Source organism: Aeromonas sp. 603079, from assembly GCF_049172135.1.
Taxonomy (GTDB): Bacteria; Pseudomonadota; Gammaproteobacteria; order Enterobacterales; family Aeromonadaceae; genus Aeromonas; species Aeromonas veronii.
The window spans coordinates 1-91,775 of record NZ_JAAKPX010000022.1 but is presented as its reverse complement, the minus strand read 5'-3'; the positions used below and the strand labels follow the sequence as shown (position 1 = coordinate 91,775).

At 59.0% G+C, this 91,775-nt stretch carries 82 protein-coding genes, 1 tRNA gene and 1 riboswitch; of the genes, 29 read left to right on the top strand and 54 right to left on the bottom strand.

Annotated elements, in window-relative coordinates; all coding sequences use genetic code 11:
* The first annotated feature begins 518 nt into the window (after window positions 1-518).
* The 4 genes from G5287_RS16445 (at window position 519) to G5287_RS16430 (ending at window position 3,208) form a co-directional block, all read left to right on the top strand.
* Window positions 519-1,319, top strand: coding sequence for a transporter substrate-binding domain-containing protein (locus G5287_RS16445; RefSeq protein ID WP_162517391.1), 801 nt, complete (start codon window positions 519-521; stop codon window positions 1,317-1,319).
* A gap of 96 nt (window positions 1,320-1,415) precedes the next feature.
* The gene (locus tag G5287_RS16440; RefSeq protein WP_216977437.1) at window positions 1,416-2,375 is read left to right on the top strand and encodes an amino acid ABC transporter permease; all 960 of its coding nucleotides are present in this window, start codon (window positions 1,416-1,418) and stop codon (window positions 2,373-2,375) included.
* A complete protein-coding gene (locus G5287_RS16435) occupies window positions 2,359-2,481 on the top strand; it encodes a hypothetical protein (RefSeq protein WP_005350727.1) in 123 nt (40 codons plus the stop codon). The genes G5287_RS16440 and G5287_RS16435 overlap by 17 nt, the downstream gene beginning before the upstream one ends.
* On the top strand, window positions 2,465-3,208 hold the full coding sequence (locus G5287_RS16430) for an amino acid ABC transporter ATP-binding protein (RefSeq protein ID WP_335851474.1): 744 nt from the start codon (window positions 2,465-2,467) through the stop codon (window positions 3,206-3,208). The genes G5287_RS16435 and G5287_RS16430 overlap by 17 nt, the downstream gene beginning before the upstream one ends.
* A gap of 107 nt (window positions 3,209-3,315) precedes the next feature.
* Here G5287_RS16430 and G5287_RS16425 read toward each other — a convergent pair whose 3' ends face one another.
* Window positions 3,316-4,107, bottom strand: a complete 792-nt coding sequence (locus G5287_RS16425; RefSeq protein ID WP_421231566.1) for a substrate-binding periplasmic protein — start codon at window positions 4,105-4,107, stop codon at window positions 3,316-3,318.
* Window positions 4,108-4,275: 168 nt separating this feature from the next.
* On the opposite strand from G5287_RS16425, the gene G5287_RS16420 reads away from it, so the two are divergent.
* Window positions 4,276-5,115, top strand: a complete 840-nt coding sequence (locus G5287_RS16420) for a sterol desaturase family protein (RefSeq protein ID WP_319889271.1) — start codon at window positions 4,276-4,278, stop codon at window positions 5,113-5,115.
* Between the two features lie 111 nt (window positions 5,116-5,226).
* Here G5287_RS16420 and G5287_RS16415 read toward each other — a convergent pair whose 3' ends face one another.
* The 9 genes from G5287_RS16415 to tadA form a co-directional block, all read right to left on the bottom strand.
* Window positions 5,227-6,642, bottom strand: coding sequence for a basic amino acid/polyamine antiporter (locus tag G5287_RS16415; RefSeq protein WP_421231565.1), 1,416 nt, complete (start codon window positions 6,640-6,642; stop codon window positions 5,227-5,229).
* A 9-nt stretch (window positions 6,643-6,651) separates the two neighbouring features.
* The gene (locus tag G5287_RS16410) at window positions 6,652-7,554 is read right to left on the bottom strand and encodes a homocysteine S-methyltransferase family protein (RefSeq protein ID WP_227340826.1); all 903 of its coding nucleotides are present in this window, start codon (window positions 7,552-7,554) and stop codon (window positions 6,652-6,654) included.
* A 293-nt stretch (window positions 7,555-7,847) separates the two neighbouring features.
* Window positions 7,848-8,390, bottom strand: a complete 543-nt coding sequence (locus tag G5287_RS16405) for a hypothetical protein (RefSeq protein WP_069555291.1) — start codon at window positions 8,388-8,390, stop codon at window positions 7,848-7,850.
* Between the two features lie 19 nt (window positions 8,391-8,409).
* Entirely contained in the window at window positions 8,410-9,729 is a 1,320-nt protein-coding gene (locus G5287_RS16400; protein WP_216954078.1) for a hemolysin family protein, read from the bottom strand.
* A gap of 190 nt (window positions 9,730-9,919) precedes the next feature.
* Window positions 9,920-10,630, bottom strand: coding sequence for a phosphate signaling complex protein PhoU (gene phoU / locus G5287_RS16395; RefSeq protein ID WP_005334097.1), 711 nt, complete (start codon window positions 10,628-10,630; stop codon window positions 9,920-9,922).
* 85 nt (window positions 10,631-10,715) lie between these two features.
* Window positions 10,716-11,534 (bottom strand): phosphate ABC transporter ATP-binding protein PstB, encoded by an 819-nt coding sequence (gene pstB, locus G5287_RS16390; RefSeq protein WP_005334102.1) that lies wholly within the window; start codon window positions 11,532-11,534, stop codon window positions 10,716-10,718.
* A 133-nt stretch (window positions 11,535-11,667) separates the two neighbouring features.
* Window positions 11,668-13,317: a phosphate ABC transporter permease PstA gene (pstA, locus tag G5287_RS16385; protein ID WP_042012620.1), complete on the bottom strand. Its 1,650-nt coding sequence runs from the start codon at window positions 13,315-13,317 to the stop codon at window positions 11,668-11,670.
* A 32-nt stretch (window positions 13,318-13,349) separates the two neighbouring features.
* Complete coding sequence (locus tag G5287_RS16380; protein WP_227340827.1) at window positions 13,350-15,587, bottom strand: ABC transporter permease subunit; 2,238 nt, start codon at window positions 15,585-15,587, stop codon at window positions 13,350-13,352.
* A 204-nt stretch (window positions 15,588-15,791) separates the two neighbouring features.
* Entirely contained in the window at window positions 15,792-16,349 is a 558-nt protein-coding gene (gene tadA / locus G5287_RS16375; RefSeq protein WP_408082950.1) for a tRNA adenosine(34) deaminase TadA, read from the bottom strand.
* Window positions 16,350-16,598: 249 nt separating this feature from the next.
* On the opposite strand from tadA, the gene G5287_RS16370 reads away from it, so the two are divergent.
* From G5287_RS16370 to aceA, 4 genes are all read left to right on the top strand, one after another.
* A tRNA-Pro gene (locus tag G5287_RS16370) sits at window positions 16,599-16,675 on the top strand.
* Between the two features lie 223 nt (window positions 16,676-16,898).
* The gene (locus tag G5287_RS16365; protein WP_005334106.1) at window positions 16,899-17,039 is read left to right on the top strand and encodes a hypothetical protein; all 141 of its coding nucleotides are present in this window, start codon (window positions 16,899-16,901) and stop codon (window positions 17,037-17,039) included.
* A gap of 688 nt (window positions 17,040-17,727) precedes the next feature.
* Window positions 17,728-19,335, top strand: a complete 1,608-nt coding sequence (aceB, locus tag G5287_RS16360) for a malate synthase A (protein WP_421231564.1) — start codon at window positions 17,728-17,730, stop codon at window positions 19,333-19,335.
* A gap of 73 nt (window positions 19,336-19,408) precedes the next feature.
* Complete coding sequence (gene aceA / locus G5287_RS16355; RefSeq protein WP_005344572.1) at window positions 19,409-20,722, top strand: isocitrate lyase; 1,314 nt, start codon at window positions 19,409-19,411, stop codon at window positions 20,720-20,722.
* 105 nt (window positions 20,723-20,827) lie between these two features.
* On the opposite strand, the gene hda is transcribed toward aceA, so the two are convergent.
* The 3 genes from hda to upp form a co-directional block, all read right to left on the bottom strand.
* Window positions 20,828-21,529 carry a DnaA inactivator Hda gene (gene hda / locus G5287_RS16350; protein ID WP_013723920.1) on the bottom strand — a complete coding sequence of 234 codons (702 nt, stop codon included), beginning with the start codon at window positions 21,527-21,529 and terminating at the stop codon, window positions 20,828-20,830.
* 102 nt (window positions 21,530-21,631) lie between these two features.
* Complete coding sequence (locus tag G5287_RS16345) at window positions 21,632-22,651, bottom strand: DUF2066 domain-containing protein (protein ID WP_040066189.1); 1,020 nt, start codon at window positions 22,649-22,651, stop codon at window positions 21,632-21,634.
* Window positions 22,652-22,801: 150 nt separating this feature from the next.
* Window positions 22,802-23,428, bottom strand: coding sequence for a uracil phosphoribosyltransferase (upp, locus tag G5287_RS16340; RefSeq protein WP_005334115.1), 627 nt, complete (start codon window positions 23,426-23,428; stop codon window positions 22,802-22,804).
* Between the two features lie 176 nt (window positions 23,429-23,604).
* On the opposite strand from upp, the gene purM reads away from it, so the two are divergent.
* Complete coding sequence (gene purM, locus G5287_RS16335) at window positions 23,605-24,642, top strand: phosphoribosylformylglycinamidine cyclo-ligase (RefSeq protein ID WP_227340830.1); 1,038 nt, start codon at window positions 23,605-23,607, stop codon at window positions 24,640-24,642.
* A complete protein-coding gene (gene purN / locus G5287_RS16330) occupies window positions 24,639-25,277 on the top strand; it encodes a phosphoribosylglycinamide formyltransferase (protein WP_421231563.1) in 639 nt (212 codons plus the stop codon). The genes purM and purN overlap by 4 nt, the downstream gene beginning before the upstream one ends.
* A gap of 109 nt (window positions 25,278-25,386) precedes the next feature.
* Here purN and G5287_RS16325 read toward each other — a convergent pair whose 3' ends face one another.
* From G5287_RS16325 to G5287_RS16305, 5 genes are all read right to left on the bottom strand, one after another.
* A complete protein-coding gene (locus G5287_RS16325) occupies window positions 25,387-26,148 on the bottom strand; it encodes a Nif3-like dinuclear metal center hexameric protein (RefSeq protein ID WP_421231562.1) in 762 nt (253 codons plus the stop codon).
* Window positions 26,149-26,289: 141 nt separating this feature from the next.
* Complete coding sequence (locus G5287_RS16320; RefSeq protein WP_421173080.1) at window positions 26,290-27,633, bottom strand: sigma-54-dependent transcriptional regulator; 1,344 nt, start codon at window positions 27,631-27,633, stop codon at window positions 26,290-26,292.
* 76 nt (window positions 27,634-27,709) lie between these two features.
* Complete coding sequence (locus tag G5287_RS16315; protein ID WP_421173081.1) at window positions 27,710-28,744, bottom strand: sensor histidine kinase; 1,035 nt, start codon at window positions 28,742-28,744, stop codon at window positions 27,710-27,712.
* 106 nt (window positions 28,745-28,850) lie between these two features.
* Window positions 28,851-30,272 carry a sigma-54 dependent transcriptional regulator gene (locus G5287_RS16310; RefSeq protein ID WP_421173101.1) on the bottom strand — a complete coding sequence of 474 codons (1,422 nt, stop codon included), beginning with the start codon at window positions 30,270-30,272 and terminating at the stop codon, window positions 28,851-28,853.
* A gap of 268 nt (window positions 30,273-30,540) precedes the next feature.
* The gene (locus G5287_RS16305) at window positions 30,541-31,419 is read right to left on the bottom strand and encodes a DUF2726 domain-containing protein (RefSeq protein ID WP_421231561.1); all 879 of its coding nucleotides are present in this window, start codon (window positions 31,417-31,419) and stop codon (window positions 30,541-30,543) included.
* Window positions 31,420-31,615: 196 nt separating this feature from the next.
* On the opposite strand from G5287_RS16305, the gene G5287_RS16300 reads away from it, so the two are divergent.
* The 3 genes from G5287_RS16300 (at window position 31,616) to ppx (ending at window position 35,755) form a co-directional block, all read left to right on the top strand.
* The gene (locus tag G5287_RS16300) at window positions 31,616-32,131 is read left to right on the top strand and encodes a glycine cleavage system protein R (protein ID WP_421173083.1); all 516 of its coding nucleotides are present in this window, start codon (window positions 31,616-31,618) and stop codon (window positions 32,129-32,131) included.
* A gap of 74 nt (window positions 32,132-32,205) precedes the next feature.
* Window positions 32,206-34,275, top strand: a complete 2,070-nt coding sequence (gene ppk1 / locus G5287_RS16295) for a polyphosphate kinase 1 (RefSeq protein WP_139734028.1) — start codon at window positions 32,206-32,208, stop codon at window positions 34,273-34,275.
* Window positions 34,265-35,755: an exopolyphosphatase gene (gene ppx, locus G5287_RS16290; RefSeq protein WP_421231560.1), complete on the top strand. Its 1,491-nt coding sequence runs from the start codon at window positions 34,265-34,267 to the stop codon at window positions 35,753-35,755. The genes ppk1 and ppx overlap by 11 nt, the downstream gene beginning before the upstream one ends.
* A 62-nt stretch (window positions 35,756-35,817) precedes the next feature.
* On the opposite strand, the gene mgtE is transcribed toward ppx, so the two are convergent.
* The 14 genes from mgtE to G5287_RS16220 all read right to left on the bottom strand — a co-directional run bounded on the left by mgtE (window position 35,818) and on the right by G5287_RS16220 (window position 50,402).
* Window positions 35,818-37,161 carry a magnesium transporter gene (mgtE, locus tag G5287_RS16285; protein WP_216954102.1) on the bottom strand — a complete coding sequence of 448 codons (1,344 nt, stop codon included), beginning with the start codon at window positions 37,159-37,161 and terminating at the stop codon, window positions 35,818-35,820.
* Window positions 37,162-37,281: 120 nt separating this feature from the next.
* Window positions 37,282-37,451, bottom strand: a riboswitch (M-box (ykoK) riboswitch).
* Window positions 37,452-37,627: 176 nt separating this feature from the next.
* On the bottom strand, window positions 37,628-38,836 hold the full coding sequence (flgL, locus tag G5287_RS16280; RefSeq protein ID WP_216954104.1) for a flagellar hook-associated protein FlgL: 1,209 nt from the start codon (window positions 38,834-38,836) through the stop codon (window positions 37,628-37,630).
* 4 nt (window positions 38,837-38,840) lie between these two features.
* Window positions 38,841-40,844, bottom strand: coding sequence for a FlgK family flagellar hook-associated protein (locus G5287_RS16275; protein WP_337072996.1), 2,004 nt, complete (start codon window positions 40,842-40,844; stop codon window positions 38,841-38,843).
* Window positions 40,845-40,847: 3 nt separating this feature from the next.
* Window positions 40,848-41,921: a flagellar assembly peptidoglycan hydrolase FlgJ gene (gene flgJ / locus G5287_RS16270; RefSeq protein WP_227340837.1), complete on the bottom strand. Its 1,074-nt coding sequence runs from the start codon at window positions 41,919-41,921 to the stop codon at window positions 40,848-40,850.
* 43 nt (window positions 41,922-41,964) lie between these two features.
* The gene (locus G5287_RS16265; protein ID WP_216954108.1) at window positions 41,965-43,062 is read right to left on the bottom strand and encodes a flagellar basal body P-ring protein FlgI; all 1,098 of its coding nucleotides are present in this window, start codon (window positions 43,060-43,062) and stop codon (window positions 41,965-41,967) included.
* An 8-nt stretch (window positions 43,063-43,070) separates the two neighbouring features.
* Window positions 43,071-43,742 (bottom strand): flagellar basal body L-ring protein FlgH, encoded by a 672-nt coding sequence (gene flgH / locus G5287_RS16260; RefSeq protein WP_421231567.1) that lies wholly within the window; start codon window positions 43,740-43,742, stop codon window positions 43,071-43,073.
* A gap of 14 nt (window positions 43,743-43,756) precedes the next feature.
* The gene (gene flgG / locus G5287_RS16255; protein WP_216954109.1) at window positions 43,757-44,545 is read right to left on the bottom strand and encodes a flagellar basal-body rod protein FlgG; all 789 of its coding nucleotides are present in this window, start codon (window positions 44,543-44,545) and stop codon (window positions 43,757-43,759) included.
* A 14-nt stretch (window positions 44,546-44,559) separates the two neighbouring features.
* The gene (flgF, locus tag G5287_RS16250) at window positions 44,560-45,306 is read right to left on the bottom strand and encodes a flagellar basal-body rod protein FlgF (RefSeq protein WP_005344530.1); all 747 of its coding nucleotides are present in this window, start codon (window positions 45,304-45,306) and stop codon (window positions 44,560-44,562) included.
* Window positions 45,307-45,443: 137 nt separating this feature from the next.
* Window positions 45,444-46,802 carry a flagellar hook protein FlgE gene (gene flgE / locus G5287_RS16245; RefSeq protein WP_227340839.1) on the bottom strand — a complete coding sequence of 453 codons (1,359 nt, stop codon included), beginning with the start codon at window positions 46,800-46,802 and terminating at the stop codon, window positions 45,444-45,446.
* A gap of 10 nt (window positions 46,803-46,812) precedes the next feature.
* Window positions 46,813-47,553 (bottom strand): flagellar hook assembly protein FlgD, encoded by a 741-nt coding sequence (locus G5287_RS16240; RefSeq protein ID WP_216954111.1) that lies wholly within the window; start codon window positions 47,551-47,553, stop codon window positions 46,813-46,815.
* Between the two features lie 15 nt (window positions 47,554-47,568).
* Window positions 47,569-47,988: a flagellar basal body rod protein FlgC gene (flgC, locus tag G5287_RS16235; RefSeq protein ID WP_005344527.1), complete on the bottom strand. Its 420-nt coding sequence runs from the start codon at window positions 47,986-47,988 to the stop codon at window positions 47,569-47,571.
* Window positions 47,988-48,386, bottom strand: coding sequence for a flagellar basal body rod protein FlgB (gene flgB / locus G5287_RS16230; protein WP_005344526.1), 399 nt, complete (start codon window positions 48,384-48,386; stop codon window positions 47,988-47,990). The genes flgC and flgB overlap by 1 nt, the downstream gene beginning before the upstream one ends.
* Before the next feature lie 260 nt (window positions 48,387-48,646).
* Window positions 48,647-49,471 (bottom strand): CheR family methyltransferase, encoded by an 825-nt coding sequence (locus G5287_RS16225; protein ID WP_005344525.1) that lies wholly within the window; start codon window positions 49,469-49,471, stop codon window positions 48,647-48,649.
* A gap of 19 nt (window positions 49,472-49,490) precedes the next feature.
* Window positions 49,491-50,402, bottom strand: a complete 912-nt coding sequence (locus tag G5287_RS16220; protein ID WP_005344523.1) for a chemotaxis protein CheV — start codon at window positions 50,400-50,402, stop codon at window positions 49,491-49,493.
* Between the two features lie 144 nt (window positions 50,403-50,546).
* Between G5287_RS16220 and flgA the strand changes: the two genes are divergently transcribed.
* The 3 genes from flgA to G5287_RS16205 all read left to right on the top strand — a co-directional run bounded on the left by flgA (window position 50,547) and on the right by G5287_RS16205 (window position 52,056).
* Window positions 50,547-51,230, top strand: coding sequence for a flagellar basal body P-ring formation chaperone FlgA (gene flgA, locus G5287_RS16215; RefSeq protein ID WP_216954405.1), 684 nt, complete (start codon window positions 50,547-50,549; stop codon window positions 51,228-51,230).
* A 92-nt stretch (window positions 51,231-51,322) separates the two neighbouring features.
* Window positions 51,323-51,643 (top strand): flagellar biosynthesis anti-sigma factor FlgM, encoded by a 321-nt coding sequence (gene flgM, locus G5287_RS16210; RefSeq protein ID WP_005344518.1) that lies wholly within the window; start codon window positions 51,323-51,325, stop codon window positions 51,641-51,643.
* Window positions 51,640-52,056, top strand: coding sequence for a flagella synthesis protein FlgN (locus tag G5287_RS16205; RefSeq protein WP_040066163.1), 417 nt, complete (start codon window positions 51,640-51,642; stop codon window positions 52,054-52,056). Before flgM ends, G5287_RS16205 begins: the two co-directional genes overlap by 4 nt.
* Window positions 52,057-52,092: 36 nt before the next feature.
* Here the strand turns inward: G5287_RS16205 and yfcE are convergent, their stop codons facing one another.
* Complete coding sequence (gene yfcE / locus G5287_RS16200; RefSeq protein ID WP_421173085.1) at window positions 52,093-52,635, bottom strand: phosphodiesterase; 543 nt, start codon at window positions 52,633-52,635, stop codon at window positions 52,093-52,095.
* A gap of 10 nt (window positions 52,636-52,645) precedes the next feature.
* Window positions 52,646-54,283: a peptide ABC transporter substrate-binding protein gene (locus G5287_RS16195; RefSeq protein WP_421231559.1), complete on the bottom strand. Its 1,638-nt coding sequence runs from the start codon at window positions 54,281-54,283 to the stop codon at window positions 52,646-52,648.
* A 156-nt stretch (window positions 54,284-54,439) separates the two neighbouring features.
* On the opposite strand from G5287_RS16195, the gene G5287_RS16190 reads away from it, so the two are divergent.
* The gene (locus G5287_RS16190; protein ID WP_108542279.1) at window positions 54,440-55,339 is read left to right on the top strand and encodes a DMT family transporter; all 900 of its coding nucleotides are present in this window, start codon (window positions 54,440-54,442) and stop codon (window positions 55,337-55,339) included.
* 17 nt (window positions 55,340-55,356) lie between these two features.
* Here G5287_RS16190 and rsuA read toward each other — a convergent pair whose 3' ends face one another.
* Window positions 55,357-56,049 carry a 16S rRNA pseudouridine(516) synthase RsuA gene (rsuA, locus tag G5287_RS16185; protein ID WP_108542280.1) on the bottom strand — a complete coding sequence of 231 codons (693 nt, stop codon included), beginning with the start codon at window positions 56,047-56,049 and terminating at the stop codon, window positions 55,357-55,359.
* 168 nt (window positions 56,050-56,217) lie between these two features.
* Here rsuA and G5287_RS16180 point away from each other — a divergent pair, with 168 nt between their 5' ends.
* Complete coding sequence (locus G5287_RS16180; RefSeq protein ID WP_421231558.1) at window positions 56,218-57,417, top strand: HD-GYP domain-containing protein; 1,200 nt, start codon at window positions 56,218-56,220, stop codon at window positions 57,415-57,417.
* Window positions 57,418-57,425: 8 nt separating this feature from the next.
* Here the strand turns inward: G5287_RS16180 and G5287_RS16175 are convergent, their stop codons facing one another.
* Both G5287_RS16175 and fsa read right to left on the bottom strand, forming a co-directional pair.
* Window positions 57,426-57,605 carry a hypothetical protein gene (locus G5287_RS16175; protein WP_216954119.1) on the bottom strand — a complete coding sequence of 60 codons (180 nt, stop codon included), beginning with the start codon at window positions 57,603-57,605 and terminating at the stop codon, window positions 57,426-57,428.
* Between the two features lie 125 nt (window positions 57,606-57,730).
* Window positions 57,731-58,384 (bottom strand): fructose-6-phosphate aldolase, encoded by a 654-nt coding sequence (gene fsa / locus G5287_RS16170; protein WP_421173088.1) that lies wholly within the window; start codon window positions 58,382-58,384, stop codon window positions 57,731-57,733.
* A 128-nt stretch (window positions 58,385-58,512) separates the two neighbouring features.
* Between fsa and G5287_RS16165 the strand changes: the two genes are divergently transcribed.
* The 5 genes from G5287_RS16165 to G5287_RS16145 all read left to right on the top strand — a co-directional run bounded on the left by G5287_RS16165 (window position 58,513) and on the right by G5287_RS16145 (window position 65,687).
* Entirely contained in the window at window positions 58,513-59,409 is an 897-nt protein-coding gene (locus G5287_RS16165) for a glycyl-radical enzyme activating protein (RefSeq protein ID WP_216954122.1), read from the top strand.
* A 4-nt stretch (window positions 59,410-59,413) separates the two neighbouring features.
* The gene (locus G5287_RS16160; RefSeq protein ID WP_227340847.1) at window positions 59,414-61,846 is read left to right on the top strand and encodes a formate C-acetyltransferase/glycerol dehydratase family glycyl radical enzyme; all 2,433 of its coding nucleotides are present in this window, start codon (window positions 59,414-59,416) and stop codon (window positions 61,844-61,846) included.
* 94 nt (window positions 61,847-61,940) lie between these two features.
* Window positions 61,941-62,687, top strand: coding sequence for a DNA-binding transcriptional regulator YciT (locus tag G5287_RS16155; protein WP_005344496.1), 747 nt, complete (start codon window positions 61,941-61,943; stop codon window positions 62,685-62,687).
* Between the two features lie 126 nt (window positions 62,688-62,813).
* Window positions 62,814-63,707, top strand: a complete 894-nt coding sequence (locus tag G5287_RS16150; protein WP_216954125.1) for an EamA family transporter — start codon at window positions 62,814-62,816, stop codon at window positions 63,705-63,707.
* Between the two features lie 129 nt (window positions 63,708-63,836).
* Window positions 63,837-65,687, top strand: coding sequence for an extracellular solute-binding protein (locus tag G5287_RS16145; protein ID WP_227340848.1), 1,851 nt, complete (start codon window positions 63,837-63,839; stop codon window positions 65,685-65,687).
* 94 nt (window positions 65,688-65,781) lie between these two features.
* Here the strand turns inward: G5287_RS16145 and G5287_RS16140 are convergent, their stop codons facing one another.
* Window positions 65,782-66,174: a DUF2750 domain-containing protein gene (locus G5287_RS16140; protein WP_227340849.1), complete on the bottom strand. Its 393-nt coding sequence runs from the start codon at window positions 66,172-66,174 to the stop codon at window positions 65,782-65,784.
* 156 nt (window positions 66,175-66,330) lie between these two features.
* Window positions 66,331-66,885 carry a hypothetical protein gene (locus G5287_RS16135; protein WP_227340850.1) on the bottom strand — a complete coding sequence of 185 codons (555 nt, stop codon included), beginning with the start codon at window positions 66,883-66,885 and terminating at the stop codon, window positions 66,331-66,333.
* Here G5287_RS16135 and G5287_RS16130 point away from each other — a divergent pair.
* A complete protein-coding gene (locus G5287_RS16130) occupies window positions 66,884-67,057 on the top strand; it encodes a hypothetical protein (protein ID WP_227340851.1) in 174 nt (57 codons plus the stop codon). The genes G5287_RS16135 and G5287_RS16130 overlap by 2 nt on opposite strands.
* Window positions 67,058-67,130: 73 nt before the next feature.
* A complete protein-coding gene (locus G5287_RS16125; protein WP_005334209.1) occupies window positions 67,131-67,379 on the top strand; it encodes a TIGR02647 family protein in 249 nt (82 codons plus the stop codon).
* Here the strand turns inward: G5287_RS16125 and G5287_RS16120 are convergent.
* From G5287_RS16120 to G5287_RS16070, 11 genes are all read right to left on the bottom strand, one after another.
* A complete protein-coding gene (locus G5287_RS16120) occupies window positions 67,366-67,671 on the bottom strand; it encodes a hypothetical protein (protein ID WP_227340852.1) in 306 nt (101 codons plus the stop codon). The genes G5287_RS16125 and G5287_RS16120 overlap by 14 nt on opposite strands.
* A 90-nt stretch (window positions 67,672-67,761) precedes the next feature.
* Window positions 67,762-67,971 (bottom strand): cold-shock protein, encoded by a 210-nt coding sequence (locus G5287_RS16115; protein WP_005302803.1) that lies wholly within the window; start codon window positions 67,969-67,971, stop codon window positions 67,762-67,764.
* 208 nt (window positions 67,972-68,179) lie between these two features.
* Window positions 68,180-69,280, bottom strand: a complete 1,101-nt coding sequence (locus tag G5287_RS16110) for a dihydrolipoamide acetyltransferase family protein (RefSeq protein ID WP_227340853.1) — start codon at window positions 69,278-69,280, stop codon at window positions 68,180-68,182.
* Window positions 69,277-70,263, bottom strand: coding sequence for an alpha-ketoacid dehydrogenase subunit beta (locus tag G5287_RS16105; protein WP_227340854.1), 987 nt, complete (start codon window positions 70,261-70,263; stop codon window positions 69,277-69,279). The genes G5287_RS16110 and G5287_RS16105 overlap by 4 nt, the downstream gene beginning before the upstream one ends.
* A complete protein-coding gene (pdhA, locus tag G5287_RS16100) occupies window positions 70,256-71,344 on the bottom strand; it encodes a pyruvate dehydrogenase (acetyl-transferring) E1 component subunit alpha (protein ID WP_041209832.1) in 1,089 nt (362 codons plus the stop codon). The genes G5287_RS16105 and pdhA overlap by 8 nt, the downstream gene beginning before the upstream one ends.
* A gap of 269 nt (window positions 71,345-71,613) precedes the next feature.
* On the bottom strand, window positions 71,614-72,483 hold the full coding sequence (locus tag G5287_RS16095) for a hypothetical protein (protein WP_227340855.1): 870 nt from the start codon (window positions 72,481-72,483) through the stop codon (window positions 71,614-71,616).
* Entirely contained in the window at window positions 72,480-76,469 is a 3,990-nt protein-coding gene (locus G5287_RS16090) for an amino acid adenylation domain-containing protein (protein ID WP_421231557.1), read from the bottom strand. The genes G5287_RS16095 and G5287_RS16090 overlap by 4 nt, the downstream gene beginning before the upstream one ends.
* Window positions 76,470-76,595: 126 nt before the next feature.
* Window positions 76,596-77,363: a 2,3-dihydro-2,3-dihydroxybenzoate dehydrogenase gene (gene dhbA, locus G5287_RS16085; protein ID WP_227340857.1), complete on the bottom strand. Its 768-nt coding sequence runs from the start codon at window positions 77,361-77,363 to the stop codon at window positions 76,596-76,598.
* On the bottom strand, window positions 77,360-78,292 hold the full coding sequence (locus G5287_RS16080; protein ID WP_227340858.1) for an isochorismatase family protein: 933 nt from the start codon (window positions 78,290-78,292) through the stop codon (window positions 77,360-77,362). The genes dhbA and G5287_RS16080 overlap by 4 nt, the downstream gene beginning before the upstream one ends.
* Entirely contained in the window at window positions 78,289-79,935 is a 1,647-nt protein-coding gene (locus G5287_RS16075; RefSeq protein ID WP_227340859.1) for a (2,3-dihydroxybenzoyl)adenylate synthase, read from the bottom strand. The genes G5287_RS16080 and G5287_RS16075 overlap by 4 nt, the downstream gene beginning before the upstream one ends.
* A complete protein-coding gene (locus tag G5287_RS16070) occupies window positions 79,932-81,080 on the bottom strand; it encodes an isochorismate synthase (protein WP_216979091.1) in 1,149 nt (382 codons plus the stop codon). Before G5287_RS16070 ends, G5287_RS16075 begins: the two co-directional genes overlap by 4 nt.
* Before the next feature lie 266 nt (window positions 81,081-81,346).
* On the opposite strand from G5287_RS16070, the gene G5287_RS16065 reads away from it, so the two are divergent.
* Together G5287_RS16065 and G5287_RS16060 are read left to right on the top strand one after the other, a co-directional pair.
* Window positions 81,347-83,299: a TonB-dependent receptor domain-containing protein gene (locus tag G5287_RS16065; RefSeq protein ID WP_421231556.1), complete on the top strand. Its 1,953-nt coding sequence runs from the start codon at window positions 81,347-81,349 to the stop codon at window positions 83,297-83,299.
* Window positions 83,300-83,424: 125 nt separating this feature from the next.
* Window positions 83,425-84,489: a 3-deoxy-7-phosphoheptulonate synthase gene (locus tag G5287_RS16060; RefSeq protein WP_421231555.1), complete on the top strand. Its 1,065-nt coding sequence runs from the start codon at window positions 83,425-83,427 to the stop codon at window positions 84,487-84,489.
* A 77-nt stretch (window positions 84,490-84,566) separates the two neighbouring features.
* Here G5287_RS16060 and G5287_RS16055 read toward each other — a convergent pair whose 3' ends face one another.
* The 3 genes from G5287_RS16055 to G5287_RS16045 all read right to left on the bottom strand — a co-directional run bounded on the left by G5287_RS16055 (window position 84,567) and on the right by G5287_RS16045 (window position 90,248).
* Window positions 84,567-85,565, bottom strand: coding sequence for a LacI family DNA-binding transcriptional regulator (locus G5287_RS16055; RefSeq protein WP_164537168.1), 999 nt, complete (start codon window positions 85,563-85,565; stop codon window positions 84,567-84,569).
* Between the two features lie 177 nt (window positions 85,566-85,742).
* Window positions 85,743-87,644 (bottom strand): transglycosylase SLT domain-containing protein, encoded by a 1,902-nt coding sequence (locus G5287_RS16050; RefSeq protein ID WP_058058058.1) that lies wholly within the window; start codon window positions 87,642-87,644, stop codon window positions 85,743-85,745.
* Between the two features lie 99 nt (window positions 87,645-87,743).
* Window positions 87,744-90,248 (bottom strand): putative bifunctional diguanylate cyclase/phosphodiesterase, encoded by a 2,505-nt coding sequence (locus G5287_RS16045; protein ID WP_421231554.1) that lies wholly within the window; start codon window positions 90,246-90,248, stop codon window positions 87,744-87,746.
* 368 nt (window positions 90,249-90,616) lie between these two features.
* On the opposite strand from G5287_RS16045, the gene hpf reads away from it, so the two are divergent.
* A complete protein-coding gene (gene hpf, locus G5287_RS16040; protein WP_005334257.1) occupies window positions 90,617-90,955 on the top strand; it encodes a ribosome hibernation-promoting factor, HPF/YfiA family in 339 nt (112 codons plus the stop codon).
* A 111-nt stretch (window positions 90,956-91,066) separates the two neighbouring features.
* Here hpf and G5287_RS16035 read toward each other — a convergent pair whose 3' ends face one another.
* Window positions 91,067-91,576, bottom strand: coding sequence for a VC2046/SO_2500 family protein (locus G5287_RS16035; RefSeq protein ID WP_216977409.1), 510 nt, complete (start codon window positions 91,574-91,576; stop codon window positions 91,067-91,069).
* Window positions 91,577-91,775: the final 199 nt, after the last annotated feature.

Below are 91,775 nucleotides of genomic sequence, written 5' to 3'. Positions count from 1 at the left end.
AAGGCGTAAATATCAAAGTGTGTTTGTATGAGGCCCTGGGGCGCCCCATGCAACACGTAATTGGGACATAGCCATAATAAAGCCCGTTCGTTTGCTGACAAACAGCGCAATGAGCGTGATATCCCACCAATGCGTATTCGTATCAGCCCCATAAAAAGCCTCTTACGGAGCCCGATAGCACAATAAGAGCCGCAAGCGGCGCCCTGGCTTTGTAACAAAATGTCTTGGGGATAATTTGGGCTTGAACCCACTCAATTAGATAGATATGTTGTTTTCGTGTGATTTTATGAATGAAGCCATGAGCAATAAATGTCTCTAACCTGTTGAGTCTTCTGACACAATCTGTTTTTGGTACATTTTTCACTCAACCACTATTCATAGCATCTCATATGGGGCTTTTGTCCCGCTCAAGACATTCATCCTGTCTTGCCTGTTGCCGGATGCAGCAGTCTCTTGTGCCACGGAGTCGCACGGGATCAGGTTCAAGGCCGAACACACCACCGACAGAGACGTCACTTATGATCAAAAAACTGATTCTTTCTACCCTGCTGTTTTGCGGGATCGCCACGGCGGCCCCGACCCCAGCCCCTACCTCCACCCTGGATGCCGTGCTCGAACGCGGCGTGCTGCGAGTCGGCTTTGATGCCGGCTATCAACCCTTCGAGATGACCAACAAGCAGGGCCAATACATCGGCTTTGATGTGGATCTCGCCAAGATGGTCGCCAAAGAGATGGGCGTGAAGGTCGAGTTCGTCAACACCGCCTGGGATGGCATCATTCCGGCGCTGCTGACCAACAAGTTCGACGTCATCATGGGCGGCATGACCGTCACTCCCCAGCGCAACCTGCGGGTCAACTTTGCCGATCCCTACATCGTGGTCGGCCAGACCATAGTCCTGCGCAAAGAGAAGGCGGGCGAAATCAAATCCTTCAGCGACCTCAACGACCCGAAATACAAGATCGCGGTCAAGCTCGGCACCACCGGCGAGCAGGCAGTCAAGCGCCTGATCCCCAAAGCCACCCTGCTGCAGTTTGAAACCCAGGATGACGCCAAGCTGGAAGTGATCAACGGCAAGGTCGATGCGTTCGTCTATGACCTGCCCTACAACGCTATTTTCGCCTCCCAGAATCAGGGCGCCGTGGTGCACCTCGACAAGCCGTTCACCTTCGAGCCGCTGGCCTGGGCCATCCGCAAAGGGGATCAGGACACCCTCAACTGGTTCAACAACTACCTGCGCCAGATCAAGGGCGATGGCAGCTACGACCGTCTCTACAAGAAGTGGTTCGAATCCAACGCCTGGCTGAACCAGCTCAAATAACCTCAAAAGGGGGCGCCTTGCCGCCCCCTCTCGCAACACCCCACACAATAACGAGAAGAGGTTGTGACTGTGCACACACCCAAACCGACAAGACAGATGGAAAAACAGCCCAATCAGCTGCTCTGGCATGGGGTTTTCCTGCTGATGCTGCTGGTTGCCGTATTCGGCATCTACAAGGCTGTCCAGTCAGTGGATTACACCTGGCGCTGGGAACGCATTCCCCAATACATCGCCTATCAGGCGGAGCAGAAGAATCTGGCCGAATTTGACGGCACCGTGATAGCGGGCACCAGCGAGGCCGAGAAGGGCAAGCTGTTCCTGCAAGACGATCTCGACCCCAATGTGCGGCAAGCCATCGCCAGCACTGGCGTACAAGTCGCCGAAGGGGATACCGTTTTTCGTGGCGATACCCTCGACACCCAACTGAGCTGGACCGCAGGCCCCATCGCCTGGGGCGTCTGGGTCACCGTCAAGCTCTCGCTGGTAGCAGGCATCTTCGCCATCCTGCTCGGCACCCTGGCCGGGCTGGCGCGCCTCTCCCCCAATCCCGCCCTGCGCAATCTGGCGGTCACCTACGTTGAGCTCATCCGCGGCACGCCGCTGCTGGTGCAGATCTTCATCGTCTACTTCTTTATCGGCACCGTGCTGAACCTCGACCGCTTCACCGCCGGGGTCGCGGCACTGGCGGTCTTTACCGGCGCCTATGTGGCGGAGATCGTCCGCGCCGGTATCAGCTCCATCCACAAGGGGCAGATGGAGGCGGGCCGCAGCCTGGGTATGACCTCCGCCCAGACCATGCGCTATGTCATTCTGCCGCAGGCGTTCAAGCGGGTACTGCCACCGCTGGCGGGCCAGTTCATCAACCTGATCAAGGACTCCTCGCTGGTCTCGGTCATCTCCATCACCGATCTGACCAAGGCGGGGCGCGAGGTGGTGAGCTCCACCTTCAGCCCGTTCGAGGTATGGTTCACCGTGGCCCTGCTCTATCTGGTGCTCACCGGCACCCTCTCTTTTCTGGTACGCCGTCTCGAGGTGAAATATGCACGCAGCAACTGATCCCATCATCAAGGTGCAACAGGCGTCGAGAAGTGCAGCCATCACCGACACCCTCTTCGCCTTCCCGGTTCGTTTTCTGGAGGTGAAATATGCGCGCAGCAACTGATCCCATCATCAAAGCGACCGGCGTAGAGAAGTTCTACGGCTGCGAAGTGCACGCCCTGAAAAAGGTCAGCACCCAGGTGGCCGAAGGGGAAGTGGTGGTGATCGTCGGCCCCAGTGGCTCGGGCAAGTCCACCTTCCTGCGCACCCTCAACCAGCTGGAGACCATCAACGACGGCAACATAGTAGTCGACGGCATCTGCCTGACCGAGCCGGGCGATGTCAACAAGCTGCGGGAAGAGGTGGGCATGGTGTTTCAGTCCTTCAACCTCTTTCCCCACCTGACGGTGCTGGATAATATCTGCCTCGCCCCGCAGAAGGTGCGTGGCCTGTCGCGCCGTGAGGCCGAAGACAGAGCCAAGGCGCTGCTGCTGAAAGTGGGGCTGTCGGTGAAAGCGGCCAGCTATCCCTCCCAACTCTCCGGCGGTCAGCAACAGCGGGTGGCCATCGCCCGGGCGCTCGCCATGCAGCCACGCATCATGCTGTTTGACGAGCCCACCAGTGCGCTCGACCCCGAAATGGTGGGGGAAGTGCTGGATGTGATGAAGGGGCTGGCCCGCGAAGGAATGACCATGGTGGTGGTGACCCACGAGATGGGCTTTGCCCGCGAGGTAGCGGATCGGGTGCTCTTTATGGAGAGTGGCGAACTGCTGGTAGATGAAAAACCGGCCGACTTCTTCGACAATCCCCCCTCCCCACGCCTGCGCCAGTTCCTCAGTCAGGTGCTGTAGCCAACATGCTCTGCTGGATAAACGAAGAGGGACCGCAAGGTCCCTCTTCTTGTGTGTCACGCTGAGAAGGCTTAACCCAGCTGAACCCGAGTGCCCCTCTCATCGGCTCAGCGCGGGGACTTTCCCAGATAGCGCTCCACGATCACTTTCACCCCGTCACGTTTTTTGAGCTGATAGAGCTCCTTGTCAAACTGGTCGATAAAGGCCTGTTTGTAGGGGTACTCCCCCTTGCGGCTATAGCCGAGAAACCCCTGCTCCTTGCTGAGCACCGGCCCCTGTTTGAGCAGGGACATATCGGCCACCGCCAGCTGATCGGCCTTTATCATGTTGAGTAACTCATAGAGCAGGGAGAGGCGATCATTGATGGTGCAATCGACCCGGCCGCGGACAATCTTGAGCAGGTTCTCCCGATTGCTTTTCACCTCCTCCACGTCGATCTGCTTCTCTTTTACCGCCTGCCAGAAGGCATCGCCGCCGACGGCAAAACCGGCGTTCATGCCAAAACGCAAACCGTGATAGTCGAGCGGAAACCTAGCCTGCGGGGTATTGGCCGCCACACTGGCGCCGCACATCACCACCAGCTCTTCATCCAGCATCGGCTGGGAGTAGGGCCACATATAAGGGCGGGTATCGGGCATGTAGTAAGGTGGAAAAATAGCGAAGGCGGCCCCCTGCTCCACCATGCTCAGACCGCGCCGCCACGGCATGGGCTTGAGCACCACCTCATAGTCAGGCATGGCAGAGGTCACCTCACGGATGATGTCGGCATAGATCCCCCTGACCTCATCCCCTTCCTGCCAGGAGTAGGGGGGATAGGCGGCATCAGCCAAGATCTCGACCCGGGTCTTGGCGTGCGCCATCATGCACAACCCCAGCAACAAGCAACACCAGACGCGCATAAGCCAGCACCTCCTGAAAAAGCCTGCATCAAGCATAGCCATCCACTGCGCCTTCCTCTGCTGCCGAGCCATATTTCATGCCATCTCTTCGTTGGCTGAAAAATGTTAATGAAATATTAAAACCATCCTTTATGCTGGAGAGCAATTGCTCTGAATGGATGGCCGCATATGGATGTGCAACTGCTTCTGCTCTACCTCTCACCGGTTTTTCTGGCCTTTATCGGCTGGGAGATGCTCTACCTGCGCAAACATGGCGCGGCCTTTCCCACCGCTACCTACCAGTGGCGGGATCTGTTCGCCAACGCCGCCCTGGCCCTGATGCATCAGGGGGGCGATGCGCTGGCGGCCATCGCCATTGCTTATCTGTATGACACCCTCTGGGGCTGGCGACTGTTCGATATCGAGCTGAATCTCTGGAGTGTGCTACTGCTGTTCCTGTTGCAGGATCTCTGTTACTGGCTGTTCCACTTCACCAGCCACCATGTGCGCTGGCTGTGGGCCTCCCACGTGGTGCACCACAGCTCGGAGCGGCTCAACCTCTCCACCGCCTTTCGCCAGAGCCTGATGTACCCCATCTCCGGCATGTGGCTGTTCTGGATCCCGATGATTGTCATCGGCTTCCCGCCCGAGGCGGTGGTCGCCACCGTGCTGCTGAGCCTGGGCTTCCAGTTTTTCGTCCACACCCAGGTGGTGGGCAAGCTCGGCTGGCTTGAGTGGATCTTCAACACCCCCTCCCACCACAGGGTGCACCACGCCAGCAACGCCAAATACATAGACCGCAACTTCGCCGGGGTGCTGATCATCTGGGATCGTCTGTTTGGCACCTTTGTGGAAGAAGACCCGGCCGAGCCGTGCCGCTTCGGCATCACCAAGCCTATCCACAGCTTCAACCCCCTCACTCTCACCTTCCATGAGTGGCGCGACATGCTGCGTGACGCCCGTGGCCTACCCTGGCGACAAAAGCTCGCAGTGCTGTTTGGCAAACCGGCCGGACCAGCCAGCCGCTGAGCCTTCGCATCGAATAGCAACTCCCGGATAGCAAGCCCCTGATAACCAGTCCCTGATAACAAGAGAGCGCCACTGTGGCGCTCTCTTTTATGCTCAGTCACCTCTTCGATATCAGAGATGGGCGAACGACCAGACGGCGGGGATCAGGCTCAGCAAGGTCACTCCGGCCAGCCATCGCTCGCGGCCGCTCAGGCGCAGATCCGCTCCTAGCTGACGGCGGCTGTAGAGAAACAGCAGCAGACCCGGCCCGTAGAGCAACAACGACAGCAGCAGATACTCCACCCCGGCGGCATAGAGCAGCCAGAAGCCGTAACCGCTCGACACCAGCGCCACCGCCCGCATCAGGCCCCGGCCTTGCACGCTCTCACCCATCCTGCTGAACGAGAGCTTGAGCAGAAACAAACCGATCAGCAGGTAAGGCACCAAAATCATCGAGGTCGATATAAGCAGCAGACTGGTGTAGCCCTTGCCGAGCAGCCATACCAGCAGCAGGCAAGTCTGCACCGTCAGGCTGGTGAGCCAGAGCGATGCGATAGGCGTCCCATTGCGGTTCTGGCGCCGGAAGATGGCGGGAAACGCACCGTGTCGGGCCGCGCTGAACGGTACCTCCGCCGAGAAGAGGGTCCAGCTCACGTAGGAGGCAAGCACCGAGACGATAAGGCCGACGCTGATGAGCAGCTTGCCCCAGGAGCCGGTCATCTGGGCCATCAGCCCTGCCATGGAGGGGTTGGGTAGCGCTGCCAGCTCGGGCCGACTCAATATTCCGAGCGCCAGCACCGAGATAAGCACATAGAGCAGCAGCGCCAGCACCACACCAAGCACAGTGGCGGTACCCACATCCCGCTTGTTTCTCGCCCTAGCCGACAGCACCGCAGCCCCCTCGATACCGGTGAAGACCCAGAGGGTGATGAGCATGGTGTTGCGCACCTGCTCGGAGACCGGTACCGCCAGGCTACTGCCCTGCTGATCCGCCGCGAAAGTGACCGGATCGAACCAGTAGCAGGCAAACAGGATAAACAGCAGCAGCGGCAGGCTCTTGGCCAGGGTCGCCACCAGATTGAATAGCGCCGCCTGCTGCACGCCGCGGGCCACCAGCAGGTGCACCGCCCAAAGGATGCAGGACTCGCCGACAAACGCTGCCAGCGTGTTTCCCTCACCAAACCAGACCTGCTCCGGGGTATCGACGAAGCTGCCCAGCGCCGCAAAGGCGATCACCAGATAACCCACCACGCCGATGGTGGCGCAGAGCCAGTACCCCCAGGCGGAGAAGAAGCCCACCAGATCGCCAAAACCGGCGCGGGCGTAGCTGTAGATGCCGCCGTCGAGATCGGGCCTTAACCGCGACAGATAGAGAAAACTCATGGCGAGCGCCAGGATGCCCACACCCGTCACGCCCCAGCCGATCAGCACGGCGCGGGCGCCAGCCACCTCGGCCATGTTCTGGGGCAGGCTAAAAATCCCCGCCCCCACCATGGAGCTGAACACCAGCGCGGTGAGAGACCAGAGCCCAATCTTGTTCTCTTTCATGGGGACTCCTTAGCGCAGCCGGCTGCTCAGCGCCTGAATATGCTCGGGGCCGATACCGCAGCAACCGCCGATCAAATTCGCCCCGGCCGCACGCCAGCGCTCGGCCCAGCCGAGATAATCCAGCGGCCCCAGATCGGCGCGGATCTCGTCCAGCCCGTCGTTGGCGGTGGCCTCCTTGGGTTGCGGCGGGAAGGCGTTGGCATAGGCACCGAGGCGAATGTCAGCGCGGCCCAGCGCCTGCAATCGGGCGCGAGCAACCTCGAGGGCCCCCTCGATCACCTCGGGCTGACAGCAATTGAACAGGATGGCATCGACTCCGGCCGCCACCAGTGCGGTAACCGCATCAGCCACCCGCTCGCCGGAACGCAGTCGCGGCTCGTTGCCCGGCGCCTCATCTTCCAGCGTGAAGGAGGCCCAGAACGGCTTGCCATCGTCAGGCAGCAGCGCTTTCAGGGCCAGTGGCTCGGCAATCAGGCTCATGGTCTCGGCCAACCAGATATCCACATAAGGGGATAGCGCGCGGATAAGCGGCGTCGCCAGCTCGCTCACCTTGTCCGCCTTGAACAGGTCGGCACGGTAGGAGCCAAACAGCGGCGGCAGAGAGCCCGCCACCTGCACGGCGCCCTTCTGCGCGTCAGCCACCTCACGGGCCAGTTGTCCGGCCAGCGCTGCCAGCCCCTCCCCGTCGGCAAAGAAACGCTCATCGCCGATATGAAACGGCACCAGCGCATAGCTATTGGTAGTAATGACCCGGGCTCCGCTCGCCACATAGGCCTGATGCACGTCGCGCACCGTCTCTGGCGCCTCCATCAGGGCCAGCGCCGACCACTCCGGCTGACGAAACGGTGCACCCCGCCGTGCCAGCTCGCGCCCCATACCCCCATCCAGCACCCACAATTCCCTGGTTTCCATCTGTCGTGTCTCTTAGTTATGTGCGTTGTTTATTTGCGTATTTATCTGTTTGTTTTGTTGATCTGCGGTTTCGCATCGAATCGCTGCAGATCGTCCCGCTTCATCCTGGGAAGCCCTTTTATTATGTAGCCATCTAAACATATAGATGTTTAGATGGCCAAAGTAAGATAAAACAAAGTGCCACGGGCGGCAATCAGTATCAGCAGAAATCAGCGTGCAAACGGCGAGGCAAACGCAGAAATGCAAGAGGCCACCCAAAGGTGGCCTCATCACTATCTTGATCCGCTGGCGACTTAACGCCCGGCCAGCACTCGCTTAATCTGTTTGACCCAGTCGGAGACCCGACCCTGCTGCGGCAAACCGCGCCAGATCTGCTCCCACTGGGCAGGGCTGAGCGGACGACCGAGGCGACGCTGTACGCCTGCATATAGGTAGTCATGGGCCGTGGTGGCCGCATGCTCGGAGGTGAGGAATTTGGAGACCGGATCGGTCAACCGCACATCCCGCATGCCGAGCAGCGGATAGTCGTTGTGCACCGCCGCCAGCATGGTCTCGCGCATAGCCGACTCGATGTAGCCACGGGCAAACAGGGCGGTCACCGACTCCAGCGACCCCTGATCCGGGCCATGGTACTGCTCATCAAAGACCGGGCTCGGCTCGGCCATGCCGCTTTGCACCACCGCATCGGGATCCGGCTGCGGCACGACCACCGCGGGCTTGGGGGCAACCGGCTTGGCTGCCACTGTGGCTTTGCGCGGCGCGCTCTGGCTACAGGCACCCAGTGCCAGGGCGAGCGCGACACAGGCCAGCGCACGGGAATGAGACTGCATCTTCATGACTTTTATGTCGCTCCTTTTACGATTCCTGAGCTGGCTTCTCGGCCACCACCGGCTCGACCCGGGTAACCAGCAGCTGATCGATCTTGTAACTGTCGATATCCACCACTTCGAACTTGTAACCGGCATATTTGACCGAGTCAGTGCGCTTGGGGATCTTGCGCAGCATATACATGATGAAACCGGCGATGGTCTCGTAGTTCTGATCGTCCGGAAACTCTTCTATATCGAAGGCGCGCATCACGTCTGAGATCGGGGTCACCCCGTCCACCAGCCAGGAGTTCTCGTCCCGCTGGACGATCTGCTCTTCCACCACGTGGGTCGCCCACTCGCCCATGACGGTGCTCATCAGGTCGTTCATGGTGACGATCCCCACCACCAGCGCGTACTCGTTCATCACCACGGCAAAGTCGCCACGATGATTTTTGAAGTACTCCATCGCCTCATAGAGGTTCAGGGTATCGGGAATGATGATGACGTTTTGTACCAGCGAGCCGCTGTTGAGATCGATGCTCTGGCCGCTGATGACGCGGATCAGCAGCTCCTTGGCATCGACAAAGCCCTTGATGCTGTCGAGGTTGTGGTCACAGACCAGAAACTTGTTGTGGGGGTGTTCGGCGATCTTCGCCTTGATGTCCTCTTCATCCTCTTGCAGGGTGAAGTAGATGAGGCTCTCGCGAGCCGTCATGGCGGAGGTGACGCAGAGTGACTGCAGTTCGAACACGTTCTCGATGAGTTGATGCTCCTCGCGCTGGATAACTCCAGCCTCGGCACCGGCATCCATTACCGCATAGATATCATCGGAGGTGATCTCGTCGTTGCGCTCTGTAGAAATGCGCATCAGGCGAAACAGGGTATTGGCCAGACCATTGAAAATCCATACCAGCGGCATCAGCAGGGTGACGAAGAAGAGCATGGGGCGCACCACCACCACGGCAATCTGCTCGGGCATGATCATGGCCAGACGCTTGGGCATCAGATCGGCGATCAGGATAAACATACCGGTGACGAACACGAAGGACGCACCAGAGCTGATCTCGCCAAGCCAGGGTCCCTGGTAGAACTGGGAGACAATCCCCTTGATGGCGGGGTTGAGGGCAGACTCACCCAGGATACCACCCAGAATGGCGACGGTATTGAGGCCAATCTGCACCACGGTGAAAAAGTTGCCCGGCTGGGCCTGCAGGGCCAGCACCTTTTCGGCCTGGCGATTACCTTCATCCGCCATCACCTGCAATTTGATTTTGCGAGACGCGGCGAGAGAGATCTCGGAGAGGGAGAAGAACACACTGCCGCCAACCAGCAGCATTAAAAAGAACAAACTATCGGCAAAACTCATGATTAACCTATTGCTACACCCGCCTTAGCACAAGACGGCAAACTGGGCCCGGGAGACCGGACCGTGAGCCCATCCGGGACTCACACAGGGGGAGTATTCTATCAGAAAACAGCCAGTTGGGGGCTTTATCTTACTCCGACCAGTTATGCAACAAAAAAGGCGCTTCACGCGCCTTTTTATTCACTTCCGGTTAGCCCTTGCCCAGCAAGGTGCCCAGATCGTCCGCCTTGGTGTGGCGTACATCCTTGCCTTTCACGTAGTAGACGATGTACTCGCAGATGTGCTGGCAGCGATCGCCGACCCGCTCGATGGCACGCGCCGCCCACAGGACGTTGAGCACCTGGGGGATGGTGCGGGGATCTTCCATCATATAGGTCATCAGCTCGCGGATGATGGACTCGTACTCGCGGTCTACCTTGTCATCTTCCTTGTAGACCGCCAGCGCCGCATCCAGATCCATGCGGGCGAAAGCGTCGAGCACATCGTGCAGCATCTTGATGGTACGACGGCCCATGTTCTCCAGCGACACCAGCGGCGGCTGCGGCTTGTTGGCGTTGTCGGTCAGCATGCGGGCGATCTTGTCGGCCACGTCGCCAATGCGCTCCAGATCGGTGATGGTCTTGATGATGGCCATCACCAGTCGCAGGTCGGAGGCTGTCGGCTGACGCTTGGCGATGATGCGGGTGCACTCCTCGTCGATCGCCACTTCCATCGCGTTGACCTTGTGGTCGTTGGCCACGATCTTGCGCGCCGCATCGAGATCCTGATCGTGGATCGCCGCAATGGCGTCGGTGAGCTGCTGCTCTACCAGACCGCCCATCACCAGCACCTGGTTGCGCACGCTCTCTAGCTCGGCATTGAATTGACCGGAGATGTGTTTATTGAGGTTCATATTGTCCATACAAATAATCCTTGATTGCTCCGATTATGCCTTAGCCGTTGAACCGACTGCCAATCTGTTTGCTGAGATTCATCCTCTCCTCTCCTTAGCCGTAACGACCGGTAATGTAATCTTCGGTCTTTTTCTTGGCCGGGGTGGTGAAAATGGTGTTGGTATCCGAGTACTCGATAAGCTCGCCCATATACATGAAGGCGGTCTGATCCGACACGCGCGCAGCCTGTTGCATGTTGTGGGTCACGATCACCACGGTGAACTGGCTCTTGAGCTCGTTGATCAGCTCCTCGATGGTGAGGGTGGAGATGGGGTCGAGCGCCGAGGTCGGTTCATCGAGCAGCAACACTTCCGGCTCGATGGCAATGGCACGGGCAATCACCAGACGCTGCTGCTGACCACCGGAGAGACCGAAGGCGTTGTCGTGCAGACGATCCTTCACCTCGTCCCACAGGGCCGCACCGCGCAGGGAGCGCTCGGCAGCTTCATCCAGAGTGCGACGATCGTTGATCCCCTGCAGGCGCAGACCATAGACCACGTTCTCGTAGATGGACTTGGGGAACGGGTTCGGGCGCTGGAACACCATGCCCACCTGACGGCGCAGGGCGGAAACATCAACGCTCTTGTCATAGATGTTGTGGCCGTGCAGTTGGATTTCCCCCTCGATGCGGCAGATCTCCACCAGATCGTTCATCCGGTTGATGCAGCGCAGCAGGGTCGATTTGCCACAGCCTGACGGGCCGATGAAGGCGGTTACCTGCCCTTTGGGGATCTTCATGTTGACGTTGAACAGCGCCTGCTTGCTGCCGTAGTACAGGTTGAGATCCTTCACCTCCAGCGCGGTCTGCTCCGGGGTCAGGTTGAGCAGGTCCAGCGCGGTGTGCTGGGTAGACGTGGTCGTTACGTTGATCATCTGTTACCTCAAAATCTATCTGGAGTGGCCGGACTGCTGCCGGCGCCCCCCACGTATTGGTGCAGAGAGATGGCGGCTCGCGCTCGGCCGCCCCTCTGTTATCTCACTCTTGTATCACTCATGCGGCGCCGGATTAATGCTCCAGCGACCGGAATTTCTCGCGCAAGTGGTTACGAATACCGATAGCGGTCAGGTTCAGACCCACGATCACCGTCACCAGCAGGAAGGAGGTGGCGTAGACCAGCGGGCGGGCCGCCTCGACGTTGGGGCTCTGGAAGCCGACGTCATAGATGTGGAAGCCCAGGTGCATGAACTTGCGCTCCACATGCAGATACGGGAAGTTGCCATCCATCGGCAGAGTCGGTGCCAGTTTCACCACCCCCACCAGCATCAGCGGCGCCACTTCACCGGCTGCACGGGCGATCGCCAGAATAAGGCCGGTCATGATGGCCGGGCTCGCCATCGGCAGCACGATGCGCCACAGGGTCTCGGCCTGGGTGGCGCCCAGTGCCAACGAGCCCTGACGGATGGTGCTCGGGATCCGCGCCAGCCCCTCTTCGGTGGAGACGATCACCACCGGCAGGGTCAGGATGGCCAGGGTCAGCGCCGACCAGATCACGCCAGGTGAACCAAAGGTCGGGCTCGGCAGCGCTTCCGGGTAGAACAGCTGATCCAGCGAGCCACCGAGCGTGTAGACGAAGAAGCCCAGACCAAACACGCCGTAGACGATGGAGGGCACGCCCGCCAGATTGATCACCGCGATGCGGATGATCTTGGTCAGGCTGTTCTTGCCTGCGTACTCGTGCAGGTAGACCGCCGCCACCACGCCGAGCGGGGTCACGATGATCGCCATCAGGAACACCATGAAGACGGTGCCGAAGATGGCCGGGAAGACGCCGCCCTCGGTGTTCGCCTCACGGGGATCGTCGGATACAAACTTGCCGATCTGGTGGAACCAGTGACCCACCTTGGCCAGCAGGCTCATGTCGTTGGGCCATACCACATCCAGTACCCTGGACATGGGCATGGTCACCAGCTCGCCACGCATATCCTTGACGGTGATGCTGTCCCGGTCAGCCTGACTGCGCAGTGAGAAGAGCTCTTTTTCCAGCACCTGATAACGATCGTTAAGGGCCTGACGTTCACGCTCCAGCTGAGCTTTCAGCTGATCGGTCAGCTTCTCTTCCAGCTCGGCCTTGCGCTCTTTCAGGCGCAGCCGCTCCAGCTGATAGTTGATGCTGCCGATGTCCCCTTTTTGCAGATCGTTGGCCTGTTCGGAGAGGGCATTGGCTCTCGCCAGCACCCGCTGCAGGGCAGGATGCAGATCCGAAGTCAGCTCGCGGCCATCCTCTTTTACCCCGACGATATAACCGTAGAAGTTACCGTTGGTGGCACGCTCAACCATGGCCAGCTCGGCTGGCTGGCTCTGGGACTTGATGTCCGTCTCCAATACCCAGCGAAAATCGAGGTCGACGAACTCACGGTTGCCGGTCTTGACCAGATAGCGGGTCAGCAGCTCGCGCTCTTCCCCCTCCAGCGGCAGACCTGCGGCGCGCAGTCGCTCCACCGGCACCAGCTCGCGATCGTTGATCTCGCCGATCAGCACGCTCTTGTTGCCGCTGGCGTCCTCCAGCTGCCACTCATAGATGGGGTGCGGCCAGAAGTAGACCAGACCACGCCATCCGATCAGCAGCAGCAGACCCAGTACCGCCACCAGACTCAGGCTGACGGCTCCGCCGGTCATCCAGATCCAGGGGGCCCCTGATTTAAACCACTTACCCATTGTCGATTCCTTGTCCATTACAGAGCCGCCCCTTACATCGAGCTGTATTTTTCACGCAACCGCTGACGGACAAACTCGGCCAGGGTGTTGAACATAAAGGTGAACACAAACAGGACGAAGGCCGCGAGGAACAATACCCGATAGTGGGAGCTGCCCACTTCCGACTCCGGCATCTCCACCGCAATGTTGGCGGCCAGAGTACGCAGCCCCTGGAACATGGAGAAGTCCATGATGGGGGTGTTGCCGGTAGCCATCAGTACGATCATGGTTTCGCCCACGGCACGGCCAAGGCCCATCATCACCGCCGAGAAGATGCCCGGGCTGGCAGTGAGGATCACCACTCGGCTCAGGGTCTGCCACGGGGTAGCCCCCAACGCCAGCGAGCCCTGGGTCAGGTGCTTGGGCACCGAGAAGACCGCATCTTCGGCGATGGAGAAGATGGTGGGGATGACCGCAAAGCCCATGGCGATACCGACCACCAGCGAATTGCGCTGGTCAAACTTGATACCCATTTCGTGGGTCAGCCAGATGCGCGAATCACCGTGCATAAAGGCATTCTCGATGAGCGGGCTCAGGGCGAAGGCCCCCCAGCCAATCAGCAGCAGCACTGGAATAAGCAGGATGGCGTGCCATCCCTCCGGCAGCCAGGACTTGCCACGCTCCGGCAGGTAGTTCCAGACCAGTGCGGTCAACAGCATCCCCATCGGCAGCAGGATCAACAGCAGGATCACCCCGGGCAGCGCCCCCTCTATGATGGGCGCCAGCCACAGACCCGCCAGGAAGCCCAGGATAACGGTCGGCAACGCCGCCATGATCTCCACCGTCGGTTTGACGTATTTGCGCAGCCCCGCCGACATGAAGTAGGCGGTATAGATAGCACCGGCGACACCGAGCGGCACCGCAAACACCATGGCGTAGAAAGAGGCTTTCAGCGTACCGAATACCAGTGGCACCAGGCTCAGCTTGGCTTCAAAGTCGTTGCTGGCGGAGGTGGATTGCCACACATACTGGGGCTCCGGATACCCTTCATACCATACCTTTTGCCACAGGGCCGACCAGGTCACCTCGGGGTGATCGTTCTCCACCGAGAAAAGCTTGAAGGTCTCCCCTTGCTGCATCAGCAACAGGTTGTGACGGGGGGAGATGGCCAGAGCAGAGAGTTCACCCCCTTCCACCGTCTCGGTCAGCAGCTTGGTCTCGCCAGTGGCGTGGAAGAAGCTGATGATGCCGTCCTTGTCGGCACTGATGAAGGCTTTGCGATAGTGCTCGGGGGTCAGAAGATCCACCGCGCCATCGCCCTTGAAGTCACGGATCTGAGTGAACTGGCGTTTGCCATCTTTTGCCACTTCAAACCACTGGGAGATGATGCCGTTGTCGTTGCCCACCAGCAGGGAGGAGGCACCGGAGAGCAGCTCGACCCGGGTCACGTTGGCATCTGGCGCATTGATCTCCAGCACGTTGCGCACGGATATATTGCTCAGGTCATGAATGTCATAGACAGAGAGACGATTGCCTTCCCGCACAAAGAGGATCCGCAGATTGGGGGTCAAAAGCATCTGATCCACATGGCGCGGCAGGGACGGAATGGTGTAGTTCTCACTGCTCCACTCAATCTCGCCGGAGAGGAAGTTCTCCTCACCGCTCATCACCATCAGTACGCCACGACCATCTTCGGTCACGGCGGCGGTCGCCATCTTGTCCTTGGTGGCCTCAAACACCATGGCACTGAGCGCTTTGCCCTGCGGATCGACCACTACCGGCTCCTCGCCAAAGGGATATTGCAGACTGGGTTCGATCACCCGCACATCGTTGGGATAGGAGACCTTGAACGCAGGCTGGACGACCTGCGCCTTGCCATCGGCGAAACCGTAGGCGATCAGCTTCTGACCAGGGGACGGTGGCGCCACCGCAGTGACATCACCGGTGACCTCAGCATGACCAAGGGATTGCCCGACCTTGATCTTGTCATCTCCCTGCACCGCGAAGAAGTTGACCAGTCCTTTATCGCTGAAGCGATAGCCGATCTCGTTCTGCTCTTCCACGCCGAGCCAGGCGGTCTTCCCTGCTGCAGGCAGAGTAAATGAGGCAGTTGGCTCCATGGAGGCGCCATTGAAGATGGGTTTCACCACATAGAGCAGATAAAAGAAGATAAGCAGCAGCGCCACCAGTACCAGGGCTCCGCCTGTGGTGACGCCATATTTGGCCAATTTATCCTTGATCCGGCGTTTTCTACTGCCCGCCATGACCAGGTTTAACGATTCCGATGACATGCAAGACCTCAATGTAAGCTAGGCTTGGCGGCATTATATGGCGGTTGCATGACAGTTTTGTTACATCGAGAGCGCTTTAACCGAGGTTGCTAGTGGAAAAATGGGCGGGGGTCCTTTCGAGGGAAAGTGAACACAATATATTGTTTATAAAGAGATATTTGTGAGAATAATCAGCAAGGGCAGCCTGTGCTGCCCCCAAATGATTCAGGAAAGGGCATCGTTTGATTGTTGCAGCGCCAGTTTGGCCGCCTTTTTCTCGGCGCGGCGACGCTTGAAGAAGGCCGACAACTGGGCCGAGCAGGCATCGGCCAGCACACCGCCGGTCAGCTCGACACTGTGGTTGTGGCGCGGGTCCTGCAAGATCTCGAACACAGACCCCGCAGCACCGGTCTTGAGATCACGTGCGCCGTAAACCACCCGCTTGACCCGGCTATGGATCAGCGCACCGGCACACATGCAGCAGGGTTCCAGCGTCACATAAAGTGTGGTGTCGAGCAGGCGGTAGTTCGCCAGCTGCTGGCCCGCCGCCCGAATTGCCATCACCTCGGCATGGGCACAGGCATCGTGTTCGCTGATGGAGCGGTTCCACCCCTCTCCCACCACCTGACCATCCAGCACCAGTACGGCACCGACCGGGATCTCGCCAATCCCTTCGGCCCGAGCGGCCAATGCCATGGCATGGCGCATCCACTGTTCGTCCTGCTCGATCTGACTCTGTGCCTGACTCGGTATTTCTGGGACCTCTGATGGTTTCACGCCCATCCCCTCTTTATATTGTTCAATTGTGCCGTTTGCATTCCCGCGACCCACACCTGTCAGATAATTCCATAGATAGCAGGCATGATTAGCATCGCTGACAGGGCGGCGATTATGCCAAATCTGCACGTCAGACCCAAGCCGCATCCCGACTGAGCAATAAAGAAGCAATCGGCATCTCTATGATAAAAAAGGAGTTGCACCCGTTTGGCCATGCTATTAGACTTCCTCCCCGTCAGCCGAGTCTGACTCCGTCGGTGTGTAGCGCAGCCAGGTAGCGCATCTGCATGGGGTGTAGAGGGTCGGAGGTTCGAATCCTCTCACACCGACCATATTCCCCGAGAATAGCCCAGTCAAACGACTGGGCTATTTTTTTGCCTCCGATTTATCTTCCTGACGATGCCTACCTATCAAGCACAAAAAACACTCAGAACCACTTGAATCTTTTTGCCGAACTCATTAAGATGCGCAACTTTCCGCCGGTAGACAACACAGGGAGGTGGAAACACGAGTGAAGGGATCACTGTCCGGCTTGCGTGCAACACAGGACCAGGCATGAACCAGAACACCGATTTCGCACCCGCCATTACGCTTTATTCCGTTCCTCACGACACCCCTTGCCACACCGAAAGCGAAAATGAACAGGTCATCCAGCTGGATGTGATCGATCTGGCCGAACCGGATGATGACTATTGAGCACGGTCAGATGGCTGTTCAATCACCGGCACATCGCCTGTTCAACGCTCTCCGTTTCAGGCCCTTGGCGAGAAATCTGCAAAAAACGACAAACTGCTAATTCTATCAAGGATGGCAGTATTATTGACTGATGTGTCTCCCCCTTCTCTCTCCGGCATTGCCCCCGACAACTGATACAAACCTACGTTATTGCGCTTCACTTTCCATCGCTGCAACCGCTGGTGCCAACAGAGCCTGCATCACCACACCAAGTTTAAAACGAACGTTCACCAATCAGGTCTAGCATTAGCAAAACATTCATTGCCACATTCAAACGCGCTTTATACGGCTGTTTTGGCAAAGCCTGGAGTTAGGTCGGGATTTGTTTTTGCATTTGTAATTTTATTGCGTAATAAGTTACAAAATGAGGGTCAGGGTAACGGCCCAAATTAGCCGTTGTCCGAAGGGAAAAAGCAGGAGCATAACCATCTGTGTAGAGCTTTTACACCAACCCAATAAAACAATAAAAAACATCAACTTAACCATATCCAAAAAACAGGTGTTTAAAAAAAACTGTTGACGCACTCAACAATATTTCGCACCTTATCAATCGTGTTACCCCGTTGTTGCGGGAACGTTTCAGGAACAGGGATTCGACTTTAGTCGTAGTTAGTAAGTTCAAAATGTAATTCTCAAAGGAGTGAAACTTATGTCGGCACCGGCTCAGACCCACTGCAGCGCCCGCCTTCGCATCCAGGGCGAGATGCTGCCCGAATACGCGCAAATTCTGACGCCGGACGCGGTGGCTCTGGTCTCCGAACTGGTGGAACGTTTTGCTCCCCAAAGAGGGGAATTGCTGAAACAACGTGTGGCACGCCAGGCCCGTATCGATGGCGGCGAGCTGCCGGACTTCCTGCCGGAAACCGCCCACATCCGTGAAGGTGACTGGACCATTCGCGGCATTCCTGCCGACCTGCAAGACCGCCGTGTGGAGATCACCGGCCCGGTCGAGCGCAAGATGGTGATCAACGCCCTCAACGCCAACGTCAAGGTGTTCATGGCGGATTTCGAGGATTCACTAGCTCCCGCCTGGAATAAGGTGATCGAGGGCCAAATCAACCTGCGCGATGCGGTCAACGGCACCATCTCTTACACCAGTCCGGAAGGAAAGGCTTATACCCTGAACGCCGATCCGGCCGTCCTCATCTGCCGGGTTCGCGGTCTGCACCTGCCAGAAAAACATGTCACCTTCGATGGCGAGCCCATTCCCGGCGGCCTGTTCGATTTTGCTCTCTACTTCCTGCACAACTATCAGGCGTTGTTGGCCAAAGGCTCCGGCCCCTACTTCTACGTACCCAAGCTGCAGAGCCATCTGGAAGGGCGCTGGTGGAGCGAGGTGTTCGCCTGGACCGAGGACAAGTTCGGTCTGCCACGTGGCACCATCAAGGCCACCGTGCTGATTGAAACCCTGCCAGCCGTATTCGAGATGGATGAGCTGCTCTATCAGATGAAGGATCACATCGTTGCGCTGAACTGCGGCCGCTGGGACTACATCTTCAGCTATATCAAAACCTTGAAGAACCATCCGGATCGGGTACTGCCTGATCGTCAGGTGGTGACCATGGACAAGCCGTTCCTCTCCGCCTACTCGCGGCTGCTGATCAAGACCTGTCACAAGCGCGGTGCGCTGGCGATGGGCGGTATGGCAGCCTTTATTCCGGCCAAGGACGCGGCCGTCAACGAGCAGGTCTTCGCCAAGGTCAAGGCCGACAAGGAGCGCGAAGCCAACAACGGCCACGACGGTACCTGGGTCGCCCACCCTGGCCTCGCTGATATCGCCATGGCGGTGTTCAACGCCACCATTAAGGCTGGCGCCAAGAACCAGATCGGCGTACTGCGCGAGCAGGATGCCCCCATCACTGCCGCCGACCTGCTGGCCCCCTGTGAGGGCGAGCGCACCGAGGCCGGCATGCGCACCAATATCCGGGTCGCCCTGCAATATCTGGAGGCCTGGATCAACGGCAACGGCTGCGTGCCCATCTACGGTCTGATGGAAGATGCCGCCACTGCCGAGATCTCCCGCACCTCCATCTGGCAGTGGATCCGCCACGGCAAGAGCCTCGCCAACGGCAAGGTGGTGACCAAGGATCTGTTCCGCCAGATGCTGGCCGAGGAGCAGGAGGTGGTCAAAGCCGAGGTGGGTGCCGAGCGCTGGCAGGCGGGGCGCTTTGCCGAGGCGAGCGAGCTGATGGAAGAGATCACCTGCGCCGATACCCTGATCGATTTTCTGACGCTGCCCGGTTACGAGCGGCTCTGAACTCCGGGCCCCGGGCGGGGCTCGCCAATAACAAGTCAATGGAAACGTGAAATCAATGAAAGAGGGAACTGATATGGCACTGACCCGTGAGCAACAGATCCAGGCTATCGAGAAAGACTGGGCGGAAAACCCCCGCTGGAAAGGGATCAAGCGCGGCTACAGCGCCGAAGATGTGGTGAATCTGCGCGGCAGCTTGCAGCCGGTGCACACCCTGGCCCAGCGTGGTGCCGACAAGCTGTGGGGTCTGATCCACGGCGACGCCAAGAAAGGTTATGTCAACTGCCTCGGTGCCCTGACCGGTGGTCAGGCAGTACAGCAAGCCAAGGCGGGGATCGAGGCGATCTACCTCTCCGGCTGGCAGGTGGCGGCGGACAACAACTTGTCCTCCACCATGTATCCGGATCAGTCCCTCTACCCGGCCAACTCGGTACCGTCCGTGGTGGAGCGCATCAACAACTCCTTCGCCCGCGCCGACCAGATCCAGTGGGCCAACAAGGTTGGGCCGCAGGATGAGGGCTTTATCGACTACTTCCTGCCGATCGTGGCCGATGCGGAAGCCGGTTTCGGTGGCGTGCTTAACGCCTTCGAACTGATGAAGGGGATGATTGAAGCCGGCGCCGCTGGCGTGCACTTCGAAGATCAGCTGGCATCGGTGAAAAAATGCGGCCATATGGGCGGCAAGGTGCTGGTACCGACTCAGGAAGCGGTGCAGAAGCTGGTTGCAGCCCGTCTGGCAGCCGATGTGTGCGGCACCACCACCCTGGTGATCGCCCGTACCGACGCCAATGCCGCTGACCTGTTGACCACCGACGCCGACCCATACGATGCAGACTTCCTGACTGGCGAGCGCACTGCCGAAGGGTTCTACAAGGTGCGTGCCGGTATCGATCAGGCCATCGCTCGCGGTCTGGCTTACGCCCCCTACGCCGACATGGTGTGGTGTGAAACCGCCAAGCCGGATCTGGACGAAGCGCGTAAATTTGCCGAAGCAATCAAGGCCAAGTTCCCGGACCGCATCCTGGCCTACAACTGCTCCCCGAGCTTCAACTGGAAGAAGAATCTGGACGATGCCACCATCGCCCGCTTCCAGCAGGAGCTCTCCGACATGGGCTACAAGTACCAGTTCATCACCCTCGCGGGTATCCACAACATGTGGTTCCACATGTACGAGCTGGCCTACCAGTACGCCCGTGGCGAAGGGATGAAGCACTACGTCGAGATGGTGCAGGAGCCGGAATTTGCCGCCGCCAGCCGTGGCTACACCTTCGTGGCACACCAGCAGGAGGTTGGTACCGGTTACTTCGACAAGGTGACCACCGTCATTCAGGGTGGCCAATCCTCGGTGACCGCACTGACCGGCTCCACCGAAGAAGATCAGTTCCACTAATAAGAGAGCTGCCTTGAAATAGCAAAACCCCGGCCTGATGCCGGGGTTTCTTTTTATCTGCCATTCAAACGAAAGTCAGGCCACAACCGCACACCGCAGAGAGGATCAGAGCTCGAGGATCTCTTTGACAAAGGGAATGGTCAGCTTGCGCTTGGCGCGAAATGAGGCGTTGTCGAGCTGATTGAGGGTGGTGAGCAGGGTGCGCATATCGCGGGAGAGTCGGTTGAGCAGGAAGCGGCCCACATCGATGGGCAATTTGAAGCCCCGCAGCTCGGCACGCAGCTGCAGGGCACTGAGCTTGCCTTCATCATCCAGCTCTTCGAGATGGAAACTCACCCCCCAATCCAAGCGCGAGGCGAGATCCGGCAGTTGCAGCCCCAGTTTGCGCGGTGCGCTGCAACCTGTGACAACCAACGTCCCCTCGCCCTTCTCCTGCCAGCGATTGTAGAAGTCGAACAGCGCCCGCTCCCACACGGCATTGCCGGCGATCGCCTCGAGACTGTCGAGACAGACCAGCGGCAGGCTTTCGAGGGCATCGAGCATGCTGGGATCGAGCTGTTCAAATTGATCGAGGGAGAGATAGGCCGCCGCCGCATCGCGGGCGTTGACCTCGGCACAGGTGGCGTGGAGCAGATGAGAGCGTCCGGATCCCTTGGCTCCCCAGAAATAGAGGAAAGGTGATCCCTGACCGATGGCCGCGTTTTTGAGGGCGGTGATCAGATGAGCATTGTTGCCGGGATAAAAACTGACGAAGGTTTCATCATCCGGTAGTTGTACGGCTAAAGACAGTTGGGCCGGTTGCTTCACTCGTTGGGCTTTGACTGTGACATTTGTGGCTAAGTGTACCATCGCAATGGCAGATAGAGAACCGCCCGGACAAGCCGGGCGGTAGACAAAAGCCTTATAACATCAGGGCTGCGACCATTGGTAACGCAAACCGCTGCCATTATCGTCAACCTTGCGCAAACGACTCTCAAGCTGCAGCGCCCGTACCAGCTCGGCCTGCTCCCCTTGCAGGGTGAAGTTGAAGGTGACCTGGTCCCCCTCCAGCTTGCCGATCGCCACCTTGCTGACGTTGGCCATCCCCTGCAGCATCTTCTGCACGGCGATCATGCTGTCCACTTCGGAGAGGCCATCTACCACCAGGGTCTGGCTGGTTGCCGGACCAGAAATGCGGGCACCGTAGTTTTTCACCAGCCAGGCCGCCAGGGTATCGGCAAACCCTTGCGCCACTTCGGCCTGAGTGCCGGTGCTATTGCCACGGGTCAGCTCGGTCACTTCACCGGCCGCTTTGGGGCCGTAGAGTCCCCAATCGATGCTCCACTTGTCACCTTCCGGTGTCAGCTTGCCCAACACCACCATCTCGGCGCCATAGCGCTGGCTTGCCTGCAAAATCGGGTCGGCAAAGCGGCCCCAGACATCGGTGGCACTGACCGCCATGTTGTCATCGAGATCCATCAGCGGAATGCTGATGGGTAGCCCCAGCGTCTGGGCCTGCTCGCGCAAGGCTTGCGCCCAACCATCGCTGGATTGATCCGCCAGCAGACGGCGCTCCCCCTGATCCACCACCAGCCAGATGGCCATTTGGGGACGAGCCGGGCCAAGCAGGGCAAACTGGCTCTCGGAGACCAGGCTGTTGACCTTGTCACTCTTGAACTCGGCTTTCAGATACTTGACGGAGTCCTGATCCTGATAGCCATAGCTTTTGACATAGTCGCCCGGGGCCGCCAGCGCCTTGACCACCACCGGCTGGGTGAGGATGTCGCGCTTGCCGGTGACCTTGATCAGCACCTGACCCAGTGCCTGCCCTTGAGCGGCCACCATGTCGCCACTGGTCGGGGCCTTGCCCTGATAGAGGTCGGTCACCTGAGCGGCCGAGGCCATGAATGACAAGCCGCAGCAGAGGGCGGTCACAACACGTTTGAACATGAACAGAGTCTCGAAATGGGAGAGTGTGCTTATGGTAGCGGCAAGGCGCATCCTGCGGCAAGGCTGGCACAAGCGGCCACAAACAGCAGAGCCGGCGATGCGCCGGCTCCGATCACCCCTTCCACATGGGAAGAAGGTCAAGGCATAAACTTATTTGGTACCGAAGATCTTGTCGCCTGCATCGCCCAGACCCGGCACGATGTAGCCTTTCTCGTTCAGCCCCTGGTCGACAGAAGCGCAGTAGAGCTCTACGTCGGGGTGAGCGGCTTCCAGCGCCTTGATCCCTTCCGGCGCGGCAACCAGTACCAGCACCTTGATGGATTGGCAGCCTTTCTTCTTCAGCAGATCGATGGTAGCGATCATGGAACCACCGGTGGCCAGCATCGGATCGATGACCAGCGCCAGACGCTCTTCGATGTTGCTGACGATCTTCTCGAAATAGGGAACCGGTTGCAGGGTCTCTTCATCGCGGTAGATACCGACCACGCTGACGCGGGCGCTCGGCATGTGCTCCAGCACGCCATCCATCATGCCAAGGCCGGCACGCAGGATAGGTACGACGGTTACCTTCTTGCCTTTGATCTGGTCAACTTCTACTGGCCCATTCCAGCCATCGATGATAACCTTCTCGGTTTCGAAGTCAGAGGTCGCTTCATAGGTCAACAAACTGCCCACTTCTTTGGCCAGTTCACGGAAACGCTTGGTGCTGATATCGCCTTCACGCATCAGACCGATCTTGTGTTTGACCAGGGGGTGTTTGACTTCAACGACTTTCATTATTATCTCCTCTAACCTGCCGCAAAAAAATCGCGGAATCATACAACAAAAGCCACCGCTTGTAGAGCATTTCCGCGCAAAAACGCGCAAACGATTTCCTTTCTGGTTTTTCACCGCCACTGTTAGAATACGCCCCGAATTTTACCCTCCACTTCTTTACATGACGGGGAATACTCGTGACTGACAAAACCTCACTGAGCTACAAGGATGCTGGCGTAGATATCGATGCCGGCAATGCACTGGTTGAACGTATCAAGGGCGTGTCAAAGCGCACTCGTCGTCCTGAAGTCCTTGGTGGTCTTGGCGGCTTTGGGGCCTTGTGTCAAATCCCTGCGGGCTACAAGGAGCCGGTACTGGTCTCCGGTACCGATGGTGTGGGCACCAAGCTGCGGCTGGCCATCGACCTGAAGAAGCACGACACCGTGGGCATCGATCTGGTGGCCATGTGCGTCAATGACCTGATCGTACAGGGCGCCGAGCCGCTGTTCTTCCTCGACTACTATGCAACCGGCAAGCTGGACGTGGACACCGCAGCCGCGGTGGTCACCGGGATCGGTGCCGGTTGCGAGCAGTCAGGCTGTGCCCTGGTGGGCGGCGAGACCGCCGAGATGCCGGGTATGTATGAAGGGGAAGACTACGACATCGCCGGTTTCTGCGTCGGTGTGGTGGAGAAGAGCGAAATCATCGACGGTAGCAAGGTCGGTGAAGGGGATACCCTGATCGCCCTGGCCGCCAGCGGCCCTCACTCCAACGGCTTCTCCCTGATCCGTAAAATTCTGGAAGTCTCCAAAGCCGACGTGCATCAGCCGCTGGGTGACCGCACCCTCGCAGATGCCTTGCTGGAGCCGACCCGCATCTATGTGAAACCTGTGCTCAAGCTCATCAAGGAGTGCGAGATCCACGCCCTCTCCCACATCACAGGTGGCGGCTTCTGGGAGAATATCCCCCGCGTATTGCCTGCCAATACTCAAGCGGTGATCGACGAGCAGAGCTGGCAGTGGCCGGCTGTGTTCAGCTGGCTGCAGCAGGCTGGCAACGTCACCCGTCACGAGATGTATCGCACCTTCAACTGCGGTGTCGGCATGATCATCGCCCTGCCCGCCAATCAGCTGGAGAAGGCGCTGACCCTGCTCAAAGCGGAAGGCGAGAACGCATGGCACATCGGTCATATCGCCAAGGCAGCAGACGGTGAGGAGCAGGTCGTCATCAAATGATGCGGATCCTCGTCCTAATCTCCGGCAGCGGTAGCAATCTGCAGGCGATCCTCGACCACTGCGCAAGCGGTAAGATTGTCGGTGAAGTGGTCGGCGTCATCAGCAACAAGGCCGATGCCTATGGTCTGGTTCGCGCCAAAGAAGCGGGGGTGGCGACCTCCATTCTGGCCCAGCAGCAGTTTGCCAGCCGGGAGGAGTACGACGCCGCCCTGCTGGCGCTGATGGCAGACTATCAGCCGGACTTGGTGGTGCTGGCCGGGTTTATGCGGATATTGAGCGGCGATCTGGTGCGCCATTTCGCCGGGCGGATGATCAATATTCACCCCTCCCTGCTGCCCAAGTATCAGGGCCTGCACACCCACCAGCGCGCCATAGATGCCGGTGACAGTGAACACGGCGCCAGCGTCCACTTCGTGACCGAAGAGCTGGACGGGGGCCCGGTGATCCTGCAGGCCCGCGTCCCCATCTTTGAAGGGGACACTGCGGACGAGGTAGCAGCACGGGTGCAGGCGCAGGAGCACAGAATCTACCCGCTGGTGGTGCGCTGGTTATGCGAAGGCAGGCTGCAGATGGTGGACGGCGCTGTGCAACTGGATGGCGCCCTGCTGGGCCCCGCTGGTTACGCCTGCGAGTAACAGCTAACAACTGCATGTCAGATACAACAAGGGAGGCTTAGGCCTCCCTTGTCATTTCTACCTACCGCACGATTGCAGCGGTTAGGTCGGATTACTCGGCCAAGCGACCCTACACCGGATTGTCGATATCGATAAAGGTGACATCCAGCCCATGCACGGTCGCCAGCCACTCCCCCAGCGCCTTGACGCCGTAACGCTCGGTGGCGTGATGGCCCGCGGCGTAGAAGTGCATCCCCATCTCGCGGGCGGTGTGAATGGTCTGCTCTGAGGCTTCACCGGAGATAAAGGCATCGATGCCCTGCTCCGCCGCCAGATTGATGTAGCTCTGACCGCCGCCGCTGCACCAGGCCACGGAACGGATAAGCTCGGGGCCGGTATCGCCACAATAGAGTGGTTCACGGCCAAGGCGCTCGGCAATCAGCTTGGCAAAGTCGGCGCCACTCATCGGCTCTTCCAGCTTGCCCACCATGGCGACGCTCTTGCTGTTCCACGGCTCCAGACCGCGACGCACCTTGATGTCAAGCAGCTTGGCGAGCTGGGCGTTGTTACCCACCTCGGGATGGACATCCAGCGGCAAATGGTAGGCAAACAGGTTGATATCGTGGGTCAGCAGGGTCTTGAGCCGACGCTGCTTCATGCCGGTGATCTGGGCCGGTTCACCGCTCCAGAAGTAGCCGTGATGGACCAGAATGGCATCGGCCTCGGCAGCCACCGCCGCGTCGATGAGCGCCTGACTGGCGGTGACACCGGTCACCACCTTGCGAATGCGCTCGCGCCCCTCCACTTGCAAGCCGTTGGGGCAGTAATCCTTGATGGCGTGGGGCTCAAGCAGATGGTTCAGTACGGTTTCGAGTTTTCGATGAGAGATCATAGGGGTCCCTTATTAAGGCTCGGTCCTCTGCTTTACCAATAAAAACAGGGCCCAGGCTCAAAGCGCCAAGGGCCCCATGATAATCGAGCCGGGCCGTCAAGACCATGACAGCCCCCACACAGTGCGGTTTCCCTCCCGGCCTCAGGCTGGCAGATCGATCCCCGCCTCCCGCATCTGGGCCAGCTTGTAGCGCAGGGTGCGCGGGCTGATGCCGAGTCGGTCGGCCACCGCCTTGCGGCTGCCGTTACAATCTTGCAGGGTGTCGAGGATGATCTGGTGCTCCTGCTGCTTGAGCTCGCTGCCGAGGCGATCGCCACCATAGCTGCGCTCCACGCTGACAAACTCCATCTCCTGCTCATCCAGCTCCTCCAGAATGAGGTGGTCACAATCAATGACCCCGTCCGGGGTGAGGATCAGGGCGCGCTGTACCACGTTGTCCAGCTCCCGCACATTGCCGGGCCAGGGGTGGGCCAGCAGCCGTTCCCGCGAGGCGTCCGTCAGCTGTGGTGTCGGCAGTCCCTGCTGACTGGCATGAAGCGCCAGCAGATGCTCCGCCAGTGGCAGAATGTCGCCGGGCCGCTCGCAGAGGGCAGACCAGCGCAGCGGGAAGACGTTGAGGCGATAGTAGAGATCTTCGCGGAACAGGCCATCCTGCACCGCTTTTTTCAAATCCCGGTTGCTGGTGGCGATGACCCGCACATCCAGCGGGATCATCTTGCGACTGCCGAGCCGCTCCACCTCTTTCTCCTGCAACACCCGCAGCAATTTGGCTTGCAGCCCCTGATCCATCTCGGTGATCTCGTCGAGCAGCAGGGTGCCTCCCTGCGCTTGTTCGAACTTGCCTGGGCACCCCTGTACCGCACCGGTGAAGGCGCCCTTCTCGTAGCCAAACAGGGTCGCCTCCAGCATGTTTTCCGGAATGGCGGCACAGTTGATGGCGACGAAGGGCAGCTCGGCGCGGCTGGAGTTGTCATGAATGTAACGGGCCAGCACCTCTTTACCCGTCCCGCTCGGGCCGGTCACCATCACGGTCGCTTCGCTTCTGGCCACCCGGGTCGCCAGCTGGAACAGCTCGGCAGTTTTGGGATCCCCGTAGACCACGGCACGTTTTTCCACCTTCTGAGCGGGCACATACCGGCTGACCTGATTGAGCAGCACCTCCGGCGAAAAGGGCTTGGCCAGATAGTCGATGGCCCCTTCGCGCATGGCGCGCACCGCGCCGTCGATATTGGCGTAGGCGGTCATCAGCAGCACAGGTATCTGCGGATATTGCTGGCGAATGGTCGCCAGCAGGGTGAGGCCGTCCATTCCCCCCATCTGGATATCGGAGATCACCATGTCAAACGGCTGACGGGAGAGAGCCAGCAGAGCCCGCTCGCCGCTGTCCGCTTCACGGCACTCATAACCGCCGAGCAAAAGGGTATCCACCAGCGCTTCGCGCAGGCCATTGTCATCTTCTACAACCAGGATCCGGGCCTGAGTCATGCTACACCTCCCACGACAGCCAACCTGGCCGCATTGATATGGCTCCCTCTCGGCAGGCACAGCTCCTTAACAAGGCTCATGCTGCACCTCCAAGTTGCACCTGCTGCTGATGCAGGGGGAACGACAGAGTAAAACAGGTGCCTTCACCGGGAACCGAGGCCACACCGACCTCCCCCTGATGGGCACGCACGACGGATTGCACCACAGCCAGCCCGAGGCCTGTGCCTTGGGAGCGGGTGGTAAAGAAGGGTTCGAATACCTGACCAAGCAGGTGAGAAGGGATCCCCTTGCCATTGTCGATGACACGCATCTCCACCCGGACACCACTGCGCACCGCGCTGACCAAGAGTGACGTGGCCCCCGCCTGCTGGGCATTGGCGATCAGGTTGTTGATGGCGCCCGCCAGTGCGCTGCTGTTGGCCAGCAGGCAGAGATCGGGCTCCGGCGCCTCCATGTGCAGTTCGCAGCCCTGTTGCTGACAGAAAGCCTCGGCACCAGCCTGCACTTCAGCCAGCAAGCCCTGTACCGAGATGGGGGTGACCACCTGATTGTCGCCATTGCGGGCAAACAGCAGGATGTCGTTGATCTGCTTCTCCAGATCCTGGAGGCGGGCCATCAGCTTTTGCTGAAACTGGCTGCGGGACTCCGGCTTGAGGGTACGGTTGGCCAGGTTGGCGGCATAGAGCATGGCGGCGGAGAGCGGAGTGCGGATCTGGTGGGCGAGCGAAGCCGCCATATTGCCCAGCGCCGACAGCCGCTTCATGTGGTTGATGCGATCCTGAAGCTTGCGGGTTTCAGTGAGGTCATTGATAAAGACCAGCTGGCCGCTCTGATCCGGCAGCGGCTGGGTAGAAAGCTGGACCCGTCGTCCGTCGCGCAGGGAGATCTCGTGGCCATCATCCTCACGTGGTTCAAAACAGCGGGCAATGATGCGGCGCCAGAGCTCTCCTTCCAGCGGCTCCCCCAGCAGGGAGATGGCTGCCGGATTCGCGCGGGTGACCACCCCAGCCCCGTCAAGCAGCAACACCCCGGTGGGGAGCGCCTTGAAGATGGCATAGAGCTGGCTCACTTCGTGGGACTGGAGTGGCATGTCCTGCTGCTGGATCGTCATAAACCTGACCTCAAACTGGCTATTGGGTCAGGTTATTCAATTTCCATGCCACTAAATTATTTCAATTAAAGCAATAGATTGCATGTTAACGTCAAGGCTTTGACCCTTAAACGTCCTTGCTCATCCCGTACTTTTTCATCTTCTCTACCAGGGTGGTACGGCGCATGCCGAGCAGATCGGCGGCGCGGGCCACCACCCCGTCCTGCGACTCCAGCGCCTGGCGGATCAGCTCCACTTCAAGGTCGGCCAGCATCTCCTTGAGATTGACCCCCTCCTCCGGCAGTTGCATGGTGCGGGCAGAGGCGAGGGGGTGATCCAGCTCCGGCGGCTCCTGGAACACCGCCGCCAGCGCATCCCGCTCATCCATCTCGGTCAGCCGCTCATCCCGCGGCTCGCTCGGCAACAGACGATAACGACTCGGCAGATCCGCCACATCGACGATCTGTTGCGGGTAGAGGATAAGCAGCCGCTCCAGCAGGTTGGAAAGCTCGCGCACATTGCCCGGCCAGGGGTACTGCATCAGCGACTCCAGCGCCCGCTGGGTCAGACGGATCACACTGTGGTGCTGCTCCGCGTGACGGTTGAGCAACTCCTGCAGCAGCAGCGGAATGTCATCGATGCGATCCCGCAGTGGCGGGGTCTCAATGGGGAAGACGTTGAGGCGGTAGTAGAGATCTTCACGAAAACCCTGACTGCGGATCAATGCCTCCAGATCCCGATGGGTCGCCGCAATGATGCGCACATCGGCCTGAATGGGCTTGCCACCACCGACCCTGTCGAACAGCCGCTCCTGCAATACCCGCAGCAGTTTGACCTGCATCGGCATCGGCATGTCGCCAATCTCGTCGAGGAACAGGGTGCCCCCCTGCGCCAGCTCGAAACGACCGCGACGAGCTGCGATGGCGCCGGTAAAGGCTCCCTTCTCGTGACCGAACAGTTCGCTCTCAAGCAACTCGGCAGGAATGGCACCACAGTTGATAGGCACAAAGGGGCCACTACTGCGGGCCGAGAGTTCGTGAATGGCACGGGCCACCACTTCTTTGCCGGTTCCCGATTCACCAAGGATCAGCACGTTGGCATCGGTCTCGGCCACCTGGCTGATGAGGCGGCGAACCTCCTGGATCCCCTTCCCTTTGCCCACCAGCAAACGCAGCAACGTCTGCCCCTTGTCGTGGGTCTGTTGACGGGGATGGAGAGAGACAAAAGCCTGACAGAAGTGCAGATGACGGGTGAGGGATTCATAGGTAAAAGGCGAGAGCGCGACCCCGATAAAGTTGCTGTTGGGCAGTTCCGCCTCAACCAGCGAGATAAAGGGGGTACGAGGGAAAGCGGCAAGTAACTCGGGCAAGGTGCGACCTGCCAGTTCACCCACCAGCACCCCTTGCAGTGGGCCAGAAGATTCGATGGCGACATCCAGGTCCCCTTCTGCGACATCCTGCCACAGGATCCCCATAAACGAGAGCACGGTTCCCAACTGCTGGCGCCGCTGCGCATCGGCATCAACAATCAACACGCCCATCTCCACCATATCCATCCCTCGCGATATCCTGAACTAACTTATTGTTTTATTTAGTAATAAAACAGCTACTGACTGTCTTTTTGCAGGCACACAAAGTGCCAAAAAACCGACACATTGTCAAAAATTGTCGTATTCAGGCTAAGTGTATCGATAGAAACGGGAGATTAGATAAATTTTGCCGAGGAATTTTCTGCATTGGCGCCGCTAGCAAACGCCGCCAATGGCGGAAAGAAAACTGCCCTCGTCAGAGGGCAGCATGCAGCACGGTCAGATGAACTCAGTGGCTGTGGTGGTGATGCGGCGCCGCATAACGACACTCGGGAAAACGACTACAGGCCAGGAAGAGTCGACCGGCGTGGGGGCCTTTTTTCGCCTCCCGCTCCACCAGCGGCGCATCGCAACGGGGGCAATGCTGCACCTCGAGCTCCTCGTCCTCCTCTACATCGGCGAACAGTCCATCGACCAGCTCACCCTCACTCTGTGGTGTCTCCACCATCCCCTTGGCCCGGATGGCAGGTTCGTGGAGCGACGAGGACGAGACAGCCTCGGCATGGGCAGTGCGGCCACGCATCCCGGCACCAACATCCACACCATCCAGCAGCAGAGGGTTGAACGTCGGCTCGCGGCGCGCCCCGTGCGGCAGATCGTCAATCAAGGGTTCGCTGGTTTTGACCAGCAGCGGCAGGATCTGTTCGCGCAGCTCTTCCACCAGATAGCTGGCACTTGCCGGGATCTGTAGCAAGGGCAGACCGGCGCTGTCGCAGGCGGTTTTCAGAAAGAGATCCCGCGCCTTGCGCTTCTGATGGCGGTGGGAGCTGTCATCGAGTTCGATGGCACAGATAAAGGAGAGATCAGAAGGGTGGCAAAGCAGATAGTCGAAATGCTTGGCGCTGATCTTGTTGAAGTGCTGCTGCCATTTGCTCTTGCCGATCCCGGCCTGCGGCGTCAGCACATCGGCCACTCTTACCTTGGCAAAGACCCGGGCCTTGTCACCCACCGCCAGATCCAGCACCGCGAGGAACGATCGTTCGGCGGGACTGAACAGGGTCTCCTGCACATCATAGGGCAGGCGCTTTTGCTGTCTGCCTCTGCTCCAGAAGATCGCCAGCACAAGCAGCGCCAGCAACAGCAATCCCGATAGGACAAGGGTATTCATGAGAGCACGATCCAGTTCACGACACGAAAGGGGAATTACTTTACCACAGCCGCCACGGAGCAAGGCAGCAGACCCGTGTATAGAAAGTGAAAAGTCCCGTCTTTTTATCTATTTGTCAGCAGGCGGGGGTTCATATGACCAGCCCCAGCAGGCACAATAGGGATAGAGCAAGAAATCCCATTTCAAGGAGAGCAGGATGCAAAAGCAATTGGTGGTCACCGTGATCGGTGCAGACAAACCCGGGATCGTCGAGAGTCTGGCTGCAGTCATCAGCAGCGAGCAGGGCAACTGGCTGGGCAGCGCCATGAGCGAACTGGCGGGACAGTTTGCCGGTATCCTCCATGTCTCTGTCCCCGATGAGCACTATCGCAGCCTGTGCGAAGCACTGGCCCTGCTACCGGGTCTGACCATCAGCTTTGCCGAAGGGACACCTACCGCCGAGCCAGCCCATCAAGTCATGATGACAGTGACCGGCAACGACCGCCCCGGCATCGTCCATGAAGTAGCCAGCATCCTGCGCCAGCTCGAGATCAACGTGGCCGATCTCACCACCGGCTGTGAACCGGCTCCCCACTCCGGCGCCCCGCTCTTCTATGCCCATGCGCTGGTTGCCCTGCCCGACGGGCTCGCGATGGATAAGCTGATCACCGCGCTGGAATCCCTCTCCGACGATCTGGTGGTCGACATCGACGAAGCGTTCAGCGAGCAGTAACAATACTGTCATTTATTTGTCATATATTAACGCCATAACTGCCGCGCAGACGCGACCTGAAACAGAGGCACAAGATGAGCACCGACAAGCAGTATGAAGAGAAAGAGCTAAGCTGGCTCTCATTCAATGAACGGGTGTTGCAAGAGGCAATGGACAAGACGGTGCCCCTCATCGAGCGGGTTCGTTTTCTGGGGATCTTCTCCTCCAACCAGGATGAGTTCTTCAAGGTACGGGTATCGGACGTCAAGCGTCGCATCCTCATCAATGAAGTACATGGTGGCGACGATGAAGCGAAAGTGCTGCTGCGCGCCATCCAGCAAAAAGTGATGGCGCTCGGTGAAGCGTTCGACAACACCTATAAGGAGCTGTTGATCGCGCTGGCCCGCCACAACATCTTTCTGGTCAACGAGAACCAGCTCTCCGATGCCATTCAGAAATGGCTGCGGGTCTTCTTCAAGGAGAAGGTGCTGCGCCACATCATCCCGATCCTGCTCAACAAAGAGGTTAATCCGGTCAAATTCCTCAAGGATGAGTACACCTATCTGGCCATCGAGATGAAGAAGAACGGTCAGGTGATCCAGTACGCTCTGGTGGAAGTGCCGACCGACGACCTGCCCCGCTTCTTCCAGCTGCCGCCGGAAGGGACCCGCCGCAAGAAGCAGATCATCATTCTTGATAACGTCATCCGCTTCTGCCTCGACGAGATCTTCAAAGGCTTCTTCGACTACGACGAGATTGCCGCTTATGCGGTGAAGCTGACCCGGGATGCCGAATATGATCTCTCCGACCAGCTGGACTTGAGCCTGGTGGACAAGATGAGTGACGGCTTGAAGCAGCGCCTCACCGCCATGCCGGTGCGCTTCGTCTACGAGCGGGAGATGCCCGCCGCCATGATAAGCTTCCTGAAACTCAAGCTGCAGATCAGCTCCTACGACGCCATCATGCCGGGTGGGCGCTATCACAACTTCAAGGATTTCATCGGCTTCCCCAACGTGGGTCGTGACTATCTGGAAAACCCCAAACTGCCGGCCCTCGATTGCCGCGATTTTGACGGCTTCGTCAACGCCTTCGATGCCATCACCAAGCAGGATATTCTGCTCTACTACCCGTATCACAAGTTCCACCACTTCACCGAGCTAGTGCGCCAGGCGGCGTTCGATCCGGCGGTCAGCGCCATTCGCATCAACATTTATCGGGTGGCCAAGAAGTCGCGGATCATCCACTCCCTTATCGATGCCGCCAACAACGGCAAGAAGGTGACCGTGGTGGTCGAGCTGCGCGCCCGTTTCGACGAGGCGGCCAACATCGACTGGGCCAACATCCTTACCGATGCCGGAGTCAAGGTGGTGTTCGGGGTACCGAGCCTCAAGATCCACTCCAAGCTCTGCCTCATCACCCGTCACGAAAATGGCGAGGCGGTGCGCTATGCCCATATCGGCACCGGAAACTTCAACGAGAAGACCGCCAAGATCTACACCGACTTCTCGCTGCTCACCCGCAATCCGGATATCACCGCCGAAGTGGAAGGGGTGTTTGAATACATCGAGTACCCCTATCGGCGCTACAAGTTCAACCACCTGCTGGTCTCCCCCATCAACAGCCGCCGTCAGCTCTATCGCCTCATCGACAACGAGCTCTCCAACGCCAAGGCGGGCCAGCCGAGCGGCATCATCCTCAAGATCAACAATCTGGTGGACAAGGATCTCATCAACCGCCTCTATGCCGCCGGTCAGGCGGGAGTACCGATCCAGATGATCATCCGTGGCATGTGCGCCCTGCGTCCGGGCGTACCGGGCCTCAGTGACAACATCAAGGTGATCAGCATCATCGACCGCTTCCTCGAGCACCCGCGGGTGATGGTGTTCCACAACAAGGGCAACCCCCAGCTCTATATCTCCAGCGCCGACTGGATGAGCCGCAATATCGACGGCCGGATCGAGGTGGGCACCCCCATTTATGACGAGCGGCTCAAGCAGCGCATCATGGACATTCTCGAGCTACAACTGAGTGATACCTGCAAGGCGCGGGTCATCGATGCCGACCAGCAGAACGAATATGTGAAGCGGGGCAACCGCCGCAAGATCCGCTCTCAGGTGGCTATTTACGACTATCTCAAACGTATCGAGTCAAACAATGGACAATAGTCTCTATGCCGCCGTGGATCTCGGCTCCAACAGTTTTCATATGGTGATCGCCCATCTGAGCGAAGGGCGTTTTCGCATCGTCGATCGCATTAAGGAGCGGGTGCGGCTGGCGGAAGGGATGGATGAGCAAAAGCGGATGAGCCCGGAGGCGATGGAACGCGGCCTCGCCTGCCTGTCGCTGTTTGCCGAGCGGCTCACCAACATCAAACCGGATCAGATCCGCATCGCCGGTACCTACACATTGCGCCGTGCCAGCAACGCGCGCGAATTTGTGAGTGAAGCAGCCAAGGTGCTCAACCACCCCATCGAGATCATCAGCGGGCAGGAAGAAGCACGGCTCATCTATCAGGGGGTTGCCCATACCCAGCATATCGAGGGCCAGGTACTGGTGATCGATATCGGCGGCGGCAGCACCGAACTCATCATCGGTGAAGGGTTTGAACACAAGGCCCTCACCAGTCGCAAGATGGGCTGCGTCAGCTTTACCCAAAGCTTCTTCGCCAGCGGCAAGCTGAGCGACAAGCACTTCACCAATGCCGTGCTGGAGGCGCAGCACCAGCTCGCCCCCATCGTCAACCAGTACCGCAAGCTGGGCTGGCAGAGCTGCCTTGGCAGCTCAGGCTCCATTCGTACGATACGGGATGTACTGCAAGGCGAAGGGCTGACTGACGGCAGCATTACGCTGGAGGGGCTGGAGCGGCTCAAGGCGCTGATGATTGAGCGCAAGCGAGTCGATAACCTCAAACTGGTCGGGCTTACCGAGGAGCGTCAGGAGGTGTTTGCCGCTGCGGTCGCCATCCTGCTCGGGCTGTTTACCTCGCTGCCCATCGAGCGGCTCGACTACTCCGACGGTGCGCTGCGTGAAGGGTTGCTTTATGAATTCGAGGAGCGCTTGCAGCACCACGATATTCGCGAGCGTACCGCACAGGCGCTCGGTACCCACTACCGGATGGACAAAAAACAGGCAGCCCGGGTGGAGCAGAGCGTACTGACCCTGTTTGATGCCTTGCAAGAGCCCTGGCAGATGGAAGTAGAGCCCTATCGAGCCATCCTCGGCTGGGCGGCCCGGCTTCACGAAATTGGCCTTGCCATCAACTACAGCGGCATTCATCGCCACTCCGCCTATATCCTGCAACACACCGACCTGCCTGGCTTCAACCAGGACGATCAGGCGCTGCTGGCTGCGCTGGTACGCTTTCAGCGCAAGGGGCTCAAGCTCTCCGAGCTGCCGCCCCTACCCAACCACGACATGCAGACGGTGCTGCGCTGCATCCGCATCCTGCGCCTCGCAGTCGCCGCTCACCACAAGCGTCAGGACAACCTGCTGCCTGAGTGGAAAGTCGCAGTGCAAGGGGATCAGCTGGTCGTGACCCTGCCGATCGACTGGTGCGAGGAGAACCGTCTCCTGATGCAGAATCTGGAGAAGGAGCATCGTTATTGCCAGGAGCAGGGCTGGCCACTGTTGTTCCAGCTCGGCTAAACCGGAAAAAGATAAATGCAAAAGGCAGCCCAATGGCTGCCTTTTGCATCTCAATCTCCCGGTTACTGCAACTCGGGCAGCAACAGCTTGGCCATCTCGAAGTAGATGATAAGGCCGGTACCATCCACCAGCGTCGCGATGAAGGGTGCAGAGACCACCGCCGGATCGATGCGGAAACGACGCAGCACCATGGGAATAATGGATGCGACCGTGGCACTCCAGAGCACGATGGCGATGATAGTAAAGGTCACCACCATGCCAATCTGGGGACCGACGCCGAGACTCCATGCCCGTACCCAGGCCGCCATGGCAATGGCCCCCGAGATGAGCAGACCGGTGGAGAGCTCCTTTTTCAGCACGGTGCCGAGATTGCGCAGACTCACCTCCCCGACCGCCATGGCACGTACTATGGTGGTGGTGATCTGGGTGCCGCTGTTACCGCCAGTACCGATCAGGAGCGGAATGAAGAAGGCCAGCGCGATGGCGGCTTCCAGCTGCTCCTCGAATGCCCGCAGCACGGTGCCGGTGTAAGCTTCCGCCACGAACAGGATAAGCAGCCAGCCCACCCGTTTGCGCCACAACTGCCAGGGGGTCGCCTGCAAGTAAGGGGTATCGAGCGGTGATGAGCCACCCTGCATCTCGGCATCCTCGGTAGATTCAAGCTCCAGGATGTCGGCGGCATCATCGACGTGGAAAATACCGACCAGTCGCCCCTGATCCTCGACCGGCAATACCGACAGGTCGCGGTCGATCAGCAGGCGCGCCGCCAGCTCCTGATCAGCCCGAGCGTTGATCCGCACCGTCTCTCGGTCCATCAGGTTAGCGACACTGGCCTCGGGGTCAGCAATCAGCAAGCTCTTGAGCGAGATACTCCCCTGTAGACGGCCATCCACGTTGACCACATAGATGTGGCGGAACAGCTGGGCATTGTCCCAGGCATCGTGGATCAGCTGCTTGGCCTTGCCGACGGAATCCTGTTCGCTCACTGCCAGATACTCGTGGCGCATATTGGCCCCGACGGACTCAGGCGGCCAATCCAGCAGTGAGTAGTAGATGGCCTGCGCCTGGGTCGGGAAGCGAGCCAGCAACATGGTGCGATCCTGACGACTCAGTTTGCGCAGGATAGCCACCATTTCGCGACGGGGAATAGCCTCCTGCAACACGCTGACGATGCTGCCATGGAGCCGCAGCAAAAGGCGACCGGCACTCTCTGCGGAGAGAGAAGCGATCAGTTCTGCCCCTTCTGACGCAGGCAAGGTGTCAAAGATGCAGTTGAGCTCTTCCGGACGCAGGGTCAGCAGCTGATCGGCGCGCTGAACCGGATCCAGATTGTGTTCCAGCCAGCCTTGCAGGCTGGCGAGATCGAGCAGTTGATGACGGTTGAGAATGGTGTGTGTTTTCTTCATCACAAAGAACCTCATGTGATTTCAGGCAAGCCTGAGCGCGAGCGGAGACCGTTCGCTGTCTGAAAGAAAACAGCAATTTGATTGACGAGTAATAGGCAGGAAATGACGCCGTTCGGCGTGTCATCATCCCCACGTACCAGCTTTAGCACTGCATAACGTATCCGGCATGCCGGAAGCCACTTGGGTTTACACCTTAATCCGATGAAAACTGTCCTGATCTTGGGCGTCTCTGGACGTCGTGAGATCAGTGGCCTGTGTTTATACAGGAGCCTCGCCTAACGAGATGCTGCAAATAATATGCACAACCCTCTGTTGTGCGGGCGGCATGATTATCCAATCCCACAGGGAGGTCAACCCCGCCTCAACCAGGAAACAGGGTATGGCAACAGCTTGTTACAATTGTCGGAACATATCAGGGGAACTCTGCCGGGGATGCATAGCAAAAAGGCCCCATAGGGGCCTTTTCTTAGCGAATATAGTCAAATAGCGTCAGACGACTTATTTTGCTGAACGAGAGCTGCGAGGCACTCAATGCCGCATCCTCTTTTGACAGTGCTGAAATTACCTCATAGAGATCGGCTTCCGACACCTTGGCTCTCGCCTCGGCATTGAGGGTGCTCAACCCCTCGTTGGAACCCATCACCTGCTCCAGACTGTTCATCCGGCCACCCAGTTCACCCAGCCCATGATCAATGTTCAAACGGGCATTTTTCATATGAACGGTGGCATCGGCCACTTTTTGCTCAAAACTCTCGGCTGAAATATTGGGATCACGCAGAGCCGTAATGAAGTCTGACATCCCGTTCAACACGTTGTCATTCTTGGGAGGATTGAGAGCAAACTGCTGTGCTGCACCACCTGCAGGCTGATCCAGTGTCAGTTCGAGACCATTGAACGGTATTTTGGTACCGGGAGTGTAATTACCTGTCTGCAGGGTATTGCCACCCGCATCCTTGATATCATAGGTATCGGGCGGGCCAATTGTGGTGGAGACTGTGTAGGTGTTGCTGGGCAGTGCCGGGTCGTAACTGGATTTATAGAAATTATCAAAATCCCCCTGATCCCCGACCCCTACCTTGATATTCGCACTGGTGGCACTGGCGGTTCTTCTGGTTGCTACGATTTCAAACAGATCCTGTCCGGAGTCATTGGCAGCAATTTGCACTGTGGGCGATACCTGAATATTTCGCTGGCCAGGATCTCCCTGATAAATGTATTTACCGTTGGCATCTTTCACATAGGGCTGGGTCTTGCTCTGATTGCCCCCGAAAATAAATTCACCCGATGAGTTCTTGCTGTTCATCAGGTCAAACATTTGCTGCTGCAACCCTTCCAGTTCACTGGCAATGGCCTTTCGGTCATCCAGGCTAATGGCACCATTATTGGATTTCTGGATCAGGGTCTGGGCACTGAGCATCGCAGTATTGAGAGAGTCCAATACCGTCTCTTCATGCCCCAGACTGTTCTGCAGCAAACTGCCATTCACCCCGTACTGTTTAAACAGTTCAATCTCTTTGGTCAGCGCCATCTTCTGGCTCATGCCTGCCGGATCCTCACCGGCGCTCTGAAACTTGTTGCCGGTTTGCAGCTGCTGATAGGCCTTGTCCAGTCGCTCGTTGGTATTGGTGAGGGAGTAAAGATTCCGATCGTAGATCATGTTTGTAGTGATGCGCATGACGTTACCTCACGGACGAAAGCAGTGTATCGAAGATGGTTTTGGCCGTACTGACCACCTGCGCGGATGCCGCGTAAGATTGCTGGAAACGGATCAGATTGGCCGCTTCCTCCTCCAGATTGACCCCGGAGACGCTCTCGTAGATCCCGGTACTCTGGATCAGCTTGGATTCATTAGCCTTGAGCAGGGTTTTGGCCTGACTGGTATTGTTACCCACTTCCATCACCAACCCGGAGTAAGCCTGGTTAAAGGTCATCTTGTCGTTGGTCGTCCCACCATTGGTGCTTTTGCGTACCAGATCCTTGTTCTGCAACTCAGCCATTGCCAGACCATTGCTGTTATCAGCAAAACCATTGGTGTTGTAACTAAGCTGGAAGCTGTCGGTTTGTTCTACCGTGCCGGTAATGCTGAACTCGTAGCCCGGGCTCTGTTTCGGGTTGCTGTAGACCGCAGGCCCACCCGGAAAGGGGTTTACTATCGAGGCCATCAAATTCTGCCCTTTGCTGGCTGCCGGCGCGACACCGATCAAGGTAGTGCCATCACCGGCATACACCTCATAATTGCCGTTATTGCCGATCTTGACGATCTGGGGAGCGGCGGGATCCAGGCTGTTGGTACCAAAACCGGAACCCGTTCCGGTATTGAAGATGCCATCGAGCTTGATGTCTGCACTGCCGATGTTGTTGGTAGTCTTCTGTACTTTAAGAGGTGCAGCCAAGGCCAGGTCTTCCGGCCGGTTGATCTGCTGAGCCAGCCCGGCAGCAGCCCCCTTGGTTGGTTGCAGCAGCAGCTTGTCTCCTGCCGCTGGCGTACCGGTGAGATCGATCGAGATCCCGTGGCCAGCCAGTTCAAACGTTGCTGGCGGCGTGGTGCCCGTCGCCACAGAGGTGCGATTACCAGATTTGTCCAGCGAAAACACTTCATATCCGGTCGCACTGCTAAAGCGCACTTCATAGTCGAAGGGGGTTACAGAGCTTCCTTTGCCGGGTACAAAGCTGACATTCGCTCCGACCGACCCTGTGTTGTCGCCATAAGGCAATCCCTTGCTGGTTGGCAGGGTGAAAATATCGCTGCCCAACTCGTTGTCCAGATCCATCCCGAGACGGTTTTGCTGGTTCATGGCATCCGCCATCGCAACGGCCAGCTGGCCCAGTTCACGCTTGGTCGGCTCCAGGTCGGTACGCGCCTTGAACAGCCCTCCCATGGCCCCCCCGAAGGTATCGTGATCGATGAGAGCCTGATTGTCGCCAAGAGTCAGCTGCAACTCCTGATCACGGGAATCGGGATCGCCCGCCACCACCTTGAACTGGGCAACGCCCCCATCCAGGATCAGCGAATGACCAGTGCTCATATTGACCAATACGCTGCCGTTAGCCTGGGTTACGGTACGGATATCCATCTTCTCGGAGAGCTGCCTGATCGCCTCGTCACGCTGATCAAACAGCATCAGGTTCTCTTCGGGAGACCCCTGAGTACGGATGATCGCCTGGTTGAGATCATTGATGCTGGTGAGCAGACTGTTGACCTGCTTGGTCTCATCTTCAATACGGGTGTTGAGGGTATCGCTCTGCTTGTCGAGCTGGGCCGAGAGTGTGTGAAAGCGGTTCACCATACCGCTCAGCTCCGTCATCACTACCTTGCGGCCACCGATCTCGGCGGGTGATTCATTTGCCGAATGAAAGGACTTGAAATAAGAGGTGATGGTCTCCCCTACGCTATTGCTGGTGTCTCCCAGCAGGCGATCCACGCCGGCCAGCTGCTCGTAATGAGTCAGGGATGCGTAAAAGGCAGAGGTATCGCGACGCACTTCTCCCTGCATATAGCTGTTGATTACCCGCTCGGTCCTGATGTCACCTGTGCCAAGACCGATGGCATTGGTATACACCAGCGTACGCTCACGCACATAGCCCTGGCTATTGACGTTTACGATATTGTTACTGGTGCTCTGCAGCAGGCGCTGCTGTGCCAGCACGCCCGATGTACCAATTCCAAGCAGATCGCTTGCCATATGTTACAGCTCCATCTCGTTGTATCGGGCAATGGCATCACTGCGCAATACCTGTTTCAGTTTTCTGGCATAGTGCGGGTCGGTGGCATAACCCGCCTGTTGCAGCGCCTCGAAGTAGCGATCCGGACTGTCCACTCTGGCCAGGGCCCCCTTGTAGCGGGAACCGGAGGTGAGAAAGTCCACATAGTCGTTGAAGCTCTCTTCAAACGAGCCATAGGAACGAAACGCCGCTTTCTGGCGGGACGCCACTCCCTCTTCATATTCCAGGGTGCTGACTACCGCCTTGGGCCCTTCCCAGCGAGGATCGGCCTTGATGCCAAACAGGTTATGGGTCATCTGCCCTTCACCATCCTTGATCACCCGTTTGCCCCAGCCGCTCTCCAATGCCGCCTGAGCGACCAGTACCGCCGGGCTTAACCCCAACTTGTCGGCCGCTTTCTTGGCCAGCGGCATCAGGCGATTAACGAACTCTTCCGGCGTATCGAACTCTTTGCCCCCACTACTGGCGGCACTGCCCTCTTCGCTGGCCATGCGTCCCATGGGCGGAATGCTGCGGTGCGGTCGACGGGGCATAGTGAGTGCGTGGCTCTCCTTGACCCCCTCGGTCATCTCTTTTTCAGCAAAATCTTTGCCAACTTTTGATGCCGAGATCAAATCAGTGGCAGCCGTCTTGGGTGGCTCGTAGGGTTTATAGACCCGTTCCGTCCGTTGCGGCATCTTGAGCACCCGGCCATCCTGATGGACAAATGTCGCCGGTGAGAGCTGCCTAGCCACCATATCAGCCAATCCAAGCCCCCCCTTGCTGGACATGTCTGCCACTCGCTGTTCATCCAGCATCCCTTCATAGAACTGGGTATAGCTGCTGTTCATCGGGTTGTCCTGAGTCAACACCCCGTTGGCCTGACGCATGCTCTGAAACAACATCTGGGTAAAGATTGACTCGAACTGGCGCGCAGCCCCCTGCAGTGCCCCGGCCTGTCCCTCTTTGCTGTGGCTCATCTGGCGCAGACGGTCCAGGTTCTTGATATCCTGCACCACCCCGAGATTCATGCCGCTGTTGGTGTCAAACTCCGCCATTTTGCTTACCTCATTGCCACCCGTGGCAATCACTTGCCGCCAGTTACAATATGACCAGTTGCCCCTCGATGGCACCTGCCTGCTGCAGCGCCTCAAGGATAGCCATCAAATCACCGGGGGCGACCCCGACCTGATTGACCGCTCGGACCAGATCATCCAGAGTCGCACCGGTATCAAACTTGAACATCCGCCCGGGCTCCTGCTGGACATTGATGGTCGAGTTGTTGGTGACCGTGGTCTCGCCCCCCGCCAGCGGGTTGGGTTGAGAAACCTGCTGGTTTTCGGCTATGGTCACCGTCAGGCCTCCGTGGCTGATGGCCGCCGGTTTGAGCTTCACCTGACTGCCGATAACGATGGTGCCGGTGCGGGAGTTGACGATGATCTTGGCCGCCTCGTTGGCCGGATCCACCTCCAGGTTCTCGATGGTCGCCAGATAGGAGACCCGTTGACCCGGATCTCGTGGGGCATAAACCTTGACCGAAGTGGCATCGAGTGCCTGCGCAGTATTGGGCCCCACCAGATCGTTGACCACATCGGCCAACCGACGCGCGGTGGTAAAATCGGGGCGATTGAGATTGAATGTGATGGTGTCACCCTGGCTGAAGGCATTGGGCACCTCTCGCTCTACGGTGGCACCATTGGCAATGCGGCCGACGGTCGGAGTATTGACCACCACCTTGGAGCCATCAGCCCCCTCGGCCCCCAACCCGCCGACCACCAGGCTGCCCTGCGCGACCGCATAGACCCGCCCATCCAGCCCTTTCAGGAAACTCTGCAGCAGCGTACCACCGCGCAGGCTCTTGGCCTCACCGATGGCAGAAACAGTGACGTCTATGGTCTGGCCCGGCTTGGCAAACGGCGGCAAATCCGCATGGATCGCCACCGGCGCCACATCCTTGATCTTGGGTTTGATGTTGTCCGGGACCTTGATGCCGAAGTTGTTGAGCATGGTGCGGAAGGTCTGCTCGGTAAAGGCGTTGTTCTTCTCGCCGGTACCGGGTAGACCCACGACCAGACCGTAGCCGATCAACTGGTTGCTACGCACCCCCTCTACTGAGCTGATGTCCTTTATCCGGGCGGCATTCGCCATCCCCAAAGGCAGTAGACAGCAGAGCAGAGTAACCAAACGGAGTGACTTCATAACATCTCCTAGAGCGGCCACCATGGACCATTGAAAAAGCTGGTAAGCCATCCCTGTTCCTGGGTATTGGCCAGATCGCCGGTACCACCATAGTAGATACGGGCATTCGCCACTTTCTGGGATGACACGCTGTTATCCGAGGTGACATCCTCCGGTCTAATCAGACCTGTGATACGGATATACTCATTGCCATTGTTGAGCATGATCCACTTCTCGCCCCGTACCAGCAGATTGCCATTGGGCAGTACCTTGGCCACACTGACCGAAATATTGCCCTGCAGGCTGTTGCTCTGATCCGCCTTGGCCTGCCCCTTGAAGGCACTGTTTTGAGCGATGGATGCGGAGAGATCATAGGGGCTGGCAGTGACAGGCACGCCCCCCAGCGTCACCGGATCCAGATTGAACTTGTTATCCTTGCCACTCTGGGTATTTGCCTTCTTCGAGGCGGAAGTGGACTCGGCCAGCTCGATGGTGATGATGTCACCCACCTTGTGCGCCTTGATATCCGAATAGATGCCATTAACCTGATCCGGCTGAAAAATAGCACCCGTCGGTCTCACCGAGACTAGCTCCGACTCCCCGTATACGGGGGAAAACTCGGGGTCATCAGGCCTGGGTGTATTGGGGGTACTGTTACACCCCCCCAACACCAGCAACCCCAGCATCCATACGCTTTTCATCATGGCTCCCCCCATTAGGTCCGCTGGATCAGGAAGGACATCATGCCATCCACCGCAGAGAGGACTTTAGAGTTCATCTCGTAGACCCGCTGAGCCTGGATCAGATTCACCAGCTCTTCGGTGACGTTAACGTTGGAGCTTTCCAGCATCCCTTGCTTCAAGACCCCCATGCCATCCGCCCCGGCAGTTCCCTGAATGGCTGCACCGCTGGACTGGGTTTCCAGAAACATGTTCTCACCCATCGGCTGCAGACCACTGGCATTGACAAAGTCTGACAGGGTGATCTGTCCGACCACTTGAGAAGCACCATCCCCCTTCAGCTGTACCGAGACCTGACCATCAGTGCCGACAGTGACACTCTGGGCATTTTCCGGGATCTGGATTTCTGGCTGCAGGGGATAACCGTTACCCGGCGTCACTATGGTGCCTTCGCTGTTAAGGGTGAATTGCCCATTACGGGTATAGGCCAGGCTGCCGTCGGGCAATTGAATTTCAAAGTAGCCACGGCCACTGATCATCAGATCCAGCGAATTATCCGTAGTCTGTACGTTGCCCTGACTGTGGTTTTTCTGGGTAGCCACCACCTTGGCGCCCGCGCCAAGCATCAAGCCGGAGGGCAACTCGGTATCCGCCGACGAACGGCCGCCGGGCTGATTGATGTTTTGATAGAGCAGATCCTCGAAAATGGCCCGCGATTTCTTGAAACCAACGGTGCTGGCGTTCGCCAAGTTGTTCGAGGTGACCGAAATATTGGTCTGCTGAGCATCCAACCCGGTCTTGCTGATCCAGAGTGCAGGATTCATAGGTAACTCCTTGATTAGCTGATACGCAGCAACTGGGTTTGGGCCTCGTCATTCTCTTCGGCCGTTTTCATCATCTTGACCTGGGTTTCAAACTGTCGTTGTAACCGGATCAGGTTGGTCATCTCATCCACCACATTGACATTGCTCCCCTCTAGGGAGCCGGCGATCAGGCCAACGTTGGCAGAGGCAGGCTCATTCTGGCCATCTTTGCGCCGAAAAAGCCCATCCTGGCCCTTCTCTACCGCATCGGCGGCCGGGTTAACCAGTTTGATCCGCTGAAAATCTTCCGACAAATTCGCGGCGGCCCCTTCAGGACGGCCACTGATGGTGCCATCCCGGTTAATCTCCAGCTTCTCCATCGGCATTGGCAGCACGATGGGTTGACCACCGTCATCCACGACGTTCAAGCCGGTAGAGGTCTGCAGGTTGCCAGTCGCATTGACCTGCAGATTTCCCATACGGGTATAGGCCTCCCCCCCCTTCGGATCTTGCACCGCAATCCAGCCGGGACCATCCACCGCCACGTCAAGATCCCTCCCCGTGGTCATCAACATGCCATGCTGCAGGTTCTGGCCGGGACGTTCCGTCATGGCAAATACCCGACTGGGCAGCCCCTCACCAAAGGCCTGCATGCTGCGGGCCTGCTCGAAATCGGATTTAAAGCCGGTGGTATTGGCATTGGCGAGGTTATTACCGCGAACAGCCAGGCTGTTCATGTTCTCTTTGGCCCCGGACATGGCGATATAAAGCAGGTGATCCATGGGATTCTCCGTCAAACAGATGACTCTGACAGCAGAACTGCAATTTGGATGCCAACAGAAGGGGAATGCCACGCCATTCGACAGTAGAGAACGATAAAAAAACGGGGCACCCAAGGTGCCCCGTCGCCTGAGAGGAATTAACGGATCTGCAAGATGGTCTGCTGCAGCGAACTGTTGACCTCCAGAGAGCGGGAGTTCGCCTGGAAGTTACGCTGGGCAGTGATCAGATCAACCAGTTCGGAGGTCAAATCTACGTTAGATTGCTCCAGCGCCGACGATTTGATGGTACCGAAGGTGCCTGAATTGGGCGTTCCCGGCAAAGCATCGCCGGAGAGCAGGGATTGCCGCCAGGAAGTATCACCCACCTGGGTCAGCCCTTGCGAGTTGGCAAATTTGGCCATGGCCACCATGGCTACCTTGATGGTGGTGGCATTGCTGTAGGTTGCAGAGACAATCCCATCCGGCGTGATCTCGACCTTGGTCAAACGGCCGACAGTGGAACCATCCTGTGACAACTTGTTGACTTCAAACGGTGAGGCATATTGGGTCACAGTGCCGAAAGTGATATCTACCTGCTGGGTAGGATCCGCACCATTGGTAATAATTCCCGCTCCTGCTGCCCCCAACTGCTCCGTTTGGATGTTTGCCGGTGTGGTCGGAGTAATCATTTTACCATCGGCACCAAAGGTAATTCGGGCACCGGCAGGTGCAGGATTCAACCCTGTGGCCATTGTTGGCGTCACCCCTCCGACGATATCGACCGGCTTGTCACCTTGATAGAGATACATGCGCCAAGCTGTCGGGCTGGCTGGCTTGGTCAGGTCTGTTGGATCTGCCTCTTTGACAAAATACTGGGTGATAGTGTGAGGTTCACCGAGCGAGTCATAAATCACCACTGAGGTGGATGAGGAGTAGGTTTTGGAATCCTTAGGGTCAAAGGTGGAGGCATCCCCCGCACCATTACCTGCAGGCAGGGGCGATGCGGTGGAAGGCAAGTTGAAACTTGCATCAATCTTGCTGGTTTTGATCGGCTCACCCGCCCGATCAGGGATCTGGATCGGCTTGGTCGCATTGATACTGACCGCCTTGGGTGTGCCATCGGCGTTGATCTCGTAGCCTTGCAGATAGTGGCCCTGATTGTTGACCATATAGCTGTTTTCATTGAGCTTGAATGCACCGGCACGGGTGTAGGTGCGATCCAGGTTGGTCAAACCATCAGAGGTGACAAAGAAGCCGTTCCCCTGAATGGCCAAATCCAGTGCGTTATTGGTAAATTGCAGCGCACCCTGATGGAACTGCTGGGCAACAGCACCGGTCGCCACACCGTTACCGACCTGAGTCTTGGCATTGACAAAGATGGAGTTGGCGTAGACATCCGCAAACTCGGCACGGGACTCTTTAAAGCCCATTGTATTGACGTTCGCAATGTTGTTAGCGGTGACGTTCAAGTCTTTTTGTGCCGCGTTGACACCGCTCAAGGCATTGTTAAATGACATATCCAGCTCCTTAGATCGATGCTGTCGACGTGGTTTTTGACGGAGTAGCCGTCTGGTTTGGATTGGTGCCTGATATTTGCAGGACGGAACTCAGCAGGGTGCTCCCCAGTCCCTTCAAATTAAGCATTGTGGGATTTGTTGCATTCCCCAGGGCAACGCTGTCGACCTTGCCATAAGCGTATGTGGGAATAGTTTCTGCCTTGCCATCCACACTGCCACTGGCCTTGATCACGTATTTGCCTGGCTTGACCCGGTTGCCCGCCTTGTCAGTGCCATCCCAGGCGATCTCCACATTGCCCTTCTGTTCTCCTTCCAGGCTAAATTCCTTGATGACCTGACCCGCCTCGTCTTCAACGATAATCTTGACACCCGCGTATTGATTGGTCGTGCCAACCTGAACGACACCGGAAACAGGGCCCTCCTTGTCCAGATAGCCCACATTGCTGGGCAAGAGTACATTCTGGCCAACCAGAGAAGATGCTTGCAGAGCCTGGCTGGAGATCATCTGCTCATTGAGCTTGCCCATCTGGGTAGACAGACTGCTGATCCCCTCCGAGGTAGACATGGAAGCCATCTGGGAGAGCATCTGGGCATTGTCCACCGGCTTGAAGGGATCCTGATATGATAGTTGCATGGTCAGCAGTTTCATAAACGAAGCCTGATCCAGCTCTTTCTTCGGCGTCGTTGTGGTGCCTGTGGTCTGGGTCGTGGTACGGCCAATGCCGTTCACACTGTTTGTGGTGTCGACCATGTTGCATCCCTCCTATCAGGATTTGCCAAGCTGGAGCGTCTGCTGCAGCATCTTCTTGGCCGAATCTGCAACCTGTACATTGGTCTGGTAGCTGCGCGAGGCATTGATCATGTCAGCCATCTCTTCAACCATGTTGACGTTCGGTTTGAAGATAAAGCCATCCTTGTCCGCCATCGGATGGTTGGGGTTGTACTCCTTGAGCAGTGGAGCCTTGCTCTCGACAATGCCCTTCACCTCAACGCCGACCGATCCCTGCTTGTCTGACATGGCCTGATCGAGCTGAGCGGCAAAAATTGGCCGCCTTGCGTGGTAAGTGTTTTCCACGCTGGAGCTTACGCTGTCCGCGTTGGCCATATTGCTGGCAACCGTATTGAGACGCACGGACTGCGCACTCATGGCCGAGCCGGCAATATCAAAGACCTTGAACAAACTCATCACTGCTCTCCTTTCAGGGCTTTAAGCAGGCCACTGATCTTGCGATTCATAAATTCCAGGGAGGTTTGGTACTCCAGACTGTTGCGCAAGAACTCGCTCCGCTCCTGCTGCACATCCACCGTGTTGCCATCACCCGTATCAGGCTGCAACGGATTGCGGTATTGAACAGTACCGGGGGCATCCATATTCAAGGCAAAGTGCTTTTCACTGGTTGTTACCAGGCCAAAACCCTGTTTATGCTGGGCATCCTGCAATGCCTGTGCAAAGTTGATATCCCTTGCTTTAAAACCTGGCGTGTCCGCATTGGCAATATTGCTGGACAACACCTCGGCACGCTTGGCGCGAACACCCAGCGTGTATTGATGGATACCAAATGCCTTGTCGAATGAAAAAGCCATAGCACACCTCCTGCTTGGTATATTTTGCCTGCAAGAGATGTGCCAGACGATTTTCAAAATGCTGCGGGCCGTCGAGCCTAGCTATAAAAGCCTTTAAACGGAGTGCAAGGATCTGCTGCGCGATAGATAGGAACATGGTGCAATGCCATCACGAATGGAGCTATAAGAATGGAGCCATAAAGAGAGAAGGAGGCACTGTGCCTCCTTCTCTTATAACAATGTCACCAATCACAACTCATTGAATACCATGGGCTGCAACGTTATTTGACCTTGTAAACAATTCCGGGATTGCACCGAATCATCTCGAATCGGTCAGTCAAACCCGCCAGCGATTCCGACGCTCCCAGCATCAGGTATCCACCAGGATTGAGGCTGGATGCAAACTGGTTGAGGATTTTTGACTTCACTTCCGGTGCAAAGTAGATAAGCACGTTACGGCAAAAAATGATGTCAAATTTACCGAGCAGACTATAACTCTCCAGCAGATTGAGCGGCCGAAAGGTGGTCAATTTTCTGACTCGCTCTACCACCCGCATTTTGTTGTCACCATAGGGCTCAAAAAACATCTTCTTGCGCTCTGGCGACAATCCGCGTGCCAAAGCCAGACTGTCATATACCCCTTCCTTGCACTGATTCAGCATGGTAGTCGATATGTCTGTCCCGACAATCTGCACTCCACCGGGCAAGGTACCCGGCTTCTTCATCTGCTGCTCCAGCGCCGTCATGGCGATAGAATATGGCTCCTGTCCCGAAGATGAGGCAGCAGACCAAATCTTGACAGGGCGACCACTTTTGCCCAATTCAGGAAAAATCTTGTCGGTCAGCAGCTGGAACGGATATGTATCACGAAACCAGAGGGTCTCGTTAGTGGTCATCGCATCAACAACCGCCATTTTCAGGTCACGCTCTCGTACACTCATTGCACGGGTGACCAGTTCAGACAGACTCTCGATGCCAAACTGTGCCATCAAAGGTGAAAGACGGCTCTTCACCAGATACTGTTTGTTATCACCCAGCACGATCCCGCTCTGAACCGCAAGAAAGTTGCTGAACTGTTTGTATAAGTCATCCGAAAGTGTCTTCATGCAGCTGTTCTTCTTTAAATTAGAGTGCGTTTTGTACGGCTTTGGCCAATTCATCAGGCTGGAACTTGGCAATAAAGTTGTTTGCACCAACTTTTTGCACCATAGCCTGGTTAAATACACCACTGAGCGAGGTATGCAGAATAACATGCAAATCTTTGAGATTGGGATTATTCCGGATCTCGGCAGTGAATGTATAGCCATCCATCTCGGGCATTTCGATATCGGAAATCACCAGCGCAATCTGATCCTTGATAGGGCCATTTTTGGTCATCTCCAGCAGCATGTTCAATGCTTCGCGGCCATCTTTTGCCAGCACGCATTCAACTCCGATCGCCTCCAGCGCACGCTGTACCTGTTTGCGCGCAACCGAAGAGTCGTCAGCAACCAATACGGGACGTCCCAAGGTCGGATGCTCGACACTGGCCTCCACCAGCTCCTGGCTGACCTCAGTAGAAACCGGAGATATTTCGTTGAGAATACGTTCAACGTCGAGGATCTCGACCAACTCGCCATCAACCTCGGTAACCGCCGTCATATAGTTGATGCGACCAGCCCCCTTGGGGGGAGGAAGGATAGATTCCCAGTTCATATTGATGATGCGCTCGACCGAGTGCACCAAAAAACCCTGAATGGAGCGGTTGTACTCGGAGATGATAATGAAGCACTTGCTCAAATCTTCAATGGGGCGCTTGCCCATTGCCATGCTGAGATCGATGACCGAGATAGTCTGGCCACGAATATGAGCCACTCCGCGAATACAGGAGTTCAACTTGGGCATCACGGTCAAGGGGGGGCACTGCAACACTTCACGCACTTTGAATACGTTGATGCCAAATCTTTGACGTCCATTGAGACGAAACAACAACAATTCCAGCCGGTTTTGCCCCACTAGCTGGGTACGTTGGTTGACCGAGTCCAGGATACTGGCCATAAACACTCCCTAAAAACGCTTGGCATTAATCATGCATGCGTGATGGATTGCGTCAGACTATCGATGTGACAACAAACAGATTCTGAAGCAATCATAGTTAAATATGGTGATATGCGTGAACAACTTATCGACCGACGAGCGAAAATGATTAACCGACTTTTACTCATCAGCCTCTTTTTTGGCAGCATATCCTCGAGCCATGCCTCGGATGTCACAACCTATCTGAGAGAGCAGGCACAAGAGTTCGTTTATGGTCAACTCGATCTGCCGCTGGATGCCAGAGCAGAGGTCACTGCCGCGACCCTTGATGAGAGACTCCCGCTAACCCGTTGCGATGATCTGTTGACCATCAGCTTGCCAGCAAAAATGGAAATTCGTCGTAATACAACTGTTTACATGAAGTGTGAGGAAGAAAAACCCTGGGATGTCTACTTACCGGTAAGGGTCAGTATTCAAAAACCCTTTGTTACTGTCACCGACCCCATTGCCAAAGGGGATCTGCTGAATGAAAGCAAGCTGGTAGTGGCGTTTCAGGATCAAACCCTGATCCGTGGTGACTATCTGACCAACCCGGCCCCTTTGATTGGGGTACGCAGCAAGCGGGAGATCAAACCGGGACAGCCCATCCGCTTGAGCCAGGTTTGCGTGATATGTAAAGGGGATCAGGTCACCCTGACAGCCGAAAACAGCAACTTCCAGATCAAAACCATGGCCCGAGCCTTGCAAGATGGCAGTTTCGGAGAGATCATCAAACTCGTCAATATTCGCTCCGGCAAAACGGTGGAAGGTAAAGTCACAGCAGTCGGTGCCGCATCAGTCACTTTTTGATATCTGGAGCCTGACAATTTTTTTTCTAAAGTTTTGACCTGCCGCACCGATAAACAGGTAAGCAAATCTTAAAGCAGACGAAGGTAACTAAAATGGCCATCAACAATATCAACAACTTGGCGAATAATCGGTTGCAAAATACCGCTAATAGCCAAGGGACAGGCAGCAAGTCAGTCACCTCATCGCCCGAAAACAAAGCGACCACTGTCAAGCTGGACTCCGTCTCCTTGACCAGTGAGGCGCAACAATTGCAAAAAATGCAACAGAACCTCAATACCGCCTCAACCGGCAACGAGAGCAAGGTTGAACGACTGAAAAAAGCCGTCGCGAGTGGCGAATATCAGGTTAACAGCGACGCTGTAGCCAAGAAGATGTTCAGTTTCGAGGCCAATCTGGACAAAGTTCTGGGATGATGGACTTACCTTCGTTACTGCACACCCAAGATGATTACCTTAGCCAGATGCAAGGCATTCTGGAAGAGGAGTTCAGCTTGCTCGAGCAGCATCAGGCACTGGCCCTGCCTGCACTGACCGAGCGCAAACAGCAATTGCTTGCTGCGATAGAAACTCTGGACAAGACACTGGCAGAGATGCCGGAACTGGCACTGCAGCTAGCAGCCTATCCCGACGAGATGGCGCAGCTTCGCGCAAAACTGGATGCCTGCCAGGCACAAAATGATATCAACGGTCGCTTGCTTGAATTGAGCATCGTCTCCAACCGTCGTCTGGCAACCTTTCTGAGTCAGTTGCGTGATCGCAACAGCCTGACCTATGACGCCAAGGGTAACACTCGCTCTGGCACCCGCTCTTACGGTATCAAGGCCTGACATCTCTTATCAGGCCTTGCATTTTTGCACTCCGTTTTAAAGCACCAGTCGCAACAACTCTCGCCCGTCCTCACACGCATTGACGCGCAGTACCCCGTCCTCATAGCTCCCGTAACTGGCAGGCAACTCGCCGCGCGGGAAACAGATCGACCCCGGGTTCATCAATACCCGCTCCCCCTGCCACTCCAGCACAGGTACATGGGTGTGGCCGCTCATGAACAGACTACCCGCCGGTAGCTGTACCTCGTCCGGGCGATAAAGATGACCGTGGCTGACAAACCAGCGCCGCTCATCGATCAGCAACTGGTTGTAGGGGGCGGTGATGGGAAAGCGCAACAGCATCTGATCCACTTCGGAATCGCAATTGCCCCGCACCGCGATGATCTGTGGCGCAAGCTCGTTGAGCCTGTCAGCCACTGCCGCCGGGTTATACCCTTCCGGCAGAGGATTACGCGGGCCATGGTTGAGCAGATCGCCGAGCAGCAGATAGTGATCCGGCTGCCAGGAGTCAAGTTGGGTCAGCACCCGCTCCAACGCAATGATGCTGCCGTGGATGTCGGAAATGATGGCAAGTTTCATGAAATGCTCCTCACTGCGGGCTGAAATAGAGATCCTTGGTGGCAATCGTCCCTTTCAAATTCTGGCTGGGCAGCCCTCGCAGCGCGGGATCGACCAGTCTCATCTGATTGTAATGATACACGGGGAGGATCGGCGCCTCCTCAAGCAGCAACTGTTCGGCATGCCGGTAGAGTTCAACCCGGCTCGCGCTGTCCAGCGTATTGGCTGCCTGCTCCATCATCAGATCAAAGTCGGGATTGCAGTAGCCGCTCTCGTTGCGCAGATCCTGACAACGGAAGCTGCCCAGCATGGCTGATGGCTCCACGTAATCGCCAAACAGGAAGCTTCTGGCCACCTGGAAATCACCGCTATCCTTGGCCACCTGATAGGCGCCCCACTCCAGACTGCTGAGGGTGACCTGTACCCCCAGCTTCTGCCACATGGCGGCAATGGCCATCGCCATCTGCTTGTGGGTTTCTGCGCTGTTGTAGGTAATGCTCAGCTTGAGTGGATTCGCACTGTTATACCCGGCCGCTGACAGCAGCGCTGCCGCTTTGGCCTGGCGGGTTGGCATATCTTCAAGCGCCACAGGCAATATCACCCGGGGGTAACCCGGCATCTCCGGCAACAGCGACCATGCCGCCTGTTCATCCTGCCCGCTCACTGATTCAATGAGCTGCTGTCGATCAACCGCCATGGAGAGCGCCTGACGCACCCGCACATCCTGCAGTTCGGGGCGCTTCAAATTGAACGCATAGAGATAGGTGCCAAACAGCGGCAAGCCCCAGAGCCGCTCCGGATATTCGCGCTTCATCTTCTGGTAATAGCCGAGGGAGACCTTGTTGGTAAGCTGGATTTCACCAGCCTCATAGCGCAGCCGTTCGGCATGTTGCGAGGTGATCGGCAGGTAGGTGACACGCCCGATACGGGTGTGAAAGTCATCCCAGTAGTGGATATTGCGCTCGGCTTCGATCCGCTCGTTTGGCGTCCAGCTTGCCAGCCGGTAGGCACCATTGCTCACCAGCTTGCCGGGCTCGGTCCACTGTTTGCCGAATTTGGCAATCGCCTTCTGATTGACCGGCACAAAGGGGCGCTGACTGATGAGCTGCAGGAAATAGGGAGCCGGCCGCTCCAGGGTGATTTTCAGGATCTGATCGCTTTGCGCTTCAATGCCCAGATTGCCGAGCTCCAGCGCGCCGGCATAGATGGATTGCGCATTGTTGATCCCCGTGGCCAGCAGCAATCCGGCAGAGGGAGAGTTGATGGCCGGATCGAGCAGACGGCGCCAGGCATAGACAAAATCAGCGGCCACCAGCGGCTCGCCATTGGACCACTTCAGTTGGGGGCGCAGGAAGAATCGCCACTCCAGCCCATCTTCACTCACCTCCCAGCGCTGGGCCTGAGCGGGGACGATATGCCCCTGCTCATCTTCGCTGACCAGCCCTTCAAACAGATCGACCAGTACCGCCTCACCCGGAAAACCGGAGCGCACCAGCGCAGGATCCAGCGACTCCGGCTCGGCACCGTTGCCCTTGACCAGGGTTTGCCGATCGGCAAGCAAAGGCTGCTGCTCAACGGTGGTGGCATGGGCCAGGGGCCCTGCCAGCACGGCAAGCAATAGCGGGGAGAGCCAGCGTTGCGCCAGCTTGGGGAAGAAACCATACCTCATGACAAAACCTCGAATAAAACCACTGCAGGAGGGGAAGGCCGACGGCGCGCCTGATGAATGCCTGATACCGCTCTTGTTATCCCCGAAAACGCCCCGTATTGTATCGGGCTTGCCCGGGAGATGGAGTCTTTCGGGTTAATTTTTTCAGGAGTTTTTATGGGTTATGAGTGGCTGGCCCTCGCGTCGGCCAGTTTATGGGCAATTGCAGCGCTAATTTCGGTCAAACCGGCCCGTCATCTCGGCGCATTTGCCTACAGCCGCTGGCGCATGTTTCTGGTCAGCCTGATGCTCGGCACCATGAGTCTGCTCACCGGTGGCTGGCAAACCCTCACCGCAAGCGCCCTGCCCCTGCTCGCCATCTCGGGGCTGGTCGGCATCTTCGTGGGCGATACGGCGCTGTTTGCCTGCATGAACCGGCTGGGGCCAAGACGCAGTGCCCTGCTCTTCTCCTGCCATGCGCTGTTTTCCGCCCTGCTTGGGCTGTGGCTCTTTAATGAACAGCTGACAGGCTGGCGACTGCTGGGGGCCATGCTGGTCTTTGCTGGCGTGATGCTGGCGATCCTGTTTGGCAGACGCAGTAGCAGCAACGAGTGGGAGCAGATCCGTGGCAATCTGGCGCTGGGGATTGGCCTTGGCCTGACGGCGGCACTGTGTCAGAGCGTGGGGGCCATCATCGCCAAGCCGGTGATGATGAGTGGTGAGGTGGATGCGGTGAGTGCATCGGGTATCCGAATGGGCAGTGCCCTGCTGGCCCACTGCGTCCTGCGGCTTGGGCGCTTGCCGCTGGCCATGCCGCTCAAACCGGTCAATCGCCAGATCCTCGCCATGATTGCCACCAACGGTTTTCTGGCGATGGGGCTGGGGATGACGCTGATCCTGATGGCGCTGCGGCAGGGCGAGGTGGGCATGGTGGCCATTCTCTCCTCTACCACACCGGTACTGCTGCTGCCGCTGTTGTGGTGGCACTCGGGGGAGCGGCCATCCATTGCCGCCTGGGCGGGGGCACTGATTGCCACCCTGGGCACCGCGCTGGTGCTGGGTTTCAGCACTCACTGACACCCGGCCCCCCCTGATCAGAACAGGGCAATCTCCTCAGCGGTCAGCTCGCGGTATTCACCGGGTGCCAGATCTTCATCCAGCGTCAAACCGCCCACCCGCTCGCGATGCAAGCCAACGACCTTGTTGCCGATGGAGGCAAACATCCGCTTGACCTGATGGTACTTGCCTTCGTGGATGGTCAGGCGGGCCTCGCACTCGCCGAGAATTTCCAGCTGGGCAGGACGGGTTTTATCGGTCTCGTTACGCAGGTAGACCCCTTCGGCGAACAGCTCGATTGCATCCGGGCTCACCGGATCGGCCAGCCAGACGTGATAGGTCTTGGCACACTCGTGGCGCGGCGAGGTGATGCGGTGGGACCATTGACCGTCATCGGTCACCAGCACCAGACCCGTGGTATCGAGGTCGAGGCGACCCACTACGTGCAGCTTGCCCATCGCCGGTTCATCCATCAGGAAGAAGACGGTCGGGTGATCCGGATCCTCGTTGGAGCAGACATACCCTTCCGGCTTGTGCAGCATGAAATAGCGGTTGCGCTGCTCCAGCGTCAGCAGCACGCCGTCAAACTCGATCTGGCTCTGCTCATTGATATGGAAGGCGGGCTGCTTGACCACAATACCATCCACCATGACCTCGCCCTGACGGATCAGTTTGCCTGCCAGCGAGCGGGTCAAATCGGAACAATCGCACAGAAATTTATCAAGCCGCATTCACAACCTCGGAGTCCAACAAGTAAAGGGGCGTCATTATATCGGGCGGGGGCGACAACGCCACTGTTAAGGGGTTGCCAATTATGACGAACTGGTCATCCGATGTTACACTTCTCCGGTGTGATCCATCCGCACGATACTCATAATAATAAGAGTCAGGAAGCCCTCATGAAGTCTCAAGCATCCTATCCCGTCATTCCCGTCAACCAGCTGAAACCCGGCATGTATGTCATTGCTATCGCCAGCCAGACAGGTGGGATGGAGATCGCCCAGATGGGCTTGGTGACCAGCGTGGCGCAAATTGCCAATCTGGTGCGTCAGGGGGTGCTCACGGTACGCATCGATCTGGCCCGCAGCAAGCTGGGCAGTACCGAGAGTGACGCCGTTACCTCCCCCGATCTCAATGCCAACAGCGCCCAGGTAGGGCGCCGGGCCAGTGCCAACGGCGAAGGACGGGAGCTTAAAATCCGCCGCCTCTATCAGGAAGCGCGCGAGCTGCAAGGCAAGTTCATTCGCCACCTCAAAGCGGGTGAGCCCATCGACATCACTCCGCTCGCCGAAGTCGCCGAGGAGATGGTGGACACCATGTTCACCCATGGCGATGCCATGCTCTGCCTGGCCCGTATTCGTGCCAAGGATGCCTATCTGATGGAGCACTCCATGAACGTGGCCATCCTGCTGGCCAACTTCGGCCGTTATCTGGGGCTGGAGCGCAGCGTGCTCAAGGAGTTGACTCTGGGAGGGCTGTTGCACGACGTGGGCAAGATCATGACGCCGGACGAGGTGCTCAACAAACCGGGCAAGCTGACCGACGAGGAGTTTGCCATCATGCGCCAGCATGTGGTGCATAGCTACGACATTCTCCGCAATACCCCCGGCATCACCCCAACCATGCTGGAAGTAGCCGCCAACCACCACGAGCGGCTCGATGGTACTGGCTACCCGCAGCGGCTGAAGGGGGATGAACTCTCCCTCTATACCCGCATGAGCGGTGTTGTCGATGTCTATGACGCAGTAACTGCCGACAGAGTCTACAAGGCTGGCATGCAACCCACCCAGGCCTTTCGCATTCTGCTAAAGGGAGTCAACCAGCACTTCGATGCCGAACTGGTCACCAAGTTCATCAAGTGCATGGGGGTCTATCCGGTGGGAACGCTGGTACAGCTTTCAAACCAGCGGTTGGCCATCGTGATGCAGCGCAACGAGCAGCAGCCGCTCAAGCCGGTGGTCAAGGTGATCTATCACGCTTCCCAGCGCCACTACCTCGATGTGCAGTGGCTGGATCTGGCCAGATCGAGTGTGAAGGAGAGCATCGAGTGCACGGTCGACCCCAAAGAGTTTGGCATCAACCTCACCAACTTCTTCTAACTCTGTCCTCACGACTGGCGCTGGCTATCGAGCCAGTGCCGGATCAGAAACTCCTCATCCAACGGCGAGAGATCGAAACGCAGGCTGGCCTCTTCGATGGCGGCGATATCGTACTGGTGGTGCTCACTGAGCCAGCGCACCGCACGTCGCAGATCTTCACCATGGGGGAGCAGCAGATGGTCGCTCATGGGATACCTCCGGTAGATCGCAAGGCAGCCAGCGCATCTGACTGCCTATTACAAGTCTAGTCGGTCAATCCCAATCCCCTCCTGCGTCTCCTCACCCTCCCCCATCTGTCACTGCAATCAGGCAATCAGCGACCGAAAGCGCGCTGCCAATCCTGATCGAACTTCACCAGCGCCGCATCCACCGCTGGCACGTTCATCAGCTGCTCCGCCACATCGAGCGGCAGAGTGATGGACTGGCAACCCACCAGCAGGCAGTCGAGCGCCTGGCGCGGGGTACGGAACGATGCCGCCAGCACCTTGCTGTTCGGCGCGTGCAGCGCAAGCAGCTGTTGCAGCTCCTGCACGGTGGCGATGCCGTCACCCCCCTGGGCATCCAGCCGGTTGACGTAGGGCGCCACGTACTCTGCCCCCGCCACCGCCGCCAGCCAACCCTGCAGCGGGGTATAGACAGCGGTGCCCAAAGTCGGCACACCGTTGGCGGTCAGGCTCTTGATGGCCGCCAGCCCCTCTGCGCATACCGGGATTTTGATCACCAGATCCGGGTCCAGCTCACGCAGAGCGAACGCCTCGCGCACCATCTCGGTTTCGGTTTTGGCCATCACCTGGGCAAACAGGCGCGCCTTGGGCCCCAGCACATCGCGCAAGGCGGGCAGCAGCTCACAGAGCGGCAATCCCCCGGCGGCGGTAATGGAAGGATTGGTGGTGACACCGGCCAACGGCAGGATCCGTGACCAGCGACGCACTGCCGCCACATCGGCGGTATCGAGATACAGCTCCATCTCTAACTCCTTAACGGGATGTTCAATATGTCGCCATTCTAGCGAGAAAACATCTGCAAACAGCTTGATCGAAATCAAATCAACTTTCGAATGAAAGCAAATAGAATGCAAATACAAAAGGAGGCGGTATGATTTTCGACCTGCAACGATATTCAACTCACGATGGCCCCGGCATTCGCACCCTGGTGTTTCTCAAGGGGTGCTCGCTGGCCTGTCGCTGGTGTCAAAACCCGGAAAGCCGCTCTCCCAAGCCGGACATACTACTCGACCGGCGCCAGTGCATCGAGGGATGCCAGCTCTGCAGCCAGGCTTGTCCGGCAATCTTGCGTGACAGCGAGGGCATCCAGCTCAGCCGTTCTGCCCTCAAGGCCGATGATATGGAACGGCTGCGCGGCCTCTGCCCAAGCGAAGCGCTGCAGGTGTGCGGCCGCGATGAAACCCTGGATACCCTGATGGACACCATCTTGCGGGATCGCCCCTTCTTCGAGCGCAGCGGCGGTGGCGTCACCCTCTCAGGTGGCGAACCGTTTATGCAGCCCGAATTTGCTGCCAACCTGCTGGCCCGCTGCAAGGCCGAAGGGCTGCACACCGCGGTCGAGAGCTGCCTGCATGTGCCCTGGCACCAGATTGAGCAAAGCCTTCCCTCACTGGATCTGCTGCTGGCGGACCTCAAACACGTGGATAAAGAACGTTTCTTCCACTGGACCCGCGGCAAGGTGGAGTTGCCCATCGCGAACCTCAAGCGCCTCGCCGAGCGCGGCGTGCCGATGCAGATCCGGGTGCCACTCATTCCCGGCTTCAATGCCGACCACGCATCGATCGAAGCCATCACCGACACCGCTGCCAGCCTCGGCACGGTGCAGGAGATCCACTTCCTCCCCTACCACACGCTGGGGATGGGCAAATATGCCCTGCTGGATCTGCCCTATCAGGCGCCTGAGACACCGTTTGACGACCCCGATTTACTCCACTTTGCCCACGCATACGCCCAACGTCAGGGGCTGACCCCTGTGACCAGAGGATAAGATCATGACCCAGCTCGACCTCAATACCCTGAGCCCGCGGATCCGCGCCCACAAAGAGAGCCTGATCCACATCGTTCAGCCGCCGGTCTGTACCGAGCGGGCCCGCCACTATACCGAGGCCTATCAGACTCATCTCGCCCGGCCGCTGCCGGTGCGCCGCGCCCTGGCTCTGGCCCATCACCTCAAGGAACGCACCATCTGGATCAAGCACGACGAGCTGATCGTCGGCAATCAGGCCAGTCAGGTACGGGCGGCGCCGCTCTTTCCCGAATACACGGTGAGCTGGATTGAGAAGGAGGTCGACGAGCTGGCAGATCGCCCCGGCGCCGGTTTTGCAGTCAGCGAAACCGACAAGGCGATCATCCACGCCCTCACCCCCTTCTGGCGCGGCCAGACGGTGCAGGATCGCTGCTTCGGCCTCTTTACCGACGAGCAGAAAGCGCTGCTGGAGAGCGGCATCATCAAGGCCGAGGGCAACATGACCTCGGGGGATGCCCACCTCGCGGTCAACTATGAGGAGCTGCTCACGCTGGGGCTCGATGGCTTCAAGGCCAAGGTGGCCGAGCGCCGCAGTCGGCTGGATTTGGCGGATTGGGCCGATCTGCAGCGCGAGCAGTTCCTGCACGCCGTCGCCATCACTCTGGATGCGGTCAGCGCTCACATCTCGCGCTACGCCGCACTTGCCCATGATATGGCAGCACAAGAATCTCGCCCCGAGCGCCGAAACGAGCTTGAGACCATCGCGCTCAACTGCGCCCACATCGCCCACCAGCCCCCCGAGACCTTCTGGCAGGCGCTGCAGCTCTGCTACTTTATCCAGCTCATCCTGCAGATCGAATCCAACGGTCACTCGGTGTCGTTTGGCCGGATGGATCAGTACCTCTACCCCTGGTATCGCCGCGAGGTGGAATTGTCGGAATCCCTGCCTCGGACGCGCGCCATCGAGCTGCTGCAAGGGTGCTGGCTCAAGTTGCTGGAGGTGAACAAGATCCGCTCCGGCACCCACTCCAAGGCATCCGCCGGCAGCCCGCTCTATCAGAACGTCACCATCGGCGGCCAGAACTGGCGGGATGGTGCAGCCCATGACGCGGTCAATGGCCTCTCCTACGCGATTCTGGAGTCCTGTGGCCAGCTGCGCTCCACCCAGCCCAACCTCTCGGTGCGCTACCACGCCGGGATGAGCGAGGATTTCCTCGACGCCTGCATTCAAGTGATCCGCTGCGGCTTTGGCATGCCCGCCTTCAACAACGACGAGGTGGTGATCCCCGAGTTCATCAAGCTCGGGGTGAGCGTGGAGGATGCCCACCACTACGCCGCCATCGGCTGCATCGAGACCGCCGTGCCCGGCAAGTGGGGCTACCGCTGCACCGGCATGAGCTTTATCAACTTCGCCCGCATCCTGCTGGCCTCCCTTGATGGTGGCCGCGATGCCACCACCGGCAAGGTCTTCCTGCCCCAATCCCAGTCGCTGCGGGAAGGGACCTTTGGCAACTTTGACGAGGTGATGGCCCGTTGGGATGAGCAGGTGCGCTACTTCACCCGCAAATCCATCGAGATCGACTGCGTGGTCGACAGCGTGCTGGAGGCTCAAGCCCATGACATCCTCTGCAGCACGTTGGTGGATGACTGCATCGAACGCGGCAAGACCATCAAGGAGGGGGGCGCCGTCTATGACTGGGTCTCAGGTCTGCAGGTGGGGATCGCCAACCTTGGTAACAGCCTGGCTGCCCTAAAGAAACTGGTGTTCGAACAGGGGATAGTGGATCAGCAAGAGCTGGCCGAAGCACTCGAGCAAGATTTTTCAGGACTGGCGGGGGAGCAGCTGCGCCAGCGCCTCACCAATGCCGCCCCCAAATATGGCAACGATCTGGATGAGGTAGACATGCTGCTGGTAAAGGCTTACCAGAGCTACATCGACGAGCTCAAGGGGCTGCACAACACCCGCTTCGGCCGCGGCCCCATCGGCGGTACCTACTATGCGGGCACCTCCTCCATCTCCGCCAACGTGCCGTTCGGTGCCGCCACCATGGCCACCCCGGATGGCCGCCACGCCCGCACGCCGCTGGCGGAAGGGGCCAGCCCCTCGTCGGGTTCGGATCGTCTCGGCCCGACGGCGGTGTTCAACTCCATCGGCAAGCTGCCCACGGCGGCCATCCTCGGCGGGGTGCTGCTCAACCAGAAGCTGAGTCCGGCGAGCCTTGAGAACGAGCGGGACAAGGCCAAGCTGATGAGCCTGCTGCGCACCTTCTTCGAGGTGCACAAGGGGTGGCACGTGCAGTACAACATCGTCTCGCGGGAAACCCTGCTGGCAGCCAAGGCCAATCCGGATCAATACCGGGATCTGGTGGTACGGGTGGCGGGCTATTCAGCCTTCTTCACCGCCTTATCCCCGGATGCGCAAGATGATATCATCGCCCGCACCGAGCACAGTCTCTGACGGGGCGCTCCCCATGGCGCCTGTGACGTCATATGATTGGCAAGCCACCCTCGGGTGGCTTGCCGCTATCCACCACCTTGCATGCGAGCGCACCATGAATCCACGCCACCAACTGATCCTCACTCTGGTCCATCAGGCTCGCAAGATGAGCGTGAGTGAACTCTCCCGACACACAGGTGTGTCTGAGGTGACGGTGCGCAACGACCTCACCGCGCTGGAGAAACAGGGACTGCTCAGACGGGTACACGGCTCGGCCATGGCGCTGGAGACCGATGACCCCGATGCCCGGATGAACATCAACTACCTGCTCAAGGAGCGCCTCGCCGAGCGGGCCGCCCAGCTGGTGGAAGATGGCGAAACGGTCTTTATCGAAGGGGGCAGTGCCAACGCCATGCTGGCGCGCCATCTGGCCCTGCACAAACGGGTCACCATCATCACCATCAGCAGCTATATCGCCCATCTGCTCAAAGATACCCCGGCTCAGGTGGTGCTGCTCGGCGGGCTGTTCCAGCATCAGAGCGAGAGCGTGGTGGGGCCGCTCACGCGCCTCTGCATCGAGCAGGTGCACTTCTCCAAGGCCTTTATCGGGGTCGACGGTTTTCATCCCGAGATGGGCTTTACCGGCCGCGACATGATGCGGGCCGACGTGGTCAACAGCGTGCTGGCCAAGGGGATGACCAATGTGGTGATCACCGACAGCAGCAAATTTGGCGCCATCCACCCGAGCCAGCTTGGCGCGCCGGGCCAGATCAAGGTGCTGGTTACCGACGATGCCCTGCCCGCCCCCATGCGGGCCACCCTGGCCGCACGCGGCATCACAGTGCACTGCGTCTCTGCCTGAATCGCACCTGGCCCCCGTTGCCGGGTTGCTCCCCCGCCGGTCGGCTTGACGGCGCCCACCCTGGCGGGGGTATGCTCGTCCTCTTTTGGCCTCTCATGGCAGAGGCCACAGACCGAAGGACACCGCATGCACACCAAAGACAAGTTTCTGGCCGCTCTGGTCATCCTCTGCTGGGGGCTTAACTTCGTGGCCATCAAGTGGGGGCTGGAGGGGATCCCCCCACTGCTGCTGGGTGCGCTGCGCTTTATCGGCGTGGTCTTCCCCGCCATCTTGCTGGTACCCAAACCCGCCATGCCCTGGCGCTGGCTGCTGGCCTATGGCGGCGCCATCAGCCTCGGTCAATTCGCATTTTTGTTCAGTGCCATGAAATTCGGCATGCCCGCAGGTATGGCCTCGCTGGTGCTGCAATCCCAGGTGGTGTTCACCCTGCTTTTTGCAATGATCTGGCTGGGGGAGCGCTGGCAATCCCACCACTGGGTGGCGCTGCCCTTGGCGGGATTCGGCCTCTATCTCATCGCCACTCACGGTGAAGGCAACCTGACCTTGCTCGGGTTTATCCTGACGCTGTGTGCCGCCGCCTGTTGGGGCCTTGGCAACGTCATCAATCGCCAGATTGGTCTGCGCTACCAGACCACGCTGCCGAGCCTGATCGCCTGGGGCGGTCTGGTGCCCATCCTGCCATTTTTCGCCCTCTCCTGGCTGTTCGAAGGGCCGGAGCTGATGGCCAGCAGCCTGCGCGACTTCAGCTGGCAGGGATTGCTGTGCGTGCTCTATCTCTCGTATGTCGCGACCTGGCTGGGTTACGGCCTGTGGGGACGACTGCTGATGCGCTATCCGGTGGCGCAGGTGGCACCGCTCTCCCTGCTGATCCCCTGTGTCGGCATGGTCACGGCAGCGCTGCTGCTCGATGAACATCCAACACCCTTGCAGTGGCTGGGCTCAGCTCTGGTGCTGCTCGGCTTTGTGGTCCATCTGCTGGGTAGCCGACTGCGCTGGTTCAAACCACAGAGAGCGACATGATGAGCGCCTGCCCATTTACGCTATTTCATTGACCTGACAGGATAAAATTTTCATGATGAGCCAGTCCCCATCGGGACTGACATCACCAGTGTGTGATCTGCAGGAAGCAGACTTCAGGAGAGCAAGGACATGCCATCGACCATCACCGCCGGGGGGCGCCGCCTCCCCCCTATCATTCGCGCCACCGCCATCACCCTGACCCTGTGCTGGAGCCCGTTTGGCTGGAGTGCCACACTGCCCGCTGACTTGAAGTGGGAGAGCAACAACCAGGACCCTCTCTATGCCGATCCGGCCGCCAAACGCGGCGGCACCTTTCGCACCTTTATGACCAGCTTCCCCCTGACCCTGCGCAAATATGGCCCCGACTCCAACGGCGGCTTTGCCGGTTACGTGCGGGAAACCAACCTGCCACTGCTGAGCACTCATCCCGTCACCGGCAACCCCATGCCGATGCTGGCAAACGAGTGGGCCTTCGGCGCCGACAACAAGACCCTCTATTTTCGCATCAATCCCAAGGCACGCTGGTCAGATGGCCAACCGGTCACCGCCGATGACTGGCTCTTTACCCTCAAGATGATGCGCAGCAAGGAGATCAACGACCCCTGGTACAACAACTACTACAGCACCCAGATAGCAGACATAACCAAGTTTGATGATCACACCCTGGCCATCACCAGCGGCACCGAAAAGAGCCGCCAGGATCTGCTCGAATCGCTGCCCATCAGCCCGGAGCCGAGCCACGCCATCAAGCTCACCGCCAACTGGGTCAAGGAGTACAACTGGAAGGTGTTGCCGGTCACCGGTCCCTATCAGATCGATCAGGTGAAAAAGGGCAAATCGGTCACCTTCAAGCGGATTGAAAACTGGTGGGGGGATGACGAGCGCTACTTCCAGCATCGCTTCAATCCTGCGCGGATCGAGATCAAGGTGCTCAGGGATCTGAACATCGCCTGGCAGCACTTCCTGCGCGGCGATCTCGACAGCTTCCCGCTGGTGATCCCCAACTGGTGGCACGACAAGACCAACACCGCCGAGTTCGAGAAGGGGTATATCGAGCGGCGCTGGTTCTACAACCAGACCCCGCAACCGCCGATGGGGCTCTATCTCAACACCGCCGATCCGCTGCTGCGCAATCTCGATGTTCGCCTCGGCATCCAGCATGCCCTCAATTTCGACAGAATGCTCGCTACCCTACTGCGGGGGGATTACCAACGCCTCAACAGCTATGGCTCAGGTCAGGGTGAATTTACCAACAGCGAGATCAAGGCCCGTCCGTTCGATCCCCAACTGGCACGGGAATACTTTGCCAAGGCAGGCTTTAACAAAGTGGGGCCGCAGGGGATTTTGCAAAACGACAAGGGGCAGTCACTGACCCTCGCCATCACCTACACCACCGCAGAGCACGCCCAGCGGCTCACACTGCTGCGGGAAGAGGCCAAAAAGGCGGGGCTTAATCTGGAGCTCAACCTGATGGATGCATCGGCCGGTTTCAAATCGATGCTGGAGAAAAAGCACCAGAGCGCCTTGATGGCCTGGGCGGGTAGCCGCTATCCCGCCTATTGGGAGTTCTTCCACAAGGTCAACGCCAACAAGCCCCAGACCAACAACATCATGAACATCGATGACGACGCCATCACAGCCTTGGTGGAGCAGTATGACAAGGAGTTCGACTTTGCCAAAAAAGCGGCCCTGTCACGGCAGATCCAGCAGCGGCTCTATGAGCTGGCCAGCTTCGTGCCTGCGTATCAGGTGCCCTACACCCGGGAAGGGGCATGGCGCTGGATCAAACTGCCAAAAGTACCAGCAACGCCCAAGAGCGAGCAGCTCTATTGGCCACTCGGTGGCGACAACAGCGGTTACAGCTATGGCGGTCTGCTGTGGATTGATGAAGAGCTAAAATCCGAGACCAGGGCAGCCATCAAGAGTGGCAAGACTTTCCCGGCCGAGCCCATCATCGACACCACCTATCGCCAGCCCTGATAGCCACAACTCGTTTGGCAAACAGACCTAAAACAAAGACCCCGCCAGATAGCGGGGTCTTTGTTGGCAACCGGTGTTGCGAATAGCTCGGTGATCAGCCGCGTTTGGCCTGCTTCTCGGCAATGGCGTCAGCCACGTCAGCCGGCTCCAGTACGATGCCTTCCTGATCCGGGGTCGGGAACACGGCAACACACAGCTCGTCCTGCTCCATGCCGTCAATCCACCGCTCCAGCCACACCTTGAGGGTGATGGACTGTGGTTTGCAATCGGCCCACTCGCCTTCGGCCCACGCCTTGGCGTACTCCGGGTGCGGCCATACCGGGATGCAATCTTCATCATCGGTGGTCAGCATCATGACGCCATGCTCGTCAGTGAGGACGAACAGCTCTTCATGCTCGACCAGCTTGCTGATGAAGTGATCGTAACGGTAGTCAGCGTTCAGTTGCAGCGCGGCATTGCGCTCGGTGTCGCTCAGTTCATAGCTCATTGGCCAAGTCTCTCTCTCGATAAAGGGCGCCATGTTCACATCTTGTGGTCAGCTTGTCCAGCTTGCCGCCTCCTGACTCCCGTCGGGGAAACAGCAACGCTCATAAGGATAGAGCAGGGCGGCGAATAAAACGTCTCACCCACCTTCCAGACCTGATTAAAAGGTCGGGGTGATCAGCTCTACATCAGGTTGCTCGCTCAACTTCTGTCGCAGCCAGTAGGCAGACTCTACTTCGACGAAACAGAGTTGATCCCGACCGTCAGCCGCACTTTTCATCAACTGCTCAAATCGCTGCTGTTGTTGTTGCTCCCAGAGAGCGGCAAGCTTTTCGCCATGGGCCTCATCCACCACTTCGCGACGAAGTTCGAACAAATTATCTGTGATCGGGCTGTTGATCTTGCCCGCGCTATGCCAGTACATCTGCAAGTTGTCCATCATCTCGGTGTCGTAGTTGGCCAGCGCATCCAGCTCCGCAGTCGCCCCTTCCTGACCAGATATAAAATCGCACCAACCGGCATCGAGATTTGCCAGCTCGCGGGCGCGAGCCCCTTTAGCATGTTTGCGAAGATGGGTAATGTCGCCCCCCTTGCGGGCAGGTAGCCACACCTCTCCCTCATGGCCCTCCAACAAGGAGGTCAGCAAGGAGACTGGGTAAACAGGGAAAGTGGCGGTGTGTGAATGCAGCAGGGATACCAGCGTGATCTTGACCATGAGCAATACCTTGGACTGGGCGAACAGCCGCCAATGGACCGTCCGATATAAAGAATTCCCCTATCCTACCACGTTTGGCCCGGCTCGGCCCTTGGCGAAGCTGTCAGCCAACCATCTGATTACGCCGAAAAAAACAGCATTTGAAACGCAGCATCCAGCCAAAGATCAATAATTTGAGCCAGCCCCCACTAAAGTGGATCCGGGGATGCTAGTTTGCATACATCTTTAGCGTAAGGAGTAAATCCATGATTGGGATCGACCAGGTTTCTAACGAATTCGTGAACGATTTGAAAATACTGGCATGCTTTGATCCGGCCAACATGAGCTTGGGGATTAAATTACGCAGCGATATGTCTGAAGAGTTGTGCCAGGCGGCAGCCCGTCTGCATCAACAGGGGCTCATCAGCGCAGAAGATGGCGGCTATCTCACCCCGTTTGGCATGACCATGGTTGAACACCTGCAACATCTACTGGTCGCACTCAAACCACTTTGATCGGCTGTGGTGCCCAAAGTGAAAAGTTGAGTAGCTCCCAGCGCTCCCCTTGGTGAAGATGACAGGCAAACAGCAAAGGACCTTCGGGTCCTTTTACTTTACCATCCACCAGCCACTCCCCCTCCCTTTCAGGGACCAGTCGCGCATTCACCTCATCAGGTTGCTGTGCGGCACCCATCCGGATCTGGACAAATTGCTGGCAGATCACCTGCGCTTCCATCGCGGATTGAACCGGTACCGGCGTATCTGAAGTCGGAGTCAAGGTGGCAGCAAGCAAGAGCGATAGCAGCATGATTCAGCACATGGGAGTCAGTAGCAGAAGCCAGATAAACAAAAAGCCGTGGCACCAGAGGTACCACGGCTTTCTTAAATTCTGTAAGAATTACAGAGCGGTTACGTTCTCAGCCTGCGGGCCTTTCTGACCTTGGGTCACAGAGAACTGTACGCGCTGACCTTCAGCCAGGGTACGGAAACCGTTACCTTGAATGGCGCTGAAGTGAACGAAAACGTCCGGGCCGTTTTCTTGCTGGATGAAGCCAAAACCTTTGGTTTCGTTGAAAAACTTAACGGTACCGGTGATCATGTTAGACATATCTTTTAAACCTGTATTCAAAATAATTACTTATGCTTTTCAGCGGGTAAAGCTCAAAAAACGGGATTAACTTATGAACAACAGGACAAGATGTGAAACATCGTATTCATTGACATAACTATCGCCCTTTCAAGCTGGTTTGGATTATACGTGGCTTTGTAGATTACGCAAACAAATTTGTGCCCTGCCAACGGCAGGGCACAAACTGTTATAAGGTCGCTGCTTCCAACGCTTCGACCAGCGCTTTGAGAAAACGAGCCGCCTCCCCGCCAGTACAGGCTCTGTGGTCAAATGTCATCGACAGCGGCAATGCTCTGACGGGACGCGCTTCACCATGGATGAACACCACTTTTTCGAACAGTTTGCCTGCCCCTATGATGGCCACCTGCGGCGGCGTCACGATGGGGCTGGCATAGCGGCCTGCGATGGCGCCGAAGTTGGTGAGCGTAATGGTCGCCCCCTGCAACATCTCGCGCGGCACGGCGCGCGCCTTCACATCGGCGATCATCCGATCCAGCCCCTGCCGGATATCCGCCCCCTCCCGCTCGGCCACGTTCTCCATCACCGGCACATAAAGGCCATGCTTTGAATCCACCGCGATGGCCACATTGACCTCTTTGAACAGCCGCCGTGACAGGGTGTCGCCATCAAACCAGGCATTCATCGAGGGCTCGGCGCGGCACGCCACGCCAATGGCCTTGATAAGGCGCACCGTCACATCCTCATCAGGCCGCCAGTGACGCAAATCCACCTCATCGGTGATGCTGACCGGCACCACAGTCTGATGAGAGAGCTCCATCGCCTTGGCCATGGCACGCCGTGACCCTTTGAGGAATTCGTTGCCACTGCTCTGCTGTGACTCGAATGCCTGCTGCACATCCAGCTCGGTCACCATGCCGCCGCTGCCACTTCCCTTGAGCCGGTCGATATCCAGACCCAGTTTTTGTGCCAGCAGTCGCACCGCTGGCATGGCTTGCACCAGCGCTCCCCCCGGGGCAATGGCCCCCACCACGAAGTGATCCTCGATATGCTGCTGATGGGCGCTCACCTTGCCCACCACAGTGCCATCATCTTCGCCCCCCTCGAACTCCACCAGCGGCGCACCGATATGGAGGATATCCCCCTCGGCGCCGCAGAGACGGGCAATCACCCCGGCTACCGGAGAGGGTACATCCACCAGCGCCTTGGCCGTTTCCACCGACAAGAGCACCTGATCGACCGCAACGGTATCACCGGCACTCACCTTCCATTCGACGATCTCGGCTTCGGCCAACCCTTCACCCAGATCCGGTAATTTGAAAAATTTCATAGCCACTGGTTCTCCATCAGCTGGTGAGCCGCATCGGCGATATCCTGCTCGGTGATGAGGTAATACGCTTCGTTGCGATAGTAGGGAACAGCTGCATCCACCCCGGTCAACCGTTTGGGTGGCGCCTTGAGGCTGGGAAGTGTCTGCTCGGTCACCCGCGCCACGATTTCGGCCCCGACCCCGAAGCTGCCGCACGCCTCGTGTACCACCAGTAAACGGCCGGTCTTGCGTACCGAGGTGAGGATGGTCTCCATATCCAGCGGCTTGATGGTGGCCAGATCCAGCACCTCGCACTGGATATCCTGCTCGGCCAGCAGGTTCGCCGCCCGCATCACCTCCTGAATGCAGGCCCCCCAGGCCACTACCGTGATATCCCGGCCCGGGCGCAGGGTGAAACAGACATCCAGCGGCAAGCCGACACCGTCATCCACCACCTCGGATTTCATCGAGCGATAGATGCGGTCAGGTTCAAAAAACATCACGGGATCCGGATCGCGGATGGCGGAGAGCAGCAGGCCATAAGCACGTCTCGGGCTGGAGGGGATCACCACCCGTAGCCCCGGAATATGGGCAAACAGCGCCTCGACACTCTCGCTGTGGTGTTCTGGCGAGTGAATGCCCGCGCCATACGGGGAGCGATAGACAAGGGGACAGGAGAGGCGGCCACGGGTGCGGTTTCGCATCCGCGCCGCCTGACAGATGATCTGCTCCATCCCAGGGAAGATGAAACCCTGAAACTGGAACTCAGCCACCGGCTTGAGCCCCTGGGTCGCCATGCCGACCGCCACCCCGGCGATTAATCCCTCGGCCAGCGGCGTGTCGATCACCCGCTTGAAACCGAACTTGTCGCGCAGGCCCACGGTGGCGCGAAACACCCCGCCGTTGACCCCCACATCCTCGCCGAGCACCACCACATCCGGGTCGTGCTCCATCTCGTAGTGAAGGGCCATGTTGACCGCTTCCAGCAAACTGATCTCACTCATGGCCAACCTCCTGCTTCATCCCCTTGGCAATCACTCGCTCGCGCTGGGGCACGAGTTCGGCGGGCAGGCTGGCGTAGTGATAATCGAGCATCGCCTCAGGCGGCTGGGGCGCCATCGCCTCATAACGGGCGACCGCCTGCTCTACCTCTCGGGTAGCCTCCGCCAGCAGGCTCTGCTCCTGCTCCTCATCCCACCACCCTTTGCTATGCATAAACTGGCGTAGCCGCTTGACCGGCTCTTTCGCCCAGGCGGCCTCGACCTCGGCCCCATCGCGATAACGAGTGGCATCGTCGGCCGTGGTGTGATCGCCGAGGCGATAACTGACCGCTTCTATCAGGGTCGGCCCCTTGCCGCTGCGGGCCCGTTCGACGGCACTGCGGGCGGCATCGTAGACCGCCACCACATCATTGCCATCCACCTGCAGACTGCGCACCCCGGCGCCAATCCCCTTCTGGGCCAGCGTAGGAGCGCTCGATTGCAGTTTGCGTGGCACCGAGATGGCCCACTGGTTGTTGTTGACGATGATGACCATCGGCAGGTGCCAGACACCGGCGCAGTTGAGCCCCTCCAGAAAATCCCCCTTGGAGGTACCGCCATCGCCGATGGTGACTACGGCAACCCGCGGTTGATTACGCAGTTTGAAGGCCGAGGCAATACCGCAGGCGTGGGTGATCTGGGTGGCGATGGGGACGCAGATGGGGAGATCTTCAGAGGGAGTCCCATCGGGTTTGAGAAAATAACTGCCCCGCTCGTCCCCCCCCCAATATTGCAGGTTTTTCTCCATCGGCACGCCCCGCACATAGAGGGTGGGCATGTCTCGATAGTAGGGAACGTAGACATCCTGCGGCTGCATGGCGAGACCAATGCCAATCCCCACGGCTTCTGCGCCGAGATGGGAGGGAAAAGTACCGAGTTTGCCGGTTCGTTGCAGCGCAATCGCTTTTTTGTCATAGCTGCGCACCATCACCATATTGCGGTAGAAGGTGTGCAGTATCGCCTTGTCCAGCCAGGTCGGTAAGGTGGCGACCGGGCACCCTTCCGCATCGAGGTAACGAAGGAAAGGGATGTCGACATGGGTCATAACTGGCTCCTTGCCGTTGTGAGCGTCACCGATGCTGGTGACACCTAGATGTAAATACCTTGTTAAATAAAAAGCAAAGGGATTTACTCAGGTAAGACCAGTAGAAACTTCTTTAAAGTAGCGAAGGAGCTGAATTTTCGGCGATGAGTGGCAAGGTATGCCGTAAATGGTGCAACTTTGCAGCACTGAACGCAGGATGCCAAATGTGAAAAAGGGGAGCCTTGCTCCCCCATTGAGTTACTTCAGTCAGCCGTTACTCCAACCAGCAGTTACGCCAACCACTGTTGCAGTTGGCGGGCCATGCCAACTGGCAGCAAGTGAGCGCGACTCAGCAAGTGGCTGCACCAGGGCTCGGCCAGCAAGGTCGGGCAAATTCGCATCTCCCGTCCCCGGTCAGCCACGCGCACCAACCTGTCGATAAGAGTCTCCAGCGGCGGATGCGTCGGCCAGTGGGGATAGAGGTCGGCAGTCGCGATCCCGGCCAGCTCGCACACTCGCTCCTCTTTCTCATCTCCCTTTCCATCAGCCATTGGCCAGGGGTGAAGCACCTGCAGCCAACCCGGCCGAGCGGCCTCCAGCAACTGGCCCAGCGTCGGCTGCGCAAAGTGGGGATCCCCTGCGACTTTGAGCAGATGGCGCGCCCCCGCCAGCACCACCACGCCGCGGGCGGGAAGTGCAAGAAGATCGTCGGCCAGCGCCTGATCCCGCCCACTGTTGTGTTGCTGCCATCGCTCCGGACTCATCTCCTGCCACTCGAATGAAGGCTCGCAGAGATGCACCCGCAGCCGCACATGTTCGGGGCGCGCCAGATTGCTCTGGCGCAGAGCGGAAAAGAGAGCCGGAAACTCGGGGGCCATCCAGGCGGGAAAGGCGCAGGAGTCAAGCCAGACCGGATAGAGCCGTGCCAGCGTCAGCGGCTCACCCTGCCAGCTCTCCTGCCCCGTCAGCCAGGCATCGAGCAAGCCCTGATGGCGGCGGTTGCCGCACTCCAGCACCAGATCGGTCATGACTCCCCAGAGCGCCGGATCGCAGAGCCAGGCGTGCTGGCGCCGGATAAAATCTGGGTGCCAATGCGGTTCCCCCAGCCCCACCAGTTTGCCCGCCAACAAAGCTTCCCGGATGGCGGCAACCGGGGTCATTCGTCCCCCTCCTGCCGGATGTGCGGTTGTTGCCCGACCCCATCGACCCGCTCACAAATAAGGGCGCCGATCTTCGCCAGCCAGTCGGGATGCACCATCTCCTGATGCAGACAGGGGAAGCGCTCATAGCGGATCTCCCCTTTTGTCAGCGACTCCCAACCGCGTCCATCCAGCCAGGGCTGGCGGGAGGCTGACGCCTCGATAAAGATCACCTCCCCGTGGTAGCAGTAGTCGACCGGCTGACGGATTAGCCGGTTGTTGTGGCCCACCAGCTCAATCATGGCGCTCACCACCTGCTCGTCGAGCATGGCCAACGCACTCCCCTCTGCCCCCAGCCGGGCCACCACCTCGTCACGAGTAAGGGAATCGAGCGCATCGTCCGCAACCGCAATGCCTCCCATCCGCAGCAGCGCATCGAGCATCCGCTGCTCGTCGGGCAACGGCTGGGTTTGCCACTGCTGACAGGGGTAGGCATCGAGCAGCAGCACCATGGCCACCTCTTGTCCCTGCTCTTGCAGCATGGCGGCCATCCGGTGCACCAGCATGCCCCCGAGGGACCAGCCGAGCAGCCAGTAGGGTCCCTCGCTCTGTTGACGACGCAGCTCGGTCACATAATCGAGCGCCAGCTCGTCGAAACTGGCGGGCAGCGGCGCATCCGGTTGGCAGAGCGCCCGCGCCTGCAGGGTATAGACCGCCATGTCGGTCGGCAGATGGGGCACCAGTGGCGCATAACACCAGCCGAGCCCCCCTGCGGGGTGGACGCAAAAGAGGGTGGGGCACGATGTGCCAGACTGCGTACCATGCGCCCGCAGGGGCAACAGCATGGGCATGGCCTCCCGCTCACCGCCAAGACGGCGCGCCAGCTGGGCGGGGCTAGGTGCTTCGAACAGGCTGGCCAGAGTGAGAGTCTGTCCGGTCGACTCTTCAATGCGCACCACCAGCTGTGCCGCCAGCAGGGAGTGGCCGCCGAGGGCAAAGAAGTTATCGTCGGCGCCGACCCGCGCCAGCCCCAGTACCTCGGCGAAGAGGCGACAGAGACGCTCCTCCAGCAGGGTTTTCGGCAGCGACTGACCGACCGCCGACGCCATATCGGGCAGCGGCAGCCCCTTGCGATCCAGCTTGCCATTGGGGGTAAGCGGCAGCTTGGCCAGGTTTACCAGGAGCCCCGGTACCATGTAGTCGGGCAACGCCGCGCCAAGGGCGGGTGCCAGCTCGGCCAGCGTCAGCTCTCTGCTATCTGCGGTCACCACATAGGCCACCAGACGGCGATCGCCGGGGGCAAATTCAGGGGCCAGCACCACCGCCTGCGCCACCCGGGGATGGCGCAGCAGCACCTGCTCGATCTCCTCCAGTTCGATGCGCTGGCCACGGATCTTCACCTGAAAATCGAGGCGCCCCAGATACTCGATGGCGCCATCCTCGCGCCAGGCGGCCAGATCGCCGCTGCGATAGAGCCGTCCCGCTCCGAAGGGGTTGGCAATAAAGCGCTCGGCGGTGAGCTCGGGCTGGCCAAAGTAGCCCTCTGCCACCTGCACGCCGCCGATCCAGAGCTCGCCTGCCACCCCGGGGGGCACCGGCTGCAACCAGGGGTCGAGAATGTGGATGCTGGTATTCCAGACCGGATAGCCGATGGGCACGCTGGTCACCGCCTCGTCTGCCCGGCAGGGATACCAGGTGACATCCACCGCCGCCTCGGTCGGGCCATAGAGGTTGTGCAGGGGGGCTGAGAATATCCCATACCAGCGCTGCACCAGATCCGCGGGCAGCGCCTCGCCGGAGCAAAATACCTGCCGCAGGGCGCGGCAACGAGCAGGCTCGGCCTGAGTGACAAAAATCTGCAGCATGGAGGGGACAAAGTGCAAGGTGGTGATCCCGGCCTGCTCAATCAGCTCGGCAAGGTAGGCGGGATCCTTGTGGCCGCCCGGTTTGGCGAGCACCAGCCGCGCCCCGGTCATAAAGGGCCAGAAAAACTCCCAGATGGAGACATCGAAACCGGCCGGGGTCTTTTGCAGCACCCGATCCGCCGGGCCGATGGGATACATGTGCTGCATCCAGAGCAGTCGGTTGACGATCGCGCCATGGCTCACCACCACCCCTTTGGGCCGACCGGTCGAGCCGGAGGTGAAGATGATGTAGGCCGCATCTTCCGGCTTGGGGGCTGGCAGCTCACAAGGTGCTATCGCCGCCACGTCTAGCGTCGCCAGCTGCTCTGCCACACCGGGGGCATCGAGGCAGACAAGTGGCGCGACCACATCGAGCGGCATCCGCAAGGTGCGACTGGTCAGCACCAGCGCAGGATCGCTGCTGGCGAGAATGTAGCCAATCCGCTCCGCCGGATAGTCCGGATCAACGGGTACATAGACGGCCCCCGCCGCCATGATAGCCTGCTGGGCGAGAATAAGCTCGGGAGAGCGCGGGATCACCACCGCCACCCGGCAACCGGGGCCCACGCCCCTCCCCGCCAGATAGCTGACCAGCTGGCGGGTACGCTGGCGCAGCTCGGCCACACTCCAGCGCTCGGCGCCACACTCCAGCGCGATGACGCTCTGATCTGCCGCCGCCAGCCCCTCGGCCAGTAGTGCGCTCAGGGTGGTGGTCGGCAACGGATGGTCGGTTTGGTTCCAGCGCGCCAGCTCAACCTGCTCACAGGGCAGCAACAGCGGCAAGCGCACCGCCAGGGCCTCATCATCCGCCTCACTCCAGGCCGCCAGATAGGCTACTAGCCGGGCCAGATGACGTTCGCTCTCCTGTTGGCTGAAGCGCCCCTGATGTGCTTCTAGGGTCAGGGTCATCGCGCCTGCCTCCTCGGCAAAATAGAAGGCGCACTCCTCCACCGGCCCCGCCGCCAGCACCTGCACCTCGCCACGAACCTGGTTGTGTCCTTCACCAACGCTGAGGGTACGGGCAAAGGGCATCAGATTGACCTGAGGGCCAAACAGCGGCTGGCCCGGCTGACGCTGTTGCAACCACTCCTGACGGCAGCCCTGATGACGACGCAGGGCGGCAAATTGCCGCTCGACCTGTGCCTGCAACTCCCCTACCCGGCTGGTGCCGCTCAGCTCGATGCGCAGGGGCACCACATTGACCTTCATGCAAGGGGTATCGGCCGCCGCTGAGCCCAGCCGCCCCATCAGCGGAATACCCAGCACCACCTCGCCAGCGCCGCTCATTCGCTGCACATAGCTGGCCACTGCCGCCAGCAGCAAGCTGTAGGGGTGACAGGCCGAGCGACTCGCCCGCTCTACCAGTGCCTGCCACTGGCGGCCAGCCAGCCGCTGCTCAAGACGATATGTGGGGCCCGGCCCTTGCGCCGAGCGGCGGGAGAGCGACGCAGGATTCTCCACCCCAGCTAGCTGTTGGGTGAAGAAATCGCGATCCCGCGCGGCGCGCGGCGAATCCTGATAGGCCACCTCCTCGGCCAGCAGCTGCTGCTGGGTCGCATAACGGCAGGGGGCTGGCTGCTCGCCGGCACAGAGCGCCTCATACCAATTTGCCACCCGCTGGCAGAGCAGGCTCAGGCCAAAGCCGTCGATGGCGATATGGTGCACGGCGATAAACCAGGCCCACCGCCCCTCGCCAAGGCGATAGAGGGTGGTGGCAAACAGCGGCCCCTCGGCCAGATTGAAGGGGGCGGCCAACTGCGCACGCATCTCGGCCTGCGCGGCCGCAAGCGGGTCGGCTTCGCTACGCAGATCCCGCTCTGCCAGCTGCCAGCAAGCGGGGTTGGCCACCATCTGCGGGCCATCGGCAGTAGCCACAAATGCGCAGTGCAGACCGGGGATCTCGTCGATAGTCTGGCGCACCGCGCGGGTGAAGTGATGGGGAGCCAGCGCCCCCTCCAGCAGCCAGTACTCGCCGGTATTGCAGGCGGGGCTCTGCGGATATTTTTGCTGGGCAAACCATATGCCCGCCTGAGCGGTGGTAAGCGACCAGCGCGGCGGCTCCCCACGCTGATGGGTGGCGCGCATCGCCATTGTCTGTTCCATGGAAATGTCCTTGCGCAAACATCGAGCGGGCAGTGAGTTGCTCCTGCCCGCATGGCTGAAAAGCGAGGAGGCCAGGCCTCCTCCATAAAGTAGAGTGTCACACCTGCCAGATCGGCTGCGCGCGGGCTAGACCCCCAGAGTGGCACCGCCATCAACCACCAGATCCTGCAGGGTGATATGGCTGGCGGCATCGGAGGCGAGAAACAGCACGCTGGCGGCAACCTCGTCGGGGGTCCCAAGTTTGCCAAGGGGGATCCCCAGCTTGAACTGCCCGGGCAGACCCGCGATGGTACGCAGCTCTCCTTCCTGCTGCGCCGCCTCCCCCTCCTGCCACATGCCGTACAGCATGGGGGTACGGGTCGAGCCCGGCGACACCAGATTGCAGCGCACCCCATAGGGGGCAAGCTCCAACCCAGCCGTTTGGGTGAGGCTGGTCAGCGCCGCCTTGGAGGCGCCATAGATGCCCATCCCCACTCGCGGTACCCGACCGGCATTGGAAGAGACATTGACGATGGCGCCCCTGCGCCGTCCCTGAAACCAGGGGGTCAGGGCCCGCATCAGGTAGAAAGGAGCGAAGGTGTTGATGGCGAAGGTGCGCTGCAAGAGGGCGTCATCTACCTCATCGATCCTGCCGGTCGCCAGTACGCCGGCGACATTGACCAGCACATCGGGTCCCAGCCCCTCGTCCAGCAGCTGTTCGCAGCAGCGGGTCACGGCCTCGCTGTCGCTGACATCGATTACCACTCCCTTCACGTTGCCGGGCAGCGCCTCGACCAGTTGCAAATCGAACGCCACCACGCTGGCTCCCACCTCGGCAAAGGTACGTGCCACCGCATGGCCAATTCCCTGTGCCGCACCGGTTACCCAGACGGTTCTGCCTTGCCACTCGCTCATGGGGTGCACTCCGGTTCGCTGACGTGATCTTCGTTGACCTGATAAGCCGTGGCCTGACTGACATTAAGCTGACGGGAGAGGAGCCCCCACCAGTGAGCCAGGGTCGGCGTGCGGGCCAGCTCGGCCAGCTCCACCACCAGCCCCTGCTGACGCCACTCTTCCACCAGCCCCATCACCGCCAGCGAGTCGAGACCGTAGTCGAGCAAGTTGTCATCCTCGGTGGGCTGCTCCTGCTGCATCTCGGCGGGCAGCCGCACCAACACCTGAGCACGTAGCGACTCCCGAGTCAGGGGGCGTTTGCTGGCCGCCATCACCTCGGCCACGGTAATCACCCGACCCGCATTGCGGCTGACGTAGGAGAGCGCCAACAGATGATCCTCGCGGGAGAAGTCGGCGATGGCATCTGCCACCAGGAAGGGGCGGATATCGCGCATAAAAGCATCGACCGCCGTCTGCATCACCCCGATATGGCCGTAGATGCCGCAGATCACCAGCTGATCTCGCCCCCATTCGGCCATCAGCTCTGCCAGCGGCGAGCGGCAAAAAGCGCTGTAGCGCCACTTGGTCAGCACCGTATCCTGCGGCTCGGGTGCCAGCGCCGGAACGATGGGTTGACGCTCCGGCGCCCGGGTCAGCCCCGGCCCCCACATGTCATTGAGCAGCGCCCGATCTGCCTGACTCTGTTCGGCGGGCTGGGCGGTATAGACCACTGGCATGCCGAGAGCACGCGCCTGACGGATCAGGGTGGCGATATGGTCGATGACCTGATTGATCAGCGGATTGTCTGGCCCGTAGAAATCGACGAAATAGTACTGCATATCGTGGACCAGCAAGGCGGCCCGGCCCGGTTCGAAGGGCCAGTTCACCCGCCCGGTGGGCAGCTCCTCTGCGATAGGCAGCGGATAGGCGGCGAGGGATTGAATGGTCATGCACACTCCTTGGCGAGCTGCTCGCGCAGCCTCTGTTTGTCTATCTTGCCGACCGGGGTGTGGGGCAGTTGCTCCACCAGCACCAGGCGATCGGGCAGTTTGTAATCGGCCACCCCCTGCTCGCGCAGGAAACGGCGCAAGCGGGGCAGATTGAGGGGCTCGCGGCACATCAGAAAGGCGCAGCTGCGCTCCCCGAGCATGGGATCGGGCATGGCAACCAGTACCGCCTGCCGCACCTCCGGGTGGGTCAGCAACAGCTCTTCAATCTCGAGGGCGTCGATCTTCTCCCCACCCCGGTTGATCTGATCCTTGTTGCGCCCCACCACCATCAGATGACCGCCGGGCAAGCGGCAGACCAGATCGCCGGTGCAGTAGAAACCGTCCCGATCAAAAGCCCGCTGATTGTGGGCACCAGCCTTGAAGTAGCCGCGAAAGGTGTAGGGGCCACGCGTCCAGAGCTCGCCGCACTCGCCATCTGGCAAGGGGCGTCCGTCGCTGCCCCGCACCTCGACCTCGTCGCCCGGACTCATCGGGCGGCCCTGGGTATTGACGATGTGCCACTGGTTATCCTCGATGCGGGTGTAGTTGACCAGCCCCTCGGCCATGCCGAACACCTGCTGCAAACGGCAACCAAGGCGGCTCGCCACCGCCTCGGCGTGAGCCGGGCTGAGGCGCGCACCTCCCACCTGCACACACTCCAGAGAGGTCTGCGAATAGTGGCTGGCCGCCTCCAGCCAGAGCGCCAGAGCCGGTGGCACCAATGCCGCCCAGTTGACCTGATGGCGCTGCACCAGCGGCAGACAGGTTGCTGCAGAGGGATCCTTTGCCAGCACCACGCAGCCACCGGCATAAAACACTCCGAGTGCGCCGGGGGAGCTCAGGGGAAAGTTGTGGGGCGCTGGCAGAGCGCATAGATAGATCACCCGCTCATCCCAACCGCACACCGCTACGCTCTGGCGCACGCTGTAGCCATAGTCATCGTGGGTACGGGGGATCAGTTTGGGAGTGCCGGTGCTGCCGCCGGAGAGCTGGAAAAAGGCGACCTGATCGGCCGGAGTAGGAGTCGGCGCAGTGGCCGTCAGAGGCGAACCATCAGCACGAGCCACGGTTTCAGGCTGAAGCCATGCAAATCCTGACAGAAGATCGGAGCCTTCAGCCTGCTCGAACAGCAGTGTCTGGCAGGGGGGATATACCAGCTCATCAAGGGCCGCGAGGCTCCCCGCTTCACCGGCAAAGCCGGGATGGGAGGGGCTGAGTACCAGCAAGGCGGGCTCAATCTGGCGGGCAAAGGCCACCAGCTCGCGCCGCTGATGGCTGTAGAGGGCATGCACCGCCACTACGCCGCAGCGGATCAGGGCAAACCAGCAGATATAGAACTCGGCGCAGTTGGGCAACTGCACCAGCGCGGTATCGCCGTGGCCCAGCCCGCGCGCCGCCAGCCGCGCCGCCAGCGCATCAACCTCACGCTTTAACCGGCCATAACTGAGGGTGCGCTCGCCACAGATCAGGGCCGTGCGCTCGGGATACCGTTCTGCAGATTCATCGAGCAGGGCGGTGAGCGGTTGTCCGCGCCACCACCCTTGTGCCCGGTAGTGGGCTGCCAGCTCGGCGGGCCAGGGGGTAAAGGGCACCAGCGGCTTCATGCGGTTACCTCCGGCTCCCGGCTTTCGAGGCCGAAGGCACGCAACATGGTGCCGAGCTTGGCGGCGGTCTCCTGCCACTCCGCTTCCGGCGAAGAGCCCACCACCACCCCGGCGCCAGCATAGAGCCGCAGCTGTCTGCCGGCAAGCACGCCACAGCGAATGGTGACTACCCACTCGCCATTGCCGTCGGCATCCATCCAACCAACGGCGCCGCAGTAGAAGCGGCGATCGTACCCCTCAAGCCGGGCGATGGCCTGACGCGCTGCCGAGAGCGGCGTGCCGCACACCGCCGGTGTCGGGTGCAGTGCCAGCGCCAGAGCCAGCACGGGAGAGGGTTCATGGAGCCGTCCGGCGATGCGGGTCGAGAGGTGCCACATGGTAGGAGTGGCGATCACCTGCGGCTCCAGAGGGACGTCCAGCTCGCGGCAGAAGGGAGCGAGGGCCGCAGCGACTGCATCGGCCACCAGCGCATGTTCATAGCGATCCTTCTGCGCCCCCAGCAGTTCGGCACTGGCCGCCTGTTGATCGGAAAACGCGTGGCGCGGACGGGAGCCCGCCAGCGGATTGCTCACCACCGCCATCTCGCTGCGCGATACCAGCAGCTCGGGGCTCGCACCAAGCAGGGTCTCCCCCTCCGGCAGCGGGATCTGGAACACATAGGCGCCCGGATTCTGGGCCAACAGAGAGCCATAGGCGTGTGCGGGGGAGGTCTGCTCTGCGCTCTGCACATCGATGGCGCGCGACAGCACCACCTTCTCGAGCTGCCCCTCGCTGAACTGCTGCAGTGCCGCCCGCACCGCTCCCTGATAGTGGGCAGCGCCGGTCACTTCACTCACCTCACCACGAAGCTGACAACAGCGGGCGGGCAACAGCGCATCCCTTGCGACCCACTGCGATTGCGCCGAGATCACCAGATGCCAGGGGGATTGGGTATCAAAAGGGATGGCGCCGATGGCGATGGGATTGTCCATCCCCTGCTGGCGCAACTGACGCAGATGGGCGAGCAGCTTCTCCGGCGGGATGCCGGTAAAACTGTCGTGGATACCGGAGGCGACCAGTACCCTGTCACCGCTGGCAAAACAGCACACTTTATCCAGCCCGACCGCTGTGGCGGGCCACTCTCCTTCCAGTGCATGGTCACACATGACGGTGCTACTCCTTGGAATGAATCACTGCCTGACACGACTTAAGGTGAGTCATTTGACTCACCAGATATCAGAGTGAACGGCATCCTAACAAGGAGCGAAAAAACGATCAATACAAATGAGAATCAATTTCATTAACTTCTTTTTAGTCAAAAGCGGGTGACGAACGAAACTGAACTTCGCCGATAAAAAAGAGTTGCGATCGGAGCAAATTCAATTTGATAATGATAACGCTTATCATTTGTATGTTATGGAAGATGTAAATAATGAAATCCTCAACCTCCCGTTTTATTGCTCCCAGCCTGCTGGCCACCACCATCGTCACTCTGCTGACCCAGCAAGCGATCGCCGCCAGCAACCCCCCTCAAGCCGATGAGGTGATCACCGTCACCACCACGGCGCACAATACTCGATCGGCACCTGCCTCTATCTCTGTCATCACGGCCGAACAGATCGCCGCCGCGCCAGTCAATGACCTTGCAGATCTGCTGCGCCACGAAGTGGGCATTCAGGCTGAAGCTGACACCAATGGCCGCAGCGATATCGGCATTCGCGGCATGTCCGGCAAGTACACCCTGGTGCTGGTGGATGGCAAACGCCTCTCCTCCTCCAATGCCCTGTGGCGCGGCGGCAACTTCGACAACACCCCGGTGCCCCTCGGCATGATCCAGCGGGTCGAGGTGATCCGCGGCCCCATGTCAGCACTTTACGGCTCCGATGCCATCGGCGGTGTCATTAACATCATCACCAAGCAGCCGGGCAAAACCTGGCAAGGGGCAGCCGATGCCGACTTCAAAGCCATCGAGGGCAAGGATGGCGGCGATCAGCACAGAACCAACCTGGGCTTTACCGGCCCGCTGACCGACAACCTGCTGATCCGGATGAACGGCGAGGTGTATGACCGTCAAGCCTGGACCCCCACCGAAGCGGCCGATGGCATTCCGCTCATCGAAGCCAAGCAGACCCGCAACTTTGCCTCCACCCTGAGCTGGCTGGTGGATGAGCAGCAGCGCTTCGAGTTTGACTATCTCTACAACCAGGATGAGCGCCCCCTCGATATCTTCCGCAAGACCGGCAACAAGGTGCACAGCCGCCAGCAGCAGAACGATCGCAACCTGTTTGGCCTGACTCACAAGGGGAACTGGAGCTGGGGTGACACCACCGTCATGGCCAACTATGAAAGCTCCCAGATCGATGATTTCAATACCAGCTACTCGGCCCCGCAGCATCGCGAACTGGAGGAGAACACCTTCACCCTCAAGGGCTACACCAACCTGGCGCTGGCCAACCACTACCTGACCCTGGGTGGTGAATATCTGGATCGGGAGCTGGTGGATGCGGTGAGCTACAAGGATATCGGCGGTAAAGAGAGTCACTCCCAAGAGGCACTGTTTGCTCAGGACGAGATCGGCCTGACCGACAGCCTGACCCTGACTCTGGGCGGCCGTTACGATCACCACGAGATCTACGGCAGTCACTTCACCCCGCGCGGCTATCTGGTGTACGAGCTGAACGATGTGGTGACCGTCAAAGGCGGTGTCAGCCAGGCCTTCAAGGCGCCGGCACCGCACCAGTACTCCAATGGCTACAGCATCGAGAGCTGCGGCGGCAGTTGCCGCATCTATGGCAGCGACAAGGTCAAGCCGGAAACCAGCACCAACTACGAGCTGGGCGTCATCGCAGGAGAAGGGATCTGGGAGACCAGCGCCACCCTTTTCTACTCCGATATCGACGACATGCTCACCTTCAAACAGCTGCCGAACTCCACTGACCGCACCTGGTACAACCTGGAGAAAGCCACCACCAAGGGGCTGGAACTGACCGGCAAGCTCAATCTGACCGACGATATCAACCTCGGCGCCAACTACACCTACCTCAAGGCTGAAGGCGATCAGGGCCAGGCTCTGCCCGAGCGGCCTGAGCACAAGGCCAATGCCAAGATCACCTGGCAGGCCACCGAGCGGGTCAATGCCTTTGTCGGCACCACCTACACCGGCACCCAGTTTGCCGAGCAGACCGTCAACAAGGTTGTCGTACTGCACAAGCTGCCCAGCTATCAGACCTTCGATCTCGGCACCGGCTTCAAGGTCACCGAGAACTTTGACCTGCGACTGGGGATCAACAACCTGACCGACGTGCGCCTGCAAGAGAAAGACACCGTCTTCCAGAACGTCGAACCGGGTCGCAGTTACTACGTCAGCGGCTCAGCCCGCTTCTAAGGTAGCCAAGACTGATATAACAGAGCGCGGGCCCATGCCCGCGCTCTGTTAACCAAGAGAATAAGGGGAAGATCCCCACTGGACAGCAAAGAGCATGCAGATTTCCATTTTCATCAGGATCGCTCATGTTCACCTCACTTCTGAATGCTTCACCCCTTGCCACCCTGCCCACCCCTGACGAGATGTTAAAGGCCAGACCCTGTCCGGCACGGCTCGCTCGCCAAATCGCACACAGCCGCCAGCAAGCCCGCCATATTCTGCAGGGAGAGGACGACCGCCTGCTGCTGGTGATCGGCCCCTGCTCCATTCACGATCCGGCCGCCGCCCGCGACTATGGTGGCCAGCTCGCTGAACTGCAGGGCCAATACGGGGAGCAGCTGCAACTGGTGATGCGCACCTATTTCGAAAAGCCGCGCACGACGCTCGGCTGGAAAGGATTTATCTTCGATCCCGACCTCGATGGCAGCGATCAACTTGAAAAGGGACTATGCCACGCTCGGGAGTTACTGCTTGCACTTGGACAGGAAGGGCTCGCCTGTGCCACCGAATTTCTCGATCTCACCAGCATGCTCTATCTGGGGGATCTCATCAGCTGGGGTGCCATTGGCGCTCGCACCACCGAATCCCAGCTCCACCGCCAGCTGGCCTCGGCCCTTCCCTGCCCCATCGGCTTTAAAAACGGCACCGATGGCAATATCCGGATCGCAGTCGAGGCGATCCTCGCCAGCCGGGCGGCCCACCTCTATACCCAGCCTTCCGGTGATGGCCAGCTGGCACTGGTGCGCAGCCATGGCAACCCCGACTGCCACCTGATCCTGCGCGGTGGCCGCCAGCCAAACTATCAGAGCAGTCATGTGGCAGAGGCTGGCGAGCTGCTGCGCCAGCATCATCTCTCCCCTCGCCTGATGATCGATTGCAGCCACGGCAACAGCCAGAAACAACATGCCCGCCAGCTGCTGGTTGCCCGTGACATTGCCGACCAGCTGGGTGCTGGTAGCCATGCCATCGCCGCCATCATGGTGGAAAGTTCTATCTGTGAAGGGCGTCAGGATATCGGCAGCAAACCGCTGCGCTACGGCCTGTCGATCACCGATAGCTGCATCGGCTGGGAACAGACAAGGCAACTGCTCGATATGGTGGCAGAAGGGGTTGAGGCGCGCCGCCAGCAGCGGATCGCCCTGGCAGGATAAATGGCGGATTATTCAGATAACTCAAAAAACAGTGTGGCCCCGATGGGGCCACACTGTTGTTCACTGTTTGACGCACGTCAGGCGACTGACTCACGCTCCACCAGCTGGGCTTCAAACTTGAGCGCCAGGCCGTCTACCGGCTTGTGATCGAGCAGGCGCAGCGCCAGTTCAGCAGCGCGGCTGCCCATCTCCTCGATGGGGTAGCGCACTGTGGTGAGCTTGGGATAGATGTAGCGGGCGTAGGGGATATCGTCGAACCCCACCACCGACACCTGCTGCGGGATCTTGTAACCCCGCTCCAGCAGGCAAGAGATCGCCCCCGCCACCATGCCGTCGTTGAAACCGAGCACGGCCGTGAACTCGACACCACGGGCCAGCAGTTCACTCATCGCCACATAGCCGCCATTTTCGTCGGCAAAGGCGCGGCTGACGAGTGCAGGATCAAAGGCGATCCCGGCTCTGGCCAGGGTCTGGGTGTAACCGGCCATCCGCTGCTGACCATCTACAAACTCTTCATCATCGGAGGTGATAAAGGCGATGTTGCGATGACCGGCATCCAACAAGTGCTGGCACGCGGTGGTGATCCCCGCCTGGTTATCGAGCCAGACGCAGCGATCCTCAAAGCCCGGCACCTGACGGTTGATAAACACGATGGGGGTAGAGCCTGCCGCCAGCTCGCTCAGCTCCTCGTCCGGAAGCGCCTTGCTGTGGAGGATCAGCGCATCGCACTGGCGCTGCAGCAGCGCCTGAATGGCGTGACGCTCGCGGGCGATATCATGGTTGCCAGACATGACGATGGTGAACTTGTTGGCCTGATCGACCATGGCTTCGATGCCACGCATCATCTGGGCAAAGAAGGGGCCGCCGCAGAGGTCGCCAACCAGCACGCCAATGCAGTTGGAACGCTTGCTGACCAGTGCCTGGGCAAAACTGTTGGGTCGAAAATTCAGTTCCTTCATGGCCGCCAGTACGGCCTCACGCTTTTCCGGTGCTACCTGTGCCGTGTTGTTGATAACCCGCGACACGGTGGAGATAGACACATTTGCCAGCTGAGAAACGTCTTTAATCGTTGCCACTATCCATTCCTTTATTGTGGGGGAACCTGTCGATGCCGACGCCCGAGTATACCCTGCGGCCTGATGCAATTCCCGGAGCCAGGTCACCAGGCATGTTTCCTTTGGTAACAAAACCTTACCCGATGATACCCGGCAGCAGGGAAATTTGAAAACAGGGGCCGGCTGGCGGCCCCCGACTCAATAAGCGTGATTGAGCTCCCGCTCTGACATGAAGCGCAGCGGCTGCTGCAGCTTGTGCTGATAAATGAGATCGAACGACAACACGTTTTGTACGTAGTTGCGGGTCTCCTTGTAGGGAATACTCTCGACCCACACGTCCATCGGCTTGTTGTCACTCTGCTCTCGCCAGCGTTTTACCCGTCCCGGCCCGGCGTTGTAGGCGGCCGCCGCCAGGATCCGGTTGCCATCATAGACATCCAGCAAGCGCTTGAGATAAGCGCTCCCCAGACGAATATTCATCGTCGGATCAAACAGTTGCTGCTCGTTGCGATAGGGCACCCCCAGCTTGCCGGCAGTCTCTTTGGCAGTAGCAGGCATCAGTTGCATCAGACCGCGCGCCCCCACCGGCGACTGGGCCAGCGGATAGAGGGCACTCTCCTGACGGGAGATGGCATAGAGCAAACTGGTGTTCATGGTGCGCTCTTGCGCCATCTGGGAGAAGGTGCGTTTGAGCGGCAGCGGGAAGCGCAGGTCGAGAGCATCCCACGCTTCGGCGCGAATGCTGGCGAGAATGGCCAGCTCGTGCCACCCCTGATTGAGGGCGATATGACCAAACTCGATGCGCTGGGCCACCGGATTGCGATCCATGTTGTGGATCCACTCCGAGCGGGCCGCCGCAATCTCGTTCATCGAGAGCAATTCGCGCACCCGCAACAGGAAGGGCCAGCGCTGGCTGGCCGTGCGCCAGTCCGGTACATGCTTGACGCTCTGGTTCTTGATGCGATAGGGCACGCCGGTGCGCTGGGCGGCCATAAAGCCGTAGAAACCGCGCAGGTTGGCGGTCTCCAGATAGAGATCCCGCGCCGGTTTTTGCTGCCCCTGCACCTCAAGGGAGCGCGCCATCCAGTAGCGCCAGCGATCCTCTTTCTGACGGGCCATCGGCATCATCTTCACCCAGCCGGAGAGGCCACGCCAATCCTGCTCCCAGATGGCCAGTCGCGCCCGCAGCTCGGTAATGTCGGGATCCGCCAGCTTTTTCACCGTGCTGTCGACCCAGCTGCGCTGGGCTATGGAGCGATCCAGCAGCAGGCGGCGGGCAATGGCACGCTCTACCGGTTTCACCTCGGCCTGGGTCAGGCCGAAACGGCTGCGAAACAGCGCAAGCTGGCGCAGCACCGACTCCGGCTCCTGATTGGCATAGCGGGTCAAACCGAGGGAGAGCAGCTTACGGGAGTAGGGATTGCTGCTGAAATAGGCCGGGTTCATCGCCTTGGCAGGCTGCTCGAACAGGGTCACCATCTGATCGCCATAGCTCTGCAAGCCACTACCCAGGGTCGCGCCAAGGTGGCGGATCAGGTTGGGGTTTTCCGCCTCGAACGCCAGCGTCATCCGCTGCCAGATCTTCTCCTGGGTTCGCTGACCGGATGCCTGCCACAGCTGGAACAGCGGGGAGCAGGCATCGGGACGGGATTGACCGCTCATCCAGATCTTGCCCGCCCCCTGCAACGCCTCTTTCTGCTTGCCGGTGTAATAGAGCGCCTGATAGTGCATGCAGAGCAGATCGGTGGAGCTCGGCTTGGCCGGATAGAAGCGCAGGAACTGCGACCACTGCTGGCTCTGGGCCAGATAGGTCAGATAGCTGCGCTCCAGCCGGTTGGACTGGGGGGTATCTCCATGCTGGCGGATAAAGCGGGTCACATCGTTGTAATCCGCCGCCCCCGGACGAAAGGCGAGCTGATAGTAATCGAGGTAAGGGAGCAGGGGGTAATGGGTCAACCGGGCACGAATTTGCTGGAAACGGGCCTGATCATTGGCCCGTACGGCGTCATACGCCTGACGGTAGAGCGTCTGGTCGGCAGTCTGCGCCATCAGGGTCGGCACGAACAGCGCCGACAAAACAATTCCCCATACAGCTTTCACTGAGCATCTCCATTGAGGGCAATACACCGCCCGGTGGCGGTGGGTCTACTGCCTCTCATTCTACCCGTTGCCGGGCAGCGCTACAGCGGGGAGCAAGGACTATTTTTCTGCCTCGCTCAGCTGCATTTCACGCAGTTGCTCCGGTCTGGTCAGCCGCTGTACATATTTCTCCAGATAGGGCACCGGCAGCGGCTTGGAGGCGAGATAGCCCTGATAGAAACTGCACCCCTGCGCCTTGAGAAACTCCAGTTGCTGGCGGGATTCCACCCCTTCCGCCGTGACGTTGAACCCCATATGGCGCGCCATGGCGATCACCGCCTCGACGATGGCCATGTTGTCGCCATCTTTCGGGATGTCCTGAATGAAGGAGCGGTCGATCTTGAGCTCATCGGCAGGCAGCCGCTTGAGGTAGCTCAGGGAGGAGTAACCGGCGCCAAAATCGTCGATGGCAAAGCTGATGCCGAGCTCCTTGAGCTCGGTCATCTTGCTGATGGTGTCCTCGGCATGACCCAGCACCACGGACTCGGTGATCTCCAGATTGAGGCAGGCCGGATCCATGCCGGTTTCCGCCAACACATCGTGGATCCGCTCGACAAAATCGGTGGCATGGAACTGCTTGGCACTAACGTTGACCGAGATCTGCGGAATGTGGATGCCGTTTTCCTCCCACAGCACATACTGGGCGCACGCCTCGTGCAGCACCCAGTTGCCGATATCGACAATCAGGTCCGTCTCCTCGGCGATGGGGATAAATTCGGCCGGCGAGACCAGCGAGCGACCGGCTGGCTGCCAGCGGATCAGCGCCTCGACACCAATGATATCGCCGCCATCGACCATATGCTGGGGCTGATAGTAGAGGGTCAGCTCTTGCTGGCTGAGGGCGTTGCGCAATTCGTTGTGAATGAGCAAACGGCGATCCGCCTGCTGCTGCATCGAGGCATCGAAGAAGCGACGGGTCTTGCGGCCAGCGGACTTGGCCTGATACATGGCGGTATCCGCCTGCTTGAGCAGGTCATCGACCCCCTGCTCCCGATCCGGAAACAGGGTAATGCCAACGCTGGCGCCGATGTGCAGCACTTGCCCCACATAGGTATAAGGAGCGGCAATCTCGGTGATGAGCCGCTCGGCAATGATATCGGCCTGCATCTCCGCCTGGGGCGGGCTGGCCGAGAGCGATGGCAACAGCAACACAAACTCGTCACCGCCGAGGCGGGCCAGGCAATCTCCTTGCCGCACCAACCGTTTGAGACGGGCGGCGACCTCCTTGAGCAGCCAGTCACCGGTGGCGTGGCCGAGGGAGTCGTTGATGGTCTTGAAGTGGTCGAGATCGATAAAGAGCAGCGCGCCAATCAGACCGTCGCGGGTCGCCTCGTTGAAGGTCTGCACCAGGGTCTCGTGGAGCTGACGGCGATTGGGCAATCCGGTCAGCTCGTCGTAATAGGCGAGATCCTGGATGCGCCGCTCGGCCGCCTTGCGCTCGGAGATATCCTCGAAGCAGATGACAAAGTGGCTGATCACCCCCTTCTCATCCTGCACCGGCGTCACTATCTCCCACTGGGGATAGGTGTGACCATCGACATGGCGACGCTGGGTCTCCCCCTGCCAGCGGCTGAGGGTGTTGAGCTCGTAACCGAGCCCTCCCAGATTTGGCCAGAGATCCTCTTCCAGATGCAGGCCCAGCACCGACTGGCTGTCAAAGCCGGTGATCTGGCTGAAGGCGTTGTTGACCCGCAGGATCTTGAACCCCGGATCCGTGATGATGATCCCTTCGTGGGTCTCGAATGCGACGGCAGAGAGGCGCATCTGGGCATCGGATTGCAGGCGCTCCAGCTCGGCCACCATCCGTACCGAGAAGGTATTGAGCACCGAGGTGAGATTGCTGGTATCTGCCGGGGCCGAATAGAGCAGCGCCAGATGGCCCAGAAGTTGGCCTCTGGCATCAAACAGCGGCTGACCATAATAAGTCTGCCCGGCCGCCAGCCAGGGTTGATACTCCTGCGACTCGTCGATCACCTCGAAACAGATGGCCCCTTGCTTGTAGAGCTCCTGACAGGGGGAGCCCGCCAGCGGGTAGTCTTTAAGCGACAACCCATCGGCAGCCAGCACTTTGACCCGGTCGGCACCGCACAACTCCCCCACCCAGACCGCATCCACCTTGAGAATATGAGCCAGCTGGCTGACCAGGGTATTGAAGAAATCGAGCCCGGTGCGGGCAGAGAGCGCCTGCGCCAACTGGGTGAGCAGGGTGGTTTGCAGCAACGGCAAAGAGAGGTTGAGAGAGGAGACCGCACTGTTGGCGGTATCAAGAGGGGCCAGCCAGCCACAGCAGATCTGCTGGGTAGGCACAAACTGACCGCTCCAGAGCACATGGTTGAGCTGCCCCTGATCATCTTTCAGATGACCAATAAACTGTTCAGGCAGATGTGATTCATGAAGCCGGACGAGAAAGTCGGCAAAGCCTGCCTCATCTTCCGGTAACAGGCGAGCGGCCCAAGGATGATTGCCCTCCCCTTGCCACTGCTGGTAGGCCCCCTGATCAGAGAGACTCCACTGATCATGTTGCCGATCGAAAAACCACATGACTTGCGTGGCCTGCTGCTTCATTTACCACTCCAACACAACAACCAACCACGTTTGATGTCCAATCAGGCATAGCAACGCCCCCTGCATCCGCTCATCAGATCAGAGGTTGCGAGGGAAGAGTACAAACATGCGATATCAAGCAGTGGAAACCGGACATGAGGTCGACACGAAGTGCTGCCAAGAAGGGACAGAAACGATCCTATTCCTGTCATACTGCCTGCCAGTTTCATGGAGCTCAAGCTGTTTTTGGCACGAAACCGGAAAAGATCACAATTTATAAGTTGCTGAATAGCCAAGGGAAGGTTATGTGACACGGATCACATTTCAATCTTTGCCAATGAGTAATCTGAAGGTGAAGACACAAGCAAGACGACCCGAAGGGGGCCAATATGAAAATCGAAATTACCAGCAAAATCATCGACATCACCCCGGCTATCCGCGAGCGCATCGAATCCCGTTTTGAAAAGCTCGAACGTCTTCAGGTGCCTCTCATCACACCCCATGTGATTGTTTCCAAAGAGCGTCTGATGTTCACTGTCGAAGCCAGTGCTGGCATCCCCAACGGCAAACTGTTTGCCCAAGCAGAGCATGAGGATCTCTACGCCGCCATCAACGAACTGGGGCAAAAACTGGAGCGCCAACTCAACCGTCACACCGAAAAGCCGATTGCCCGTCGTGCCAATGCAGCGCTCAAAGAGCAGCCGCAACCGGATGAAGCTGACGCTTGATAGCATGCCGCAAGGCTAAAAATTCCAAAGAGCATAAAGGCGGGGTTACCCGCCTTTTTGTTGCCTGTGATTTTCCGACAAGCATCGCGTTACACCAGTGAACAGGCGCCATCAACTAAGCCAGTGCAACCGGGTATCCACCCCCTCTTGCAAACGATCGAGGATCGGCAGCAATACCAGCGGATCCTCCTGCCTCGGCACATCGGCCAGCTTTCCTTGCAACCGCTCCCGCGCCAGCGGTGACAGGTTGTCGTAGACAGCCTCATCCAGCAAGGATTGCTTGACCGCCAGCGGCGGCGTTTGCAGCGCCAGCCAGAGCCGCACATCCACCATGCTTCCCCCCTGTTGCAACCGCTCATTGATGGCACTGCAGTCACTCCCAGCCCCTTCAGCCACCAGCACCTCTGCCGGTCTCAGGTCAAAGTGCATACGCCAGTCACGGCTCTGGGAAGTGGCCGCCGGTTTGGCATCAAACCAGGGCTGCTCCTCCACCGCGTCGGTCAGCAGGGCCAGATGCAACCGGAAATCCGCCCGATCGCCATGTTGCAGGTCACGGTTGAGGCGCTGCCCCAACTGGCCCTCATCGACGAGCAGGTGATTACGGATTGAACTGGGCAGCATGAGATAACTCTCGAAAATGGCGATTTCACTGGTTATCGGCCACAAATCCAATTCTTTTAATGGAAAAATCCTGCTTGGGGGTTCACAAAACCGGAAGATCTGTTAGTATGCGCCTCGCACTTGTGGAGGGGTTCCCGAGCGGCCAAAGGGATCAGACTGTAAATCTGACGGCTCTGCCTTCGAAGGTTCGAATCCTTCT

Excerpts from the sequence above, each read along its gene's own strand:
- G5287_RS16430 (WP_335851474.1), top strand. The coding sequence starts at position 2,465 with ATGCGCGCAGCAACTGATCCCATCATCAAAGCGACCGGCGTAGAGAAG.
- upp (WP_005334115.1), bottom strand. The coding sequence starts at position 23,428 with ATGAAAGTCGTTGAAGTCAAACACCCCCTGGTCAAACACAAGATCGGT.
- G5287_RS16435 (WP_005350727.1), top strand. The coding sequence starts at position 2,359 with ATGCACGCAGCAACTGATCCCATCATCAAGGTGCAACAGGCGTCGAGA.
- flgB (WP_005344526.1), bottom strand. The coding sequence starts at position 48,386 with ATGGCTTTTTCATTCGACAAGGCATTTGGTATCCATCAATACACGCTG.
- G5287_RS16190 (WP_108542279.1), top strand. The coding sequence starts at position 54,440 with ATGGGTTATGAGTGGCTGGCCCTCGCGTCGGCCAGTTTATGGGCAATT.
- G5287_RS16240 (WP_216954111.1), bottom strand. The coding sequence starts at position 47,553 with ATGGTCGACACCACAAACAGTGTGAACGGCATTGGCCGTACCACGACC.
- G5287_RS16345 (WP_040066189.1), bottom strand. The coding sequence starts at position 22,651 with ATGTTCAAACGTGTTGTGACCGCCCTCTGCTGCGGCTTGTCATTCATG.
- G5287_RS16065 (WP_421231556.1), top strand. The coding sequence starts at position 81,347 with ATGAAATCCTCAACCTCCCGTTTTATTGCTCCCAGCCTGCTGGCCACC.
- ppx (WP_421231560.1), top strand. The coding sequence starts at position 34,265 with ATGGACAATAGTCTCTATGCCGCCGTGGATCTCGGCTCCAACAGTTTT.
- flgA (WP_216954405.1), top strand. The coding sequence starts at position 50,547 with ATGATTAACCGACTTTTACTCATCAGCCTCTTTTTTGGCAGCATATCC.
- G5287_RS16440 (WP_216977437.1), top strand. The coding sequence starts at position 1,416 with ATGGAAAAACAGCCCAATCAGCTGCTCTGGCATGGGGTTTTCCTGCTG.
- tadA (WP_408082950.1), bottom strand. The coding sequence starts at position 16,349 with ATGGGCGTGAAACCATCAGAGGTCCCAGAAATACCGAGTCAGGCACAG.
- G5287_RS16090 (WP_421231557.1), bottom strand. The coding sequence starts at position 76,469 with ATGGAACAGACAATGGCGATGCGCGCCACCCATCAGCGTGGGGAGCCG.
- phoU (WP_005334097.1), bottom strand. The coding sequence starts at position 10,630 with ATGGACAATATGAACCTCAATAAACACATCTCCGGTCAATTCAATGCC.
- hpf (WP_005334257.1), top strand. The coding sequence starts at position 90,617 with ATGAAAATCGAAATTACCAGCAAAATCATCGACATCACCCCGGCTATC.
- G5287_RS16165 (WP_216954122.1), top strand. The coding sequence starts at position 58,513 with ATGATTTTCGACCTGCAACGATATTCAACTCACGATGGCCCCGGCATT.
- G5287_RS16140 (WP_227340849.1), bottom strand. The coding sequence starts at position 66,174 with ATGAGCTATGAACTGAGCGACACCGAGCGCAATGCCGCGCTGCAACTG.
- G5287_RS16315 (WP_421173081.1), bottom strand. The coding sequence starts at position 28,744 with ATGACGATCCAGCAGCAGGACATGCCACTCCAGTCCCACGAAGTGAGC.
- G5287_RS16320 (WP_421173080.1), bottom strand. The coding sequence starts at position 27,633 with ATGACTCAGGCCCGGATCCTGGTTGTAGAAGATGACAATGGCCTGCGC.
- G5287_RS16410 (WP_227340826.1), bottom strand. The coding sequence starts at position 7,554 with ATGGAAACCAGGGAATTGTGGGTGCTGGATGGGGGTATGGGGCGCGAG.
- mgtE (WP_216954102.1), bottom strand. The coding sequence starts at position 37,161 with ATGAAGAAAACACACACCATTCTCAACCGTCATCAACTGCTCGATCTC.
- G5287_RS16425 (WP_421231566.1), bottom strand. The coding sequence starts at position 4,107 with ATGCGCGTCTGGTGTTGCTTGTTGCTGGGGTTGTGCATGATGGCGCAC.
- flgG (WP_216954109.1), bottom strand. The coding sequence starts at position 44,545 with ATGAATCCTGCACTCTGGATCAGCAAGACCGGGTTGGATGCTCAGCAG.
- G5287_RS16365 (WP_005334106.1), top strand. The coding sequence starts at position 16,899 with ATGAACCAGAACACCGATTTCGCACCCGCCATTACGCTTTATTCCGTT.
- G5287_RS16160 (WP_227340847.1), top strand. The coding sequence starts at position 59,414 with ATGACCCAGCTCGACCTCAATACCCTGAGCCCGCGGATCCGCGCCCAC.
- G5287_RS16400 (WP_216954078.1), bottom strand. The coding sequence starts at position 9,729 with ATGAGTTTTGCCGATAGTTTGTTCTTTTTAATGCTGCTGGTTGGCGGC.
- flgM (WP_005344518.1), top strand. The coding sequence starts at position 51,323 with ATGGCCATCAACAATATCAACAACTTGGCGAATAATCGGTTGCAAAAT.
- G5287_RS16420 (WP_319889271.1), top strand. The coding sequence starts at position 4,276 with ATGGATGTGCAACTGCTTCTGCTCTACCTCTCACCGGTTTTTCTGGCC.
- G5287_RS16415 (WP_421231565.1), bottom strand. The coding sequence starts at position 6,642 with ATGAAAGAGAACAAGATTGGGCTCTGGTCTCTCACCGCGCTGGTGTTC.
- G5287_RS16265 (WP_216954108.1), bottom strand. The coding sequence starts at position 43,062 with ATGAAGTCACTCCGTTTGGTTACTCTGCTCTGCTGTCTACTGCCTTTG.
- aceA (WP_005344572.1), top strand. The coding sequence starts at position 19,409 with ATGGCACTGACCCGTGAGCAACAGATCCAGGCTATCGAGAAAGACTGG.
- rsuA (WP_108542280.1), bottom strand. The coding sequence starts at position 56,049 with ATGCGGCTTGATAAATTTCTGTGCGATTGTTCCGATTTGACCCGCTCG.
- G5287_RS16175 (WP_216954119.1), bottom strand. The coding sequence starts at position 57,605 with ATGAGCGACCATCTGCTGCTCCCCCATGGTGAAGATCTGCGACGTGCG.
- G5287_RS16225 (WP_005344525.1), bottom strand. The coding sequence starts at position 49,471 with ATGAAGACACTTTCGGATGACTTATACAAACAGTTCAGCAACTTTCTT.
- flgL (WP_216954104.1), bottom strand. The coding sequence starts at position 38,836 with ATGCGCATCACTACAAACATGATCTACGATCGGAATCTTTACTCCCTC.
- G5287_RS16155 (WP_005344496.1), top strand. The coding sequence starts at position 61,941 with ATGAATCCACGCCACCAACTGATCCTCACTCTGGTCCATCAGGCTCGC.
- G5287_RS16150 (WP_216954125.1), top strand. The coding sequence starts at position 62,814 with ATGCACACCAAAGACAAGTTTCTGGCCGCTCTGGTCATCCTCTGCTGG.
- G5287_RS16120 (WP_227340852.1), bottom strand. The coding sequence starts at position 67,671 with ATGCTGCTATCGCTCTTGCTTGCTGCCACCTTGACTCCGACTTCAGAT.
- G5287_RS16080 (WP_227340858.1), bottom strand. The coding sequence starts at position 78,292 with ATGACCATTCAATCCCTCGCCGCCTATCCGCTGCCTATCGCAGAGGAG.
- pdhA (WP_041209832.1), bottom strand. The coding sequence starts at position 71,344 with ATGACCCATGTCGACATCCCTTTCCTTCGTTACCTCGATGCGGAAGGG.
- pstB (WP_005334102.1), bottom strand. The coding sequence starts at position 11,534 with ATGATCAACGTAACGACCACGTCTACCCAGCACACCGCGCTGGACCTG.
- G5287_RS16445 (WP_162517391.1), top strand. The coding sequence starts at position 519 with ATGATCAAAAAACTGATTCTTTCTACCCTGCTGTTTTGCGGGATCGCC.
- G5287_RS16105 (WP_227340854.1), bottom strand. The coding sequence starts at position 70,263 with ATGAGTGAGATCAGTTTGCTGGAAGCGGTCAACATGGCCCTTCACTAC.
- G5287_RS16035 (WP_216977409.1), bottom strand. The coding sequence starts at position 91,576 with ATGCTGCCCAGTTCAATCCGTAATCACCTGCTCGTCGATGAGGGCCAG.
- flgH (WP_421231567.1), bottom strand. The coding sequence starts at position 43,742 with ATGAAAAGCGTATGGATGCTGGGGTTGCTGGTGTTGGGGGGGTGTAAC.
- flgJ (WP_227340837.1), bottom strand. The coding sequence starts at position 41,921 with ATGGCGGAGTTTGACACCAACAGCGGCATGAATCTCGGGGTGGTGCAG.
- G5287_RS16300 (WP_421173083.1), top strand. The coding sequence starts at position 31,616 with ATGCAAAAGCAATTGGTGGTCACCGTGATCGGTGCAGACAAACCCGGG.
- aceB (WP_421231564.1), top strand. The coding sequence starts at position 17,728 with ATGTCGGCACCGGCTCAGACCCACTGCAGCGCCCGCCTTCGCATCCAG.
- G5287_RS16095 (WP_227340855.1), bottom strand. The coding sequence starts at position 72,483 with ATGACCCCGGTTGCCGCCATCCGGGAAGCTTTGTTGGCGGGCAAACTG.
- G5287_RS16305 (WP_421231561.1), bottom strand. The coding sequence starts at position 31,419 with ATGAATACCCTTGTCCTATCGGGATTGCTGTTGCTGGCGCTGCTTGTG.
- G5287_RS16125 (WP_005334209.1), top strand. The coding sequence starts at position 67,131 with ATGATTGGGATCGACCAGGTTTCTAACGAATTCGTGAACGATTTGAAA.
- fsa (WP_421173088.1), bottom strand. The coding sequence starts at position 58,384 with ATGGAGCTGTATCTCGATACCGCCGATGTGGCGGCAGTGCGTCGCTGG.
- purN (WP_421231563.1), top strand. The coding sequence starts at position 24,639 with ATGATGCGGATCCTCGTCCTAATCTCCGGCAGCGGTAGCAATCTGCAG.
- G5287_RS16135 (WP_227340850.1), bottom strand. The coding sequence starts at position 66,885 with ATGGTCAAGATCACGCTGGTATCCCTGCTGCATTCACACACCGCCACT.
- G5287_RS16115 (WP_005302803.1), bottom strand. The coding sequence starts at position 67,971 with ATGTCTAACATGATCACCGGTACCGTTAAGTTTTTCAACGAAACCAAA.
- ppk1 (WP_139734028.1), top strand. The coding sequence starts at position 32,206 with ATGAGCACCGACAAGCAGTATGAAGAGAAAGAGCTAAGCTGGCTCTCA.
- G5287_RS16110 (WP_227340853.1), bottom strand. The coding sequence starts at position 69,280 with ATGAAATTTTTCAAATTACCGGATCTGGGTGAAGGGTTGGCCGAAGCC.
- flgF (WP_005344530.1), bottom strand. The coding sequence starts at position 45,306 with ATGGATCACCTGCTTTATATCGCCATGTCCGGGGCCAAAGAGAACATG.
- flgC (WP_005344527.1), bottom strand. The coding sequence starts at position 47,988 with ATGAGTTTGTTCAAGGTCTTTGATATTGCCGGCTCGGCCATGAGTGCG.
- G5287_RS16195 (WP_421231559.1), bottom strand. The coding sequence starts at position 54,283 with ATGAGGTATGGTTTCTTCCCCAAGCTGGCGCAACGCTGGCTCTCCCCG.
- G5287_RS16075 (WP_227340859.1), bottom strand. The coding sequence starts at position 79,935 with ATGAAGCCGCTGGTGCCCTTTACCCCCTGGCCCGCCGAGCTGGCAGCC.
- G5287_RS16220 (WP_005344523.1), bottom strand. The coding sequence starts at position 50,402 with ATGGCCAGTATCCTGGACTCGGTCAACCAACGTACCCAGCTAGTGGGG.
- G5287_RS16380 (WP_227340827.1), bottom strand. The coding sequence starts at position 15,587 with ATGTCATCGGAATCGTTAAACCTGGTCATGGCGGGCAGTAGAAAACGC.
- G5287_RS16045 (WP_421231554.1), bottom strand. The coding sequence starts at position 90,248 with ATGAAGCAGCAGGCCACGCAAGTCATGTGGTTTTTCGATCGGCAACAT.
- G5287_RS16275 (WP_337072996.1), bottom strand. The coding sequence starts at position 40,844 with ATGGCAAGCGATCTGCTTGGAATTGGTACATCGGGCGTGCTGGCACAG.
- pstA (WP_042012620.1), bottom strand. The coding sequence starts at position 13,317 with ATGGGTAAGTGGTTTAAATCAGGGGCCCCCTGGATCTGGATGACCGGC.
- G5287_RS16205 (WP_040066163.1), top strand. The coding sequence starts at position 51,640 with ATGATGGACTTACCTTCGTTACTGCACACCCAAGATGATTACCTTAGC.
- G5287_RS16310 (WP_421173101.1), bottom strand. The coding sequence starts at position 30,272 with ATGGTGGAGATGGGCGTGTTGATTGTTGATGCCGATGCGCAGCGGCGC.
- G5287_RS16070 (WP_216979091.1), bottom strand. The coding sequence starts at position 81,080 with ATGTGTGACCATGCACTGGAAGGAGAGTGGCCCGCCACAGCGGTCGGG.
- yfcE (WP_421173085.1), bottom strand. The coding sequence starts at position 52,635 with ATGAAACTTGCCATCATTTCCGACATCCACGGCAGCATCATTGCGTTG.
- G5287_RS16180 (WP_421231558.1), top strand. The coding sequence starts at position 56,218 with ATGAAGTCTCAAGCATCCTATCCCGTCATTCCCGTCAACCAGCTGAAA.
- G5287_RS16405 (WP_069555291.1), bottom strand. The coding sequence starts at position 8,390 with ATGAAGATGCAGTCTCATTCCCGTGCGCTGGCCTGTGTCGCGCTCGCC.
- dhbA (WP_227340857.1), bottom strand. The coding sequence starts at position 77,363 with ATGAGCGAGTGGCAAGGCAGAACCGTCTGGGTAACCGGTGCGGCACAG.
- G5287_RS16325 (WP_421231562.1), bottom strand. The coding sequence starts at position 26,148 with ATGATCTCTCATCGAAAACTCGAAACCGTACTGAACCATCTGCTTGAG.
- flgE (WP_227340839.1), bottom strand. The coding sequence starts at position 46,802 with ATGTCATTTAACAATGCCTTGAGCGGTGTCAACGCGGCACAAAAAGAC.
- G5287_RS16060 (WP_421231555.1), top strand. The coding sequence starts at position 83,425 with ATGTTCACCTCACTTCTGAATGCTTCACCCCTTGCCACCCTGCCCACC.
- G5287_RS16145 (WP_227340848.1), top strand. The coding sequence starts at position 63,837 with ATGCCATCGACCATCACCGCCGGGGGGCGCCGCCTCCCCCCTATCATT.
- G5287_RS16130 (WP_227340851.1), top strand. The coding sequence starts at position 66,884 with ATGAGCAATACCTTGGACTGGGCGAACAGCCGCCAATGGACCGTCCGA.